This window comes from Sediminicola luteus (assembly GCF_040566555.1).
Lineage (GTDB): Bacteria > Bacteroidota > Bacteroidia > Flavobacteriales > Flavobacteriaceae > Sediminicola.
In genome coordinates this window covers 346,029-461,371 of sequence record NZ_JBEWYP010000003.1, presented here as the reverse complement: position 1 = coordinate 461,371, position 115,343 = coordinate 346,029, and the positions used below count along the sequence as shown (strand labels likewise).

The window sequence follows — 115,343 nt, the reverse complement described above, 5'->3', positions numbered from 1 at the left end:
AGTGACGATCCATTCCGATACATTTAGAAAGGTATGGTATTCTTGGTCTATCCCTGGAACACTTTCCAACATGACAATGATAACACTGTAAACAATGACAATCAATAAGATGATATCAAAAAGCTTCCCTGCGGGGGTATGGGTCCCGTAAATTACTTCATGAATCTTTTTCTTCCAGTTTTTGGAAAGGTTGGGTTGGTGGCTCAATAGAATGCTTTTTTAGTAAAAATAATAAAAGTGCACTAATTAACTCTTCTGCTTACAAGGTAACAATTTTAGCAATCTTTCCTTTTCTAAGATGCGATTCAATTAGAAAGGTGGTATTGGCATTATCCTCCATAGGGGTAATGATGGTTTCCAAAATTTGAAGCTTATTGATCTGATAATTCAAATCAAAAAATCCCAAGCCCATAAAGACTCCATTTTTAATCAGAATTCCGCTTTTTTCTCCCAATTCCCGACCTTTATCAATCAGAATCATGTTCTTATTGGAGATGGAATAAGTGCCCAACGCCAAGTTGACCCTTTCATTGTATGGTGCGGTTTCCTCTTTTTGGATGCATGCCCCTAAGCATAATCCCGAGGTATGTTTGGAACAGTTTGTCTTTGCCTGGGAAATTCCATTTAGCTTATCACATAACTGAAATTCTTCGGTAATTTTGTAAAGGAAATTTTGGGCAGCATGTATACTGTTAAAGGTTGCCACTAGATCTGAACTTTCTTTGATCCTCTCAGTACTCAGGGAGAAATACCCATTGGGGTTTGTGCGTTTATAGATCCCGTAAGAAAAAAGCTTTCGCCTGGAATAGGTATTGTATTTCGGCTTGTTCCTTTGCAGTTCTTCATTTTCCTTTAAAAGGGCCACTAACTCACTACCCGTACGCTCAAAAGTTACTGTTTTTGTCTCTTTTTGTATTTTTCTTGCCTTGGAACCATCATTTGTAAAGTGCTGATTTACCCGCTTTTTTATATTTCCTGAATTACCCAAGAATATAATTTCCCCATCCTTGTTGTGCATATAATAAACCCCCCTGATAGAAGGGAGTTGTTCTACAATATCTAATTGGGTGGGGGAGAGCTCCCCCAAGGTAGCAGCTTTGGTAATTTCCTTTACGATGGACTTGTCATTGTCTTTTGACAACAGCAATTTAAATAGTTTTAAGGTAGCCAAGGCATCGCCATTGGCCCTGTGCCTATCACTGACAGGGATGCCCAAGGAACGAACCAATTTCCCCAAGCTGTACGAATCTTGATCTGGAATCAATTTTTTTGAAAGATCAACCGTACATAAGGTTTTACGTTCGAAATTAAAACCCAACCTACGGAATTCGGTCCGTAAGATTCGATAATCAAATTGGGCGTTGTGTGCTACAATTACAGCATCTGATGTAATTTCAACTATTCGTTTTGCAACCTCATAAAATTTGGGTGCCGTCCTTAACATCTTATTGTTAATGCCGGTTAGGTTTACTACGAACGGCTGTATTTCCTTCTCTGGATTGATAAGGCTGATAAACTGATCAACAACTTCATGTCCGTCGAACCTATGGATGGCAATCTCGGTGATGCCCTCCTCATTGTATTTGCCGCCAGTTGTTTCTATATCGAGTATTACGTACATTTTTCTCTGCCCTTGCGGGTCACTGTTTCTTTACAACATTAATTGTAGTTTCTTTCCCCAAAAATACTACTTCCTATTCGGATCATAGTACTCCCTTCTTCAATGGCTATTAGATAGTCACCACTCATCCCCATGGACAAGGTATCAATCTTAGGTAATGTTGCCTTTAATTTATCAAATTGTGTTTTAAGGTGTTTGAATTCTCTACGGATCTGATTTTTATCGTCTGTAAAGGTGGCCATGCCCATTAGTCCCACAACCTTTATGTTTTCTAATTTCCCAAAGGTTTCTGAACCCAACAAATCCTTTAGTTCTGATTCGTCCAGCCCAAATTTGGTGTCCTCTTCAGCTATATGTATTTGCAACAGACAATCTACAATACGATGGTGCTTTTTTGCCTGCTTGTTAATTTCTTTTAGAAGTTTTAGGCTATCCACCCCATGAACCAAGGAAACATATTCTGCCATGTACTTTACTTTGTTGGTCTGTACATGACCAATCATATGCCACTGTATATCCTTGGGTAGATTCTCCCATTTTTGGGTCATTTCCTGTATCTTGTTTTCGCCAAATACCCTTTGGCCTGCATCATACGCTTCTTGGATATCTTTTTCAGGCTTTGTTTTTGATACGGCAACTAAAGTTACAGATTTTGGGATGGAGGTAAGTATTTCTTGTAAATTATCTTTAATAGCCATTTTTGAAAATTCTTTAAACTTGTTTTAGAAGTTTTTGATACTAGCATCTATAGTTCATAGATGGTAAGTCCACTTCTTATTTTAGGTTCAATATAAGTGCTTTTTGGAGGCATTACCAATCCGGCATCGGCAATATCCTTGAGTTCCTTTATGGAGACGGGAACCATTCCAAAGCCAACCATAAAATTCCCCTTATCTATTTCATCTTTCATATTGAAGATGTTGTTCTTGCCAAAACCATATTTGATTCTTTTATCCTTTCTAAGATCGGATATGCCCAAAATTGGTTCCAAAATAGTTTTATAGAGTATTTGTGTGTCCAATCTGCTCAGGGCATCGGTGAACTTGAAAATTTGCTTTCTCAATTGCAACGCATAAAAATCACCATCCAAATACATACTGAACTGATGCTTTTCCAAGGGTTTGAATAGGGCATTACCTTTCTTTTCGATCTTAAAGTAAGTATCCAGTTCTATTAAAAATTCTTCCTTCGTCAAACCATTTAGGTCCTTTACCAATCTATTGAATTCAAATATCTTGATCTCTGACTCCGGGATCAGGTAACTCATAAAATAGTTATAGGGTTCCATTCCCGTGTGCCCCGGATTGCCTTTTTTGCTCTTATCGGCAAAAATCATTGAGGAAGCACTTCTATGGTGACCGTCAGCAATATAAAGTGAGTCAATCTTACTGAATTCATCCTGTAATTTTGAAATGTCCTCTTCCCTGGTGATGGTCCATAGTGTATGGGTAGCTTTATCGGTCGTTGAAAATCGATATTCAGGATCCCTGTTTTTTACCTCGCCAATAATTTCTCCAATGGTGGGATTATCAGGATAAGTCAATAATACCGGTTCCGCATTAAAGCTTACATTCTTCAAGTATACTGCAAAAAGGTTTTCTCTATGCTTAATAGTATCCTCGTGTTTTTTGATCACATTATTCTTATAGTCCTCAACACTGGTACCACAGAACAAACCGCAACAGCTAAAATCTTCCTTTTCTATTTTATAAAGATAAAAGGATGGTTGGGTATCACGTATAAGGATTTCATCCTCTAGAAACTCCAAGTACCTATTTCTGATAAGTTTTAAACGCTCTCCTCCTGATACCTTTTTATCAAATTTAAAACCCGGGTTAATAATATGTAAAAACGAAAATGGATTATAGGTCAGGATGGCATTTAGCTCTTTAACGGTATAGTCTTCATAGGAACGGGACGCTAAAAAGGGAGCTTTATCCTTCGCTGGTCTAATAGCCTTAAAAGCCTTGATGATGGCCATCTGTTAATCTAAATGAATTGAGCGGAAACTTTTTCCGCTTTTTTGGATTCCGAGTAATCATAAAAGCCTTCTCCGGATTTTATTCCTAATTTTTGAGCCATTACCATGTTCACCAAAAGAGGACATGGTGCATATTTAGGATTTTTAAAGCCATCATACATTACGTTAAGAATAGAAAGACATACATCCAGACCTATAAAATCTGCCAATTGCAATGGTCCCATTGGATGCGCCATTCCCAATTTCATCACGGTGTCTATTTCAGAAACTCCTGCAACCCCGTTGTAAAGGGTTTCAATAGCCTCGTTGATCATTGGCATTAAGATCCTATTTGCCACAAACCCTGGATAATCGTTGACCTCAGTTGGTGTTTTACCCAATTTTTTGGATAATTCCATGATGTTCTTGGTCACTTCGTCAGAAGTATTGTAGCCTCGGATGATTTCAACCAATTTCATGATAGGTACAGGGTTCATAAAATGCATTCCAATAACCTTATCGGCCCTTTTGGTAACAGCTCCTATCTGGGTTATGGAAATGGAGGAGGTGTTGGTGGCCAAAATAGTTTCGGGGTTACAGATCCCGTCCAACTCCCTGAATATATTTAATTTGATCTCCACATTCTCGGTAGCGGCTTCCACTACCAAATCCATATTTTTCACTCCTTCCTTAAGAACAGTATGGGTAGTAATGTTTTTAAGGGTATTTAATTTTTCTTCATCCGAAATGGTCTCTTTTGAAACCATTCTGTCCAGGTTTTTTTCAATAACCGCCATTCCCTTGTCTAACGAGGCTTGTGAAATATCTATTAGGTTTACCTTATAACCATTTTGGGCAAAAACGTGCGCTATACCATTACCCATGGTGCCGGCACCTATAACTGCAATATTTTTCATGCTTTGATTTTACTGTTTTTCAATCATTATTTGATGTGTTGTTAGATTTTTAGAAGATCAATCCAATCTTTTAAACCTAACCTAATTCTTATATTATTTCTTTTCAAAAGAAGCTATTACTTGCAGTGCTACCTTTAATGCTTGTGTTCCTTGGTAAAGGGATACAATGGGCGTAGTATTGTTGTTAATAGCATCTGCAAATGTTTCCAACTCATCCAATATGGCATTGTTGGTTGATATGGTTGGATTTTCAAAATAAATCTGTTTCTTTTCACCTTCTGCATTCTGCAGCACCATATCAAAATCTCCTGGTGTTTCTGGAGCGTCCTTCATTTTTACCACCTCTACTTTTTTCTCGAGAAAGTCTACAGAAATGTAGGCGTCTCGCTGAAAGAATCTCGATTTACGCATATTTTTCAGTGAGATTCTACTGGCGGTTAGATTGGCAACGCACCCATTTTCAAATTCTATCCTGGCATTGGCAATATCAGGAGAGTTGCTTATAACAGAAACCCCACTGGCATTAATTTGCTTCACCTCAGAATTTACAACGCTAAGGATGGCATCTATATCATGGATCATAAGATCCAGAACCACTGGAACATCAGTGCCCCTCGGGTTGAACTCGGCGAGTCTATGGGTTTCTATGAACATTGGATTTTGTATCTTATCCTTTACTGCCGAAAACGCCGGATTAAAGCGTTCTACATGTCCCACCTGTCCTTTTATACCATGCTTTTTTTCCAGTGCCAATAATTCTTCTGCTTCCTCGTAGGTATTGGTAATGGGCTTTTCTATAAATACATGCCTTCCCTTTTCCATGGCTTTTTTTGCACAATCAAAATGGGAAAGGGTAGGAGTGACTATATCTACCACATCCACTGCGTCAATTAGTTTATTGATATTGTCAAAATAGGTGTATCCAAATTCGTTGGCCACCTTTTTCCCATTGATGGCATCCGGATCATAAAAGCCAACCAGATTATATTTTTGGGATTCATTCAAAAGGCGCAAATGAATTTTACCTAAATGTCCTGCTCCCAGGACTCCAACCTTGAGCATAAATTTCGTTTTTGTCAAAAATAAGGATATGAAACGATTCTTCCATGAAAATTGATACGTAGTTTTTAGGAATTCACAACTCAAATTATATGCGAGGAGTCGTACTTGGCCAAATGCTTGAATCGTTGTTCTAAAAAATAAATTTCAATTATTTCTTTAAATGAATTGGATAACTTTTTAAATCCTTCAATGCACATAGCGTCCTTTTTTTTAACTTCGTAATCCAAAACCGAACTTTTGAAAGACACCCTAAAACATCGTGGAATGCGTAATAAATTGGCCGAAATTCTGGCCGATAAAGGAATAGTAGACCACAAAGTATTGGATGCCATACGAACAATACCCCGACATTTATTTTTAGATAGTAGTTTTGAAGCCCATGCCTATCAGGATAAAGCATTTCCTATAGGTGCCGATCAAACTATATCCCAGCCTTTTACCGTTGCTTTTCAGACAGCACTTCTAGAAACCCAGCCTAATCATAAAATCTTGGAAATAGGTACAGGAAGTGGATATCAAACGGCCACCCTATTACATTTAAAAACCAAAGTCTATACTATAGAGCGTCAATTGGAGCTTTTTAAAAAAACGAATATCTTTTTCAAGAAAATGGGCTATCGACCTAAAAAGATGATATTTGGCGATGGGTATAAGGGCTTGCCAGAGGAAGCACCCTTTGATGGTATCGTGGTTACTGCAGGCGCTCCATTTGTGCCCAAGCCATTGATGGCGCAATTGAAAATAGGAGGTAGATTGGTCATTCCAGTGGGCAATAACGATCAGATAATGACCCTTTATATTAGAAAATCGGAACTGGAATTTGAAAAAATGGAATATGGATCGTTTAGGTTCGTACCTCTTTTGGAAGATAAAAATTAAGAAAATTGGCTTGGTAAAAGTAGCAAATACTAGTTATTAAAACTTTTTTTGATCCTGTCCAGGTTTCTCTTGGTATCCCTTTCTTTAATAGATTCCCTTTTGTCGTATAATTTTTTACCCTTGGCCAAGGCTATCTTGATTTTAGCCAACCCGTTGTCATTGACAAAAAGATTTAAGGGTACAATTGTTAGTCCAGATGTATTGACCTCTTTTTCCAGCTTTTTAAGCTCTCTTCTTTGTAATAATAGTTTTCGTTCTGCTTTAGGTTTATGGTTGTAATGACTCCCATGGGAATATTCATCTACCTGCATATTGATTACAAATAATTCTGATAGACTATTAAATTCACAGAAACTTTCGGATATGGAGGCCCTGCCAAGACGAATAGATTTTATCTCGGTACCTGAAAGGACAATGCCCGCAACATAAGTATCCAAAATCTCATATTCAAATTTGGCTTTCTTATTCTTTATATTGATGTTTTTCTGCATATCATTTACAAAAGTAACAACAATAAAAGAATAAACCATTTATAGCATTTAGAATTATTTTGTGAACCTTTGCCATATAAATTGAATCTGACAATTTATCTTAAATTTACACCTATGAAAAATATATTTGTTCTATTCGTATTTTGCTCCATTTTGTCCTGTAAAGAGAAGAAAAAGGAAAGTTTAACAGCACAACAAATTGTAGACAAAGCTATCGAGGTAAGCGGAGGAGAGTTATTTACCAAGAGCAAAATATCCTTTGATTTCAGGGACAAACATTATATATCTGAGGGGATTGGTAATAATGGTGTCTTAAAGCGGGTTTTTGATCTGGAAGGAAAGACGGTAGAAGATGTTAAGTCAAAGGCGAAATTCGAACGGTATATAGATGGCACCTTGGAAGTACTTCATGATACTGTTGCCTATAAATATGACAATGCCGTTAACTCCGTGCATTATTTTGTAAAACTACCTTATGGTTTGAATGATCCTGCTGTAAACAAATCATTGCTGGAGGAGGTAACCTTAAAAGGAAAAGACTACTATAAAATAAAGGTGACTTTTGATCAAAATGGGGGAGGTGAGGATTTTGAGGACACCTACCTGTACTGGATCAACAAAGAAACCTTTAAGCCCGATTATTTGGCGTATGATTTTCATGTCAATGAAGGCGGAGTACGCTTTAGGGTAGCCTATAATGAAAGATATATAGAAGGTATCCGGTTTGTAGATTACGAAAACTACCAACCAAAAGATGATGCTACTACGATAAATAACATTGATGCAAAATACGAGTCGGCGGATTTGGAACTTTTATCTAAGATTGAATTGAAGAACATCTCCGTAGAGAGATAGGATCAATTAATCTTAAGTCTTATATCAGTGGCTTTTCCATTTACAATTTGGACAATGAATAAATTACTATTGTCATAGTCATCTATGTCGTCATATTTTTGAGTTCCAATCAGTTTGTTTACAAATTCTGGAGTCGTATTGCTATGGCCAACAATTAACACATTTTGCCCCAAGTTATCAGAGATGAACTGAGCCACATCAATATCTTTTGGATCATAGTATTGTAACGTAAGTTCTTTTTTTACCGTTGTTGGTGCAGCAGTCATGGTGGTCCTTTCATAATCCGTTGAATACACCGCATCCAGAGGAACCAAATCCAATACTTCAGCCCAACGTATTGCCCTTCCCAACCCGTCTTGATTTAATTCTGGATCCGTATTCTCGGGATTGCTTCTATCTTTTTCCGCATGCCTGATTAAGTAAAAGGTAGTGACCACGGATTCCATGGGCTGTTCTAAAACCTTTTCCTCCTTACAACTTGTTAAGAAGGCAAAACAAAGCACTAAAACTAAAAGTTTTTCTATTTTCATATCGATCATGCGTATTATTTACTATTACCTTAAAACTAACTAAATTTAACGTAATTTAGTATGCCTGACACTTAGAATCTTGTTTTTTTGATTATGGGAAAACTTCGTTTAATTCTTTTATACTTCATCGTTGTCCATGGTATTAATGCCCAGGAGGTAGAATTGCCCGGCGATTTTAGACAACATAACCTGACGACGTTTAATGCTAGCTTGTTGAATCCCACTTTTGCATTGGATCAAAATAGGCCGCAGTCGATAGCTTTGTGGACCAGGTGGCAATGGCAAACAGTGGATACAGATCCTACTACCACATTTATAAATTATACGACCAGCCTTAACGAAAATTCTGTGATAGGTGGTGGATTTCTTCAGCACAATACTGGGGTTTATTTGCAGACAGGGGGAATTGTGAATTATGCCCATGCATTTGATATCAGTGATAATGCTAAACTTGCATTGGGCATGAATGTTCTTGGCTATCAAAGGGAAATAGCAGATGATAGATTTTCATCAAATGGGGGGATAAATATTCTAAATGCTGATTCGAACGAATTTATCATGCAGTTTGCACCAGGGGTTAGATTAATGCTAGATGCCTTTAGCCTTTCCTTTGCTTCGGAAAATTTAGTTGAAATCAGCTCCAATAACAATGCGAACGAGAATAGAAAAAAAGTATTCCTTGGAGCTATGGCATATGATTTTCCAGTACAACTTTTTGGTGGCACAACGGAAACTGCTTTAAGGCCTATGCTCTATCTTAAAAGTATTCCGGACATGGAGACCCAATTAGGGTTCAACGCCTTGCTAACAAGTCAAAGGTTTTGGGCACAAGGAGGGTACAATAGTTTTTATGGAGCATCTGCTGGGGTAGGAGGAATATTTCTTAAGACACTCTCAATTGGAATTTTAATGGAGTTTGGATTGGACCAAGGTGTCAAGGATAAGGATGCAACGTTTGAATTGGTTACGGCCATCAGATTCGGTAATAAGAAAGAGACTCAATTTTTACCACAGGAAGTTGAAATCACTCAGGAATTAAAGAACGAAAAAGAAGAAGCAAGGGAACGAAAGGATTTGTTGAAAAATGAAGAAAAAGTCATTGAAAGCAAAAAACAAGCTGCCATCCCTCAAGGAAAAACGGAAAATATAAAAACAGCGGAGACCAAAAATGAGGATACCTTAAAAACGGAGCAACCTTCTAAACCCAAGAGTGTTACAAAAGGAAAATATGAGGAAGTAGAGACGTTGGAAGGATTACAGCCCGGATATTATTTGATAGCCAATGTATTCGGCACTAAAAAATACTTGGATAATTTTATGGTGTCACTACGTAAAAAAGGATTGGAGCCAAAATCGTTTTACAGGTCCGTCAATAATTTCAACTATGTTTATCTTGAGAGCTATAATAGTCTGGAAGCGGCTGAAAAGGCTAGGGATAGTAAGTTTTACGGCAGGTATGCCGAAGAAACCTGGATTTTTAGGGTAATAGGAAAATAAGTTTATTTTTTAATTTCCTTACTGATCAATTGGTCCAGGTAGGCAATGGTATTCAATAGGTACTTTTTGTCCCTCGTAATTGTGGCCATGGCCACAGCGCCTTGAATCATGGTATATAATTGCTTGGCAAATTGTAAGGGCGTTACCGGAATACTGATCTCATTATCCTTGACCCCGTTTTCTATCACCAAAGCTATTTTTCCTTCAATGGTCTTTACGGTTTCTTTTACTGCCGCAGCCAGTAAATGATTGTTTTCCTGAGCATCTACACCCACGTTTAAAACGGGACACCCTCCCAATTCATACGTAAATTCACTATAATGACGATACAGGTCAGTTAGTTTAAATAGCTTTTGAAGAGAATTGCCCTCACTATTTAGTGCTTCATCTATTGCTGCCAATAATCTTTTGCTGTTGTATTCAAACGCAGAAAGGGCCAATGCTTCTTTGTTTTCGAAATTGCCATAAAGCGCACCCTTGGTTAGTCCGGTTGCATCCGTTAAGTGGCTCATACTAGTGCCTACATACCCATATTTATTAAAAATTGGGGCAACTGTTTCTATGATATAAGCGGTGGTTCTTTCAGCTTTGGTTGACATTCTTAGGCAATTTTATACGAAGATAAAAAATATATATACTGTATGGTATTTGTTTTTTAATAAAAAAGGGCATCCTGTTTAGAATGCCCTCATTTTTAAAAAATTACTCCTTTTATTCTACCAATTCATTTTGGTTTCTAAATACCAGTTCATCATCAAAAGCATCAATAAGAATAATACTATCGGCTTTAATACTACCAATTAGTAACTCCTTGGACAACTTATTTAGGACTTCTTTTTGTATGGTCCTCTTTATAGGCCTAGCCCCGTACTGAGGATCGTATCCCCGGTTGGCCAGATGTAAAATGGCCTCTTCGGTAGCATCAATTGTAATGTTCTGCTTGGCTAACATTTTCTTAAGACCACCTATTTGTAGTCCTACTATTTCAGTAATATTCTCCATATTTAAAGGAGTGAACATAATGATATCATCTATTCTATTTAAAAATTCGGGACGTATTGTTTTTCGCAACAGTCCCAGCACTTCAACTCTCGCCGCTTCAGTTGCACTATAAATATCTTTGTTGTCCTCAAATTTTTCTTGAATAATATGACTTCCCATATTACTGGTCATGATGATGATGGAATTCTTGAAATCGGCCACACGTCCCTTATTGTCCGTTAGCCTTCCTTCGTCCAATACCTGTAACAGGATATTAAAAGTATCTGGATGTGCTTTTTCAATCTCATCCAATAACACCACTGAATACGGTCTGCGTCTTACAGCTTCCGTTAATTGACCACCTTCATCGTATCCAACATATCCAGGAGGTGCGCCTACCAATCTACTCACCGCATGTCGCTCCTGATATTCACTCATATCAATTCTCGTCATCGCATTTTCATCATCAAAGAGGTAGGAGGCCAAGGTTTTAGCGAGTTCTGTTTTACCAACTCCCGTAGTACCTAGGAACAGAAATGAACCTATTGGTTTTTTGGAGTCCTGTAAACCGGCCCTACTTCTCCTGATGGCATCCGAGACGGCCTGTATTGCCTCCTCTTGTCCTACCACTCTTTTGTGGAGTACATCTTCCAATTTCAAGAGTTTCTCTCGCTCACTTTGAAGCATTTTAGCAACAGGGATCCCTGTCCATTTGGCAACGACCTCTGCAATATCCTCACTGGTTACCTCTTCCTTGATCAATGTGCCTGCGACTTGCTGTTCTTCCAATTCTTTTTGGAGGATTTCCAGCTTTTCATTGGCTTCTTTTATTTTTCCATAGCGTAATTCAGCAACCATACCGTAATCCCCATTTCGCTCTGCACGTTCAGCTTCCAATTTAAAGTCTTCAATATCCTGTTTTGTTTTTTGAATATTGTCAACAACCGCTTTTTCGCTTTCCCATTTGGCGAACAGTTCGTTTCTGTCTTCTTTCAGGTTTGCCAGATCAATATTGAGCGACTTCAATTTGGCGTGATCCGCTTCCCTTTTGATCGCCTCCATTTCAATTTCAAGCTGCATAATTTTTCGATCCATGACATCCAAATCCTCAGGTTTGGAATTTATTTCCATGCGAAGTTTGGAGGCAGCTTCATCCATAAGATCAATGGCCTTGTCCGGTAAAAATCTATTGGTGATATACCGTTGGGACAATTCAACTGCAGCAATGACCGCTTCGTCTTTAATGCGCACCTTATGGTGAGCTTCGTACTTGTCCTTGATACCCCTTAAAATGGAAATTGCACTTTCGGTATCAGGTTCGTCTACCACGATTTTTTGAAATCTCCTTTCCAAGGCCTTATCCTTTTCAAAATATTTTTGATATTCATCCAACGTGGTAGCACCAATGGCGCGTAATTCGCCTCTTGCCAATGCGGGTTTCAGTATGTTGGCCGCATCCATGGCGCCCTGACCACCTCCAGCCCCTACAAGGGTATGGATTTCATCAATAAATAATACGATGTTGCCATCGGAGGAAGTGACTTCCTTAATAACTGCTTTTAAGCGTTCCTCGAACTCCCCTTTGTATTTGGCCCCGGCAATCAATGCACCCATATCTAAAGAGTAAATAGTTTTATCCTTTAAATTTTCGGGAACATCCCCTTGTACTATTCTATGAGCCAATCCTTCGGCAATGGCAGTTTTACCTACTCCTGGTTCCCCTACTAACATAGGGTTGTTTTTTGTTCTTCTAGATAAAATCTGCAGGATACGTCTAATTTCCTCATCGCGTCCAATAACAGGATCTAATTTCCCGCTATCTGCCATTTCATTGAGGTTTTTTGCGTACTTATTGAGAGAATTATATGTTTCTTCAGCACTTTGTGAAGTTACTTTACCGCCTTTTCGCAATTCTTCAATAGCCGAGATCAGGTGTTTTTCTGTTCCACCCTGATCTTTTAAGATTTGTGCAATCTTGCTTTTCGATTTAAAAATGGCCAACAGTAAATGTTCAATGGAAACATATTCGTCTTCCATTTTTTTTGCAATAACACCTGCTTCCGTAAGTGTTTTGCTAGCTTCTCGGGAAAGCATTAGGTCTCCGCCAGAGACTTTGGGAAAACTTTCCAATTCCTTATCCAGGATCTGGTTTACTAAGCCTATATTAACATTTAGCTTTTTAAGGATAAAGGGCAATACATTTTCATCAACAACAGCAATGGCTTTAAAAATATGCTCATTTTCTATTTGTTGGTGTCCAAAACCTTGAGCAAGCTGCTGCGCTTGCTGTATGGCTTCCTGCGACTTTGTGGTGAAATTATTTAAGTTCATATCTTTTATGTCTTTTAATGATATTGTTTACTTTTGAATTAGTTAAAGTCAATAATCTATCCAAAATGGAGGTGCGGACAAAATGACGGTAAACTTTAGAAAAAATACGACAATTAGTCAGGTGTAAGTTTTGAATACACCTCCGACTTATCATTAAAATTACGAAATGGGATTATTAAATAATATTTTTGGGAATAAGAATTCTAATGAGAAAAAGGTGGAAACCGATTTACCTTGGGTTAATTTGAATTCTTTATCCCAATTGGATGAGATTCAATCAAAATCTGCTAATAGGGTACAGGTGATTTTTAAGCATTCTACCACATGTGGTATCAGTAGAATGGTAATGAACATGTTTAAAAGTTCATACAATTACCCAGAAGACCAGATAGACCTGTATTACTTGGATCTGCTTGCCAATAGAGAGGTGTCCAATGCCGTGGCGGAAAAATTTCAGGTAATGCATCAATCCCCACAATTATTAGTGATAAAAAATGGTACAGTGGTAGCCCATGATTCCCATGGGGCCATAAACGAAATTTCCTTGGAGAAATATCTATAAACAAAAAACAGCCCTTAAAAAAGGGCTGTTTTATTATAATGTCATCGATTTGAATCAATTGAATCTTTGGTTTTGTAGGATATTTTTAAGTTTTCCCTTTACATCTTCCCCAGCATCATAAACCATTTGTTCATTGGATGGGAAGGGAACGGAAACCACTGTTATTAAATTTAATAGATCCGTTTCCAAGGCTCTTTTGTCTCCTTGATAATTGGCATATATATGCTCAAATATAAACTCGCTGGCCAAAGGATAGGTATTGATAGTTTGTTTTGTCCTTAAATCTTTAAAACTCACGTTTCCTACTACTTGTGCAGCTTTAAATTGGGTGAATTGATGAAAATCACATCGAACGGTTTTAAAGTTGTCAATTTTTATTTCATTACCAAGACTATCTTTTAGGATATTGCCGTTTGCATCTTCCGCATAACGATATCCGTCCTTGATCTGTCTTTCTTTACTGATTTGTTTTTCGCTCACCTTTTCAGGGGAAATAACAATACTTCTGAAAGCAACCTGCATTTCATAATCATAGTCGATATTCCTACGTGGCTGGGCATGGTATTCTGTCCAAAGATTATTTACCCCATAGGTGTTAAAGTTTAAAAGGTCTTCCTCCAATCTCGATGGAATAATTTGATCAGAATCATTGATCATACTCACCTTAACAAAATCACGGCCTTTGGCATATGCTTCCTCTTGCTTTATTTTACAATCGGAATATCCAGGGCTTAGTTCATTCAGATATGCAAAATCATCATATGCTTTTCTATAATCTGCCTTACTGGAGGCATTGCTCAGTAAATCACTGGCATTGTTATATAGATAATCGGACAATTGTTGTTTTGCCTTGATTATTTTTTCATCGTAATTATTAAAGCTGAATTTGGCATTTCTATTCTCATCTCTGATATACAGAGGCAAGATAGGCCTTATCCTTTGCTGAATATTTTTCAACTGGGTGTAGGAATCATAAATCCTTTCCAAATTGGCTGGATTGTTTTCCTTTTGTAAAAAGGCGATTTCTTGTAATTCCCTTTCCGTATTTTTTTTATAAGCCTCCTCCAATAATAAAATATAAGGCTGATTCCCTTTTTTGTCTTTGTTTTCTGCAAGATTGCTTAAAGAACTATTTATGGCGTTCCCGTAGTTCCCCACGTTTAGAGCTTCTTGTGTTTTTTTTACGCCTCCGCATGCTATAAATAGCAGTACTAAAGAGCTAAGTAGTAGTAGTTTTTTCATAATGGTTTGTTTAACGATTGTGACATATAATCCAATAGCCGTGCCAAAAAGCTATATGATTACTAAACGCAGCTTGTTGCGATATCGTATACAAACAAAAAAAAAGCCCTATTTAAAGGGCTTTTGAAGGGTTGCTATTTTTTATTTTTTTTTCGATTGATATACCGGAAGTAATTTGGAAGATACTTCTCCAAAGCCTATTCGAACTCCACTTTTCTCACAAAATCCACGAATGGTCACGGTATCATGATCTTGAATAAACTTACGTTCGGTCCCATCTTTTAGTTTCAATGGTTTTTCTCCTCTCCAGGTCAGCTCCAGCATGGAGCCGTATGAATCAGGGGTTGGCCCTGAAATGGTACCACTTCCCATCATGTCACCACTGTTTACCTTACACCCGTTAACAGTATGATGTGCCAATTGTTGGGACATAGTCCAATACATGTATTTGAAATTCGACTTTGTGACCGTTGTAGATTCTCCATTTTCTGGGGTGATATCTACCTCTAAATTAATATCGAATCCTTTTTTTCCAGTCTGTTGAAGATAGGGTAGTGGTTGTGGTTCTTGTTTAGGGCTTTCTACTCTAAACGGTTCCAAGGCGTCCATGGTAACGATCCATGGTGAAATGGAGGAGGCAAAGTTTTTAGCCAAAAATGGTCCTAAAGGAACATATTCCCATTTTTGAATGTCCCGAGCGCTCCAATCGTTAAATAGGACCATCCCGAAAATATAGTTCTCTGCTTCGTTCACGGGGATGGTCTCCCCAAGAACATTAGCGTCTGTTGTGATAAAAGCCATTTCCAATTCAAAATCTACCAGTTTGGAAGGGCCATATATAGGCTCATCGGATCCTGCAGGCAAAGTTTGTCCCATTGGTCTGTGGATTGGCGTACCAGAAGGTACAATAGAGGAGCTTCTTCCATGATATCCTACAGGAATATGCAACCAGTTAGGAAGCAATGCATTTTCAGGATCCCTGAACATTTTACCAACGTTTGTGGCATGTTCCTTACTGGAATAGAAATCAGTATAGTCCCCAATCTGAACAGGAAGCTGCATTTCTATTTCGTCCATAGTGAATAGGACTATTTTTTTATGATCTTCGTTGTTCTTAAGTTCTGGGTTATTGGCGTCGAATATTTCACTTATCCTATTTCTCACCAATCTCCATGTCTTCTTTCCATCTGAGATAAAATCATTTAAGGTGTCTTGCAAGAAAATATCATCTGTTAGAGGAATATCCTTGAAGTATCCCAATTGGTGCAAAGCTCCTAGATCAATTGCGTGGTCCCCAATTCTGGTCCCTATGGTGATAATATCATCCCGCGTTAAAAAAACCCCAAAAGGGATATTCTGAATGGGAAAATCAGAATTGTCACTTACAGGTATCCAACTTTTTTTTGCAGGGTCGTTACTTTTTATGGGCATGATATAATTGTTAATTTGTATTTGATAAAATTCTTATCAAATATATTATTTTCTTCCAATTTAAGGCGGGCAATTCGTATTTTTACGGCTTATTTAGAAGAATATTTTTATTATGCAGCGAGATAATCAAATTTTTGAATTAATAGAGGCGGAGAAGGAACGCCAATTGGAAGGCATTGAGTTAATAGCCTCGGAAAATTTTACCAGTCCACAAGTAATGGAGGCCGCTGGTTCTGTGTTGACCAACAAATATGCTGAGGGTTATCCTGGGAAAAGATATTACGGAGGTTGTGAAATAGTTGATGAAGTGGAGCAGATTGCCATTGATAGGGCAAAAGAGCTTTTCGGAGCTGCCTATGCCAATGTGCAGCCCCATTCCGGGTCTCAGGCGAATGCCTCTGTATACCATGCATGTTTACAACCTGGAGATAAAATATTGGGTTTTGATCTTTCCCATGGAGGTCATTTGACACACGGTTCCCCAGTAAATTTCTCTGGCCGTTTGTATTCTCCTGTTTTTTATGGTGTAGATAAAGAAACTGGGGTTTTAGATTACGATAAGATCCAAGAAATTGCCACTAAGGAACAACCTAAGATGATTATAGCAGGGGCGTCTGCCTACTCTAGAGACATGGATTTTAAACGCTTTAGGGAAATTGCAGATAGTGTTGGTGCTCTATTGTTGGGAGATATTTCACATCCCGCTGGCCTGATCGCTAAAGGAATTTTAAGTGATCCACTTCCGCACTGTCATATAGTAACCACAACTACTCACAAAACATTAAGAGGCCCAAGAGGCGGACTGATCTTAATGGGTGAGGATTTTGATAATCCTTTTGGAATCACATTGAAGAATGGCAGTCTTAGAAAAATGTCAGCTCTTTTAGATTTAGCCGTTTTTCCAGGAAATCAAGGAGGACCTTTAGAGCATATCATTGCAGCCAAGGCAATTGCCTTCGGAGAGGCATTGACAGATGATTTTTTACATTATATGTTGCAGGTGAAAAAGAATGCCGCCGCTATGGCTGCAGCCTTTATGGCCAAGGATTATAAAATCATTTCAGGAGGCACAGATAATCATATGATGTTGATCGACCTACGAAATAAGGATATCACTGGGAAGGAGGCAGAAAATGTTTTGGTTAAAGCCGACATCACCGCGAATAAAAACATGGTGCCTTTTGATGACAAATCCCCTTTTATAACTTCCGGAATACGTTTTGGAACTGCTGCTATCACCACAAGAGGATTGAAAGAGGCGGATATGGCCACCATCGTAGAATTTATAGATACAGTATTGACCAATAAGGACAACGAAGCCATAATTGAAGGAGTTCGTGACCAGGTCAATGAATTAATGAGTGGGAAAGCGTTGTTTAACGCATAGAACATATGGTCCTTTGAACACCAATAGCCCTACCTATTGGTGTTCATTCAGACCTTTAATGATTTAGCATAAATAGATCGCCATAGACCATTGATTTACTTTCTAAATCATATATTACTGCATCAGTTTCAGAATCGTAGTACAATCCCCAATATCCAAAATAGTCGTTTATAGAACTATTATTGCCTGATCTGATGTTTTCAAGGTTGCTATTACCTTCCAAAGGGCCTTCTTCAAATACAGGAATGAACATCTCAAAAGGAACTTCTTTTGCATTCTTTGTCAACATGAAATGGTGATCTGTAATTTCCTTTAAAATATTTTCAAGTTGTGAAGGAATACTTTGGGAATATATTTTTTTGATGACAATAGAGGTGTCTTTTAATAAAATAGAAATTTCCTCAATATCTATTGTCGAAGAGTTTAGATCTTGTAAAGCTTGTAGTGCTTTTAAAAATGGGTTGACATTAGTTAAGACGCAATGGTCTTCTTCCTGCTCCCAAATATGTGTATTTAAGAAATATAAAACCTCACTTAAGGTTAAATTGTTTTGAAATTCAATATTTAAACAGGCTTCCGCATAGTTGGAGCTATAGATAGAAACTGCAACGTCTGAATAAAAATATTTTGCCAAACTTTTTTCAAAGGTATCCAGTCCAATGATTCCATAATTGGAATCAATTCCGGGTTTTAGATAGTTTTTAAAACTTTCAGTGTACAGAGGCATAATAATCTTGGGATTTGGTTAAGCATATACACGAAGTTATATTTTAATAATGTGTGGTTGCTATATAAAAACCTTAGAAAAATTATGGTTTATGTCTCAAATGGTGCGGTTTGTCGATAAAATGACATATTCCTGCAGGAATTTTCTGATATTTTAAATAAACCCTCTATTCCTCGCTTCTGTTATCAGGGCTTGGTCATTTTGCTTTTCAACGCCGAATATAGCTTTTAATTGTCGCTTTCTATTTTCAATACCAGGAAGGGACAAAGAGATATGATCTATCATATCTTTGGTTTTTGTGCCTATGGAAAGATGGTATAATATTTTCTTGTCGTTGTCGTCCAAGGGGATGTCATTGGCCATTTTGGTCCTAATGGCTATCAATGCTTTTTTAGTGTAAAATGGAGGCTCTTTCATGACCGTATGTACCATATCATTAAGGGCATTTTCGTCAATCTCGGTTTTAACCATATAACCCTCTGGGTTTACAGATTTCAAAATGCTATTAATGCGATAATTATCACTAAAAGAGGATAAGAAAACAATTTTGGATTTTGGAACTATTTTCCTTGCTAGAATACCCAAATCTTCTCCAGTATGCGCTTGGGTCTCATTGGCCGGACCCAATTGAATATCGAGCATGATAATGTCATAGGCAAATGATTTTGCAGAATCTGTTATCTTCTGTTTCCCAAGTTCATAGGTTTTAGCAGTGTCCACTTGAATTGTGAAATCTTCAAACTGAATTTCTTCCAATATAAATTTATACCCAATCATGGTCATTTCATGATCATCCACCGCTAAAATCCGTAGTGTTTTCATTTTCCCTTGATGGTTCTAAAGTTCTTTGTTTGTTGATTTCTGAATTAGATCAGTGGGCATCATATTATTAGCATAAGGGATATTGACCATAAGTGTAGTTCCCTTGCCAATTTTACTTTTTATATCCACAGTACCATTCATTTTTCTTACTCGGGAAGTTATATTTTTCAATCCTATTCCCTTTTTCTCATTTTTGACCTTATATCCAACTCCATCATCTTCAACCCTTACCAATATATCCCTATCGTTACCGTCCAAGGTAACTTTTATATTCTTTGCCAACGCATGTTTAATGCAGTTCTGTAATGCTTCCTGAAGTATTCTATAAATATTTATTTTCACCTCACTGTTCAGGCGGTCCCATTCCAAGTCAGTTGTAAACTCTAAATTACAGTGCACTTGAGAACTGTTTTCAATAGATTTTAAAAGATCTTCTACTGAATAAATAAAGTTATGAATTTTTTGATAAGCAGCATGGTTGAGTTCATGAGAAATGGTTCTAACCTCTTCCTCAACATCCTGAAGTTTTTTTAGATATTCAGCTCTTTGTTTGGTGCTAGTTTCTCCGCTTTTATTGTTCAATCCGCTCAATACGAGTCGTATACCTAGCATTTGACCCAAGATGCCATCGTGGAGTTCTTCCGAAACCCTTTTCTGTTCTTCGTGTTTCCCTTCCAAAAATTTCTCTTTTTGGGATAACATCAGGTTGAAGATTTCCAAGTTACTTTCCTGTTGTTGCTGGTCAAATTTTAGTTTTTGGTTTTTCTTGCGCAGAGAGATGATACTAACTATGGCAATGGCAAGAAAAAAGAGTCCAACTGCAACACCAAGCCAAAGCTGTTTCTGTCTGGCAAGTAATTGGTTTTGCTCTATGAACTGGTCTGTTTCAAATTCTATTCTCGCAAACTTATTCCTTATCTGCCGTTCTTCTTTTTGTAGGCTATCGTTTAACCGTATATACTCCTGGACATATTGTGGGGCATTTTTTGTATCCAGTTTGCTGATCAGCTTTAAACTTTCTAAGACCCGTTTATTATTTGTACTTCGTTTTGCTAATGAGTTAGATTTTTTTGCATAAGCTATTGCGGCATTGGTGTCTTTTTTGGCTACTGCATACTCGGCCATATAGTAATTGGTTAGGGACAAGCCAACAATATCATTGATGCTATCCTGTATTTGTAGAGACTTAGAAAAGGAATCCGATATACCAACTGTATCTTTTAAGTGTAATCTGGTCCTTGCATGATTACTAAGGGCCTTGCTATAGGTGATTGGGTCTTGTTCTTTGTAATTATCGGCTTCCAATACTTTTTGAAAATATCTGGAGGCTGCTACATATTCTTGTTGATTTAAATAGGTGTCCCCAATGTTGTTTATGATAATAAATTCAGCATTTTCATCGTCAAACTTCTTCAAATAATCGAGAGCTATTTGATGATATTCCAAGGCCTTGTTGTATTCTTCTAAGGAGTTATACAATGCGCCCAGATTATTGTAACATTTGTATAATTGTTCATACTTCTCCAATGGTTTTAGCAGTGCAATAGCCTTGAAGGTATTGATTTCACTGCCAGTATAATCCTTAATATCCCCCTGAATAACGGCCATGTTATAAAGCATTTTACCAGATGATAAGGAATTACCTAAGGAATTAAAATGTTTCTGAGCTGCAGCAAAATGATAATAGGCACTATCTTTTACAGCATATTGTCTAAAAAAATTTCCAAGATCCCAATGTGACTCTGCCATTACTATAGAATCCTTGGCGATAATGGATGCTTGTAAAGCTTGATTATTGGTTTTTCGAAATTGTATGGAGTCGCTTAGTTTATAATAGCCCAAAGATATTTTTGAAAAACATTTAGCTCTCAAAGAATCATTGGATAAATTTGCAGTAAGTAGAGTGGCTTTTTGTAGTAAGTTCAATTTTTCCTGTATGGACAATTCTGAACTTTTACTTTCATCTATAAAAGTCAGAATGCTATCTGTAGACGAGTTATAATTTTTTGTGACATTGCTATCGGCCCTATTTTGACAAGCAGAAAAGGACAAAATAAATCCTAATAATACGACTTTAAATAAAAAAGTTTTGATGAGTAAGGCATTAGAATTATAAGTGTACAAGATAAAAAAAAAGCTTTAAACTGGGGTGTTTAAAGCTTTAGTTTAATTTATGGAATACTGAATTAATCTCTTTCTTCTGTTTTTACAACACTACCATCCGTAGCATTCGTATCCATAGTTTCATATAAGGCTTGTGTCTCGTCCATGGTAGAATCTTTTTCACAAGAATATAAACCTGTTGATAATGCTGCTATTGCTAAAATTCCGAATACTTTTTTCATCTTATAGTAGTTTTAGGGGTTGATTAATTATTTGTATACGGCTAATTTATAACGAGGGTTCAATTTTGGAAAGGAGAATAGCAGCACTTTAGTGAAATGCCTAGTTTTGAGGGTGAATGAACCAATTTTGAGAGAATTCGTTAATTTAGGGTACGAATAGTGCTTTTTGAAAGAAACTTCTTTAAATCATCAATATTCTCCTTGTACGATTTGGAAAATGGCAACTGGTGGTTGTCCTGCTTTAAAGAGCAGATAGATTTGCCGTAGTTGATCCTGGAAACATATTTGGTATTTAGGATATAGCTTTGGTGAATCCTAATAAAATTTTTAGGAAGCGTTTCCTCAAAAGTCTTCAAGGTTTTAAACGCACTGATGACACTCCCATCCTTTAAAATGAAATCCGTGGCGTTATTATCTGCCTTTAGATATAGGATCTCATCGGTGTCCACATATCTGTAGTCCTTATATGATTTTAAACAGATGGTTTGGGAGACCTGCTCCTTGGGCATTAGCTTTTTTAATTTCAACAGGGACTTCCTAATATCGAATTCACTGTAGGGCATCAACCAATAATCAAAAAAATTATTCTTTATGGCTTCGTAGGCATATTGTTTTCCTCGGGATATGCCTATTAAAATTGGTAGCTCCTTTACATATTGATGCAATTCCAAGACCATGTGAAAATACTCAGACGCCTTGTCGTTTAAATTGATAAAAACGATATTGGGATTGAATTTTAAAATGGAGTTCAACCCATCTGCACTATTTTGTGCAAGGGCCGTACAACTAAACTCCCCGTACTCCTCCAGATGATGTTGTAATTGGAGATTGGAGGTAGCCTCGGAATCTATAATAATATATGTGTACTCCATAGACAATATATTTGGGTACAAAATACCATTTGTAACCGAGGAGTGATTGTATTTTAACCATAGAATATCTATGGTTTTCCTGTCTAATATATTGTATGTGAAGCATCTCTGAAAGAAAAACCTTTCTTTTTAGACGTATGACGTGTAGGGCACTGTATTAATTTTCTTTAATATATTGATATGCACCCAGATCTGGCTCATTAGTTCTGTCAAATCCCAAAATATCAAGTGGTACCATCAATGCCCTATTGATATCTCCTTTTCCAATTCCTGCGGAGTTGGATCCTATTTTAAAAACATTTTTGGAAGTGTCTTTAAAATCTGAATTTTGATTTAAAATTATATTGCGATAAATAGAATTATTGTCAAAATCAAAATTGGGATTTCCTTGATCTACGGTGTTGGGGCTTGAGGTAATCAGGGAGTGATTAAAATAAATGTTGAACTCGGAACTTGTTTCAGACTTTAAAGACAGCTCATTAGTTGTACTCCCTGTAATAATACAGTTTTCAAAAGAGGCTTTTTTCAAGTCTTTTGTGGAGATTTCTCCCGTATTCAGGATCTGATAATTGGATATTTGAAGTGCTGGGCCCAATCTAAACCCGCTACTGAAAAAGTTGCCTATCGTACAATGGGTAAAAGTATAAGACCCGCCTAGTTCGCATTTTAAGGATGAGTTTCCGGCATTTCCCAAAACCAAATTTTCGCCGTTGATGGTTCCTGTTCTAGCCCATAGATTGGATTTGGAGCTATTGTAAATCTTTGAATTCTTAATGGATAGAGTAGGGGTGTTGGCAGAATCGTTTCCTTCAACCAATAATCCCGTGGTTGCATTCCTGATCGTCAGATAATTTATTTCAACATCCTTACTTTTAGAGGTAAGCCATAAGCTGCCCCATTGTCCAGGAACATCGGCAAATGTTGGTTCTAATCTGTCTCCTTCCAAAATCACCTCATTCTCCAATAAAGTATCATTTTCACTCAATGCTCCGTTAATTTTTAGAGTAGCGCCCTCTCCAATGATCAATCCAGAGTTCTTATGGAAAAACACTCTCGTCCCTGCCTCCATGAGCAAAGTTTTATCCGGACCTACAGTAGCATACCCATATATCACATATGGCTTTTGGCTGGTAAAGTCCAACTGTTCCTCCGGGAGGAAGAATCCTTCTATTTGGGAGTTGGATCCATTCTCTACAGGCAATGAAAATGATGCTTTGGGACCATTTTTAAATTTCTCTGGATATAGAAATACGGCGTCTTTAATCAGAGTCACCAATTCCACCTGCTGCAAATTGACCCCTGAATCAAAAACTATGGCATCTGTACTTAAGTATTCGTTTTGGGCAGTTTCCGTGATGTCCAGTGTATTTTCTATAAATATGTAGAGACTGTCTTTGGCCAATATGGGAACATCCATAAAAGTACCGCCCGCTACTCCATCCACATTTAATCTATAACTACTACTAGATCCGCCTTTTAGTTCAATATTAGGAATTAAAAGATCTTTTTTACTTCTGTTATAGACCTTTAAGCTATATGTACTACTGGAAATTTTAGAAAAGATGGTGTCCAGATAAACGGTGTCTTTTGAAAATTCCAAGTTTCCCATACTAGGGGAATATTCAAAATCTTTTCTACAGGAACTCCAAAGAATAGGCAAAAGAACCAATAGGACAACAAGACGAATTCCATGAGTTTTGAACATTGCTTCTTCCTTGTTGATTTAGGTGAATATATTCTGGATTTCTTCAGATACCCTCATAGGTTTATATGTAGTAGCATTCAGCATACACCACTCCGTTTTTGCATGTACAATGGGTACATTGGTGACAGCGTCAAACATTTCCACGATCCTTGTTGATATTGCCCCTTTGGTTTTTGCTATGTACGTTCTAATTTTAATATGGTCATTTAATTTGGCAGCACTTTTATAAGTGATGTTGTGATTCAGGACCACCCAAATAACATCTTCTTTTAAGCTTTCAGGGGCCTTTTTTTGCCAATGCTCCTTGGAGATATCTTGTATCCATTGTACATAACGAACATTGTTTACATGATTTAAATCATCCAAATCTTCTTGTTGTACGCGTATATCTTTTTCAAAAGGGGTCATGATGCTACTTTTTTAAGATATTAACCTCAAACAGCTTATCCCAGTTTTTACCCGTTACAAAAAAGGTCTTTCTCTCGGGATGGTAGGCAACGCCGTTCAAGACATCGAGATCAGCGTGCTGTTTTACTTTTTCCTTTAATCCGCCAAAATTTACAACGCCTTCAATTGCGCCACTTTGTGCATCAATGATCATCATGCTCTCCTTTAGATATACGTTGGCATAAATCTTCCCGTCAACATACTCCAATTCATTGGTTTTATTGAAAATTGATCTATTGGTTACCGTTTCTATATAACCTTCTTCCTTCAGGGTTTCAGGATTTAAATTCCAAATTTTTTCGGTACCATCGCTTTTTAACAAATTCTTTCCATTATTACAAAGTCCCCAACCTTCCCTGCTTTGGTCATAGGTGAAAGTGTCTATTTTTTCGAAATTATCAAGGCTATATATAAATCCCATACCACTTTGCCAAGTCAATTGATAGATCTTGTTATTTAGGATTGTAATTCCTTCTCCAAAAAACGTTTTGTCAAGGTCTATTTGTTTTAGAATCTTTCCTGATTTATAATCAACCTTCCGTAAGGAAGATTGTCCATTTCTTCCTGTACTTTCATAGAGGGTGTCATTGTGGAATTCCAATCCTTGGGTGTAGGCTTTGATATCATGTGGATATTCATTTAAAACTTCATACGTATAGATTTCCGGAGATTTAGAGGCAAGAACTTTAATGTTTTTTGAAACATCTACCGTGCCATCATCATAGGTTACCTTGGCCACAAGTGTCTTATTTCCCAGAGTAGGTATATTTAAGGTAATTTTACCATCATTGGGGGTCAATTCCTTACCATCTATGCTGTATGATACTGAATTAATGGTTTTTTGTTTGGGGTTTCTCAGATCAATACTGACGGTCTGATTTTGCTGGAATTCTGACTTATTATCTTCCAATTGTATTTTGAAAAGCTTTGAAGTCGTAGAATTGCCTCCTCCACAAGAAACAAATAATACGGAGAATAATCCTAAAGCGATATATTTGAACCTCTTCATTTTGCTCATTTTAAGTAGTAACCCTTGATAAATTAGTACGGCTTGACTACATTTTTTTAATACTTAATTATCTAACATTGGTAAATTCATTAGGTTGTGTCAACCTACTTTTTTATCCCAACATTCTCTATGCCAATCAACTATAAAACCAAGGAGAATGGCAGGATGCTGAGGCAAGGTATTTAATTAAATTAAGACTGTAAAATGATTGCGAAAAAATTAAAAGTTTGTATCTTTGCATCTGGCAAGTCCTACACGACTAGCTCCTGCAGAATCCCCCAGGGTGGGAACGCAGCAAGGGTATGCGGTTGTAGCAGTGCGATGTAGGTAGCTTGCCTTTTTTTGTACCCGAAACTTTCGTTAGGGTGGTACAACTCCATTCCGTTCCAAACGCATCCAACCCCTTTTATCTCTTTTTTTATTCGTTATTTTGTAACCAATTTTTGAGGGTTATGGAAAATAAGGTTGTTTTGATCACCGGAGGTTCTTCTGGGATAGGAAAATCCATTGGATTATTTTTAACATCCAAAGGCTACAAAGTATACGGTACCACCAGGAGTGTGAATAAATATCCCGATTTTAATTTTTTTAGTTTGTTGGAGTTGGATGTTAATGACCCAACATCCATTAAGAAAGCTATAGATGATCTTCTTGAAAAGGAGGGAAGGTTGGATGTATTGATCAACAACGCTGGTATTGGTATAACAGGACCCATTGAAGAAACGCCACATGAGGAAATACAGAAAGCCTTCAATACAAACTTTCATGGCCCAATCCATATGATGAAAGCTGTATTGCCACAAATGAGACAACAACATGCCGGTTTAATAATTAATATTACCTCCATAGCGGGTTATATGGGTCTACCCTATAGAGGTATATATTCTGCTACAAAAGGCGCTCTTGAATTGGTTACAGAAGCCATGCGAATGGAAACCAAAGATTTTGGTGTGCAAATCACCAACTTGGCTCCTGGCGATTTCGCGACCAACATTGCTTCAGGAAGATACCATGCGCCTATCGATTCCAATTCCCCATACAAAGAACCTTATGGGAATACCCTTAAAATGATAAATGATCATGTGGAGGAGGGGAAAGATCCAATATGTGTTGCCGAGACTGTGTATGACATCATACAGACTAAACACCCTAAAGTACATTATAAAGTAGGGGCTTTTATGCAAAAATTTTCACTCTTCTTAAAGAAAATATTACCAGACAAACAGTACGAGAAACTACTACTGAACCATTATAAGTTGTAATTTTGTATTAATTTGAAAAGGAGTCAATGTTCATTTATCTTGCTCCATTATTACTAACCTTTAAAATCAAGTCAGCAAAATGAAATTTTTCATAGACACAGCAAATCTTCAACAAATAAAAGAAGCCCAGGAATTGGGAGTTTTGGATGGAGTAACAACGAATCCATCTCTAATGGCCAAAGAGGGCATCACCGGGAGAAATAATATTTTAAAACACTACGTTGATATTTGTAATATAGTAGAGGGAGATGTTTCTGCGGAAGTTATTGCCACTACATATGATGAAATGATCACTGAAGGAGAGGAATTGGCCGAATTGCACGAACAAATCGTTGTAAAGGTACCTATGATCAAAGATGGTATTAAGGCTATCAAGTATTTCTCAGATAAGGGGATACGCACAAATTGTACATTGGTGTTTTCTGCCGGACAAGCATTATTAGCTGCAAAAGCGGGAGCTTCTTATGTATCACCTTTTATAGGTAGATTGGATGATATTTCAACAGATGGTTTAAACCTTATTTCAGAGATTAGGCTTATATATGACAATTATGGTTTTGATACAGAGATATTGGCCGCTTCAGTAAGACATACCATGCACATCATTGATTGTGCAAAATTGGGCGCAGATGTCATGACTGGACCATTGTCTGCAATAGAAGGTCTATTAAAGCATCCATTAACGGATATTGGTCTTGCCAAATTCCTTGAAGATTATAAAAAAGGAAATTAGGGAGCACCTAGTTTTAAAAATTGAAAAAGCCCTGTAGATGCATCTACAGGGCTTTTATATTTTATATAATCGTTGGTTATTTAAGGGAATACAAGTTATCAAAGGCATCAACAATAGCACCGTCTTTCATAGTGATGCACTTGTTTAATGGATATATGATCAAGGCATTTGTAAGCTGCTCAAAATTATCAGATCTAAATTGCAAATTTTCATCCAACCCATAATTTTCTATGATGCCCTTCCATTGTGGCTGCTCAGTCTTATAATTGATGCCAATGTATCTTACATCCTTGTTTTTGGCTTGAAGCTCCTGTATTTTTTTATTGATATTTTCGAACTGCCTTTTTTGGGTCCCTGTCCAGAAATACAATACTACACTTTTACTATTGGTCAGTTCTCTAAGGGATACTTTTTCCCCAGCGGTATTCAGAAGTTCTAAATCTGGAATTTTATTACCGGGTTGTATATTCTGAATGCCACTGTAAAGACCATCAATCTCCTTAATATGTTTATTATTTCCAGATCTTTTATGGAAATCTTCAATAAAGGAATTATTGTTTTCTTTGTTATCATGGACTTTCAACAAATAATCCATCGCCACATTTCGGAATAGATTGTCCCTTAAACTGTTCTCTTTTACCAAGCTATCTATAAGCTTTAGTTTATGAAGGTTGTAATGTAGTTGACTCTTTATCTTTCCGCCTCCATTTGTACATTCTTCTGCACAATCCATATAGGACATATTGCCTATATTGTAAATCATATAGTTGTAATAAGGTCTAAAATAGGTGAGATTGGTATTGTTATAATCAATATTCTTTCGATACCCGTAAAAATTACTGGAGAGCTCGTGAATAGATTTTTCCCCTACTTTTCTTCTATGCTTAAAGGGATATTTTTCGTAGTAGGCATAATACGTATAGTCAATGTTGGCCCTTGCTATTTCCAATGCCTTTTTAGATAAGGGTATATCATTTTCCAATTCCATTAAGAGTTGGAATTTGGATTTTCTAAGGGAATCTATTTTTTTACTGAAGGCTTCTGGCTCCAACTCATAAAAATTGTTGATTGTAGGCTCCTCTTCCTCATAGGTAAGGAACATTTCCAAAAGAAAGTTGTTAATTCCTTCCCCCGTTCCGGAAAAAACCAAAGATTCATCAAAATCAGAGGTGTTGAGGCGTATTGTTAGGCTGTCCCCTTTTTCCAAATAAACATATTGAAGCTCTGGATGATGGTCAAAATGGTACAGACCTTCTTGAATCGAATCCAATTTTAAAGTAAACCTATTGTTTTCATCCAACTTGGCAGAATCTATAATAACTTCATCCTTGTAAAGAACAACATAGTTATTAGTTGGGTTGACGATCTCGCCAGAAAAGAAGGCCGACTGAGCGCTTTTTTTGTCAACCTGACAACCTACCAATATAAATGCAAACAGATAAAAAGTAATTTTCCTCATATAGGCATATAAACCTTAGTGTCCTCAAATCTACTAAAGAGCTCGGGCATATGTTGTTAATTGCAAGTTAAAAATTCAACCCCTTACTTTTAAAGGGAATATGGGAGGGTAAGTTCTTGGATTACCTCTATTATTTTCACTATTTTTGCACGAATTTAAAAATAAGGAATATGCTGTCTGTATCTAATTTATCGGTACAATTTGGGAAAAGAGTGCTTTTTGATGATGTCAATGTTAGTTTCACACAAGGAAACTGCTATGGAGTCATCGGTGCCAATGGTGCAGGAAAATCAACCTTTCTTAGGATTCTTTCTGGTCAAATTGATCCAACTTCCGGTCGTGTTCATCTAGAGCCAGGCAAAAGGATGTCCATCTTAGAGCAGGATCATAATGCCTTTGATGCCCTTCCTGTTTTAGATACAGTAGTAATGGGTAACAAGCCCTTGGCTACAATAAAAAAGGAAATGGATGCCCTGTATGCAGATTATGACGATAAGAATGCAGATAGGATAGGGGAGCTTCAGGTGCAGTTTGAGGAAATGAACGGATGGAACGCAGAAAGCGATGCGGCAGCCCTATTATCCAATTTGGGAATTTCGGAAGATCTTCATTATTCCCTTATGGCCGATATGGATTCCAAACTAAAGGTTAGGGTTTTATTGGCACAGGCGTTATTTGGTAATCCAGATGTATTGATCATGGATGAGCCTACCAACGATTTGGATTACGAGACAATTAGTTGGTTGGAAAATTTCTTGGCAGATTACGAGAACACCGTAATTGTGGTTTCGCATGACCGTCACTTTTTGGATGCGGTTTGTACAAGTATTGCCGATATAGATTTTGGAAAATTAAATCTTTATTCCGGTAACTATACGTTCTGGTATGAAAGTAGCCAACTTGCGGCAAGACAGAGATCACAACAGAATAAAAAAGCAGAAGAAAAAGCAAAGGAGCTTCAGGAATTCATCATGCGTTTTAGTGCAAACGTTGCTAAAAGTAAGCAAGCTACTTCTAGAAAGAAAATGCTTTCTAAGTTAAAGATAGATGATATTAAACCCTCCAGTAGAAGGTATCCTGCTATAATCTTTGATAGAGAGCGAGAAGCTGGGGATCAGATTTTGAATATTGAAAAATTAGCGGCTACTTCTGATGATGGTGATATCTTATTTAAGGATGCCAACCTCAATTTGGCCAAAGGTGACAAGGTTGCTGTAATTTCAAGGGATTCAAGGGCAACCACTGCATTTTATGAAATATTAAACAACAACAAAAAGGCGGATAGCGGAACCTTTCAATGGGGTGTTACCACCAATCAATCGTACCTTCCTGCAGATAATTCAGGATTTTTCACGGAAAATATCAATCTAGTAGATTGGTTGCGCCAGTGGGTAAAAACAGAAGAAGAAAGGGAAGAAGTATATATTAGAGGTTTTCTTGGTAAAATGCTCTTCAGTGGGGAAGAAGCCTTAAAAAAATGTACAGTTTTATCTGGAGGTGAAAAAGTAAGATGTATGCTGAGTAGGATGATGATGATAAGGGCCAACGTCCTAATGTTGGATGAGCCTACCAATCACTTGGACCTTGAGAGTATTACCGCCTTTAACAACTCTTTAAAGAATTTTAAAGGAACGGTTTTACTAACTACTCATGATCACGAGTTTGCTGAAACAGTGGCCAATAGAATTGTTGAATTGACCCCTAACGGAATTATTGATAGATATTTATCCTTTGATGAATATATGTCCGACAAGTCTATTAAAGAACAAAGAGATAAAATGTACGCTGTTACTGTATAATACTTTCATTGGTCAGAAAACAGAATACGTTTTGATAAAAAAATAAAGCCCCTAATTGTAGGGGCTTTTTTAATGGAATGAAGTTTTTATAGTTTTACGTATTAAAATATTTGCTGTTCCAAATACCTGAATTAAAGTTTTTGCCCAAGGCAAACCCGTAAAATATGATTACAGAAGCGGAGCTTTTGAACATAAAGAAAAAGATGATCCAAAATTCTGCACTGGTATTGCTTTTTGAAAATAGACCAGACGGGACAAGTAGCGTTAAAAGGTAGCTACCTAGAAACACTACGAGGGTTAGGTTTACAATATTTTTAAATGGCCATGCAAATATTCTTCTTAATGGGTGCAGGTCATTCCCCCATTTATGGATCAAATAATAATAATCATTTCCAATTGGAGCAAACAGTAAGGGATCATCCTTGTCCTTTAATTTAAACAATTTTGAAGGAGCCACTATTTTGAATCCTTTTAGATCGAGATCATGATCCTTTTCTAAATTTTTAATTTTAGCGATGGCTTCTTTGGGGATGTCTCCTTTGAAATATTTGGAATCCAAAAACCGCAATCTATAATCTATACATATCTGTTTTATTTGATCTATATGATAGATGTTAGAGGTATTCAATTTATCAAAACAAAATGCGTTTTCAACTTGGGATTGTGAACTTCCAAGATTTTTTTCAATCCTGAGATCAATATTTGTTGAATTATTTAAAATTTGATAAACATCTTGGATAATTTTTTGAGGGTCAGCCCTCCTTTCCTTTACTTGAAGAAGCTTTTCTTCGATGTTGGTTTTCTTTATCATTTTCTTTTTTTTTAGCAACGTAATCAAAGTTAGGGAATTAGAGTTTTTTTTCCCATCAGGACCCTCTTAAATTAAATGTTAAAATAATGTTAAATACAATCAATTGATTTAAGCAGCGAGAATGGAAAGGGGAATAATTGTATATTGTCGAACTTTTGATGCACTTCATCGATAATTAAACTTTTTACTCGTATACTAAGTATGAAATTTCCTGTTAAAATTCTTGTTTTTGCGTTGGGCTTATGTTGCTTTTCTTCCTTTGCCCAAAACAGCAATAAGAATTTGAAACATGGTCGTATCACTATGGATCCCAATAAATCTATAGTTCAAAATACGGAAGATTCGGGAAAGCTTAATGTGCTGTTAGCGGCAATTAATGCATCGGATATGACCGAAGTGTTGGACAAAGATGGTCCTTTTACTGTTTTTGCCCCTTCCGATCTTGCTTTCGATAAATTTACATCCTCCGAGATAGCTCTATTGCTAAAGCCTGAAAATAAAAATAAGGTAAGGTCACTGTTGAATTACCATATCGTTGCTGGTAACATTACGGCTGCCAAATTACTGCAGGCGATGTCCAGGGGAAATGGAAAAACAACGCTTACAACGGTGCAGGGAAATAAGATTACGGCTACTATGAGTGGCATTGATATTGTATTGACTGATAGTTATGGTAATACAGCGCGAATTACCACTGCTGATGCCAATCAATGCAATGGGGTAATGCATGTGATTGACAGTGTAATTTTACCTCAAAAGTACAATCTTCTCTAAGGGCTTAGGTCCAATATATTTTCTACCGATTTATTTCCTTTTCATTTTATGGTTATTTTTTAAAACCTCATTGAACTTATTTGCGTAAGTGCTCTTGAACTTAAAAATAAGTATTATGAAAATTTCAAACATTAAGAACTCTGTATTAGGTATTTTATTGGTAGTCGTAGCGATACCAACAATGGCACAACAAACAAAAATGGTCGGTGGAGCTGAAATGTTTCCAACGAAAAATATTGTCGAGAATGCTGTAAATTCTAAAGATCATACCACTTTGGTAGCAGCTGTTAAAGCAGCAGATCTTGTGGCTACTTTACAATCTGAAGGTCCATTTACTGTATTAGCCCCTGTAAATGCTGCATTTGACAAATTGCCAATGGGTACAGTTGATAATTTGCTGATGATGGAGAACAAAGCCGCTCTACAAGGAGTATTAACGTACCATGTAATCGCAGGAAAACTTAATTCCAAGGATATTTTGAACGCCATAAAAATGGGTAAAGGGAAAGCTACTTTAAAGACAGTAAACGGTCAGGAAATCTATGCCATGAAAAAAGGGAAAGACATTATTATTTCTGACGCTAATGGCTCCATGGCAAAGGTTACCATTGCAGACGTAAATCAATCTAATGGAGTTATCCATGTGATCGACACCGTATTGCTACCTTCTTCGGAAATGTAATCAGGAAATACTAATCATATAAAAAGGCTGGAAATTATTCCAGCCTTTTTTTGTTATCTCAATTCCGCTCCCAACTTCTTTTCGTAATTGGTTTGAAGCTTCAACATTATTTTGTCTATCTGCTTATCTGTTAATGTGTTTTTTGTATCCTGTATGGTAAAGGAGACAGCATAGGACTTTTTACCTTCTGGTAGATTTTTTCCAGTATATACATCAAACAGGTTGATGTTTTTGAGCAATTTTTTCTCTGATTCAAAAGCAAGATCATGTACTTCTTTAAAGCTTACCTTGTTATCCAATAATAGGGCAAAATCCCTTTTTACCTCTGGATACTTTGGGATGTCCTTAAACTGAATACTTTTTATTGGCACCAATTTTAAAATAGTAGACCATTCAAAATCCGCATAAAGGACCTCTTGTTTTATATCGAAATGTTTGGTTATGGATTTTTTTACGACTCCAAAATTAACAAGCACATTTTCTTGGACGTTTAAAGAGAGGCCTTCAGAAAACACATCGCTTTGTGTTGGTAAGGAATTGGTATCCGATATCCCCAACCGAAGTAGAATGTTTTCCACCGTGGCTTTCAAAAAATAAAAATTGGAAGGTTGGGTTGGTATACTCCAGTTATCCTCTGTCTTGTTCCCTGTTATCAGTAAACTCAGATGCTTGTTCTCTATTCTTTCCGTCTGCTTTTGATGGTAGGTCTTTCCAAATTCAAAGAATTTGATATGTTGCTTTTTTCTGTTACTGTTGTAAGAGATAGCTTCCAATCCTGGAAATAGCATTGACTGCCTCATAACGGACAGGTCTGTGCTAAGTGGGTTCATGATCTTTACTGCTTCTTTCTCTGCGTTATCCGAGGATAATGCAATATAATCTGGGGTGGTTAGGCTATTGGCCAATATTTCATAAAACCCCTGTGAGGATAATTGGTCCCCAATTATGTTTTGTAACTTGTAATCCTCAAATTTTGAGGTAGAAGCAATGGAGGCATTCAGCTTTTCTTTTGAGTGGATATTGTTGTAGCCGAATACACGTAATATTTCCTCTATAACATCTACTTCCCTTTGCACATCCACTCTATAAAATGGTATTGCCAGACCCATTCCTGATTCAGAAACATTTTTCACTTTAATGTCCAGCGACGCCATGATGGATTTTATGGTGTCTTCCGGAATTTCTTGACCTATAAGCTTGTTGATTTTATCGTAGGTCAAAAAAACTTGGTAATCGTCTTTCTTTTTAGGATAGAAGTCGGCCACATCGGACGTAATGTCTCCTCCGGCAATTTCCTTGATCAATAATGCAGCACGCATAAGGCTGTATTCCACATTGTTGATATCTATTCCCCTTTCAAATCTAAAAGAGGCGTCAGTATTTAAAGCATGTCTTTTTGCTGTTTTCCGTACTGAAACAGGATTGAAATAAGCACTTTCCAAGAAAATGGAGGTGGTATATTCTGTTACTCCTGAATTTTCTCCCCCAAAAACCCCAGCGATACATAAGGGTTTTTCAGCGTCACAGATCATTAGGTCTTCTTCGTGCAGTTCTCTTTCAATGCCATCCAAAGTGGTGAACTTTGATCCTTTAGGAAGTGTTTTTACAATTATTTTATGCCCTTTAATTTTTGCGGCATCAAAGGCATGTAACGGCTGTCCCAATTCATGCAACACGTAGTTAGTGGCATCCACAATATTATTCTTTGGGGTAATTCCTATGGCTTTTAACCTGTTTTTCAACCAATCTGGTGAAGGTTGTACAATTAGGTTACTTATTGTCAATCCACAATATCTCGGTGCAAGTTCACTTTTTTCTACGGCCACATCTATTTTTAGGGACCTATTTTCTACTATGAAATTACTTACTGATGGGGTTATCAGTTCTTTTTGAATGTCCTTTTGCTTAAGTCCGGCTTTAAGGTCTCTCGCTACCCCAAAATGGCTCATAGCGTCAGCACGGTTTGGCGTAAGGCCAATCTCGAATACTTCATCGTGCTCAATTTTAAAAACCTTTGCACAAGGAGTTCCAGGAACTAAACTATTGTCCAATACCATAATACCATCATGTCCCTTGCCCAAACCAAGTTCATCCTCAGCACAGATCATACCATGGCTTTCCTCTCCGCGAATCTTCCCTTTTTTAATGGTCCAAGCCTCGCCTTCCTGCGTGTATAGGGTGGTGCCAATAGTGGCTACGGGTACTTTTTGACCAGCAGCGACATTGGCTGCGCCACAAACAATCTGTAACGGTGTTCCGGTACCAATGTTCACGGTGGTCAATTTTAACTTATCTGCATTGGGATGTTTTACACATGTGAGAACTTCTCCAACGACAATTCCCTTTAGGCCACCTTTGACCGATTCAAAAGCTGTAATCCCCTCTACTTCCAATCCTAAATCGGTTAAAAGTTCTCCTGTCTTTTGGGAATCCCAATCAATTTTAATGAACTGCTTTAACCAGTTATAAGATATTTTCATTGATACTATATTTTATTTTATCTGTGATCCAATTGAACCGCCATCGCTATATCCACGTGATCAAACAGGGAATTCTAATCTTGGTTTTGGAATAATCAGCTATATAAACTTTTGATTATTGCATTATTGGAGCTTTTATATCTTCTAAAGCCCCATTGAATACTGATTATTTAAGTGCCCAAAGATAAAACAATGCAGGAAGACATTCAATAGGTATTCAATTGAAATCCTTTTATTTTTTATTGTAAGTATATTTGCCTTAATTCGACATTGAAACAATAGCTTATACTTATGCGAAAAATTGCTTTTCTATTTACGATATTTTTAATGCTTACCTCATGTAAGGACGCAGAAACTCCTTCCCTAAAAGAAGGTATTTGGTTGGGGGAAATGAAATTGATGGACAATCAAACACTTCCATTTAATTTTAAAATAAGTAAGACAGCCGATGGGAACTATGTGATGGAGTCATATAATGCTGATGAAGTTTTGGTCATAGATGAAATTAGTACGAATAAAGATTCCATAACGATAAAAATGCCAGCCTTTGAAGGCTTTATCAGTGGCGTGTTTTCAGATTCTGAAATTGTTGGCGACTTTATACAGGAAAGCATGGATCGCAGCGTTTCATTTAAGGCCACCTATGGCATTGAGAAAAGATTTGAGGTTAAAGCATCTTCAAAACACAATGTAAGTGGTATTTGGGAAACAGAGTTTAGTCCGAATACAGCTGATAGTTATATCGGTAAAGGCATATTCACCCAAAAGGATGATAGGGTAGTAGGAACGTTTAGAACCACAACAGGAGATTATCGTTTTTTGGAAGGGGTTATGGATGGGGACTCCCTAAAATTATCAACGTTTGATGGTGCCCATGTATTTTTATTTAAGGCCAAGGTTTCAGATAGTACCCTAAACGGCACCTTCTATTCCGGGAAGCATTTTAAGGAGCCTTTTACAGCACAAAGAAATGACAATTACGAATTACCAGATGAGGATTCCTTGACATATATCAAAGAAGGTTATGACAAGCTATCTTTTGCCTTCCCAGATGCCAAAGGTAACATGGTTTCTTTGGATGATAATTTGTTCAAGGATAAGGTGGTTATAGTTCAGATAATGGGGACTTGGTGTCCGAATTGTTTGGACGAAACAAAATACTTGGTAAATTTCTTAAAGGAACAGAAAAAAGAAGACTTACAAGTAGTGGCACTCTCTTTTGAATATGCAAAAACAGAAGAGGCTGCTTTTAAGGCAATTAACAGATTAAAGGAGCGTATAGGAATAAATTACCCCATACTTCTAGCTCAATACGGGTCGTCGAACAAGGATTTGGCTCAAGAAAAACTTCCAATGTTAAATCACATTCTTTCCTATCCCACAACGATCTTTTTGGATAAAACAGGAAAAGTAAGAAAGATTAGTACAGGGTTTAATGGCCCTGCTACAGGTGAAAAGTACCATCAATTTGATAGGGATTTCCGAGAATTTGTTGGAAGTCTCTTGAAAGAATAAAAAAAAGCCTTTTCATTTGTGAAAAGGCTTTTTTTGTAAAATCCAGCTACTTAATTTATATGATGGTTGACTTGCCAAGACCAATATTTTCATAGTTGAAATTGAGATCTTCTTCCGAGTCAATGATATTTTGTGAAATAAAATCACCTACCTGACTTGTGCCATAGGTACTGGCAGGATTTATATCCTTGGTGGAAATGTTTTTTCTCAAGGCCTTGTCAACTGCAACAATAATGGCCTGTGCCTCTTCATTTAGACCAAAATGGTTCAATAACATTGCTGCCGATAGAATTGAAGCAATAGGGTTGGCGATATTTTGTCCTTGCACTTGTGTATAGGAACCATGAAATGGTTCGAACATAGCATAATCGTTTCCAATAGAAGCCGAAGGCAACAGCCCTTTCGACCCACAAATAGCGCTACCTTGGTCGGATAGGATATCCCCAAAAAGGTTATCTGTCAATATAACATCAAACTGTTTTGGATTTAGCATGATTTGCATCGCTGCATTATCGGCCAATAAATACTCCAGGGTAACCTCAGGGTAACTTTCCCCTATTTTAGAAACTATTTTTCGCCATAGTCTGGAAGTTTCCAAGACATTGGCCTTGTCCACCACAGTCAGTTTTTGTTTTCTGTTTTTAGCAGCCTTAAACGCCAAATGTGCGATTCGGCTTATTTCTCTTTCTGAATATTGACAAAGATCTGAGGCTACTGTGCCATCAGCACTTAATTTTTTTTCACCGAAGTAGATTCCCCCTGTAAGTTCACGATAGATTACAAAATCTGTCCCTAAAATAATTTCCTTTTTTAGAGGGGATTTTTCAAGAAGGGTAGGGAAAATTTTTACCGGTCTTATGCTGGAAAAAAGATTTAAATCCATTCTCAGTTGCAACAATCCTTGCTCAGGTCGCACTTTAGCATCCGGATTGTCGTCGTATTTTAAGGTCCCAATGGTCCCGAAAAGAATTGCATCGGAATTCTTGCATATTTCCAATGTTTCTTCAGGCAGGGGATTCCCTGTCTGATCCATTGCGACAGCTCCAATGGAAGCCTCAGTGTATGTGAAATTATGGCCAAAAGTTTCCTCTACGGCCTGAAGACATTTCACTGCCTGTGCCAATACTTCCGGTCCTATACCATCTCCTGGTAAAAGTGTTATATTTAGGTTCATTAAGCTACCTTTTCTATATTAATCGAACTAGCTTCGATAATTTCATGGATATCTTCATCCATGATCTCTTTTTTGCGATCCGCATATTTTAGGAAATCCTCATAGATGACATCCAACTGTACTTTTGTAAGCTCATATCCTATCTTTTTTGAACGATATGCCAATGCCGCTCTACCGCTTCTGGCAGTAAGTACAATAGAGGATTCGGTTACTCCCACATCCTCAGGATCCATTATTTCATAGGTCTCCCTATTTTTAATAACACCATCTTGATGAATTCCTGAACTATGCGCAAACGCATTGGAACCAACAATGGCTTTATTAGGTTGTACTGGCATTCCCATTTTTTGCGAAACCATTAAACTGGTGTCGTATAACAATTTACTATTGATGTTTGTATCCAAATTCAAGTAAGGATGTTGCCTTAGGATCATGACTACTTCTTCCAAAGAAGTATTACCAGCTCTTTCGCCTACACCATTTATGGTACATTCAATTTGTCTTGCACCATTGATCACCCCTGCAATGGAATTGGCCGTTGCCAACCCGAGGTCATTATGGCAATGACAAGATAGGATCGCTTTGTGTATGCCCGTAACGTTATCCCTAAGATACTTAATTTTTGCTCCATATTCTTCAGGAAGACAGTAGCCTGTTGTATCTGGAATATTTAGAACGGTTGCACCGGCCTTGATAACTTCTTCGCAAATCCTCGCTAAAAAGTCATTGTCGGTACGGCCCGCATCCTCTGCGTAAAATTCTATGTCTTCAACAAAGGTTTTGGCATATTTCACGGCATCTACTGCGCGTTCAATAATGGCCTCTCTGTTTGAATTAAATTTGTATTTGATATGTGAATCAGAAGTGCCTATCCCTGTATGGATCCTTGGTTTCTTTGCGTATTTCAGTGCCTCAGCAGCAACTTCAATATCTTTTTTCACTGCTCTTGTCAATCCACAAACTGTTGCATTTTGCACCAATTTTGCAATTTCACTTACAGAATTGAAATCCCCGGGACTGGAAATAGGAAATCCTGCTTCGATAACGTCTACACCCAATTCATCCAAACGTTCAGCGATAACAAGTTTTTGTTTTGTATCCAATTTGCATCCTGGGACCTGTTCCCCATCTCTCAGTGTTGTGTCAAAAATTTGTACTTTATCTTTGCTCATTATATTTGTGTAATTTAGGTAAGCTATACGAATATATAGCTACCTTAACCAACTGGTTGGAGCCTAAATAAACATTTACAACGTTAAGTTACTTTTTGTTATATTTAAAGTCCTGATATACAGTTAATTAAATAATAATTATTACGATGACAACTGCACATAAAGATGCTTTGTTCGTGTTGGTAAAATCACTTTCTAAGTCAGAAAAGCGTCAATTTAAGCTCTATGTTGGTAGATTGGGAGTCAATACCGACGCCAAGTTTTTAGCCTTATTCAATCTATTGGATAAGATGAAAGACTATGATGAAAAGGCCATATTGGATAGTGGAATTGTTAAGAAAACCCAGTTGTCCAATCTTAAAGCGCATCTCTACAAACAAATATTGGTTAGTCTACGATTAAATCCAGTCAATCAAAATATACGGGTCCAGATTCGTGAGCAGCTCGATTTTGCCACCATTTTGTATCAAAAAGGACTATATAAACAAAGCTTAAAAATTCTGGATAAGGCCAAAAGCACTGCGATAGACAATGAAGAAAAAAATATAGCCTACGAGATTGTGGAACTAGAAAAAATAATAGAAACCCAATACATCACCAGAAGTATCCCGGATAGGGCTGATGAATTGGCAATGCAAGCCAAAAAACTTTCTGAACAAAATGTAATTACCAGCAAGTTATCCAATTTATCCCTGCAATTGTACGGGATGATGCTGAAGGTGGGATATGTGAAAAGTGATGAGGAAATAAAAAATGTAAAAAAGTATTTTGATGAGCATTTACCAGAATACAACATGGAGGACCTCGGATTTAGGGAAAAACTCTGGCTCTATAAAGCGCATTTATGGTATAGTTTTTTAACACAGGATTTTTTGTCCTGCTATAAATATTCCAGCAAATGGGTAGACCTTTTTTATGAACATAAGGAGATGATTTACTTAAATCCCGTTTTCTTTTTAAAAGGCAACCATTATCTTTTAGAATCCTTATTTTATGTAAAATACAGTTCCCAGTTTAAGGAAACATTGGAAAAATTGGAGGCCATGGTCAATAGCGAAGAGTTTCCTAAAAATGATAATATCTCTTCTTTGGCCTTTCTATATATCAATTCCAACAAATTGAACCTCCATTTTATGGAAGGGACCTTCGAAAAAGGGTTATATCTGGTCAAAATAATTGAATACGGTATCAATAAGCACAAAGAGCGTATTGATGAGCACCATGTCATGGTTTTTTACTACAAGATTGCCTGTTTATATTTCAGCATGGGGGATAATAAAACCTGCATCCAATACCTAAAAAAAATCATTAACAACAAAAACTTAAAGATGCGCGAGGATCTCATGTGCTTCGCCCGTGTCCTTAGTCTTGTTGCCCATTATGAAGCGGGAATGGATTACCATCTGGAGGTACAGTTAAAGAGTACGTATAAATTTTTGTTGAAGATGAACGATCTACATGCCGTCCAAAAGGAAATGATCAAGTTTTTGAGAAACTTGGGCAATATCTATCCACACGAGCTAAAGGATGAATTCCAAAAGCTTTATAATGAGCTTAAGAAATATGAAGATCATCCATTTGAAAAAAGAGCATTTTTATACTTGGATATCCTTTCATGGTTAGAAAGCCATTTGGAGAATAGACCAGTAGCCCAAATAATAAGGGAAAAGGCTTTGACGCTAACTAGATAATTGAAGTTGAGTTCAAAGAACCCACACCTAGCTCATTTGCTCGAAATAAATTTGGCCATGCTTTTCGTGAGCACCTCTGGTGCCTTGGGCAGGTTTATTCAATTGCCAGTTCCAATCACCATTGCTTCCAGGGCTATTTTGGCGTTTTTGTTATTATGGCTTTTTTGCAAATGGAAAGGCATATCCTTGAGCATTCTTAAAAAGGACTATCTCCCCATCTTGATGAGTGGCATATTTATGGGGTTACATTGGATTACCTATTTCTATGCATTAAAATTATCCAATGTTGCCATAGGAATGCTGTCTCTTTTTACCTACCCGGTAATTACTTCTTTACTGGAGCCTATTTTGCTCAAGACCAAATTTTTAAAAATCCACCTTTTATTGGGCATCATGGTATTGGCTGGTATCTATTTTTTGGTCCCCAAATTTGAAATGGGCAACTCTTATACTCTTGCAGTTGGAGTAGGGGTTTTGTCCGCACTTTTTTATGCGTTGAGGAATCTTGTACTAAAGGCGAGGGTAAAGCATTATAATGGATCAGCTTTAATGTGTTACCAAATGGTGATCGTAGGTGCTTTGCTATTTCCCGTATTTTTCTTTTTGGAAACCGATGCAGTGCTAAGCCAATGGAAAGGACTTTTAACCCTTGCCTTAGTGACTACAGCTATTGGACATACCTTGTTTTTGAACAGTTTTAAATATTTTTCCATTACAACCGCGAGCATTATCAGTAGTGTTCAACCGGTTTATGGAATTATAATTGGCGCAATTTTCCTGGCCGAAATACCATCCTTAATGACGATTTTCGGAGGGGTATTGATATTAGGTTCTGTTGTCATCGAAAGTGTTCGGACCTATAAATAGAATAACTAAAGACAAGCATTCCAGATGGGTTCGTTAGGGGGAGGGGCAACCAAATTGAGCATTTCCTTTTTAACTGGATGAATGAAAGACAGGTTTCTGGCGTGCAAATGTATACTGCCATCTTTGTTGCTGCGATCAAACCCATATTTTAGATCACCCTTGATTGGGCATCCCAAGGCATTTAATTGTGCCCGTATCTGATGATGCCTTCCAGTCTTTAGGTCAATTTCCAACAAAAAGTAATTGTCCAACTTTTTCAGTATTCTATAATCCAAGATAGCTTTTTTGCTATCTGGCACCTCATTTTTATGGGCGTAGGATTTATTTTGTTTTGTATTTCTTTTTAACCAATGGGTAAGGCTGGCAGAGGGGTTCTCTGGAGCGTTCTTTACAACAGCCCAATAGGTCTTCTTGGCATCCTTTTCAGCAAACAATTTATTAAGTCGCGGTAAGGCTTTTGATGTTTTTGCAAAGACTACAATCCCCGATGTTGGCCTGTCCAATCTATGGGCAACCCCTAAATAAACATTGCCGGGCTTGTTGTATTTTTCCCTAAGGTATTCTTTGACCACCTCACTTAATGGGGCGTCGCCGGTCTTATCTCCTTGGACAATATCCCCAGGCCTTTTATTAATGGCAATAAGGTGGTTATCCTCGTAAAGGACTTGTAGGTTTTTTGGCGTAGAAATTGTTTTAGTCTCCAAATTCAATTAATACTGTTCTTCTTCATTAGGAAAATCCCTGCTTTTTACGTCTGTGACATACTGTGAAATGGCATTTCCCATTTCTTCATATAAATTCATATAACGCCTCAAGAACCGCGGATTGAACTCTTGGGTAATTCCCAAAAGATCATGTACGACCAATACTTGTCCGTCTACTCCGTTACCTGCACCAATACCTATTACGGGAATATTTATGCTCTCGGCAACTTTCTTGGCCAAATCTGCTGGTATTTTTTCTAAAACAATTGCGAAACAGCCTAATTTTTCCAACAACTTGGCGTCCACCAGAAGCTTCTGAGCCTCCTCTTCTTCCTTGGCTCTTACGGTGTAGGTGCCAAACTTATAAATTGACTGTGGGGTAAGCCCCAAATGTCCCATTACAGGTATCCCTGCATTGAGAATTCTTTTTACGGATTCCTTTATTTCTATTCCTCCCTCAACCTTAACAGCATGGGCTCCGCTCTCTTTCATTATACGAATAGCAGAACGCAAGGCCTCTTTAGGATCACTTTGATAGCTTCCAAATGGAATATCAACAACCACTAGTGCCCTTTTCACAGCTCGAATAACCGATGAGGCATGGTAGATCATTTGATCCAGGGTAATAGGTAGTGTTGTTTCATGCCCGGCCATAACATTACTGGCCGAGTCCCCAACCAAGATAACATCTACATTGGCATCGTCAACAATTTTTGCCATGGAAAAATCATAGGCAGTCAACATGGAGATTCGTTCACCGTTCCTCTTCATTTCTATTAAGGATTTTACGGTTACTCTTTTGTATTCTTTTTTGGCTACTGACATGAATTTTGGTTTGAGACGATAAAAGTAAGGAGTTTTGTTCAAAAACTTTAAGGGATTCTTAGTTTCGGCTTTAAAATAATTAAGTTATTTTCGATATCGGACTCTAAAAATCATAAAATGAGAATTTTAATCTGTTTCTGCCTGTGTTTATTTGTTTTAAATGGGAATGCTCAATCTTCGGAAGAGAATGCTGTTAGGCAAACCATTGAAACGTTCTTTAAAGGTTTTCATCAACAAGATTCTTTACTCCTGAAAAGCGTAGTTTCAGATCAGGTAATTATTCAGACGATTGCCAACAAAGTGGATAGTACCTATGTACAGTCCGAAGATTACAATGATTTTGTGAGTCACATTATAGGTATCCCAACCACCACAAAGTTTCAGGAAAAACTGTTATCCTTCAATATCCAAATAGATGGGGCAATGGCGCATGCTTGGACTCCCTATGAATTTTGGTTAAATGATACTTTTAGCCATTGTGGGGTGAATTCATTTCAGCTGTTCAAAGATTCAGATTCCTGGAAAATCATATATATCATCGACACACGGCACAAACAAGGTTGTGATTAAGAATCAACAATCACTAAGATAAACCCCTACCGCTAATCCGCCTTCGGAGGTCTCCTTGTATTTGGAGCTCATATCCTTGGCAGTTTCCCACATGGTGTTCACCACTTTGTCCAAAGGAACCTTCGCGTTCTCAGGATTGGAGTCCATCGCCAATTCAGCGGCATTGATTGCTTTTATGGCACCCATGGAGTTCCGTTCTATACATGGTATTTGTACTAAGCCCCCTATTGGGTCGCAAGTGAGGCCTAAATGGTGTTCCATAGCAATTTCTGCGGCCATTAATGCCTGTTCAGGGGTGCCACCCATTATTTCTGTGAGTGCTCCGGCAGCCATCGCTGAGGAAACGCCAATCTCCGCTTGACAACCGCCCATAGCAGCTGAAATGGTAGCTCCTTTTTTGAAAATGCTGCCTATTTCACCGGCTACCATTAAAAACTTTTTCACGTGTTCAAAGGTGGCATCGTGGTTTTCAATGACCATATAGTACATTAGGACGGCAGGAATCACACCTGCACTGCCATTGGTTGGTGCTGTGACTACCCGCCCTAAGGAAGCGTTGACCTCATTGACACTAAGCGCAAAACAGCTGACCCATTTGAGGATTTGTCTAAATTTTACTTCTGTCTTCCGGATAGCCTCCAACCATTCTTGAGGATTGGAATAGGGGATGTCCCCTTTTAGACTTTGGGACATATCATAGGCACGGCGTCTAACATTTAAGCCACCTGGTAAATGTCCTTCTGTGTGGCAGCCTATGTACATACATTCTAGCATTGTATCCCATATGCGCTGTAACTCCCGATCTATTTCAGTATCTGTGCGCAATGATCTTTCATTTTCCAATACCAATTCCGAAATGGATTTGTTCTCCTGTTTGCAATATGCGAGAAGCTCCGTGCCCTTTACTATAGGGAAGGGGAAGGTTTTGAATACCTTTAGGTTTTGTTTGGCGTTTGCCCTTTCTTCTTTTACTACAAATCCTCCGCCTATCGAATAATAGGTTTCTTCAATCTTTTCTCCAGATTTCAATGTGGCCACAAATAGCATCCCATTGGCATGAAAGGGTAAAAACTGCTTTTCAAAAACAATATCCTGTTTGGCATCAAAAGGAATTTCCTTTTCGCTATTAAAACTCAAAATTCCTGTGGATTTTATTTCCTCTACAATACCACTGATATCTTCAATAGGAATATACTCTGGGTCGGCCCCGGTTAATCCCAACATAATAGCTAAATCTGTCGCATGCCCTTTTCCTGTTAAGGACAAAGAACCATAGATATGAACCTTAATGGAAGCAACTTGATCAAATAAATCATCTTCCTTCAATTCTTTGATCCATCTTTCTGCAGCCCGCCAAGGACCAAGAGTATGGGAGCTAGACGGACCAATACCTATTTTAAGCATGTCGAAGGTGCTAATACATTCCATTTACGCAATCGATTAAGTTGATAACAAATATATGTTTCTCTAAGACAAAAATGAATGAGAAATACGTTAATTCCAATTATGAAATTGGAGGGTATTATAAGTTACGAGGAATCAGCTAAATGCGCTTAAAGTTATTTAAGGTGTCATACACCTATAGTTAGAACTTTTACATGTCATATCATGGGAAGTTAGTGTATTTAAAGCTAGCAAAGGTTTGAATTGTCATTTTAGATACCGATAATCTGACACCTTGTCATATTTCTTTTCATGGCATAATCATTGACTTATAGGTATCGAATTATAAAAGGAATTTTCAACACAATAAAAACATAAATATGAGTAAGATTATTGGAATAGATTTGGGAACCACCAACTCTTGCGTATCCGTAATGGAAGGTAACGAGCCAGTAGTTATCCCAAATGCAGAAGGAAAAAGAACGACACCATCCGTTATAGCTTTTGTAGAAGGCGGAGAGATTAAGGTAGGTGACCCTGCAAAACGTCAGGCAGTTACAAACCCAACTAAAACCATATACTCTATCAAGAGATTTATGGGAAATAAATATTCTGAATCCAGTAAGGAGGCAGGAAGAGTACCTTATAAAGTAGTAAAAGGAGATAATGATACTCCTAGAGTTGATATCGATGGCCGTTTGTATTCTCCACAGGAATTATCTGCTATGATTCTTCAGAAAATGAAGAAAACTGCGGAAGACTATTTGGGACAAACAGTGACAAGAGCGGTAATTACTGTTCCTGCTTACTTTAACGATGCACAAAGACAGGCGACTAAAGAAGCCGGTGAAATTGCGGGTCTTACAGTAGAACGTATTATCAACGAGCCAACAGCTGCATCTTTAGCTTATGGTTTGGATAAGAAAGATAAAGAACAAAAAATTGTCGTATTTGACTTTGGAGGTGGTACTCATGATGTTTCCATCCTAGAATTAGGAGATGGTGTATTTGAAGTATTGTCTACAGATGGTGATACACACCTAGGTGGTGATGATGTTGACCAAAAGATCATCGATTGGTTGGCGGATGAATTTAACAAGGAAGAAGGAATTGATTTGCGTAAGGATGCTATGGCATTACAACGTTTACGTGAGGCTGCAGAAAAAGCTAAGATAGAATTATCTTCATCTGCCCAGACAGAAATCAACTTGCCATATGTGACAGCCACTGCTTCAGGACCAAAACATTTGGTGCGTACATTGTCTAGAGCTAAATTTGAGCAGTTGATCGACGATTTGGTAAAAAGAACTATTGCGCCTTGTGAGACTGCCCTTAAAGCGGCCGGTTTATCAAAAAGCGATATTGATGAAATCATTTTGGTTGGTGGTTCTACAAGAATTCCTGCCGTACAGGAAGCTGTAGAAAAGTTCTTCGGAAAAAAACCATCCAAAGGTGTGAACCCTGATGAAGTTGTTGCTGTAGGAGCTGCAATTCAAGGTGGTGTCTTGACCGGAGACGTGAAGGATGTACTTTTATTGGATGTGACACCATTATCTTTAGGAATTGAGACAATGGGAGGTGTAATGACCAAGTTAATTGAGTCCAATACAACCATCCCTACTAAGAAGTCTCAGGTATTCTCAACAGCGGCAGACAATCAGCCTTCTGTAGAAATACATGTCTTACAAGGAGAAAGACCAATGGCAACGGATAATAAAACTATCGGAAGATTCCATTTGGACGGTATTCCACCAGCACAAAGGGGAACACCTCAAATTGAAGTTACTTTTGATATCGATGCCAATGGTATAATCAAAGTATCAGCGACCGATAAGGCTACCAACAAATCTCAGGATATCCGTATTGAAGCTTCTTCCGGTTTGACCGAAGAAGAAATCAAGAAAATGAAAGCTGAAGCGGAAGCAAATGCCGAGTCGGATAAAAAAGCTAAGGAAACTGCTGATAAGTTGAATGAAGCAGATGGAATGATCTTCCAAACTGAAAAGCAACTGAAAGAATTTGGCGAAAAATTATCTGATGATAAAAAGAAACCAATCGAGGATGCTTTGGAAGAGTTGAAAAAGGCTTACGAATCTAAAGATTTGGCCATGATCTCTCCAGCTTTGGATAAAATCAATGAGGCTTGGAAAGTAGCTTCTGAAGAAATGTACAAAGCACAGGCAGAAGGACAACAAGCAGATGCCTCACCAAATGGTGAAGCTAGTGCAGACGCAGGTGCCAAAGAAGGCGATAATGTGGAAGATGTTGACTTCGAAGAAGTAAAATAATAAATAGAGATAGGTAAATTGATCGTGAAATCAATTTATCCAAAAAAGAAAAGGGGCGAAGCAATTCGCCCCTTTTTTATTTGATCTTCTTTTCTTTTTGTTTTGGTATAATATCGACTAATTTTGACCTATGGTAAAAAACTACATATCAACTTTTTTGGGAATTTTCCTTGGCATTTTAATGGTATTGAATGCCCAATCTTTGTATTCCCAGGAGATCAATATTTTTAAGTATACCGATTTTGACCTTAAGGGACCTGTGAAAACCTGTTTGGTTATCACCGATTACGGGAAAGAGGAGTTTGAGTTTAATGAAGCAGGCCTGCTTACCAAAGCTATTACCCGTTATAATGATGATGATTATGATATCACCATTTACAAATACGCCAAAGAGGAACTAAAGGAAAAACGATTCGAAAATTATAGGGATGGGGTATTTGATAGGAATACTTCCATTGCAAATATCTACACCATAGATACCACAGCAAATAAAAAAATAACGGAAAAGATAGTTTCCTATAACAAGGAATTTCTTGACCAGTACGAATATTATTATGATAAAGATGATCAGCTGGTAAAGATTACAAGAACCAGTACTGATGGCATTGATGAAACGTTGGTGGAATATTCTTCAGCAAAAGGAGAACAGACGGCTTCGTACTTTTTAAATTCAGTATTACTAAAAACGGTAAGGGTAAAAGAAACAAAATCCAACACAAATACCACAAGAAAAAATAAACTGGTCACTGATTTTTTGGATGGAGAGCCCAATACGGCCAAAGAGGAAATCTTCAATGCCAAAAACAAACTTATTTCCGAGACAAAAATGGTTTTTGATAAAAAAGCGAATAAATTATTGCCCATGGAAACCAAGACATATACCTATAATGAAGCCGGAATGTTACTAGAATTACGAACAAAAATAGGACAGGGGGTTTCCTTAAAAAAGTATGTATATCAATTTGACAATACCAAAAGCGGAAACTGGGTAAAGCAGATAATTACCCCAGATAATACTTATATTACCAGAAAAATCAAATACTTTGGGGCTAATTGATACTATAGTTTCAATCCAATTAAAAAGGGCCATGTATGAACATGGCCCTTTTTTTATGACTAAGATATATGGTTATTTCTTGACACAATTATTAATGTCTTCCAATGCTTGCTTTTGCATGGCTACTACTTTATCCATATAATATTTCTTGGTGGCTTCCAGTGTTTCGTTCCTTAATACTTCCTCGTTGCGTTCTGCACTCCAATTAGCGGGAGTGGAAGAAGCGGCACAATCAAAAACATTCATAAGATCCTTGAGTTTTATCCCATACTCCTTAAAGGTTAGCTCTGCAATTCTTTTAAGTTTCAATTGCTCTTCATATTCCAGTTCCCTGGCCCGTTGCATTTGAGCCGTTAATCGTTTTTGCTCTGCTATTTTCTCGGCCAATACCCGTTGTTGCTCTAATAGTTCTTGTTGTTGTTGTTCCAGTTGCCTTTGTTTTTCTTTTAGGCCATTTCCTTCTAATTGAATGGCTTTGGAAGAAGCATCAGATACGGCTATATTCTCCAAGTCATAATTTACACTTGGTGCAGAACTCGTACAAACATCAAATGCGCTTATTAGGGATTGCAATTCCTCATAAGCTTTTTGAGCGAAATACCTCCCTTTGTCCCAATCTTCCGGATCCGCAGATTTTTTTAAATCTACAAGTCCATTTAATATATAGTCCATGGAATTGTCACAACCACAATTTTCTGCTAATCCTTTTGTCTTCTCCAAGGCATCTATTGCCCTATCTGCATAATACATTTGATGGTCAAAGTTATTGGAGTCCAATGATTTTTTGGTGTGGCTTAAGGCATATGTCGCTGTGGAATACGCTTCACCGCAATTTGCAAATATTGCTGAGTTCAAAAAAAGAATTGAAATCAATAAAAAGCTTAATCTGTTCATAATGTCGGGGGTTGCTCATACATATATTAGCCCGCAAGAAGGAGAGAATATTTCTTTTTGGAAAAAATTTGTGGTCAACACAGGTCAAAATGTTGTGAATCAATGCAATTTGTCTGATAAAGCGGTTACTTCACCAGATTAAAAATGGATTAGGAAATGGGTTTTGTCCTTTAAGTGATTGCTTAAATAAGCAGGTCAAAATAATCTAATACATCCGATCCGTACAAAAAAAAAGAGCACGTGCTCTTTTTTTTAATTGATGAGTAAATTTTTGGTGGTAGCATCTTTATAGGATTTCACCTTCTACGGTACACCTAAGATTTTTCCTTTCATTTTCTTTTCTGATTTGAATCTTGTACACCTTTTTTACGTGCTCAGCATCTACGTAATATGACACCAAATAGGCATCCTTATGCACTCTCCAACCAGGATATTCCCTTGCAATATTGTTGCGAACTGGCGGAGGAAGATTCAAATTGGTAAATCTTTCAAATGAGGAAACGATTTTACCATTTTGGTCGTAAGTTGCAATGATGCGGCCGTTGGTCTGTTCAAAGATAACCTCGTACCCTTCGTGGTTGCCATCGTAGATACTAGCCTCTGTGACATCGAATCTTGCGGCTGTATTTTCTAGCTTCTTAACTAACTCTGGAGTATTTTTATCTTGAACCTTTCTTAAATAAGTGGTATTTAAAGGAGTTACAGTTACCCCTATTAATTTCACTTCCTTAAAATCTATGCTCGTAGGAATCTCTTGGGAATAGGCTAGGCTGGTAAGACCTAAATATAATAGACCGAATAATACGTTTTTCATGATGATATTTTTAAAGGATTAAAAATGAAAACTAATTTGTCAATAGAACTTGACTAATTCTTGTATTATCCTATAGATCGGGGGGCATTGGATTTAATTTAAACAATCACTAGCCTTTTATTTGTACTAAAATACATACTATGATGCATTTTTGTAAGCTACTTTAGTAGCCTTTCTGCATATTTTAACAATTTAATGTATGCTTTTTTTGATTTTACTTTTCAGTAATTTATAAAAATGATGGGCGGACAATTGGCCCGCCCATCATAGTATAATAAGACCCAAAAAAATGATGAAACTAATTCATTTCATCATTTATAATATATTGCCGTCCACATCACACTTCAGGTTCAATTTTTGATTTTCTTTCCTAAGTTGAATCCTGTATAATTTTTTGACACTATCTGTTCCTTCATAATAAGAAACTAAGTAAGCATCTTTGTGAACTGTCCACCCTGGGTAAGCTTTATAAAGACTATTCCTCACAGGTGCTGGCAGCGTTAAATCAGTAAACTTTTCAAAAGAGGTTAGTATCTGGCCATCTTTGTCGTAAGTGGCAATGATTCTACCATTTGTCTGTTCGAAAATTACTTCATAAGCTTCATGATTACCATCGTAGATATCGGACGATGTAAGATCGTATCTAGCGGCGGTATTCTCTAATTGAACCACTCTTTCTGGTGTAGTAGGGTCTTGGACCTTATTCAAATAATTAGAGTTCATATTTTTAACTGTAACTCCAGTTAATTTTACTTCCTCTACGTCAGCATCTTTGTCCGCGTTGGCAGGCTTGTCCTGAGCGTAGGCTAGGCTGGTAAGGCCCAGAAATAATAAACCGATTAAAACATTTTTCATGATGATATTTATTTAAAGGTTAATAAACAAAACTAATTGGCCAATGTAGCTTAGCTAATTATTGTTATAACCTGAAGAGGGGGGAATGGGCTTCGAGTAAAAGAATAGTTAGCCATTCACTATTACTAAAGTACACCCTACCTTCAATTTAAAATGCTACCTAAGTAGCAAAACGTGATATAAGATGTAAATCTTTATAAAAAAAATCGATAAAAACGGTAGATTTAATGGGGTTATACTTTTTTTCCGGATATTTTTTCTTCGAGAAGCTCTACATTGGTTACAGTAATTTGTTTTCTGCTTACCTCCAATATGCCTTCCTCCTTAAAGTTTTGAATATGTCGATTCACTACCGCTCTTGTAGTACCAATTAATGCACCTAATTCTGAATGGGAAAGCCCACATATGGACTGATAATGCGAAGAAGATTTATCCATGTTGTTATATAATAAACGGGCCAGTCGTGTTGGGATGTCCTCTAGTGCTACATTAATAATATATCGTTCCAAAATATTCATCTTTTGAACAGTATAGGACAAAAATGACTTATGCACCAAAGGATTGTCTTTCATCCATTCTTTCATTTGGGAAACAGGAATACATAAAACTTCTGTATCCTCCAAGGCCTCATAATATACTTTGTGGGTGCCGCAGCCCATTAAGGAGAAGATATCAAACACATCGTTATCCTGTAATAAAAATAGAGTAAGCAATCGATCGTTGGATGGATCAAAGTGATACACCTTTATTTTTCCTGTGATTAGTATATGAAACGTATATAAGGTATGACTGGTATCAAGAATGCAGGTTTTTTTAGGCCAATTTTGGGCAGTCGAAATTTCCAATAGATGGTTGAGGGAATTGTGCGTGACATGACTAAAGAGTTCACTCTCTATTAAAGTTTCATAATAATGTCGATATTTCTCTAATCCTATATTCAAGACTCCAACCGTTTTAAATTCAAACTATAAAGGGGGCTTCAATGCACTGCCATAAGCAAATATTGCTTATTACTATGTTTAGGAATAATGCGGGAGGAATAAATTCTATATTAAAATAAAAGAATTGTGAACTACAATTTACAAAAAAAAATTATTCCAAATGCTTAGAATAAAAGGATTTAGTATTTAATTATTGAATTAATGCTCTAAAAATCAATAAAATATAGACAATATACAGCGTAGTTTAATTAATTGGATACTTAAATTCAACAAATACTATTATAAGCAATGTGGCGTATTGGAGTAATTGTTTTACTTTTAAAGGGCATTGATAATTTCTTTTTTTACTTCATGTCCTCCTTCAAAAATTATTTCATTTGCCTTGCCTTGGAATATGTCCTCAATCTTGTATACTTCTAGATTTTTTCTTTCAGGGTTCAAATACGGATCCTTGTTTCCCATGATATAGGTGATTTTTGTCTTTTCCGATTGTAAATGTGAGAAATCGGTGTGGTTTAATTCCTTGGGCAAGCTTCCGGCATAAAGCACCAAATGGTTACATTTTATTTTCCTTTTTGCTACCCATCGTGCGGCAATGGATACGCCTTGGGAAAACCCCAGAACTATCAATTCACAATGCTCGGGGACTTTTTCTTTTTTAAATACAATATCTATATAGTGTAGGACATTAGTAATGCCTTCCTCTGTGTTATTTTTTGTTAGCCAACTGGCCCCCACATGAGTGTAGGACTCATTAAGGTAATATTTAGATTGGGCCTGTGGGGCTATGATGTAATTTTCTTCGTTAGGCAATTCGTTAAAATAACGGATAAAATAGGTGCTTAGGTGTCCCAAACCATGAAAGACCATCCAAACCCTTTTTGTTTTTTCGGTAAGCTTGTTTAAAGTGCTATATGAATTGGTAATAGTATAGGCTACACTTTTTTCTTTAGATGTCATATGTCAAATTTACAATTTTAACCACTTTTTTTAGTTTCATTAAGTGATATAATGCAAGGGAGAATTATCATTTGCATTTTAGAATACTTAATTTTACAAAAATCTCAATTATGAACGAATACAAGGAAAAAATACTGCGCATCTGCAATGAGAACTCAAAAAATACCTTGATGGAAACATTGGAAATTGAATATGTGGATGTGGGAGAAAATTTCTTGGTCGGCAAAATGCCCGTTACCTCTAAAGTATACCAACCGGATGGCGTTTTACACGGAGGCGCAATGGTAGCTTTGGCTGAAAGTGTGGGAAGTGCAGCTTCTTACATATTTCTTAATGCACAGGAGTTTTTTGTAAGGGGAATAGAGATATCGGCCAACCATGTGAAAAGTATTAAAGAAGGGGATGTGTTCGCCAAGGCAGTCCTTATGCACAAAGGTCGCACTACCCAGGTATGGGATATTAAGATTACAGATAAGGACGACAACTTAATATCTCTTTGTAAATTAACTACCCTAGCATTGCCGAAAAAATAATATGTTCCAACAACTTTTACAGCAGATTGAAAAACAGCTTTTGGAAAAAAAGCCTTTGGTTGTTTATAGAAAACCCGGCCAAAAGCTAGTAAAGGGGATCTTCCAATCCGATACCAAATTACATCACTGTTCCGATTTTAAGGAAACCGGTTTTGTCTTTGCTCCTTTTGATGAAAAAGACGATGTAGTTCTTATCCCACTAGAAGAGGTTGTTGAGGCCCAATTTGATTTAAGTGCCCAGCATAACCACCAGGACATCACAGCTCCAATAGAATATTCCCCATCGGAATTTGACGGGAGGAATTTTCATCTGCAATTGGTATCTAAAGCTATAAAGGAGATTGAGAAGGGTACTTTTAAAAAAGTAGTTCTCTCCAGGCAAATTTTGACCACATATCAAGGTACGCCCCTCCAATTGTTTTTGAAGTTATTGAATACCTATACAGATGCTTTTTGTTATATGTGGTACCACCCCAAGGTAGGGTTGTGGTTGGGAGCAACTCCCGAGGTATTGGTGAGCATCCAAAATAAAAATATTCAAACCATGTCCTTGGCAGGGACACAACCTTATAAAGGAGAACCCAACCCTGAATGGAAAAATAAGGATATAGAGGAACAAGCCATGGTCACCGATTACATCACCGAAGTATTAAAGAGCATGGTGACCCAATTACAAATTTCAGAGACCGAATCTCTACGGGCGGGCAGTTTAATGCATTTGAGAACAAAAATAACAGGGAGGTTGAAGGATTTGGATATTAAAAAACTCCTGAAAGTCCTGCATCCTACTCCGGCTGTAGGTGGAATGCCAAAAAATGAGGCCTATTTGTTTATAAAGGCCAATGAAAATTATAATAGGGAATTTTATACGGGATATCTCGGAGAGCTAAATTTTAAGGAAGAAATAGCTAGAGCGTCGAACAACAGAAATATAGAAAATAAAGCCTATAGGGCTATTCACACCAAAACAGATCTTTTTGTCAATTTACGTTCCATGCAATTAGAGGATCAGACAGCTACCATTTACATAGGGGGAGGTATAACCATTGATTCAATCCCGGAGCAAGAATGGGAGGAAACAGTAAACAAAAGTGCCACGATGTTAAAAGTAATCCAAAAATAGATTGTAAACCCTTTTAAGGATTGGGTTAAGAACTACTTCCGTTGTATTTTTGTTATTCATGAAATACTCAAGCATACCCTCGGCACAGACTGTAGTTTACAATTGCAAGGCAAATGGCATAAATAATATAGTTATTTCTCCAGGCTCTCGAAATGCACCATTGACCATCGGTTTTTCTGAAGATCCATCATTCAATTGTTACAGTATTGTAGATGAACGTTGCGCAGCTTTTTTTGCCTTGGGCATTGCCCAGCAGTCTAAAAAACCCGTAGCCCTGTTGTGTTCTTCAGGTAGTGCACTCTTAAATTATTACCCAGCCATTGCAGAAGCTTACTATAGCGATATTCCTCTTGTGATTATCACTGCCGATAGACCTCCACATAAAATTGATATTGGGGACGGACAGACCATAAGACAGGAGAATGTTTTTCAAAACCATATAGGATACTCCGCTAATTTAAAGTTGGACATTAGAAATACAAATCCACTGGGCCTGGGCGATACTGAAGGTTCCCAACAAGTATCCATTCAACGATACAACGAAGAGGAGCTCTTAAAAGCCTTGAATATTGCATTTCAGGATAAAATGCCGGTTCATATCAATGTCCCTTTTGAGGAGCCTCTTTATGGTGTTGTAGGAAAGCCCTTGATGCTTACGATAGGTGCGGTAAGGAAGGAACAAGAAAACCCATTTGTTGAGGATCTTGATGAGTTTATTAAATTGTGGAATACAGCTAAAAGAAAAATGATCCTGGTTGGGGTTCATGATCCAAGCCATGAGGTTCAAGAATTATTAGACTCGGTGGCAAATGACCCTTCGGTTATTGTTTTCACGGAGACTACGTCCAATCTTCATCATCCTAATTTTTTTGGGAGTATAGACAGTATCATAGCCCCAATTGAAAAATCAAAGGATAAGGAAGAGCTTTTCCAAAAATTGAGGCCCGAAATACTGCTCACCTTCGGAGGGCTGATAGTTTCCAAAAAAATAAAGGCCTTTTTAAGAAAATTCACACCCGAGCATCATTGGCATATAGACCCCAAAAAGGCGAACAACACCTTTTTTTGTCTTTCACACCATTTTAAGGTGCAACCAATTCAGTTTTTTGAAGTGTTCAACGGTGGACTTGTTTCACAGCCTAGCAATTATTTTAGTTTTTGGAACAGCGTTAAAAAAGGTTATCAAGTAAAGCGGCAAGAATATATGGCACAAATTCCGTTTAGTGATATGCTTGCTTTTCACCATATTTTCAAGAATGTTCCCAATGGGTACCAATTGCAATTGGCCAATAGCTCAACTATTAGATATGCCCAGCTTTTTGACTTGGACCCGAGTCTGCATGTTTTTTGTAATCGAGGTACCAGTGGAATAGATGGCAGTACTTCCACAGCCATAGGAGCCTCAATTGTTCATGAAGATCCCACTCTTTTTATCACTGGAGATTTAAGTTTTTTCTATGATAGCAATGCCCTTTGGAACAATCACATTCGTTCAGATTTTAGGATCATTGTACTAAACAATGAAGGGGGAGGAATTTTTAGGATTCTCCCAGGACAGGAGGATACGGAGAATTTTGAAACCTTTTTTGAAACCGTCCATCATATGGATGCTTCACATTTGTGCCAAATGTATCAAATGGAATACCAAATGGCAGAAAATGAGAAGGAATTGGATATGGCGTTGACATCTTTTTTTGGTAAGTCGGACAAACCCAAGCTTTTGGAAATTAAAACTCCACGAGTATTGAACAATAAAATTTTGCTTAGTTACTTTGATTTTATATCTTAGGAAGGAATTATTAATTAACTAAACCAATAAGGACCATTATGAGTAAAAGAGACGAGCTAATAGAAAAGTATGCTTCAGATTTGAAAACCAAAATAGGGGTAACTCCAGATATGGATTTTTTGACCAAGGTCACCATTGGCTGTGGTCCTTCAATTTACAATAGGGATGCATCAACAGTTTCTGGTTCCGATGATAAAGAACTTGAAACGGTAAAAAATAACTTCTTGATCAAGAAATTGGGAATGAGTGATAGCCCAAAATTGATGGAAGGCATTAAAAGTGTAATGGAACAATATGGTTCTTCGGAAAGAAATAAATACAGGGCGGTAGTTTATTACCTATTAGCCAAACATTTCAAAAAAGAATCGGTCTATAAATAGACTTTCTTTTTATAAAAACTTAAAGCCGTTCTTTAAAAAGAGCGGCTTTTTTTTACAGCAGTTTTTTTAAACGTATTTTTGCATAAAAGTAGATACTATTTTATGATTGAGTTGGGGAATTACAATACACTGGAAATTTTAAGGGATACCAGCGTTGGACTTTTTTTAGGAGATGGTGAGGGAACCGAGGTTTTATTGCCCAATAAATATGTTCCTGAAATTTATGAGATAGGGGATGAGATCACTGTATTTTGCTATTTGGATCATGAAGAGCGACCAGTGACCACTAATATTAAACCCTACATAATAAGAAACACTTTTAATTTGTTGCGTGTTGCTGAGGTGAATAATATAGGCGCCTTTATGGACTGGGGTTTGGAAAAGCATCTTTTGGTACCATTTAGTGAACAACGAACAAAAATGCAGACCGGACAATCTTATGTTGTTTACTGTTATTTGGATGATAAAACACAACGCCTTGTAGCCAGCAACAAGCTCGATAAATTCATTGATAACGAGGTGTTAACCGTAAATAATTGGGAGGAAGTAGACCTTATTGTCACCCGACTCACCGATTTGGGCTGGGAAGTGATCATTAACAACAAACACAAAGGACTGGTATATCTCAATGAGATATTTAAGAAGCTGTCTGTGGGAGATCAAATGAAGGGTTATGTGAAGGCCATACGGGAAGACAATAAAATTGATGTTTCCCTTGAACCGATAGGTTATAAGAGCGTGGAGCCAGCAGCCAATCTTATATATGAGCACCTCACAAAGGCCGGTGGATTTTTGCCCTTTCATGACAAATCACATCCAGATGATATTAAATATGCCTTTGAATTAAGTAAAAAGAACTTTAAAAAGGGTATCGGCACCTTATATAGGGAACGTAAAATTGATATAAAAGAGGATGGAATTTATTTAATTTAAAGGTGGAATTTTCACTTTTACATAATTAAATAAATGAAAATCAATTGTATACTTGCTAATTATAGGAGCTATATGTTTTTAATTTGACTAAAATCTGCTATTTTTGTTATATTAGTTCAAGTTATTGTTAGACATTGATTAAATTTAAGCATACGTACCCCTGAAAACATAAGAAATATATGCCATTCATAGAGGAAAGCGATTTATTGGAATTGCACAAGGATATTGATAAGGCTCAAATCATAAATGAGCGACTTCTAGATCAAATAAAATATAAGAACAAAGAGATTAAAAGAAATAAAATACAGCGCAATGTACTTGCGGGTGTTACAGGTCTTTTTCTTATAGGCGCCTTAGCCATTACTTCTTTCTCGGCCGGTGTTAGTAGTTCTACTTCCTTCGAAAACAGAAATAATCTTTTAGTGTCCATCGATAGCCTAGAGGCTATAAAATACAGGATGGATAACCTGAAGAGAAAAAATGAGGAACTAAGTGAAGTAAAGGAGTTTTATTTGGCAAAAAGTTTCTTGGAAAAGGAAACTATCTACTCAGTACAGATCAAATCCTTTGTAGACAATAATTTAACACTTACCTCTGAAGCCTTGGCCAATACCATGCTTGTAAAAACCAATCCATTTTATTCCTATTCTTTGGGTAATTTTGAATCTTTGGCAGAAGCGAGATCATTTAGGTACCAATTAGTGAAAATGGGATTCGCAGATGCTTTTGTTGCTTCATATCAAGATGGTAAACGAATTAAAATAGAAGAACCTTATTAATTTTGTCCAAAACTAAGGCGTGGCTGAATGCCGCGAGACTAAGAACACTTCCACTCTCTTTATCAGGTATTATTGTAGGAACCGCTCTGGCAGGTTTTTATGGGTATATCAACTATGTCATTTTTGTATTGGCATTGATGACGACCATTGGGTTTCAAGTAACCTCAAATTTCGCCAATGATTATGGCGATGGAGTAAAAGGAACTGATAATGAGGACCGGATTGGTCCAAAAAGAGCACTTCAAAGTGGTTTGTTGACTAGAGAAGAACTCAAGTTTGGGATTGTATTGAGCATTATAATAAACGTATTACTGGTTCTCGTATTGGTATTCGTTGCTTTTGGAATCCAAAATTATGGGTATATCATTTTATTCCTTGTATTAGGGGCAGCAAGTATATGGGCAGCCATAAAATATACAGTAGGCACCTCGGCTTATGGTTATAGAGGTTTGGGAGATTTATTTGTATTTCTGTTTTTTGGACTTTTGGGTGTTCTTGGTTGTATGTTCCTGTACACCAAATTTATCACTGCGGATTCCCTATTGCCCGCAATTACCATTGGATTGTTAAGTGTAGGGGTACTGAATTTAAATAATTTACGGGACTCCTTATCCGATAAAAAGGTGGGAAAAAATACATTGGTCGTACAAATGGGATTTCAAAATGGCAAGAGGTACCACTACACTTTATTGTTGTTGGCCTTCATCACCATGGGGGGGTTTATCTTTTTGAATTTTGTTAATTGGACAAGTACCATCCCCTTACTGGGGTTTGTGCCCATATTTGTTCACATGAGAAAAGTATCTGTTACCCAGGATCATATTTTATTGGATCCTGAACTGAAAAAGTTGGCTCTCAGTACTTTTTTATTGGCAGTATTGTTTTATTTTTCTTTTAATATTTTTTCGTAAATTTGATCAGTTAACAATCAAACCACACTCAATTTGGAACAACCAATTAAGATTCTTATAGTAGAGGATAACGTCATCATTGCAGATGACATGCAGTCGATGTTAGAAGAGATTGGCTATGAGATTGTAGACAATGTGATTGTCTATGAACAGGCAGTGGAAGTACTAAAAAACAATCAGGTAGATCTTGTATTAATTGATATTATTCTAGCTTCTGATAAAACCGGAATAGATCTCGGAAAGCACATCAGGGACAATTATAACATTCCTTTTATATTTGTTACCTCCAACTCGGACAGGGCAACAGTCGAAAATGCAAAAACTGTTAAACCAAATGGATATTTGGTAAAACCTTTCGAGCAGCAAGACCTTTACACTTCTATAGAGATTGCACTTTCTAGCTTCAATTATTCCGAAAAAGGAGATAATGCGAACGCAGAGGATGGGGAAGAAAAATTAATGTCCAATTCTGTCCTTAAGGATTCAATTTTCGTTAAAAAACAGCATTTGTATTACAGAATACAATTTGGCGATATTCAATTTATCAAGGCCGATAATGTTTATTTGGAAGTGAATACTGTAGATAAAAAGTTTTTGGTAAGATCCCCTTTAAAGGATTATTTGGAAAAGTTGCCACAGAACAAATTTTATAGGGCACATAAATCATACATTGTGAATGTAGATCATATTGACGCCATCAATTCCAAAGATATTATGATCAACAACACACTAATCCCAATCTCCAAAGAGTTTAAGGAATTCATTATTTCTGCAATGAATTCTTAGAGAGAGAGAAATGAATTAATATAGAAAACCATTCAATGCAGGAGCGTTGAATGGTTTTTTTGTTTTCTCATTTCTCAAAACACTCTTTTCTATTTTTTAGCTAAACAATAGACCGATTTCTTCGATGAAATGCACCCTCAAATTTTAATTGTCTTTTTCACAACAATTCTAGGTGGTTATACAACAATAATATGGCAGATAGGAAGGAACCGAATATATTTGAAGTGTAATTGAAAGAGACCCAAATCTTATCATTTTCATATATAGTGTTCCTAAAAGGCTGTGCATCTTATGTACGGCCTTTTTAGTTACTTTTATTTCAACAAATAAAAGTGATGAAAAGGAAACATTATAGCATTGCCTCTTAAATATGGCAATATATATTGACAGAATAAGTTTTGAAGACATAGGGATCAGGATGGGAGAAATAATTCCAAATACTGAAATCTATTATCAACAAAATTTCACAGTTGACATTTTATAACGTTATTTTTGGCATATAAATCGTTTACCTTTTTTAACGACTTATGGTTCAATTCTCAAAGGGATGTTACCTTAGAAACAATTAATATAATTATATTCCCAGGCATATTATGGTTAGGTTGCTTTTCAACATATTTATTATCTTTTTTATATTTCACCTAGGTTCAGGCGTGGTACATGCGCAATCCATCACCAAGGAGGACAGTACCCTTAGGAAATTTAAGATAAAAGATGGTGCCTCCGATAAATTCAATTTCTTTTATGATTCTCCAAATAGATACAACGAGAATTCGGCGTATGATTGGTTGGATGCCGTTCAATTGGATCTGATTGAGGCACAAAATGATAAAGATTCCATCAGCATTAGAAAGTATAAGATAATGCAGTCCCAAATATATCACGATCTGGGAGATTATGACAAAAGTGTGGCCATTGCCAACGAGTTATATAAAAAGAAGGGTTCCTTAGATCTAAATACTAAAAGTATTCTCTTGGACCTGATGGATTACAATTATGCCCGTCTACAGATGTATGATAAGCAATTGGAAATCCGAAAGGAAAAAAAGGCAATTGGACTAAGTAAAAGTGTGGCTACCTATGATATTTATGCCAACCTTGGACTACCAAGGAAAGCCATGCAGGACTATATCATGGAAGTCATGAAAACCATTAGTGAGGATGATCATTACTCCCTTGCCAAGTATCACAACAACATAGGTAATTATTTGCGTTTGGATAATTCATCTTCCGTGGCATTATCAAAATTCAAGGAAGCCAAAGGGCATATTGACATCTTCCTGAATGATATTACCAATATTAGAACGGAAAAGGAAATTGTAGAGGCCAATTACCTCAAGGGAATCATTGAGGGCAATATTGGTAGATGCTACGCCCAATTAAGGCAATATAATGAGGCAATACCATGGTTAGAAGGTAGTATAATTACAATTAAAGAATTCAATAAAGGAAAATTCTCTTCAGATGTTGTTGAGAACACGCTAGAGCTAGCAGAATGTCACTTACAGTTGGGTAATTATGAAAAGGCCAGGCAGTATCTCAAGGCAGATCTTAAGCCTAGAAAGATTGAGAACATATTGAAGAAAAATAGGGCCTTAGCAACCTATTATGACAAAATACAGGATTATAGAAATGCCTCTTTTTATCTAAAGAAAAATGTACGGATCCGGGATTCCATAAATGTTTATGAATCTGCTTTGCGCACCCAGCAATTGGCGGCATTGACAAGCCAGGATTTGGAGAACAGTAGGAATCAAATGCAGGAACAAAAATTGGCGTTGGAGAAATCACGCCTAGATCTACAAGCTAAAGACGAGCGTATCAGTCTTGTTTTTATCTCTTTAATTTTTACATTATTGGGTTTTGCAGGATTGGTTTATGCCTACCTCAAAAGTATTAAGACACAACGTTTAATAGCCGAACAGAAATATATAATAGAAGCTTCATTGGTGGAAAAAGATTCACTCCTTAAAGAAATACACCATAGGGTGAAGAACAACCTTCAAATGGTCTCTAGTTTATTGAGCCTTCAAACAAAAAATACTAGGAGCAAGGCAGCTATTGAGGCATTGGAGGAAGGTAAAAGTCGGGTTAAGGCCATGGCATTGATCCACCAAAAGCTATATCAGAACGACGATTTGTCCGTTATTGAGATGCAGGGATACATTGAAAGCTTAATCAACAGCATTCAATCTGTGTATAAAAAAGGAGGGCATAATATTAACATCACCATCGACGCAGAAGGTACAGAGTTGGATATTGATAGGGCCATTCCTTTTGGTTTGATATTAAATGAATTAGTGTCGAACTCCTTTAAATACGCATTCCCTACCGATGATGAAAATGGAAAAATCTATATACATCTTCGCAAAAATGGGGATCAAGGATATTTTGAATATACAGATAATGGGATTGGCTTACCTGAGGATACAGATGAACGTACCAGTTCTTCCATGGGGATTCGATTAATGAATCGCTTGGTGAACCAATTACAATCTACTTTAAATATCGACAAAACTGCGGATGGCGTTCGTTTTTGGTTCAATTTTAAATAAATTTGACCAAAATCTGATTTCATGAAAATTACTTTTTTAGGGCACGCTACACTACTTATAGAAACAGGTGAAAAAATAATACTGGTAGATCCCTTTATTACAGGGAATGAAAAGGCGAAGGATTTAATTAAAATTGAAAACCTAAAACCGGATTATATATTAGTAACCCATGCCCATCAAGACCATATTTTAGATGTGGAAGCTATTGCAAAGGCTTCTGGGGCTACAATCGTGAGCAATTATGAGATTGCCATGCACTATCAAGAAAAAGACTTTAAAGCGCACCCTATGAATCATGGGGGAAATTGGAATTTTGATTTCGGTACCTTAAAGTATGTCAATGCTATCCACACCTCCTCTTTTCCTGATGGATCTTATGGGGGACAACCTGGAGGGTTTATTATCTCTTCTGACAATAAAAATATTTACATTGCCGGGGATACAGCACTTACCATGGATATGAAGTTGATACCCCTAAGCACAAAATTGGATTTGGCCGTTCTGCCCATAGGGGATAATTTTACCATGGGAGTGGATGATGCTATTTTAGCGTCCGACTTTGTTGCTTGCAATACCATATTGGGTTATCACTACGACACTTTTGGATATATTGAAATTGACCATGATTTGGCATTGAAAAAGTTTACAAATGCTGGTAAAAAACTACACCTATTGGCAATTGGGGAAGACCTCGAGCTTTAGCTATCTTACTTTACTTTTTAATACTACTGAGTGCAATATTTTGGGAACAATACGCTTTAGGTAAACACCCATGACCTCTTTTTTTCCTATGTAGGCCTCAAATTTTTGTTGCCTTATCGCCTTGATCATTTTTTTTGCGAAAATTGTGGGATCCATGCCCTTTTCAGTGGCTGTATCATTGCTCAATTGGCTTTCGCCATTACCCGTCAAGGCATTTATGGCGACCTTTGTATTCACAAATCCCGGGCATATAAGAGTTACGTGTACCCCATCTTTTTCATGTTCCATTCTCAAAACATCAAAAAATCCGTGAAGTGCATGTTTGGCCCCGCAATAACCAGAGCGATAGGGAGAACCAAATTTCCCCATTAAACTTGTCACTGTCACAAAATGCCCGTTTCCTTGTTTTACAAAATGCGGTAAGAGGGCTTTGGTTAGGGATACGGTACCCAAATAGTTGATATCCATAAGTTTTTTATAAACTTCCAGTTCAGTCTCTATGATCAAGGAGCGTTGGCTTATTCCTGCATTGTTGACCAGTATATCTATTTGACCAGCTGTGGAAATCGCTTGGTGCACCAATTCATCCATTTTGAAATAATCTTCCAAATCAAGCGGTATAACATGGATCCGCTCTGGATTAGAGCATTTATTTCTTATGGTAAATAGTTGTTCCTTGTTCCTAGCCGAAATCACCAATGTACATCCCAACTTTGAAAGCTCATATGTCAGCGCTTCTCCTATCCCTGAGGAAGCTCCGGTAATCCAAATGGTTTTATCCCCAATCCTTTTCATTTCTTTGTTTTAATGATTCAAAATATAGTTAAATTTGGGTCCATATGATCAAAGCAAGCTACAAAAAATACATTCTGGATTTTAAAAGGCCCAGTGGAACATCACGTGGAATCCTGCATCAAAAAGAAACATGGTTTTTTGTATTGCAAGGGGAGGAAGGATTTGGTATTGGAGAGTGCGGGATCCTGAGAGGATTAAGTATCGATGATGTCCCCGCATACGAACAAAAGCTAAAATGGACCTGTGATAACATTCAGCTTGGCAGAAATAAACTTTGGAATGAATTATTAGATTTTCCCAGTATTCAATTTGGGGTGGAGCAAGCTTTTATCTCCCTTGAGTCCAAGGAGCCTTTTGAGCTGTTCCCTTCACCTTTTACCAGAGAAGCTATGCCCATTGATATCAACGGCCTGGTTTGGATGGGTGATGAAGCTTATATGCATGAACAGATCCAACAAAAATTGGCAGACGGATTTACCTGTATCAAAATGAAAATTGGGGCCATAGACTTTAAAACAGAAATAGCTCTGTTGTCTTCTATCCGTAAAAGGTATAATAAGGAAGAAATAGAACTGCGTGTGGATGCAAACGGAGCCTTTAAGATAGAAGAGGCCATGGAGAAACTAAAAATTCTCTCACAATATGATCTGCATTCCATAGAGCAACCCATAAAGCAAGGGCATATCATGGAAATGAAATCCTTATGCGCCAACACGCCTTTACCTATCGCACTGGACGAAGAGTTGATAGGGGTTACAGATGTTGTGGAAAAAGAATATTTATTAAAAACTATACGCCCACAATACATTATTTTAAAACCTAGCCTGGTTGGCGGTTTTAAGGGTAGTGAGGAGTGGATCCAGGCTGCAGAAAATCACAATGTTGGATGGTGGGTAACCAGTGCTTTGGAGAGCAATATTGGCTTAAATGCCATAGCCCAATGGACAGCAACCTTGAAAAACGATCTGCCTCAGGGATTGGGAACAGGAAGTTTGTACACCAATAATATAGACTCCCCATTGACGGTCAAAAACGGAAAGATCTTTTACCAAAAAAGCGTTGCATGGGATACTAACAAAATTGAACAGATATGTATATAGAACAGGCCTACAAAGGCTTTCATGAAGGTTGGCGATATGTAGTAGGTATTATGATCATATTTTTAGGCTGGCAAGTCGTAGGGATGTTACCATTGGTTGGAACCCTAATTGTGAAGTCGATCGGGACGGGCAGTATGCCAAGTGATATCCCTGGTATGTCGGCCTTATTGGGGACCAATCTATTTTTATTTTTGATGTTGTTGTCCTTTGCATTTGGCCTTTTGGCTACCTTTCTGACTGCGAAACTGGTCCACAGACAAAAAATAATACATCTTACCACGTCAAGGAAGAAAGTGGACTGGAATAGGATAAGTTTTGCTTTTTTCCTTTGGGCCATAATTTCAATTGCCATGGTGGGTACGGACATAATATTTTCTCCCGAAGACTATGTTTTTAATTTTAAACTGGAACCTTTTTTATATCTTTTGCTCATAGGAGCATTATTAATACCCGTACAAACCAGTTGTGAGGAGTATTTGATGCGAGGGTATTTGATGCAGGGAATTGGTATTATGGTCAAGAATAGATGGCTGCCCTTGTTAGTCACCTCCCTTATCTTTGGACTTCTACATTTGGGGAATCCCGAAGTAGAGAAATTGGGATATGGAATTATGGTTTATTATATTGGTACAGGATTATTTTTAGGGATATTGACCCTTATGGACGAAGGATTGGAATTGGCATTGGGATTCCATGCCGCCAATAATATGACAACAGCCCTATTGGTAACCGCCGATTGGACAGCTTTTCAGACCGATTCGCTTTATAGGGATATATCTCAACCCGAATTGGGCTGGGATGTTTTTATTCCTGTATTGGTAATATATCCAACCCTCCTCTATATTTTTTCAAAAAAATATGGCTGGAATAACTGGAAAGAAAGATTAGTGGGCAACATACAAATAGAAAAATCAATCAATTAAAAATGGAAACAATGACAACCAAATATACTGAAGTTCATCCGAGGTTTAAAATCAATGGCATCTCCTGTAATGCAGCGGAATTGAGAGAAATTGGATATTGTCTGATCAAAGAGGGAGAGGCATTTGAGATACCATTTGGAGATTTTCTGTTGGACTGGTTGAATGATAAGCCAACCATTAGTGTTAAAACATCGGGATCTACAGGAAAACCTAAAACAGTTATCCTCCAAAAAGATCACATGATCAATTCAGCTTTGGCCACAGCCGAATTTTTTAATTTGGAAGAGGGAGACACTGTTCTTCATTGTCTGCCAGCATCCTATATAGCAGGTAAAATGATGCTTGTTAGGGCTATTGTACTCGGCCTTCGATTGGACTATGTGGAACCAACATCCACGCCCCTTGTAAGCGTAACTAAATCCTATAAATTTGGAGCAATGGTTCCCTTGCAATTAGAAAATTCATTAGATAAAATAGAACAGATCAATACGTTGATAGTTGGTGGGGCCCCTATTTCGGAACAGTTGAAAGATAAAATTCAGCTCCTCAACAACGAAATTTATGAGACGTATGGGATGACAGAAACAGTAAGCCACATTGCAATAAGGAAACTCAGTCAAAACAGGAATAATAAGGAGCATGATTTTGTATTGCTTCCTAATATTTCCATACAGTCCGATGATAGGGGATGTTTGGTAATAGATGCGCCAATGCTGTCAGAAGAAACTATTGTTACCAACGATTTGGTTCAGATTAGTAATGAAAAGGAATTCAAGTGGCTGGGTAGATATGACAACATTATTAATTCTGGAGGTGTTAAATTAATTCCGGAGGAAATCGAAAGTAAATTGGCTTCTTATATATCTTCTAGGTTTTTTGTCAAGGGTATGCCTGATGATGCGCTGGGAGAGAAATTAGTTCTTTTTGTGGAAGGGAACGGAATTGATAAATCCATTTTAGAGGATTTGAAGAGCAGTGGTACCCTGGAAAATTTTGAGATTCCCAAGGAACTGGTGAACATACCCAAGTTCGCTGAAACAGGGAACGGCAAACTCGACAGGAAAAAAACTTTAAAACTTATCACAACGTAATTTCACGATAGTATATTCATTCTAATATAAAAACCAACCAATTGCATGAGAACTAATTTTTTATTTCTTTTTTTACTGATTAACGTTTGTTTGAGGGCTCAACAAATATTACCAGAAGTAGAACGGGCCAAGGTGGTAGATGAAATTTTGGAGGAGCGCTTCAATGTATTGTTGCCTGCCTTAATGGACAAGACTGGAATAGATATGTGGATCGTTATCTCTAGGGAATATAATGAAGACCCCGTTATTAAAACTATGTTACCGGCAACATGGTTAAATGCAAGAAGGAGAACCATTCTGATGTTTTATAGAAACAAAACCAAGAACAGCATTGAAAAACTTGCTGTTGCACGTTACAATGTTGGGGAGAGTATTTCATCTGCCTGGGATAAGGAAAAGGAGCCTGATCAATGGAAAAGACTGATGCAATTGATTGATGAAAGGAATCCAGCCAAAATAGGTCTTAATTATTCCAAGGACCATAATATAGCAGATGGCTTGGACAAGACAGATTATGACGAGTTCATGGCAAATCTTCCACAGAAATACAAGCCGAGAGTGTCCTCTGCAGAAAAATTGGCAGTAGGGTGGATAGAAACGAGGACTGAGCGGGAAATGGTGATCTACAATCAATTGGTAGACATTACCCATGATATTATCGCAGAGGCATTTTCTGAAAAGGTAATTACCCCAGGAGTGACCACCACCACCGAAGTTGAATGGTGGATGAGACAAAAAGTAACCGATTTAGGGTTGGAGACTTGGTTCCATCCTACAGTGGATATTCAAAGAACCAGCGAGGAATTGGTCTCCCACCTATATTCCTTCTCAGGAAGGCCAGATGATATGGTGATACTACCGGGAGATTTGCTGCATTGCGATTTTGGAATTAAATATTTGCGTTTGAATACCGACTGTCAGGAACTGGCCTATGTTTTAAAGCCGGAAGAAAAGGCAGCTCCAGCTTTTTTGGTCAATGGACTAAAAGATGGGAATAGGGTACAGGACTTCTTGACAAATAACATGATTGCTGGTAGAACTGGGAATGAAATCTTGGCAAAGTCCCTCTCCGAAGCAAAAGCGGCTGGATTAAGGCCATCAATTTACACGCATCCCTTAGGCTTATACGGTCATTCTGCAGGTACTACTATTGGGATGTGGGATTCTCAAGGAGGGGTGATGAAAGATGATGGTGAGAATTATCCTTTAAATCCAAATACGGTTTACGCCATAGAATTGAACACCACCATTACTATTCCAGAATGGAAAAGAGATATCCGTATCATGTTGGAAGAGGCAGGTTTTTTTGGAAATGATGGCTTTAGGTATGTCAACGGACGACAAACAGAACTGTTGTTGATTCCGAGAATCAAGGAGCATCAAGGAAATTAAAAAAGCTGTCATGGTATTCAAAAGATTACTGAGTTGCATCATCGTATTTGTTTGTGTTTCCGTTCATGCACAAAATGAAAAATATGTAATGGTAGGATGGGACGCATCCCTTTCTATGGTTGATAGGGTTATTGATAATGATCTTAAATTTCTAGAAAATTACTTCAAGGTCAACAAAGAGGTAAAAGTCAACTTGGTTATATTCAGTAATGCTGTAGTTGAAAATCAAGAAATCCAGATCAGGGACGGAAATTGGAAACCATTACAAGAAAGATTAGAAAATATTATTTATGATGGTGCCACCAATTATAGTGCACTGGAACAAGTTATCTCCTTAAATCACACCGATTTATTGCTCTTCACAGATGGTAACCAGAATATGGTCAGTACCGTTCCAAATTTTGGGGTTAAGACCTTTATTATAAACAGTAACCCTTATAAAGATCAATTTGGACTTAACAAACTGTTGGTGACCAATAAGGCCAGGATATTCGACTATGGCGTATTGGAAGTAAGGGAGGACGCAACAGACTCCCCAAAAGCATCCAACTCTGAAACAGCTGAAGCAAATGAACCAAGATCGCCAGGAATAAATTTGGAAGAGGTTGTTGTGACAGAAAATACAAAGAATAACAAGGAAGGTAGAACAGTGAGGACTGCTTCTGGTGAGGTAGACGAAGATAGGGTAGGTGTGGCGGTACAATCCATAGGGGAAGAGGATATTACTCCAATACAAACCAATGTATCACAATCTGTACAGAATAAATTTTCAGGAGTAGAGGTTAAGCAAAATCAAGATATCAGTCAGGTAAAAATGCGTACCGATAATTCCATGTTGTTGAATAACTATGGTCTTATCGTTATAGATGGGGTGCCACAGCAGCAATCCAATTCCAACGGGTCTTCCCCTTTGGCGAATTTCGGGTTTTTAAATCCTGATAACATAGCGGATATTACTGTTTTAAAGGGGATGGCAGCTACCACTAAATATGGTACTCTGGGCGCCAATGGGGTGATATTGATTACTACAAAAAGCTCAAAGGCACCAATAACAAATGGAGAGAAACAGGATTTGGCCCGTTTAAAGAATAACATTTACGAAGAGGATACCGATTTGGAAGAAGCTACTTTCACCCCTGTTTATAAATCGTTGCTAAAATCCACATCACCAAAGGAAGCGTACGAAAATTATATAGCCCTGCGTAATTTTAACGGCAGTAGTGTTCAATTTTATATTGATGCTTTTAACTATTTTAAATGGGACAACCCAGAATTGGCAATTCGTGTCATATCCAATGTTGTCGAGTTATTCCCTGAGGATATTGCCAAATTAAAATCAGCTTCTCTAGCCCTATCTACTATTGGGGCATTTAAGGAAGTTGTGCAGATCAATGAGAGAATTATAAGTATAGATCCCAAAATGGTACAATCTTATTTGGACATTGCCTTGGCATTAAGGGACCAAGGAAAATGGCAACCGGCTTTGGATCGATTATTGGCACTGGATAAGGGCACTACAAACGCTACAGTGAACAAGGAGGTGATATCAAAAACCCTTGATCGTGAAATTCGTAATATGCTATTTCTTCATAAGAACGAATTGAATACTACCAATGTAGATCCTAAATACCTCAATAATTTAAAATATAATGTGCGTTTGGTTTTTGAGTGGAATACCCCAAGGGCAGATTTTGAATTACAATTTGTAAATCCTCAGAACAGATTTTTTAAATGGGACCACAGTACGTTGTCCAATCCGGAAAGAATTGAAGATGAGATATCCAATGGATACAGCAGTGAGGAATTCGAATTTTATGGGGACGTAAAGGGAAAATGGGTTTTCAATGCAACCTTTTTAGGCAGTAGTAGCAACATTAAAAAGGAGAGTTTTACTTTAAAATGCAGCATTTATGAAAATTTTGGCGCACCCGATCAAACCAAAAGAGAAGTTTTGGTCAATTTCACAGAGCCACTACAAAAATTAAATATTGCCACACTTCAGGTGAAATAATATATGCAGGGAAGGGTCATAATTCTTCCAGCTTATTATAGGAAAGGAAATACAGTTGTTCCAATCGTATCGTCAAGATTCCATTTTGAGGTAATAATCTGTGGAATGTTTACCCGACCCATAAAAAAGAAAGAACACACACACTATAAATACTGTAATGGCCAAAATTAGATTGGTAGTATTCATTTCCCCTATAAAATTAATGAGGACTGCACCAATTATTATTGGCAATTGAGTAAGTACGGCCCAGCGGGTATATAAACCAAAAATAATAAGAAGGCCTCCGATGAGATGTGCCGGCGCCACGTAATGTACCGCCAACATACTACCAGCAAATCCTTTTAATGGCCCAATGAGTTCCATGATCATTTGAGTATTGCCAATAAAATATAAGCCTTTTATGAAAAGAAATAGACCTAAGGCAATACGCAATAGATCAAGGGGATAATACGTGTGTTTATTTGCCCATTTGTTGAGTGTTTTAATAGTTCCCATGATTGAAAAGATTAAAATTACTCCTATTAAATTACTGAAAATAAGCGATATAAAAAAATTAAACCTGTAGTACCCCTAAATTAAATTTCTTTTCTATTGGTGCGTGATTAGCGGCCTCAATTCCCAAGGAAATCCAATTTCTGGTTTCCAACGGATCGATTACAGCATCTGTCCATATCCTTGCAGCGGCATAATATGGAGACACCTGGTCATCATAACGGTCCTTGATTTTAGCGAAAAGCTCGGCCTCCTTCTTTTCAGTTATAGTTTCCCCTTTCTTCTTTAAAGAGGCTTTTTCTATCTGCAACAAAACTTTAGCAGCAGAATTTCCGCTCATTACGGCCAATTCGGCACTGGGCCATGCTACAATGAATCGTGGATCAAAGGCTTTTCCGCACATAGCATAATTTCCAGCCCCATAACTATTGCCTATCACTATTGTAAATTTGGGCACAACCGAGTTGCTAACGGCATTGACCATTTTTGCGCCATCCTTGATTATTCCGCCATGTTCACTTTTGCTTCCCACCATAAACCCAGTTACATCCTGTAAAAAGACCAAGGGTATTTTCTTCTGGTTACAATTGGCTATAAAACGGGTGGCTTTATCCGCAGAGTCAGAATAAATGACCCCTCCAAATTGCATTTCCCCTTTGGTGGTCTTTACTACTTTTCTTTGATTGGCAACTATCCCAACAGCCCACCCATCGATCCGAGCGTAGCCTGTTAATATGGTTTTTCCATACCCCTCTTTATACTGCTCAAAATCAGAATCGTCAACCAATCGCTTAATTATTTCCAGCATATCATATTGATCGGAACGTGAAGCAGGTAAGATGCCGTAAATGTCTTCCGGCTTTTCAATAGGTTTTTTAGAGGCTATTCTATTATATCCAGCCTTATCAAAATCACCAATTTTACCGACAATATTTTTTATGGTATCCAAGGCATCTTTATCGTCCTTGGCCTTGTAATCTGTAACGCCACTAACTTCACAATGTGTGGTGGCTCCACCCAAGGTTTCATTATCTATACTTTCTCCAATAGCCGCCTTCACCAAATAACTTCCTGCCAAGAATATACTACCTGTTTTGTCAACGATCAGAGCCTCATCACTCATGATTGGTAAATAAGCCCCTCCGGCAACACAACTGCCCATTACCGCAGCTATTTGGGTGATGCCCATACTGCTCATAACGGCGTTATTTCTAAAAATGCGGCCAAAATGTTCTTTGTCCGGAAATATTTCATCCTGCATGGGAAGATATACTCCGGCACTATCCACCAAATAAATGATGGGCAACCTGTTTTCTATTGAAATTTCCTGGGCCCTAAGGTTCTTCTTCGCAGTAATAGGGAACCAGGCACCAGCTTTAACTGTAGCATCATTGGCAACAACAATACATTGTTTGCCTTGTATGTATCCTATTTTGATAACAACACCACCAGAGGGACACCCGCCGTGTTCGGCATACATTCCTTCACCGGCGAAAGCGCCTATTTCTATGGATTTCTTTCCTTTATCCAACAAGTAATCGATACGCTCCCTAGCGGTCAATTTTCCTTGCGAGTGCTGTTTTTCGATTCTGCTTTTTCCACCGCCCAAATGTACTTTGGACAAGCGGTGTTTTAAGGATGAGAGAAGTAATTTATTATGGTCTTCGTTTTTGTTGAAGTTTATATCCATTCCTGAAAATAGTTTCTTTTTGTGGCATAAAGATAAGGAGTTATATTGATTAACTTTGACAAAACTTAAGTTGAAAATGGAAAACAAAATACGATGGGGCATCTTGGGCCCTGGCCGGATAGCCCATAGTTTTACAAAAGACTTACTGCTGACAAGGACCTCTGAGTTAGTGGCGGTAGCCTCAAGGAATTTGACCAGGGCTGCCAATTTTGCCAAGGAATACGATGCCAAATATGCCTACGGCAGTTATGAGGAACTTTTTAATTCTCCGGATGTTGATGTCATCTATATTGCCACGCCACATACACAACATGCCTCTTTGGCCATTGCCGCCATGGAACACGGAAAACACGTTTTGTGCGAAAAGCCCATGGGCGTAAACAGAGATGAAGTAAAGAAAATGATTGCTGCGGCCCAGAAGAACAATGTATTTTTAATGGAGGCTCTTTGGACCAGGTTCAATCCGACTATCAGGAAAATAAAAGCATTGGTAGACGACCAAAAAATTGGTGATCTGAGTTACCTCCAGGCAGATTTTGCCTTTTATGCGTTGGATAGGGAGGTAGAAGGAAGATTGCTAAACCCTGCCCTCGCTGGAGGTTCCCTTCTGGACATCGGGATTTACCCTATATTTTTGGCCTATCTGCTGCTTGGCAAACCAACTAAAATAGTGGCGTCCTCAAAATTTCATAAAACGGGCGCAGAAATCCAGACCTCGTTAGTTTTTGAATACGATAAGGCCCATGCGATGCTTTATTCGGGCCTGACCAGCAATTCTGAAATGAAGGCCAAGATTACCGGAACCAAAGGATCTATTTATATACACCCGAGATGGCACGAGACCAATGGATTTTCCATGGAGAGCAATGGAGAAAAAGAAGATATTTTGGAACCTACTATTGGGAAGGGATACAGCTATGAAATTGAAGAGGTGAACTCCTGTTTGGCCTCGGGAAAGTTAGAAAGTGAACTTTGGTCTTATAAGAACAGTTTGGAGTTGATAGATATATTGGACCAGATACGGAAACAAACTGGTATTGCCTTTCCTTTTGAATCCTAAAGTTTTTGCGTTTCGTTTATATAATCTTTTAAAAATTACGATATTTGTCGGTACCAAAAAAAACTAATCGAATATGGGAATGAACAAGAATACCGTGCTTGCATGGGCGACCTTTATAATGATCATTGTAGGCCTTTCGTTGATTGCTTTAGGGGCTTTTAGATATAAAGATATTGCAGGATGGGGGTTTGCAGCAGTGGGTATTGGTTTTTTTGCCATTGCTTGGGTATTTAATGCCTTAAAGGGCAGGGTATAACTTAGCCAAATCAACAATTTTAATCATATTATTTTATGTCTGACGATAAGAAAGTCATTTTTTCCATGTCTGGGGTTACCAAAACCTATAAGACAGCCAATACACCTGTATTAAAAAATATTTACCTGAGTTTCTTTTACGGGGCCAAGATTGGAATCTTGGGTCTTAACGGGTCTGGTAAGTCTACTTTGTTGAAAATTATCGCCGGGGTAGATAAGAACTTTCAGGGAGATGTAGTATTCTCTCCTGGTTATAAAGTTGGTTATTTGGAACAAGAGCCTCAATTGGATGAATCCAAAACGGTTTTAGAGGTTGTTAAAGAAGGGGTGGCCGAAACGGTTGCTATCTTAGATGAATACAATAAGATCAACGATATGTTTGGTCTTCCCGAGGTTTATGAGGATGCAGATAAAATGCAAAAACTTATGGACAAACAGGCAGAACTTCAGGATAAGATAGACGCCTCGGACGCTTGGGAATTGGATACGAAATTAGAAATTGCCATGGACGCTCTGCGCACCCCCGAGCCCGATAAGAAAATTGGGGTACTTTCGGGAGGGGAAAGAAGACGAGTGGCACTTTGTAGGTTATTGTTACAAGAACCAGAAATATTGCTATTGGATGAACCTACGAACCATTTGGATGCAGAATCTGTACATTGGTTGGAGCACCATTTGGCACAATATAAAGGAACCGTAATTGCAGTAACTCACGATAGATACTTTCTTGATAACGTGGCCGGATGGATCCTGGAATTGGATAGGGGAGAAGGTATTCCTTGGAAAGGAAATTACTCATCTTGGTTGGATCAAAAGTCCAAAAGAATGGCCGATGAGAGCAAGGTAGCTTCAAAAAGACAGAAAACATTGGAGCGTGAGCTGGAATGGGTACGTCAGGGAGCTAAAGGTAGACAGACCAAACAAAAGGCACGTTTAAAAAATTACGATAAATTACTGAGTCAGGATCAGAAACAATTGGATGAGAATTTGGAAATTTATATTCCAAATGGTCCGAGATTGGGAACAAATGTAATCGAGGCTATAGGAGTTAGTAAGGCCTATGGTGATAAATTGCTTTATGAGGACTTGAATTTTAAACTGCCACAGGCGGGTATAGTAGGAGTAATAGGGCCTAACGGTGCTGGCAAAACTACTATTTTTAAAATGATCATGGGGGAAGAGAAGCCTGATAGCGGAGAGTTTGTAGTAGGAGACACTGCAAAGATCGCCTATGTGGATCAGAAACATTCCAATATCAACCCAGAGAAAACGATTTGGCAAAACTTCAGTGATGAGCAGGAGCTGATCATGATGGGAGGTAGACAAGTTAACTCCAGAGCTTATCTGAGCAGGTTTAACTTTTCGGGTAGTGAACAAAATAAAAAGGTAGATATGTTATCTGGTGGGGAGCGCAACAGATTGCATTTGGCCATGACCTTAAAAGAAGAAGGGAACGTTCTGTTATTGGATGAGCCTACCAATGATCTTGATGTAAATACCTTACGAGCCTTGGAAGAAGGTTTGGAAAATTTTGCCGGCTGTGCCGTGGTCATTTCCCACGATAGATGGTTTTTAGACAGAATTTGTACGCATATCCTAGCTTTTGAAGGGGATTCCCAAGTATATTTCTTTGAAGGATCGTTCTCTGATTATGAGGAAAACAAGAAAAAACGATTAGGGGGAGACATAATGCCAAAACGTATCAAGTATAAAAAATTGATTCGCTAGGTTTACCTTAAATATATAGTAATAAAAAAATCCCGTTGAAGAACGGGATTTTTTTATGCTATTCAATTAGTATGATTCCTTTGGATACCAGTCCAGCTGAACAACATTGATGGCTGGATTTCCTTTTTCTACCAAAGCTTTAAATATGGTTACATCACTGACATTTGGATTGCCTCTGTAATGGTAAGGGTACACCTGTTTGGGTTGAAATTCCAATACCGCCTCCGCAGCACTTTCCTCTGTCATTGTATATGGAAGGTTCATACAGATAAAAGCGGTATCAATATTTTCCAAGGAGCGCATTTCAGGAATATCTTCCGTATCTCCTGAAAAATAAATACGCTTACCGCCCATGTTAAGGACGTAACCATTGCCTCTTCCCTTAGGATGCATTTGTAGGGCTTCTTTTCTTAAGTTGTACATAGGAACAGCTTCTACAATAATGCCGTATCGCTCTTTGGAATCCCCATTGTTCAAGATATCCAACTGTGTGGCAAACTCAGATGGCATTTTATCGGCCACCGCTTGGGGCACCATAATTTTTGCCTTTTCAGTATTTAGTTCCTGTAGGGTTTCAAGGCTAAAATGATCTCCGTGGATATCAGTAATTAGAATTAGATCGGGTTGCTTTTGTCCGTCATAAGCCACGGCACCACCAACTGGATCTACATAAATGGTAATGTCTCCCCATTCCAATACTGTACTAGCATGTTCAATAGGAACAATATTAAGTTCTTCTTTTTCTGTTTTAGAGGGAGTAACCTCCGTAGCAATAGGTTCATTGGACTTTTCCTTAGGGGCATCCTTGCATCCAGTTAGGATGGAAGAAAAAACTGCAAGTAAAATTATTATAGTTTTCATAATGTAATTGTTTTATTTAAAGGTATCCTAGAATAGTTGAAAGTACTAAGATTTAAATCGATAAATCTTTTAACCTAATAAGGAAAATCAATTAATTAGTAATTCCATTTTGATATTACTTCGCTCATAGGGGGTATCCGACTCGAGATCTATTTCTTGAAAACCGTATTTTGTATAGATATAAATGGCATTTTCCAACTTCGTATTGGAATAGAGAAGTATTTTATTCCAATTATTCGTTCTGGCAAAGGCCACGGCATGGTTCATTAGTGCCTGGCCAATTTTTAGACCTTGATATTTTGGATCTACCGCCATTTTTCCTAGTTCGTATATCTTTTCGTCAACCTTAATAAAGGAAAAACATCCCACAATGTTGTCTTGGTATTTAGCAAAGAATATAAAACCTCCTTTATTGACAATGGTCTGTTCACAGTTTTCCAAGAGATCGGCATCATGTGATTCCACATAAAAGTATTTCTCCAGCCAAGCGATATTAAGCGCTTTAAAGGCTGGTGCATACTTTGGCTCAAAAGATATTATTTCTACGGACATGTTGGTGATAAGGGTTGAGTGATTGTATAAAATTAAGGTTAAGATTTATTTATTGTGTGAAATAAAATTTTTTTTCCACAAAAAAATCTAAAAGTTCAATTGCGACGTATATAGTCGTATACAAACAATCAACTTTTAACAAAAAGTCAAATCAACTAAAGGTTAATTAATAAATTTATTATGACTGAAACTAAAAACAATAACAGTTTAAAAGTAATCGCTGGATTACTAGGTATCATTTTATTGGGTACAATTATTTACACCGTAAGTCTTTATAAAGACAAGCAAAAGACCACAGAGATTTTGCAACAAGAAAAGCAATTGGTGTTTGAAGATTTAAATAGTTTGAAGTCGGAATACGACAAAGCTATTATGGAAAGTAATATGACCAACGAAGAATTGGTTATCGCAAGAGACAAAATTGCCAAGTACATTGATTCTGTTAAAACAATGAAAGGTGATATTTCTTCTTTGTACAGATTTAGAAATCAAGTTACTATCCTAAAGAAGGAAAGAGAGCAGTTGATGAAACAAGTAGATTCTCTTACAAGATCTAACAGTAAATTGGCCATGCAGAGAGATAGTACTTTTGTAGAATTGGAAAAACAAACTGTTTTCAACGATTCTTTGGTAGTACAGAACACTCAATTGGCATCAGCTGTTGAAAAGGGATCTGCGCTTAACCTTTCACAATTCTCTGTTGACGCAGTTAAAGAAAGATCTAGTGGTAAATTGGTTTCTACCCAAAGAGCTAGAGGAACAGATAAATTTAAAATTTGTTTCACTGTAGCGAACAACGCAATTGCTCAGGCAGGCGATAGAGAGTTCTACCTAGAGGTATTGGATCCACAAGGAAATGTATTGGGTGAAAGTTTTTCTAAAACTATTGATAGCGGTGCTTCCGTAACCTATAGCAAAGAAACTAACTTCTACTACGAGAACAAGTCTTTGGATGTATGTGATTATATCAGCAAGCCATCAGGTGATTTTCAAAAAGGAAATTACATGGTAAATGTTTATGATGGTAAACTAAAATTATTGGGAACTTCTAAGTTCACTTTGAAATAGTAATCACTATCCATTTATAATAAAAAAAAGGGGCAATCATTTGATTGCCCCTTTTTTATGCTTTTTAGTTTGAACTATTTCATAGATCCAACCATATCTTCCGGTTTGACCCAATCATCATAATCTTCGGCCGTAACATAGCCCAGATTGATTGCTTCTTCTTTAAGCGTGGTTCCATTCTTGTGTGCCGTATTGGCAATTTCAGCTGCTTTATAGTACCCAATTTTGGTATTTAAAGCTGTAACCAACATTAAGGAATTGTTTAATAGTTGTTTTATCACCGCGTGGTTGGGCTCTATCCCGATTGCACAATTCTCATCGAAACTGACACAAGCATCCCCAAGCAATTCTGCCGATTGAAGAATATTTGCGGCCATCATTGGTTTAAACACGTTTAACTCGTAGTGACCTTGGGTACCGCCTACAGTGATGGCAACGTCATTACCCATTACCTGGGCACATACCATCGTAAGGGCCTCACATTGGGTCGGATTTACTTTTCCAGGCATAATGGAGCTGCCAGGCTCATTGGCAGGGATGATGATTTCCCCAATCCCAGAACGCGGTCCAGAGGCCATCATTCTAATATCATTGGCTATTTTATTCAAGGCCACGGACAATTGTTTTAAAGCACCGTGACTCTCCACAATGGCATCATGGGCAGCTAGGGCCTCAAACTTGTTTTCAGCGGTGATAAAGGGTAGGCCTGTAAATTTGGCAATGTATTCTGCTACCAACACATCATAGCCTTCAGGGGTATTTAATCCTGTTCCTACTGCCGTTCCACCCAATGCCAATTCACTCAGATGTGGCAAGGTGTTTTTTAAAGCTTTAAGGCCATGGTCCAATTGGGAAACATAACCGGAAAATTCCTGACCTAAGGTGAGGGGAGTGGCATCCATTAAATGGGTACGTCCAATTTTCACCACATTTTTAAATTCTTGAGCTTTCTTATGAAGTGTATCTCTAAGTTGGGTCACTCCAGGAATGGTCACTTCTACAATTTTCTTGTAAGCCGCAATATGCATCCCTGTAGGGAAGGTGTCATTGGAAGATTGTGATTTGTTCACATCATCGTTGGCCTGAACGGTTTTTTCTCCTTCACCTATTTTATTACCCGCCATTTCATGAGCCCTATTGGCAACAACCTCGTTCACGTTCATATTGCTCTGGGTTCCAGATCCGGTTTGCCAAATCACCAATGGAAATTGATCATTGTGCTTGCCCTCCAAGATTTCTTCACATACGGCAGCGATCATGTCCCTTTTTTCTTTGCTAAGTACTCCTAGGTCGTGGTTGGCATATGCTGCAGCTTTCTTAAGATACGCAAAGCCATAGACGATATCCAAGGGCATAGAAGCCGAAGGACCTATTTTAAAATTGTTTCGGGAACGCTCTGTTTGTGCGCCCCAATATTTATCTGATGGGACCTTAACCTCTCCCATGGTGTCTTTTTCAATTCTAAAGCTCATTTTAAAGTGGTTTTGTTTCCTACAAAGGTACTGCTTTGCCAATTTATTTCCATTTTTTTTGAATTTGATTTGTAGTATTCACCTATTTCAAAGTATCTTTGTAAACGTTAAAATTTATCACTCATGTTTGAATTCGACCAGTACTTAGGTTTCTTAGCATTTTTAACGATTCTTACCATTGGATTTTGGTTAATGATATTTCTATTGACCTTTGTTATTCCTTATTGGTTGGGTGGTTCATTGTTGGAATTCTTGAAAGAAAAACGCGACGCCAAAAAAGCGAAACGCAACGAATAATAAAAGAAGCCTCTTGGCTTCTTTTTTGTTTTACCCCCGTTCACTTAGTTGTAAGCATTACACCAAAATTCTAATTTCTAAAATTTGAATTAGATGTTAGGTGGGTGACCAATTTGTTTGATATAGGAATATATTGTTACCCATACGTAATACCTTGCTCAGAATAATACCCCACAATCTTACTTATTGTTTAGGAGATATTTGGGCATAAAAAAAGGAAACCATCCGGTTTCCTTTTTTTATATCGTAACAAACTAGATGCCTTTTAGGCTCCCCCGCCATAATCTCTTTCTTCATCATCTGGCATACCATTACGCCTTCCATTCTGTTTCCCTTTAGGTTGGTTGAAACGGTACACAAAAGATAGATTAAACTGTCTTTGTCTCCATTGAAACTCACTATCTGAAGTAAAAAAGTCGGTCTCCGTGAAAGATCTTCTTTTTCTGGAATTCAATAGATCACTTACATTAAAGGCAAGTGTTCCCTTGTCGCCCATGATATCTTTACTAAAGGCTAAATTCAATGAAAAGATACCTTCATTTTTTGTTTGGGAATTTTGACTAGGACCACGGTAAAAGGCATTGGTCTGCCAATCGATTTTTCCAGGTAAAGATACCTTAGTGCTAAATCTTGTGAACCAGCTGGTATTTTCTGTACCATAATCCACGTTGTTGAAAACTCCTTCTGTGGCAAATTGGAAGAAATTAAAACTCCAGTTTAATCGTAACCATTTATTTGGGTTATATAAGACACCAGCTTCTGCTCCAATTCTTTCATTTGTGGATAGGTTGATGGGAATGGTCCGGATAATTCGTATCCCATCAGCTGTTACCTCACCGGTCTCCTCTTGTACCCTTTCAAAAGAATTGGTTTCTTTTTGGTAGTAAATGGAGGAGGTTAATGTCAATTTCTCCCATCGTTTTAAATACCCTAAGTCAAAGGCATTGGCATAGGCCGGGTCTAAATCTGGATTTCCTTGGAACACATTGGTTCTACTGGATCTGGATGGAAAAGGATTTATAAACCAGCCTCTCGGTCTATTGATCCTTCTATTATATCCTAAGGTTATATTTTCTCGCTCGGCGATCTCAAATATTAAATTTAGGGTAGGGAAAAGTCCTAGGTAGTTCTTGTCAAAATTTACATCAACATCCCCCCCAATAATCTCTTCCAAGGCTTGTTCATCAAATTCTGAATCAACCTTCCCTTTCAATTGGGTATTTTCCAATCTTAGTCCCGCCAGAAAAGAGAATTTTCCGAATTTATTTCCATACTGGGTGTATAGGGCATTTACATTTTCGTTATAAGTAAAAACGTTGGTCAGATTACGGTTTCTTTCAAACTGTCCGGAGTTCTGATTCAGGGTGTCCAATTTGTAATCATTGATGGACTCCTCAAAGTTACCTCTATATCCTACCTCAAACTGTGCATCTCCCATTGGCAGCACATAATCTGTCTGGAAGAGAAATTCTTTTTGATTTTCTTTTTCATAGACATTCTCCAAGGCTAGTAAATTGTCATTTGGGAAGGTGTTGTTCTCCTGAATTACCGTAAAAATGTCTTCTTTATCGAAAGAATATTGAAGATCTGTCGTCAATTTCTGGCCATCTTCGTCCAATCGGTTAATATAATTCAACGCCACCTGGTTACTTTTATCGTCCTGACTTTCGTCTTCACTTCTAAAAGTTCTGCTAGTGATATCGGTTCCTACAAACCTTTTACTGTCATTATCTGTAACATCGCTCTCATCGGAAACGCGGGCAAAGTAGCTCGCGGTAATAGAGGATTTATCGGTGATAAAATATTCCATTCCGATGTTCATATTAAATCCAAGATCTTCTCGTTGAATATCACGGTCTTCAATAATCCTATCAAAATCTCCGTTTGCATAGGTATTATCAAAAAATCCTCCTCCAGGAGGTCTTCTATAGCTGTAACCTAACGTATTAAAAATATTGAACTTATCTGTACGAAGATTTAAATTGGAACTGATCTGGCTTGCAGTTGGATATCCAATACTGGTATTGATCGACCCATTAAAGCCAAGAGTTTTCTCCTTTTTTAGTATGATGTTTAAAATCCCAGCGGTTCCCTCAGCATCATATCTTGCGGAAGGGCTGGTAATGACCTCTACTTTATCTATAGCATCTGCCGGTAGTTGTCGCAATGCATCGGTAGAGCCAAAGCCCGCTAAGGCCGATGGTCTCCCATTGATAAGTATACGTACATTTTCATTACCACGAAGGCTAATGGCGCCCTCAACATCCACATTTACGGAAGGAACATTGTTCAGGGCATCGCTCACACTGGCTCCACTGGTCGTAATGTCTTTCCCTATGTTATATATTTTTTTATCGAGCCTAACTTCAACCGTAGTTTTTTCACCAACAACCTCAACAGCCTCTAATTGTTCAACATTGATTCCCAACTTTATGGTTCCAAGATCTTTGGAAGAGGTTATTCTTTGGTTATCCAAGCGAAAAGTGTTGTAGGATATATATTCCAATCGGATATTGTAGGTACCTGGTTCTGTCTCTACACTAAACTTACCATTGATATCAGTAATTCCTCCGGTGACCTTTTCAGGATTAGTAACACTTTGCAGTATTAAAGTTGCATATTCCAAAGGTTCATTATATTCTTTGTCCAATACCGTTCCTGATATAGTAACTAGTTCTGATGAACCTCGTTGTCTTTGGCCAAATGTTAAGGATGTGGTGAGGATTAGTAGTAACGGTATTAGTTTTTTCATAGTGTAGTTAGCGACTTAAATATTAGTTTTTCTTCTTCTTCTTTTTTCGTTTTGTTTTCCTGATACCATCTTCCTTTAGGTTTAAGAAAGCTTCGTATTTTTCGGCAGGAAGGCCTGCTTTTAATTCTGCATCTTGGTTCAAATTGATCTTTTCATAAGCTTCCCTCATTTTATCGGTCTCCAATTGTAAGATCTGAATCTCTATACGTTGCTTCATATATTTGATCAGGGTAGTGCTGACAACTGCCTTTTCAAATTCATTCAATTCCAAAGCCTCTGCAATTGCCGGCATCTGGGTTTCTACCATTTCCTCTGCCGTTAAAGGCTCCGCTTTCTCAGGTGCTTGCTGGGATTGTGGAATATTACTCTGTCTTCTGCCATATCCATTGTTTCCATAACCATTATTTCCATACCCATTACCATTACCGAATTGTGCCTGGATCAGGGTGGTTGAAAAGAGTAAAATTATTACCGTGAAAATGTACGTATTCTTGGTGCTCATAGCTTTAATGATTGGTTAGAGTCCAAAAATACAGGAAGGTTTAAGCCGCTTTGGTTAAATGTATGTTAAATAACAATCAACAAAAGCGGCTTGGCTAAAACTTGACGTTAAAGTTTGTTAAGGAATAACAATAAAACGTTGAACAAAAAAATAAAGGAAGATTAGAGCAGTTCGTTTACCTTTTCTGGGGGCCTTCCGATAATGGCCTTTCCTCCGTCAATTACAATAGGTCTTTCTATAAGTTTCGGATAGGTAATCATTGCATTGATGATATCTTCTTCAGAAAGTAGCTTACCTCTAAACTTTTCTTTCCAAATAGGTTCATTTTTTCGGACCAAATGCTCGGCATTCAAAGAGAGACAGTTTAGTACTTCCCTGAGTTCCTCCTTGGTAGGGATGTCCTCCAGATATTTTACAACTTCATACTCCTTGCCAGATTCTTTTAATAGGTCCAATGCTTCCCTAGACTTTCTACATCTGGGATTATGATAAATTTTGATCATTACTTAATATTTGGTTAGACTTTACTAATATTGATTCAGAATGGTCTTCCTGGTTTTTATTTCCTTACAATCAGTTTCAGATTAATCAGATTCCTCTTTTTGCCCCATCATCATGAGAAAGGCTTTTAAAAATTGATTAATATGACCATCCATAACGGCATCAACATTTCCTGTTTCCTCTCCTGTCCGTACGTCTTTTACCAGTTTATAGGGATGCATTACGTAATTTCTAATCTGTGAGCCCCATTCAATTTTCATTTTGGAGGCTTCAATTTCATTCCGGGCAGCCTGTCTTTTACGCAATTCAATTTCGTACAATTGGGATTTAAGCAGACGCATGGCGTTCTCCCTATTTTCCAATTGGGATCTTGTTTCCGAGTTATGGACCACAATTCCGGTAGGGTGGTGGGTTAAAATGGCTTTGGTTTCTACCTTGTTTACATTTTGTCCCCCAGCACCTCCTGATCTTGCAAAGGCCCAAGAAATGTCGGCCGGATTGATGTCTATTTCAATACTATCATCGGCAAGTGGGTATACATATACAGAGGCAAAGGAGGTGTGCCTTTTGGCATTGCTGTCAAATGGGGAAATACGCACCAATCTATGGACCCCATTTTCTCCTTTTAACCATCCAAAGGCAAAATCGCCCTCAATTTCCAGGGTGACCGTTTTTATTCCGGCAACATCCCCTTCTTGATAATTGACTTCCTTAACCTTGTACCCATTTTTTTCGCACCACATTAAATACATGCGCATCAACATTGCTGCCCAATCACAACTTTCGGTACCTCCGGCACCAGCTGTGATCTGTAGGACGGCGCTAAGATCATCTCCTTCATCAGAAAGCATGTTCTTGAATTCGAGGTTTTCAATAGCGTCGACTATTTTGTCGTAATGCTGTTGTACCTCTTCTTCGGGAATGGCACCTTCTTTTTGGAATTCTATTAAGACTTCCAGATCGGTTAAAAGTGATTTTGCCTCATTGAAATCGTCTACCCATTGTTTTTTGGATTGGATCAATTTCATATGGGCCTGGGCTTTTTGGGGGTTGTCCCAAAAATTAGGTTCCAGGGTTTTTTCTTCTTCGTTTTCTATTTCGACAAGCTTGGCATCTATGTCAAAGATACCTCCTTAACGCACCAAGGCGATCAATGAGACTCTTATAATTGTCTGTAGTTATCATATCCTATAATTTGACTCAAAAATAGGGTTCTTTTTTTTGATTTTTATGGAAAAGGAAAAGGTTATTTATTGTTGTGACTGCACTTCTACTGAATGCATGGTCTCATTCTTTCCTAAGGCATAAACTACTCCCTTTAAAGGAGAACAATCGTTGTAATCCTTACCATGGGCAACTTTAATATGATTGTCATTGACTAACAGGTCATTGGTAGGATCAAATCCTATCCACCCTGCTTCTGGAATAAAGCATTCTGCCCAAGCGTGCATCTGCGAATCCCCGAAATAACCAATTCCTTGATGAAGATAACCTGAGACATAGCGGGCAGGAATTCCATTGGCCCTAGCCAGGGCACAGAAAAGATGGGCAAAATCTTGACAAACACCTTCCTTATTCTTCAGTACCTCCTCCAATTTGGTATTTACATTGGTGACCCCAGTTTTAAAATTGATATATAGGTACACCCAGTGATTTAATTGCTGTAGATTTTCAAAGATGCTTTCGGAAGCATCAAATTTAAAGATATCCTCTACTTCTTTTGGAAGTAAGGTATATGGTGTTTTACGCAAATAGGGCTCAAAATCTGCCTTAAAGTCCAAGCTTTTTATTTTCTCGTAATTTTCTGCTATGTTGAAAACGGGTATATTTTCAAATGGATTTAAACTTTTCTTGGTCAACTTAAAAGAGCCCTTGAAGTTTATATTTTGGAAGCTTTGTTTCGGAGATACTCTAATGGTTTGAAAACCAAGACCATTGGTGGAATACTCAAATTTGGCATTGAGGGAGTTTTCGAAATCTACCTTGATCAATTTTTGGGTATCGTTCGTTTCTGGCACAATCAAGAATTGCCAAGCTGCGTTATCCACAGCGTTCTCATAATTGTTTTCTGCCTTGTAGGTAACTGTATATTCAAAGGACATCTGATGGTTTTGAGTCGACAAAAGTAAGTCAATGCATTAATAATCAATAGTTAAAAAATTCATTTTCCATCTTTTGGCTAATTTGTACTAAGCTATTAAGTATATTTTCAATGAAACTTTGAATATCCTCCTCAATTTCTTCTGCATATTTAAACTCATATTCCCCTTTTACCTTACTGACTAAAAAAGCAGTTGAATTTTTATCTGGATTCTTAGATTCGTCCAGTACCTTGATATGCTTATACACTTGGTTAATACTGTTGATGACAGATCGAGGACAATCTGGATTTAAAATTAAAAATTCCAAGGTGCAAATGCTGTTTGGAGTCTTTTTATAGAATCGCCTCATCATATCATAAGATTCCACACATTTTAATAAGGTTATCCATTCAAAGCTATTGCTGATTTTGTCACCGTAATTTCCTTTTGCCAGCACAGCATCGTTATATTTGGAATTGATGATTCTAATTACCTGAGTAGCTCTTTCTAAGTTGATACCTAACATGGTAATTGCGTATACCTCATCATGTAACAGCGTGCCCCTGATCTTTCCCCTCATAATAGCTGTCATTTCCGCTATGTTCATTGTAAAATCGTACAAACCCTTTCTTTTGAAATCGTCCTTACAATAACTGATTACAAAATGGTAGAACTTGTTGATGGCCTCATAGAGTTCGGTGGAAATTAGATCTCTCGCACTATTTGCATTTTCCCTAGCCAATTTCACATTATTGATGATGGAGTAGGGCTTATCGGGATTGAGTCCAATATTATATAGGACCTCCTCCTCATCCAACATTACTGTATTATCTTGAATTGGATCACCAACAAAAAACATCATGGACCGTAGTACGAACTGTCTGGACTGGGATAGCTCGTTGGGTGCATCCAAGGAGGAAAAATAATTTACGTTTAAATATCTGGCCAAGTGTTCGGCGCGCTCAATATAACGGCCCATCCAGAAAAGATTATTCGCAACTCTAGCTAACATATGTTGGTTTTATTTTTTTAATACCCAGGTGTCTTTGGATCCTCCTCCTTGTGAAGAATTTACTATTAGATTTCCTTTTTTAAGCGCAACCCGTGAAAGTCCGCCTTTAAGGACAAACTCTTTATTGTTCCCCAACAATGTAAAAGTTCTTAAATCCACATGTCTCTGCTCAAAGGATTCACTGTCATCTATATATGTAGGGTGAACGGAAAGTGACATTATAGGTTGGGCGATGTACTTTCTAGGATGCTCCTTTATTTGTTCCTGAACTACCTTTATTTCTTCTTTGGTAAGCCTGTTGCCAATGGAAATACCATAACCACCTGCTTCATCTACGGGTTTTACCACCAATTCATGGATATGTTCCAATACATATTTTAGTTCATCGGGTCTGCTGCAGTGATAGGTGTGCACATTGTTGAGAATTGGCTCTTCATCCAAATAATATTTAATGATTTGGGGCATATAGGTATATACCGCCTTATCATCTGCGACTCCAGTTCCCGGAGCATTTGCCAAACAAACATTCCCTTTTATATAGGCCGCGAAAAGACCAGGGACTCCTAGAGAGGAATCGGCCCTAAATTCCAACGGATCCAGAAATTGGTCATCCACCCTTCGGTAAATTACGTCTACTTTGATGGGCCCGCGAATGGTTTTCATATATACAAAATCATTCTCCACAAATAGATCCCGACCTTCCACCAATTCCACACCCATGGCCTTCGCTAGATATGAATGCTCATAGAAAGCGGAATTGTACATCCCGGGGGTAATCACCACACAATTGGGAATATCCACGCCTTTAGGTTTTACACTCTCCAAGATATCGAGTAGATTTTCAGCATAGTTGGTAACCGTATGTGTCTTATAATGATTAAACACCCCAAAAAGTGCCCTTTTAAGAGCCGTTCGGTTACAAATGACATAACTTACACCGGAGGGACATCTAATATTGTCCTCCAACACATAATATTCTCCGTCAGAATGTTTGATGATATCGGTACCCGATATATGGTTGTAAATACCTCCCGGAGGATCTACCCCTATCATTTGATGCAGGTAATTGGCAGAAGAACTTATTAGGTCCAAGGGAACAATACCATCTTTGATGATTTTTTTATCATGGTAGATATCCCATAAAAATAAATTTAATGCTTTGCTCCTTTGAATGGCACCGCGCTCTATTGTATTCCATTCATCAGGATCTATGATTCTGGGAAAAAGATCAAAGGGGAATATTTTTTCCTTTGTGTCATGTTCTCCATAGGTCTGGAATGTAATCCCTTGATTAAAAAAGGAAGACTTGGCCTTATTGTTCAGCTGTACATAATCCATGATGGAGTGATTCCCATATAGGTCAAACAACTTTTGGTAAACATTTTTAGTGCTACCAAGGGTATCAAATACTTCATCAAAGAGGTCGGGGTTGTTAATATAAGAGGAGAAAATGGGTTTTTTGATATTCGAGCTCATATACTAAATTTTCTATAAGATACTGCATTTTAGTCAATTGGATATTTAAACTTGTTGCATTGCCCTAAGAATTATTAATTAGATAAAAAGAGGAGTTGAATTTTATCAAAAAGGCGATATCAATATAAAAATACCAAGTGATAATAATGTTTGAACCATTTTACATAAATTTAGAACTTCAATTTTTAGTACTATGAAATACCTCTTTAATTTTGCAGTTGTCTTCTTTATGGCAACGACCGTCTTATTTGCCCAATTTTCCGAAAAAAGTAAAAATTTCAAGAAGTTTGATGGCCTCTTTGCCTTCTACTACGATCAAGGGAATGATAAGGTATATATGGAGGTAAGCGAATTGAACAAAGAATTCCTTTATGTATATTCCCTTAGTAGTGGCATAGGGAGCAATGACCTAGGCTTGGATCGGGGCCAATTGGGTAATGAACAGGTGGTATACTTTAAACGGGCAGGCAACAAACTTCTATTGGTACAGCCCAATCTAAAATATAGGGCCATCACAGAGAATAGCTTGGAGAAAAAATCAATAGAGCAGGCATTTGCCAAATCGGTTTTGTTCGGATTTAAAATAGAAGAGGAGAAAGATGGTCGTTTTATTATAGATATGACCGATTTTTTAATGCAGGACATTCATGGCGTTGCTTTAAAATTAAAGGAGAAAAAGCAGGGGAACTATAGTTTGGATAAGAGTAAAAGTGCTATAGATTTGGAACGTACCAAAGCATTCCCGAAAAATGTGGAAATGGATATTATTTTAACCTTTACCGGGGTTGTAGAGGAAAAAGCCAAGCTTTTGGAAGGAGTCGCCCCCAATAAAAGTATTGTGACAGTATCCCAACACAATTCATTTATAGAGTTGCCAGACAATGGCTATAAAAAAAGGGAATTTGATCCAAGAAGTGGGTCCTATCCTTTTTCGTATTACGATTATGCCACGCCAGTTCAAGAACCCATTTTAAAACAGTTTGTTACGCGCCATAGATTGGAGAAGAAAGATCCTTCAGCTACCATGAGTGAGGCTGTGGAACCTATTATATACTATTTGGACAATGGTACCCCGGAGCCCGTGCGATCTGCATTATTGGACGGTGGGAAATGGTGGAACCATGCTTTTGAGGCTATTGGATATAAAGATGCATTTCAATTGAAAATGCTTCCGGATGATGCCGATCCATTGGACGTTCGTTACAACGTGATCCAATGGGTACATAGGTCAACAAGGGGATGGAGCTACGGAAGTAGCATAACCGATCCAAGAACGGGGGAAATTATGAAGGGCCATGTGAGCCTAGGGAGTTTGCGTATTAGACAGGATTTTCTAATTGCCCAGGCGTTGATGGACAAGCCTTTTGCAGAACGTGATGATAATTACCAAGAACTTTTGGACCTTTCTTTGGCCAGAATCAGGCAATTATCGGCACATGAAATTGGTCATACCCTTGGTTTTTCACATAATTTTGCGGCAAGTACCAACGATAGAGCTTCGGTAATGGATTATCCGCATCCTCAATTTTCAGTTAAAAATGGGAAAATAGATTTTTCCAAGGCCTATGCCAATGGGATAGGGGAATGGGATAAAGTTACTGTGGCATATTCCTATTCACAACTAGAGGAAGGAAGTAATGAAAGGGAGGCGCTAAATGAAATATTGACAAAAGCACAAAATAAAGGATTGCGATATATCTCCGACTCGGATGCAAGACCACAAGGTGGGGCCCATGTATTGGGGCATTTATGGGATAACGGTAAAGCTGCAAGCGATGAACTTAAGGAGATGTTGGAAGTGAGAAAAGTTGCCATCTCCAATTTTTCTATGGATAATATCAGAAAGAACGAACCAAATTCTGTGTTAGAGGATGTTTTTGTGCCCTTATATTTTTTCCATAGGTATCAAACGGAGGCTGTAGCAAAGGTTATAGGAGGGTTGGATTATAATTATACGGTTAAGGGTGATGGACAGTTAACAGTTAAAACTGTAGATAAAAAAGTACAGGAAAATGCGGTTAAGAGCATTTTAAAAACATTGGACGCCCAAGAAATTGCTATTCCCAAGGACAAATTGTCCTTATTTCCTCCCAGGGCCATTGGCTACAACAGGACAAGGGAATCATTTAAGGGTAAAACAGGTGTTTCCTTTGATGCAATATCAGCTCCGGAGACCGCAGCAGATATGACGTTGAAGCTATTGTTGCATCCAGAACGGGCATCCCGACTCATTCAGCAGAAAAGTTTGGAACCTTCCAATTTGGGGTTAAATGAGGTTTTGGATGACTTGGTAAAGGGTACCATAAACCATAATCCTAGGGATCCATATGAAAATGAAGTGCAACAATCCATCAATTTTAGGGTGTTGTTCCATATCATGAATTTAGCTGCCCACGATAAGGTGCACCCACAGGTGAATGCCATTGCAAGTGCTGTTTTGATGGATATCAAATCAGATCTGGTATCTAAATCCAAAGATGCGATCAGTAGGGAAATGGTACGGAGGATCAATGACTTCTACAATCACCCAGAACAGTTTAAAGTGATACCCAGTCCAACTATCCCCGATGGATCGCCCATCGGTATGGATTGTTTGGAATATACCAATTAAAATTACAGTGATATTTTGGAAATAAATTTGATAAGTGATACGGTAACTAAACCTACCCCTGGAATGTTGGATGCCATGATGTCCGCAAAAGTAGGGGATGATGTATTTAAGGCAGATCCTTCGGTAAACGCCTTGGAGGAAAAGGTTGCGGCCATGTTTGGAATGGAAGCTGCCCTTTACTTTCCCAGTGGCACCATGACCAACCAGGCGGCCATAAAGTTGCATACACAACCAGCAGAACAGTTAATTTGCGATAAATATGCCCATATCTATAATTACGAAGGTGGTGGTATTAGCTTTAATAGTGGAGTGTCCTGCAAGTTGGTAGATGGCCATAGGGGTATGATGACGGCTGCTCAAGTGGAAGCTTCCATAAACCCTCCAGATTTTTACCATAGCCCTTTAACAACGTTGGTTTGCGTGGAGAACACTACTAATAAAGGGGGCGGCGCTTGCTGGGATTTTGAAGAATTACAGGAGATCAGAAAAGTTTGTGATTCCCATGGGCTTGCCTATCATTTGGATGGTGCCCGGTTATGGAATGCATTGGTTGCAAAAAATGAAAGCCCCAAACAATATGGAGAACTGTTCGATACCATTAGTGTTTGTCTCAGTAAAGGGCTGGGATGTCCTGTAGGTTCTGTATTGGTAGGTGATGCCGCACTAATTCAGAAAGCGATTAGAGTTCGAAAAGTATTGGGTGGAGGAATGAGGCAAGCTGGTTTTTTGGCAGCCGCAGGGATTTACGCACTAGACCATCAGTTGGAACGCTTGGCGGAAGACCACAAAAAAGCAGATGAAATTGGTAATTTGCTCAATCAATTGGCATTTATAAAAAAGGTAGAGCCCATAGAGACCAATATAATTATTTTTGAGATCGATGATGCCTTAATGAGTGCTGAAACTTTTGTGCAGAAACTAAAAGATAGAAACGTACATTTAATAGGAATGGGTCAAGGGAAATTGCGAATTGTGACCCATTTGGATTATACCGATAATCAACATGAAGAATTTCTGAAGATTCTGAAAAGTTTATAACTCAGGCACGTTGGAGATGGTATCAAAGTACGTTTTTAAATTTTTGATACCATTTTCCATTCCGGCCTCGGAACTATAGAGTTGACTGCTGCCAATAAATTGTCCTTCCCTGTTTTTTAAATGGAATAGAAATTTGCCGCTGTGATCGGTTTTTCGTTCAAATATTTTTCTTTCATTAATGGACTCTTGAAGCTCCGTCACTAACTTTTTTATATCCTCACTATTTGGGAAATCAATACTTTCCAAAATAGTATTTCCAGAAGAAGTACTTACCTTAAATCTGTACGCATTTTCATTATGTTTCTTTATCTCTATCATGTACGTTCCGGCTTTTTTCTAAAAATACTAAACTTTTGGTTGTGTTCTTTTATTTAAACCCAAATAACTTTTAGGAAATTAACTTCATTACATTTTAATTCTCGGAAGTGGATCGTTTACTGATATTCTACTATCAAAGATACTTAAGCCATTGTACTCCTATTCTTTCGGTTCCCAGAGAATTGGTTTAGGAATATCATTGGGGTTTATACTATACATAAGTGGTAAACCCCATTTTTATTCAATAGGAGAACAAATTTCCTGTTGTGAATTAGAGCTTTTATTTACTTGAGAAAAGCGTCCATACCTGGGATATTGGGCATACCTTCTTTTGCAACGGCCGCAAGCTCTGCTTCATTTACTTCCGTAGCCCTTTCTATTGCCTTGTTCAGGGTAAGGATAAGGTAGTCTTCCAATTGTTCTTTATCTGCCAATAGGCTATCATCAATCTGGATGGACTTTATTTTTCTATTGGCCGTGATGGTCACTTTTAAAAGATCATCTGATGATTTCTCTTCCAATGAAACATGGTTCAACCTTTCTTTCGTGGCCTTTACTTTTTCTTGGGTTTCTTTTAATTTTCCCATCATTCCCATTAAATCTCCAAACATAATTTCTTTTTTTTCTATTCGAATTCAAAATTACTAAATTGTTCGGACAAACATGATTTTTATGAGACTCTTGGAAAAAAAGGAATTAGTTTTTTTATTAAGTCTTAGCTTTGCAGCTTCTTGTCAAAATAACAGAAAAGAAATGGTAGATATAAAAGCACCAAACGCAAAGAAAATACCAACGGAACTAGTAAAACACGGTGATGTTAGAATAGACAACTATTATTGGTTGAACGATAGAGAGAATCCTGAGGTTATAGCTTATCTAGAGCAGGAAAATGCGTATTATAATGAACATACCGCCCATACAAAAGAATTTCAAACCACTCTTTTTGAGGAAATGAAATCCCGTATAAAAGAGGATGATTCTTCTGTGCCATATAAGCAAAATGGTTACTGGTATTTTACAAGATATGAAACGGCAAGGGACTATCCCATTTATTCCAGGCGCAAAGGAAAAGAGGATGCCCCTGAGGAGATTATATTTGACTGTAACCTTCTTGCGGAAGGACATGAATATTTTAATTTAGGGGGATTGGCCATTAGTACCGATAATAATTTGGCGGCCTTTGGCGTGGACACCTTTTCCAGAAGGCAATATCAATTAAGGATAAAAAACTTGAAAACAGGGGAAATTTATCCCGATAAAATTGAAAATACAACTGGAGGGGCTGTTTGGGCCAATGATAATAAGACCTTATTTTATGCCAAGAAGGATCCGGTTACCCTTCGATCAGATAAAATTTATAGGCATGTGCTTGGGACCCCTACAGAAAGTGATGTTTTGGTGTTTCATGAAGCGGACGAAACTTTCAATACCTACGTTTACAAATCCAAATCCAAGAAATATATTATCATAGGGTCATCGAGTACACTTACTTCCGAATACCGGTTTCTGAAGGCTGATGACCCGACTGCAAAATTTAAGGTATTCTCCCCAAGGAAAAGGGGTTTGGAGTATTCCATTGCCCATTATGAAGACTATTTTTACGTAATGACCAATAAAGATGGTGCCACCAATTTTAAATTGATGAAAGTGGAGGAGGAGAACACCTTATCCAAAAATTGGAAGGAGTTTATTCCTCATAGGGATCATGTACTACTGGAAGATGTGGATATATTTAAGGACTACTACGTTTTATCGGAACGTGAAAATGGGCTCAATAATCTTAAGATTACCAGATGGGACAATAATGAAAGCTACTATTTGCCTTTTGATAACGAAACCTATACGGCTTATGTGAGTACAAATCCAGATTTTGATACGGAAGTTTTAAGATACGGGTACAACGCACTTACCACTCCTAGTTCTATCATTGATTTTAATATGAGGACAAAGGAGAAGGTGGTCAAAAAAGAACAGGAAGTTCTTGGAGGGAAGTTCAATAAGGAGAATTATAGGTCCAAAAGAGTATGGGCCACTGCCCAGGATGGGGTTAAAATTCCTATTTCCATGGTATATCATAAAGATACCAAGTTGGATGGTACCAGTCCGTTGTTACAATATGCCTATGCCTCCTATGGTTATACGTTGGATCCCTATTTTTCCACGGTTCGCTTGAGTCTTTTGGATAGGGGCTTTATTTATTGCATTGTACATGCTAGGGGAGGGGAATACCTCGGCAGAAAATGGTACGAGGATGGCAAACTGCTCAAAAAGAAAAATACGTTCACGGATTTTATCGATGCCTCCAAATTTCTGATAGATAATAAATTTACCAGTAAGGATCACCTTTATGCCGAAGGAGGATCTGCAGGGGGGTTACTAATGGGTGCAATTGCAAACATGGCACCGGAACTATACAATGGCATCATTGCGGCTGTACCATTTGTGGATGTGGTCACAACGATGCTGGATGAATCCATACCTTTAACTACCGGAGAGTATGATGAGTGGGGTAATCCTAATGAAAAGGAATTTTATGACTACATAAAATCATATTCCCCTTATGATAATGTAACCACCCATGATTATCCCAATATGTATGTAATTACAGGGTTGCATGATTCCCAAGTGCAATATTGGGAGCCAGCTAAGTGGGTTGCCAAGCTTAGAACACATAAAACTGACACTAATATTTTATTGTTCAATATCAACATGGATGCAGGTCATGGTGGGGCTTCCGGTAGGTTTGAGTCTCTTAAAGAGGTAGCCAAGGAATACACCTTTTTATTAGATTTAGAGGGTAAAATCGATTAATTTGAAAAAAATAATTAATTTTGCGGTTGGAACTTTATTAATCTTACAATCAATAGACTAATAGATTCTAACTTAGATGACCTTTATGGAAAATAAGATAAACGCTTACAACAACGTCCTAGAACTCATAGGAAACACCCCTCTAGTCAAATTAAATAAAATTGCATCAGGTCTTACAGGCAACTTCTACGCGAAGGTAGAAGCCTTTAATCCCGGGCATTCTTCAAAGGACAGAATTGCTGCCTATATTATAGAAGAAGCTGAAAGAAAGGGTATCCTTACCAAGGACAGTACCATTATTGAGACAACATCAGGAAATACAGGTTTTAGTATTGCTATGGTGAGCATCATTAAAGGTTATGAGTGTATTCTTGCCGTTAGCTCTAAATCCTCAAAGGACAAAATAGACATGCTTCGTTCCATGGGAGCCAAGGTGTATGTATGTCCGGCCCATGTTAGTGCAGATGACCCAAGATCGTATTATGAAGTTGCAAAAAGACTTCACAATGAGGTAAAAGGTTCTATCTATATCAACCAGTATTTCAATGAATTAAATGCTGAGGCCCACTACCGTAGTACTGGTCCGGAAATTTGGAACCAGACCAACGGCAACATTACCCATTTAGTGGCTTGTAGTGGAACTGGTGGAACTATCTCCGGGACCGCACGCTTTTTAAAAGAGAAAAATCCAAATATTAAAATAATAGGTGTTGATGCCTTTGGTTCTGTATTAAAAAAATACCATGAGACCAGAGAATTTGACTCCAATGAAATATACCCTTACAGAATTGAAGGTTTGGGTAAAAATTTAATTCCTTCTTCCACCAACTTCGATGTAATAGATGAATTCATCAAGGTCACCGATGAGGAAAGTGCTCATACTGCCAGGGAGATTTCAAGAACTGAAGGGATGTTCGTAGGGTACACTAGCGGAGCCGTAATGCAAGCCGTTAAGCAGTTGGATGAAAATGGGGAATTTGGAAAGGATAGCAATGTTGTTGTTATATTTCCAGATCACGGTTCAAGGTACATGAGTAAGATTTATAGTGACCAATGGATGGAGGATCAAGGATTCTTTGATACAAAACATGAATCCGAGCCCCAAGAAATACAATACGTAAAATAAGGAGCCTTATGAAGGTTATATTAAAAGCAATGACTGCACAAGTCATTGCTTTTTTGTTGATACCTGAAAATAATTTATGAAACCTTGTTAAAAATCTATACTTTTGCCATCTAAACTAAGCAGTCTAAATGAGAGACTTATTTGATAGAATAATTGAGAATAAGGGACCACTAGGTAAGTGGGCTTCCCAAGCAGAGGGATATTTTGTGTTTCCAAAATTGGAAGGACCTATCTCCAATAGAATGAAATTTCAAGGTAAAGAAGTAATTACCTGGAGTATCAATGATTACTTAGGCCTCGCCAATTTACCCGAAATAAAAAAGGTAGATGGAGATGCAGCAGCTGAATACGGTGCTGCCTTCCCAATGGGGGCAAGGATGATGAGTGGTCATACTGATTTTCATGAGCAATTGGAGGCCGAACTGGCCGCATTTGTGAATAAGGAATCGGCATATCTATTGAACTTTGGTTATCAGGGGATTTTGTCCACCATTGACGCTTTGGTTTCCAAAGACGATATTATTGTATATGATGTTGATGCCCACGCCTGTATTATTGATGGGGTGAGGTTGCACATGGGTAAACGTTTTACGTTTAAGCACAATGACATCGATAGTCTTGAGAAGAACTTGGAACGCGCCACAAAAATGGCAGAACAGACTGGGGGAGGTATTTTAGTGATCTCTGAAGGTGTTTTCGGTATGCGCGGGGAACAAGGAAAACTGAAAGAGATTGTAGCCCTTAAGGAAAAATTCAACTTCAGATTTTTAGTGGACGATGCCCACGGATTTGGAACTTTGGGTGAAACTGGCGCTGGTGCTGGTGAAGAGCAGGGGATTCAGGATGGTATCGATGTATACTTCGCCACTTTTGCTAAATCCATGGCAGGTATTGGAGCTTTCTTGGCTGCAGATAAGGAAATTATTGATTATTTAAAATATAATCTTCGTTCACAGATGTTCGCAAAATCATTGCCGATGATCTATGTGAAGGGAGCTTTGAAACGTTTGGATATGTTGCGTACTATGCCACAGCTTAAAGCTAAGCTTTGGGAAAATGTTGATGCACTTCAAAACGGTTTAAAAGAAAGAGGTTTTGATATTGGGACCACAACTAGTTGTGTGACGCCAGTTTATCTGAACGGTAGTATTCCTGAGGCTATGGCCTTGGTAAAAGACCTTAGGGAAAACTATGGTATTTTCTGTTCAATAGTAGTATATCCGGTAATTCCTAAAGGGTTAATTCTTTTAAGAATGATTCCAACGGCAACACACACCATGGACGATATCAATGAAACTTTAGAGGCATTTTCAGCTATCCGTGAGCGATTGGAAAATGGAACTTATAAGAGATTATCAGCAGCAGTTGCAGCAGCAATGGGCGAATAGTTGACAACCTTAAATTGTAATATAAAAAAATCCCATATTCAAGAATATGGGATTTTTTATTTGTTATGCTTTTTACTTTAGGTTCTTCCTGAAAGTTTTGCGTCGTTTATAAATTTTTGGATCAAAGTGTTTCCAAAGTTGACGGATGGCCACATTATCTTCCAATTCAGGGGTCCTGTAACAATATTCAATTCCCTTTTTGGAGAAGGTTTTGTGATATTCGCTGAATATTACTGCGGTTACCCCCTTGTTTTGATATTCCGGGTCTACCCCAATCAAGTAAAAAATTACGTCCTTACTCTGTTTTTTAGCCTTGAGTAAATGGTAGATCCCAAATGGGAAAAGTTTTCCATTGGCTTTCTGTAGGGCCTCGGAGAAAGACGGCATCACAATTCCGAACGCAATGAGCTTATCATCCTTGTCCACAACAAATTTGATGTACTCAGGATTGATAAAACTGATGTATTTCTTTTTGAAATATTCTTTCTGAATATCCGTAATGGGCACAAAAGAAGAAAGTTTGGCATAGCTCTCATTGAAGAGATCAAACATCTTGTCGGCCATGGGCATTACGTCCTTGGTCTTGGTAAAATTGATCGCCTTTACCCCGTATCTACGTTTGACCAATTCATTGGCCTTTTCAAAAAATATAGGGTCGGCATTGGAAAACGGGAATTTGTTTTCGGCATATTCCTTTTCCTTTACAAAACCAAAATGTTCAAAGTGCGATACATAATATGGGTGATTGTACCAGGTAATCATGGTGCCTATATGATCAAAACCTTCGGTCAAAACTCCTACCTTATCCATATTGGAGAATCCAACAGGGCCTTCCATATATTCCAACTGATGCTGCTTGCCTATTTCAGCAACCTTGTCCAATAAAGCACCAGAAACCTCAAAATCGTCAATGAAATCGAACCATCCAAAGCGCATTTTGCTAACTTTTTGTTGGTTGACCTCTATTCTATTGATTATTGCGGCAACCCGTCCAACGATTTGGTCACCTTTGTAGGCCAAAAAGAACCATGCGTCAGCATCTTTGAACACCGGGTTTTTACTTTTATCGAAAGATGCTAATTCATCATTTATAATAGGAGGTACCCAATATGGTGAATCTTTATAAAGGGTAAAAGGAAAGGTAACAAACTTCTTTAAATCAGTTTTAGAGATAGCTTCTTTTATCGTGATCATCGTATATGTTTTCTATCGTCAATATTAGTAATATTAATCAATAGAATAAAATACCACTCCAATAATTGCTGTTAATTGATGATCTACCTAATTTTTTGTCTTCTTCACTTAGAAGTCAATCTCATCATTCTTCTTTTTATTCTTCTTTTTGGATTTTTTCATACTGCTGGAATTGATCTTTCCATTCTCTCCATCCTTTTGGTCTTCTATGGGCATCAGCTCGTCTTTATGCATATCCAATCGGTATGAAAAACCTATGGTCCCAAATTGTTTGGATGGGGTATCTTTAAAGTTGGTGGCAATATTGAGATCTGCTTGAAAATTCTCGTTGAATAGATAGGCAACACCAGTTCTTACAATAGCATCGGCGTAGCGATCACTTTTGATCCCTTGGTGTTCAAGAAACACACTCCATTTAGGATTCCCCAAGGCATGTGAAACAGAAACGATATAACTCATTTCTGGAAAATCAGTTCCAATTCTGTCATACGCTATATTCGAAATAAGAACGAATCTAGAGGATAACCTACTCTGGGTAGCTAGCATGACACGCGGAGAAACTATTGGATCCCCTGAATAAAAGGGATTTTCTCCCAAAACAAAATTGGCTCCTGCATAGACTGAAATGGCCGGAATCAAATTTTTCAATTTAAAACCATGATTCGCCTTCCAACTGTAAAGGTTAGGTTTATTGTTCTCTGGATTTTTAAAGGGATCGTACAGTAAATATTTTAACCCCAATCTATTTCTGGTAAAATCCGTTCTTGTGGCCTCAAGGTCCTGTTGGGTGTAAATGATATCTTCTTTAACGTATGAACCTTCGTAGGAAATTTCCAATTGCTCAAAAAACAGACCATATCTCAGGGCTATATCACCTCCTAAAAAGTCAGATTCGGTGAACATTCTAACATGCTCGTCCTTTTCCATGGTAACGCCCATTTCTGCTTGTACCACATTTTTTCCAACTGCATAAGCACTCACGGTTTGTCCTGGTCTATTGGAATTAATAACATCCGTATACTGGGAATTCATGGATAAGGGTACTAAAAAAAGAAATGTCAGGACTACTATTAGGGGATATCTCATTGCGAAGGGGTTACTTAAAGGCATGTTTTTATTATTATTTTATGACTTTTAAACTATTTATACAACGCTAGAATTGTATTTTTGATATAAATTTTTGAATTAATATGGGTTTGTTAAGAACGGTATTAATCATTCTGTTAGTATATTTTTTCATTAAAATATTAGCTAAATGGTTTGGTCCGAAAATATTACGATACGCTGCAAAAAAAACGGAGCAGCATTTTAAGGAAAAGTTTGGTGGATTTCCCAACCAACCTTCCCCTAATGAAGAGAAAGCGGGAGAAGTAATCATAGAGAAAAAAAAGGGCACAACCTCAAAATCCTCCAATAAAGTTGGGGAATACATAGATTTTGAGGAAATTGATTAATTAAAACCACAACCACCAAACATGAAAATCGGCATTAAAGCGCTTTTTGTACATTTCTTTGTTCTTGTTCTTTTTATAATTGCTTCTTTAGCATATTTCCACCCGGTATTACAGGGGAAGAAAATTTTTCAATCCGATATTGCCCAGTATACTGGAATGGCCAAGGAACAGGCCGATTTCAGGAATACCAATGGGAAAGAGCCCTATTGGACCAATAGTGCCTTTGGAGGGATGCCCACGTACCAATTAGGAGCCAACTATCCGCACAATTATGTAAAGCAATTAGACCGGCTCATCCGGTTTTTACCTAGACCTGCCGATTACCTATTCTTATATTTCATTGGTTTCTATATCCTTTTGTGTTGTATGAAGGTGGATTACAGACTGGCAGTCATAGGGGCATTGGCCTTCGGGTTTTCTACTTACCTAATCATTATATTAGGAGTTGGCCACAATGCCAAAGCACACGCTATTGGCTACTTGCCACTTATTCTCGCGGGAATTGTCCTGACCTTCAGGAAAAAATATATTTGGGGATTCATCCTTACAGCTTTGGCAATGGCCCTTGAAATAAGCGCCAATCACTATCAAATGACCTATTATTTTATGTTATTGGTACTGGTCGTGGGAATTGCATATTTAATTGATGCCATCATAAACAAGACTCTAAAAAATTTCTTTATTTCAGTGGGAATTTTAGTTGGTGCTGTATTCTTGGGGATTCTTGTGAATGCCACTAGCCTAATGGCTACCAAGGAGTACGCTGATTGGAGTACCAGGGGGAAAACAGAACTGACCATTAACCCTGATGGATCTCCAAAGGCAAGTACCAGTGGATTGGATAAGGAGTATATCACCCAATACAGTTACGGTATCGCAGAATCTATGAATTTATTTGTTCCCAGGCTGTTCGGGGGATCAAATAGTGAAAATCTGGGGACGGAATCCAATGCCTATACCTATTTAACCAATCAAGGTCTTTCTAGATCCAAAGCCTTGGAATTTACAAGCGGACTACCCTTATACTGGGGAGACCAACCTATTGTAGCTGCTCCGGCATATATTGGGGCCATTGTATTCTTCCTGTTTATATTAGGGATTATTTTGGTTAAGGGAAGAGTCAAATGGTGGCTCGTTGGAGGAACCATTATGGCGCTATTACTTTCATGGGGCAAGAACTTTGGTCTGTTGACCGACTTTATGATTGAGTTTTTTCCTTTGTACGATAAGTTCAGGGCCGTATCGTCCATACAGGTGATCCTGGAATTATGTGCGCCAATCATGGCAATAATGGCCTTGGTGGAATTATTTAAACCTTCCCTGGAGAAGTCCAGAAAATTAAATGCGCTAAAGATTTCGGTTTTGGTTGTTTTAGGCTTTGTGATTCTACTTTTCCTTTTAAAGGGCACGTTCGATTTTGTGGGACAAAGTGATGATACTTACAGGAAATATTTCGGAGATGAAATAATGACCATGATTCAGTTGGATAGGGAATCTGTTTATATCAGTGACCTAATCCGGTCTTTGGTGTATGTTCTTTTGGCTGCCGTAGCAATTTGGCTCTACATCAAGGAGCGAATTAAAGAAAATATATTGACGCTGGCCTTGGGATTATTATTGTTATTTGACCTCGTAGGAATTGGTCTTCGATATGTAAACGAGGATGATTTTGTTCGTGCAAGACAAATGGAGGAGCCTTTTCAGGAAACTGCAATGGATAAGCAGATAGCCAAAGACCCTGGAGTTTTTAGGGTATATGACCCGTCTGAAGGTTTAAATGGAGCCAGAACATCCTATTTCCATCAATCTATTGGAGGTTATCATGCCGCAAAACCAGCAGCTTTGCAGGATTTGTTCGATTTTCACGTGTATATGAACAATATGCGCGTTTTGAATATGCTCAACGTGAAATACGTGGTACAGCAAGACGAAGAGGGGAGAGACTATCCGGCATTGAATCCTTATGCCAACGGAAATGCATGGTTTGTAAATACCTTGCTTCCCGTGAAAAATGCCAATCAGGAAATTCAAGCTCTGGACAGTCTGGATGTTATGAATGAAGCGGTCATTAATACCAATGACTTTCCAAATATCACACCCCTTTCCTTTCAAAAGGATTCCACGGCGACAATTAAGCTTACTAATTATAGTCCCAATCACTTGACCTATAGGTCTATAAATGGACAAGAGGCAGTGGCCGTTTTTTCCGAGATGTATTATGCCAATGGATGGAATGCCTATATAGACGGGATAAAAATCCCCCATTTTAAAGTGAACTATATCCTTAGGGCCATGAAGGTACCTGCCGGGAACCATAAAATAGAATTTAAATTTGAACCAGAGGTGATTGAAACCGGTGGAACCATTACCCTGGCCAGCACGTTGCTATTAGGTCTTTTTATCCTAGGTGGTATCGGTTTTTCTTTAAGGAATTTCCGTAAAAAGGAAGAATCGTAATGAAAAAGGCCCTCATCATCACTTATTATTGGCCTCCTGCTGGGGGGCCCGGGGTACAGCGATGGTTGAAATTCGTAAAATATCTAAGGGATTTTGAGGTGGAACCGGTTGTATATGTTCCTGAAAATCCTGAATACCCTCTTACAGATAGTACTTTTGAAAATGAGATTCCGGAAGGGATTAAAATTTACAAACAGAAAATATTTGAGCCCTACCAATTGGCCAGTATTTTTTCCAAAAAGAAAACAAAAAGAATCAGCTCAGGGATTATCCAGACAAAAGATCAGTCACTTTTAGAAAAAGTACTGTTATGGATCCGTGGAAATCTTTTTATCCCTGATGCAAGGAAATTTTGGGTAAAGCCATCCGTAAGGTATTTACAGCAGGTAATAGATGAGGAGGGTATAGAAACGATTATTACCACAGGGCCTCCACATAGTGTACACCTTATTGGATTGGAACTCAAGGCAATTAATAGTATACAATGGATAGCCGATTTTAGGGACCCTTGGACTTCCATTGGTTATCATAAGAAATTAAAACTTACCAAAAGATCACAAAAGAGTCACCTTCAATTGGAATCTGAAGTGCTGAACCAGGCAGATTCAATAATCGTAACCAGTAACACCACCAAAAAAGAATTTTCTAATATTACGGACCAACCTATAACGGTTATTACAAATGGGTTTGATACCCTTAAGGTTTCTTCCCAAAAATTGGACGATGCATTCACCATTTCACATATTGGGTCCTTGTTATCTGGTAGAAATCCAATAGTATTATGGCAGGCTTTAAAGGAACTTACAGAGGAGAATTCTGATTTTAAGAAAAACTTGGAACTTCAATTGATTGGGGTAGTTAGTAAAGATGTATTAGAATCTATCCAAGGTCACGGATTGGAACCATACGTCCGCCTGGAGGGCTATGTTTCGCATGAAAAAGCAATTGAAAGGCAACAAAGCTCTCAGATATTATTATTGGTAGAAATAGATAGCGAAGAAACAAAGGGAATTATCCCAGGAAAATTCTTTGAATATATTGCTGCGGATCGCCCAATTTTAGGAGTGGGTCCAGAAGGATGGGAAGTAGCCCAAATGATTGCAGAAACCCATACTGGAAGCGCATTTAACTATATGGAGGCTCAGGCAATGAAAGCACAGCTGTTAGAATGGTTCATTTCATATCAAAAGAAAGAACTTTACGTTAAGAGTAGGCATATAGAACAATTCAGTAGGAGGGAACTTACAAGGAAATTAGCACAGTTGATCTAATGGGGATAATATTTAAGCAATCTTTTAAAAATACCCTGGTAACCTACTTTGGGTTCGGCATTGGTGCTATCAATACCCTCTTTCTCTATACCCGCTTTCTTACCGATGAATATTATGGATTGGTAGGCGTTATTTTATCCACCTCGGCTATATTGATGCCCTTGTTGGCCTTTGGGGTACCAAATACCTTGGTAAAATATTACAGTGCTTTTGAGGATAAAAACAGTGCCGATGGTTTCCTTACTTTAATGCTGATCCTTCCTCTGTTTCTAATAATTCCTGCTACGGCCATTACGTATTTTGGCTATATTAGGATCGGGGACTTTTTATCGCAGGAGAACCCTATCGTGAAAGGTTATGTTTGGTACATATTTTTGATTGGGTTTGCCATGGCCTATTTTGAGGTGTTCTATTCTTGGGCAAGAATTAGGATGAAATCTGTTTTTGGTAATTTTATGAAGGAGGTCTTTGCCAGGATAGGAGTTACCATTTTATTGTTCTTGGTGTATTATGACTTCATTTCAATTGATGTATTTTTAAAGGCAATGGTAGGGGTCTATTTAATGCGCACCATTTTAATGAAAATTTATGCCTATCAATTAAGGATGCCCAGGCTGAATTTTTCATTTCCCAAAAGTACACCCAGTATACTCAATTATAGTACTCTCATTATTTTAGGAGGTTCTGCCTCTGTCATTTTGTTGGAAGTGGATCGTTTTATGATCAACCAGTTTATACAAATTGAAAATGTTGCCTATTACAGTGTGGCCATATTTATAGCAACAGTCATCGCAGTACCAGCAAGATCCATGCACCAGATAGCCTATCCTTTAACTGCTGAATTATTGAACAATAAGGATACATTAGGCATGAAAAAGCTATATGAAAAGAGTTCCTTGACCTTGTTTATAGTTTCGGGATTATTGTTTGTGCTGATCATATTGAACCTTAATGACCTTTATTATTTATTACCTGAAGCCTATAGAGGCGGATTTGTCGTGGTCCTATTAATTGGTTTGGCTAAAGTATACGACGCGTTAATGGGAAATAACAATGCCATCTTATACAACTCCGATTTCTATAGGGCCGTATTGGTCATGGGCGTGCTGTTGGCAGTAGGTACCATATTATTAAATCTATGGCTCATTCCAAAATACGGTATTAATGGCGCTGCATTTGCCACATTTACTGCGATTTTCATATACAACACCATAAAATTGGTTTATGTCAAGATGAAATTTGGAATACAGCCCTTTACGGTGGAAACCTTAAAAGTTCTGGCGCTGTTATTAGTCATCATCGTTTTGTTTATCTCCTTACAATTTGCTTTTCATCCTGTGGTAAATATCCTTATGAAAGGCAGCTTGATTACCTTATTCTACATTGGGGTACTTTATCGGTTCAGAATATCAGAGGATGTGTTTGGACTTCTTTCCAAATACCTCAAGAGAAAAGGATAAGGAAAAGATGGGTTTACCGAAAATAAAAACCCCCGCATCAATTAATTGACGCGGGGGTTAAACAACTAACTAACCAACCTAAAAACTATATTTTTAATAATCTCTTGAGCTTCTTCCTCTAGAGCTTGAAGCACTACTTCTTCTAGTACTGGTAGCTGCCTTGCTCACACGACTTGGAGTGGAGGTCCTGGAAGACACCTTTGCACTTTTAGAATTTCTAGAACCATTAGACTTTGAAGAAACCGATTTTTGGGTTCTTGTCGTTACCGTCCTACCAGAACTTCTACCTTCCGGTTTTTTGTAGGATTTACTGGTTCTTGTCGCTGTAGTACTCCTAGGAGTCCTTGAAACTTCTTTTTTTGTTACTGTTCTGTTTACTGTAGGCCTCGACGTTCTGTTTTCTCCTACGTTTCGGTCAGTACTTCTTTTAGAATCATAGTTGGACCTATCTGTTCTTTTAGAATTTCCATTTCTGGAATTGTCAACACTCCTTTTTGAATCATAGTTGTCCCTAACCGATCTGTTCGACTTATCGTTTCTGGAATAGTCCGTGTTCCTTTTAGAATCATAGTTAGATCTATCATTTCTGTTAGATTTCCCATTTCTTGAATAGTCTACACTTCTACTTTCAGTTCTTTTAATAACATTACCTGACGTTCTGTATCCATTATCTCTTCTGGAATTATTATCCCTTGCAACAACACGTCTGTCATTTCTATACACGTCTGACCTTCTATAATGGTCTTTTTTGTATTTATGCTCACGACCAAATTTGGCATAGGATTTTCTATAGTTGTTATAGTAAGGTCTATAATATGTATATCTAACAGGTTCGTAATACCTTCTATAAGGCCTATTGTATACAAGACATAATCCTACTGCAGGTCTTGCAAAATAGTTGTGAAAGGGTCTGTAAACATAATATCTATTATAAACATTGATGTACCCAGTATGGTGACTGAATGCCCCATTTCTATTATAGTACACATATAGTCCACCTAATCTATTAACTCTACCTCTATTGTAAGAGATATCTACGTTGCCCACTTGGGTAACCCGACCGTAATAATCATAATATATTGGAATATTCTCTACTTGTATTACTGCACCATAATCGTCATATTGTACATATGGGTTATAGTCGTATCCAGAGTTATAAGTGATATTAACATTTCTAAAGTTTACATTGGCGTTTACTCCAGCTCTATCATCTATATAGAAATCGAATTCTCCGTCTGGATATACTGAAAACGTAATGCCATCTTCAACAAAAATAAATGAGTTGTTGTAATTATAAGCATTGCGTAGTGCAACCTTATCTTCTACCGTAACAGCCATGGCGCTGGAAGCACCAAAGATCATCGCTGTAAAAAGGAGTATTAAGTTTTTCATGATATAAGGTTTTAAAGTTCAGAATGTAACTATTTACATTTGATTACCTTATTTCAAAGAGCGTGCCAAAAAATGTCAAATACATTTAAGTATCTGATAATCAATTATATAAAAATATATTAAGGTCTAAATTTTTTCTTTTAGGTAATGTGCGGTAAATGATTTTTTATTTTTAGCAACTTCTTCTGGGGTTCCCTGAGCCATTAATTGCCCCCCATTTTCCCCTCCTTCCGGACCTAGATCGATGATATAATCGGCACATTTGATTAGATCTATATTGTGCTCAATGACGACTATAGAGTGACCTTTCGAAATTAGTGCGTCAAAGGATTTCATTAGTTTTTTAATATCGTGGAAGTGAAGTCCAGTTGTAGGTTCATCAAAAATAAAGAGTGCCTTTTCCTTGTTGCTACCTTTTACTAAAAAAGATGCGAGTTTAATCCGTTGTGCTTCTCCTCCAGATAGGGTAGAGGAGGACTGACCAAGGGTTACATACCCCAAACCTACATCCTGTAAAGGTTTTAGCTTGCCTTTTATTTTGGTTTGCTGGTGCTTATTAAAAAATTCAATGGCATCATCAATGGTCATGTTCAGAACATCGTCAATATTGATATCCTCAAATTTCACTTCAAGAATTTCTTTTTTAAACCTCTTACCGTTACATGCGTCGCATTCTAGATGGACATCGGCCATAAATTGCATTTCTACCGTGATCTCTCCCTCTCCTTTACATTTTTCACAACGGCCACCATCTACGTTAAAAGAGAAGTGCTTGGCCTGGTATCCTCTTAATTTGCTCAGCTTTTGATTGGCAAATAAATTACGTATATCATCATAGGCCTTTATATAGGTTACAGGGTTGGATCTCGAAGATCGCCCAATGGGGTTCTGGTCTACAAACTCAACATGTTTAATAGTGGAAAAGTTCCCTTCTACCTCAGAATACTGCCCGGCCTTCTGTCCATAGCCCCCGACTTCCTTTAATATTATAGGATATAATAAGTTTTTCACCAATGTGCTTTTCCCACTACCGGACACACCCGTAATAACTGTAAGTACTTCTAATGGGAAGGTTACATCTATATTTTTTAGATTGTTTTCCCTAGCTCCACTAATATGAATATGATTTTTATATTGTCTTCTTTGCTTGGGAACCTCAATAGCCATGGTTCCATTGAGATATTTAGCGGTTAAAGATGTGGAGTTCAAAATATCCTGCATTGTACCATGGGCCACTACATGTCCGCCATGGGTACCTGCTTCCGGCCCAATATCTATGACTTCATCTGCGGCCTTCATTATATCTTCATCGTGTTCCACCACAATAACCGTGTTTCCAAGATCCCGTAACGATTTTAAAACATCAATTAAGTTCTCGGTATCCTTGGGATGTAATCCAATACTCGGTTCATCCAATATATACATGGACCCAACCAGGCTACTCCCCAAGGAAGTCGCCAAATTGATACGTTGGCTTTCCCCACCCGATAAGCTGTTAGATTTTCTGTTTAAGGTAAGATAGGTTAAACCCACCTTGTTCAGAAATCCCAACCTACTCTTTATTTCAACCAAAAGGCGGGATGCTATTTGTTCATCATGCTTGCTCAAGGAAAACTCATCGAAGAACTTGATAAGTTTGGCAATTGGCAATTCTACCAGTTCAGAAATTGATTTTCCGGAGACCTTTACGTAATCGGTCTCCTTCCTTAATCTGTTCCCTTTACAGACATTACATTTGGTTTTGCCCCTATATCTGGACAGCATAACCCTATTTTGGATTTTATAACTCTTTTCTTCCAAGGTCTGGAAGAACTTGTCAATACCTATAAAATGAGAATTTCCGTTCCACACCAATTGTTTTTGTTCCTCACTTAATTGGAACCAAGGCTTGTGGATGGGAAAATCGAACTTATATGACGCATTCACCAACTGGTCCCTATACCAGCCCATACTTTCCCCACGCCAAGGGAAAATTGCATTTTCGTAGACCGATAAGGAGGTGTTCGGGATTACCAAATCCTCGTCGATTCCTATAACGTCTCCATAACCCTCACATTTCGCACATGCTCCATAGGGATTGTTAAAACTGAAAAGGTGCACGTTAGGTTCAAGGAACTGCATACCGTCCAATTCAAATTTATTACTAAAATGAATTTGTTCGCCACTTTCCAACTCTTCAATTATACAATCTCCCTTCCCTTCAAAAAAGGCAGTATCAATTGCATTTGCCAATCTATTATAAAAGTCTTCATCATCCTTGGTGATGATTCGATCCACAACGAGATCAAACGTCCTGTCTATTTCTGTAATGGTATCATCTATGCGAATTACCTCTCCTTTATATTTAATTCTGGCGTATCCTTGTTTGGAAAATAGCTGTAATGATTTTATAGGATCTCTGTCGGCTTTAATTTGGATGGGAGCAAGAAGCAGTAACTTTTTTCCCTCTTCATAGTTTTTAATGTGGTCCACTACATTGGCAACCGTATGTTTTTTAACCTCCAAGCCAGAAATTGGAGAAATGGTTTTTCCAATTCGGGCAAAGAGTAATTTCAGGTAATCATATATTTCGGTGGTGGTTCCTACCGTGGATCTGGGATTTGTGGAATTAACTTTTTGTTCAATAGCAATTGCAGGCGCTATTCCTTTTATATAGTCTACCTTTGGCTTGTCTAATTTCCCCAAAAATTGTCTTGCGTAGGATGAAAGGGATTCCACATAGCGACGTTGTCCCTCCGCATAAAGGGTATCAAAAGCCAAGCTGGATTTCCCGGAACCGGATAAACCGGTAATAACCACAAGCTTGTTTCGGGGAATTACAACGTCTATATTTTTTAAGTTGTGCAATTTGGCACCCTTTATAATAATATTGTGCTTTGGATTGACATCTAATATCGTGGACATATGCTTATTTAAGGGTGCAAAGATACGATATGTCCAATTTAATAACTACAAACCTTACTTTAACATCACTAATTGGGCAGATCACAACAATGTTTTTTTATAAGCTCTTCTTTTTTATATATTTGAAGTGTAATTAATAACTATATAGGCCTATACAGAAAAATTACTTTTTAGAATTTACCTAAATAACTAGAAGTCCTTTCCGAAAGGGGAGGCCCCTAATTTTAACCAAAAAAAAGTAATTTGTATGGAACTACAGATTGATGACTCAGTATTAGTAAGGGATTATATTGCCGGAAATGAAAGGGCTTTAGAAATCTTAATCAACAGACACAACCAAAGAATCACCAGCTTCATTTACTCAAAAGTATTGGACAGGGATGTAACAGAGGATATCTTCCAAGATACCTTTATCAAAGTGATCAAAACCTTAAAAAAAGGATCCTATAGTGAAGAGGGGAAATTTTTACCCTGGGTAATGCGCATATCGCACAACCTTATTATAGATCATTTTAGAAAGAACAAAAGAATGCCAAAGTTCGAAGGTAGCGATGACTTTAATATTTTCTCTGTAATTGGTGATGATAAGTTAAATGCTGAAAAACAAATTATAAAAGACCAGATAGATAGTGATTTACGAATCCTTATCGATGAGCTTCCGGACGATCAGAAAGAAGTACTTCTAATGCGTATCTATAAGGATATGAGTTTTAAGGAGATATCTGAAAACACAGGAGTAAGCATAAACACTGCACTAGGAAGAATGCGCTATGCTTTGATCAACATGAGAAAGATCATAAACAAACATAATATCGTTTTAACGAATTAATATGCAATAGGTCGTATTGTACAATATTTCCATTTAAGTGGCGTTATCTTAACATAACTAAGCTATTAAATATGGAAAGAATTTACTCTACAAAACGAAACACGTGCAAATTAGCTAAAGCATGTCCAGAAACTATTCAGTTTTTGATGAATTATTCTAGGTCGTTACAGATCGTGGAATATAAAAGTATGCAGTTCGAAAATAATTTGAACTAACATCAACTAGTTCCGAAAAATATAAAAAGACCTATTATTAGGTCTTTTTTTTGTTGGCGTAATAGCTATTCAATATAGTTTTCCTCCCAATGGTCCTTGTAATGATATCTTTTTCCAAGTTCCATCCCCTGGCAGGAGAATATTCGCGACCATACCATATGATCTGAAGATGTAGATCGTTCCATAATTCTTTTGGAAACAATCTTTTAGCATCCTTTTCGGTCTGTACCACATTTTTTCCATTGGTAAAACCCCAACGATACATTAATCTATGAATATGGGTATCTACCGGAAATGCTGGTATCCCAAATGCTTGTGCTACCACAACACTTGCCGTTTTGTGACCTACACCAGGAAATTCTTCCAATAAAGTGATATCCCTGGGAACTTCACCATTGTATTTTTTAATTAATATTTCGGATAAGCCGTGAATTCCCTTCGATTTCATTGGAGAAAGTCCGACTGGACGTATAATATCCCTGATTTCCTCAACACTTAACTTTACCATATCATAGGGATTATCTGCCTTGGCGAATAATAAGGGCGTAATTTGGTTGACACGGACATCCGTACTTTGTGCGGACATTAGTACAGCAATTAATAGGGTATAGGGATCTTTATGTTCCAACGGAACGGGAATTGTAGGATATAATTCCTGAAGCGTACGGATAGTGAAGTCTACCTTTTCGGCTTTCGTCATTTTTGTTTAATTTTACAATAGAAATATCAAACACGAATTTAAATAAAAAAACTATGAACACACTGAAAGAAGGTGATAAAGTACCGGCATTTACTTCAAAAGATCAAGATGGAAATTCTATTTCTTTATCAGACTATGCTGGTAAGAAATTGATCGTATTTTTTTACCCAAGGGCCAATACGCCTGGTTGTACGGCAGAAGCCTGTAATCTTAGGGACAATTATGTCGAACTTCAAAAACAGGGGTATGAACTACTTGGGGTCAGTGAGGATACCCAATCCAAACAATTAAATTTTAAGAACAAATACGAATTTCCTTTTCCGCTCCTGGCAGATGAAGATCATACCGTTATCAATACATTTGGGGTTTGGGGACCAAAAAAATTCATGGGCAAGGAATATGATGGCATCCATAGGAAAACCTTTATCATTAATGAAAAGGGCATACTTACCAAGGTTATAGATAAAGTAAAGACCAAAGATCACGCTGCACAAATCTTGGAATAGCGGCGTATTTAAAATAAAAGCGCCCTAATTTACATTAGGGCGCTTTGTTATTTATGTTGAGTCTATTTGTTTTCCTCGGCCTTTACCAATTTTTTGGTAAACAAATCTTTCTCTTTGATAATTTCTGCAATACCTTCAGGAAGTTCAGCTTCCCAGCCATCATCCTTGTTAATTATTTTCTTCAATACATCCCTAGAGAAGATGTGTAGTATTTCTGGATCGTAATCGATGATGTCCATTACTTTTCCATTGTATTTAAAGAATTTGTACAATTCTTTCATTCTAGGATGTACCTTAACATTATTACTGGTCATTATCTGACCGGTTTCCTCATCTTTCATTGGATATAGGTACACCTTGAGATCTTTAAAGAACAGTTTACCAAATGCCTCCAAAATACCACCGCTTAAATGTCTGTAGTATTTCTCATCAAAAACCTCCACTAAATTGTTTACGCCCATGGTAAGGCCTATTCTAGATTTAGTGTAATTATTGAAATATTCCACAAGTTTATAATACTCTCGGAATTTGGAGATCATCACCGTATGTCCAAGTGAACAAAGTAGTTCTGCCCTGTCCATAAAATCCTGTTCATCTATTTCTCCTGATGCCTTTAGGTTCGAAAGGGTAATTTCGAAAATTACAATGGTATTATTGATGTCTACCGTTTGTTCCCGTACAAAAATATCATAGGATTTCTGGAACATATCCAAATTCACCTTGGTCACAGGTCTAAAACTACCCCTTAGTGCCAAAATGTTTTTCTTGTACAGAATAGCAGCAGGTAATAAGTTGTTGCCATCAGGACCGAACATTACCGCATCGGTCATATCATTTTTAATAAGCTGTAGGCTCATTAATCGATTATCGACATTTTTAAAGTTAGGTCCAGAGAAATTGATCATATCAATCTCAATGGTATCCTTATCTATATGGTCATATAGATATCTTAATAATTTTCTGGGTTGATCATATTTATAGAATGCCCCATAAATTAGATTTACCCCTAAAATTCCCAAAGTTTCCTGTTGTAGTCTGGCTTCATTCTGTCTAAAGCGTATGTGGATTACAATCTCATCCCATTCCTTTTGGTTAGGGTCTAATTGAAAACGAATTCCGATCCAGCCGTGTCCTTTAAATTTTTTGGCAAAATCTATTGTAGCTACGGTATTGGCATAGGAGAAAAATAATCGGTCTGGATGTTTCTGACGGCTAATACGCTCTTCGGTCAGTTGCATTTCATATTCCAACATTCTCTTCAGCCTGGATTGGGTCACATAGCGGCCATCTGGTTCAATTCCATAGATGGCGTCACTGAAATCCTTGTCGTAAGCGCTCATCGCTTTGGCAATAGTTCCAGAAGACCCACCGGCCCTAAAAAAATGTCTTGCTGTTTCTTGGCCTGCGCCAATCTCAGCAAATGTTCCGTATATGTCTGGGTTTAAATTTATCCTTAAGGTTTTTGCCTTAATTGAGGGGATATTTTCAAATGCGGTATCTTTATTTAGGACAGAAGCCATTATAGTTTTTTTACGTGCAACAAAGTTAATAAGATTGGGGTATCTATTAAATAAATATGTTATAAATTTGGAATAAATAGGTGATACGTTGAAAATTACTTTTTTAGGCACCGGAACTTCGCAAGGAATCCCTGTTATTGGGAGCTCGCACCCTGTTTGTTTAAGTAAAAATCCAAAGGATAAGAGGCTTAGGGTCTCGGTAATGATCTCTTGGGACAAATTTAATTACGTTATTGACTGTGGACCGGATTTTAGGCAGCAAATGCTGACCCATAAAGTCACTAAAATGGATGGGATTTTATTCACTCATGAGCATGCCGATCACACTGCCGGGATAGATGATATCAGACCTTTTTTTTTTAGGCAGGGGGATATTCCTATTTACGCCCATCAACGGGTAGCAAATTCTTTAAAAACTAGATTTGAATATATTTTTGCGGGGGAAAACAGGTATCCTGGAGCCCCGGCAGTAGAGGTTAACATTGTGGAAAATAACAAGCCTTTTAAGATTGGAAATACTATGGCCATTCCGGTAGAGGCACACCATAATCGTCTGCAAGTATTTGGATATCGAATTTTTGACTTTGTCTATTTAACAGATGTCAAAACCATGGCTGATGAAGAAATAGAAAAAATAAAGGGGGTAAAGGTGTTGGTCGTTAACGCCTTACGTGAAGAACCCCACCATTCCCATCTCAATCTGGAGGAAGCCTTGGCATTTGTGGAGAGAGTAAAACCTGAGAACACTTATTTTACACATATTAGCCATATGTTGGGTTTTCATGAAGAAGTGGAGAAAAAGCTGCCAAAAAATGTACATTTGGCCTATGATAATTTAATTCTAAACCTTTAAGAACCCTACGTACATATGAAGAGTAAAATATTTTTATACCTATTTATCTTTGCGGCTTTAATAGCCCTTTACCAATTTGTCAGTGCCAACAATATGGTGAAAGATAAAAATGGAAAAATAGAGAATTTGGAAAAGGACATTACCCAAATGCAAGATTCCATTCAAAAACTCAATCTAAAAGTCCTGGATGTACAGTATTTTACCTTGGATAATAACGACGACGCCCTGGCGTATTATGATCATTTACAATTGGAGCAACCATCGCGTTATATCGAGGATAAATTATTGGAAACCAATGAGTCAAAAGGGGA

103 protein-coding genes and 1 other RNA gene (2 of these 104 cut by a window edge) are annotated in these 115,343 nt (G+C 37.7%); 50 read left to right on the top strand and 54 right to left on the bottom strand.

Annotation, left to right across the window (positions count from 1 at the left end; translation table 11 throughout):
* From ABXZ32_RS08370 to ABXZ32_RS08345, 6 genes are all read right to left on the bottom strand, one after another.
* Nucleotides 1-207 carry the beginning of an ion transporter gene (locus ABXZ32_RS08370; RefSeq protein WP_354618221.1) on the bottom strand. The gene continues 636 nt to the left of window position 1, outside the view, so the window shows 207 of its 843 coding nt (coding positions 1-207); the start codon lies at nt 205-207; the stop codon falls past the left edge of the window.
* Between the two features lie 52 nt (nt 208-259).
* Nucleotides 260-1,621 carry an exonuclease domain-containing protein gene (locus ABXZ32_RS08365; protein WP_354618220.1) on the bottom strand — a complete coding sequence of 454 codons (1,362 nt, stop codon included), beginning with the start codon at nt 1,619-1,621 and terminating at the stop codon, nt 260-262.
* A gap of 38 nt (nt 1,622-1,659) precedes the next feature.
* Complete coding sequence (locus ABXZ32_RS08360; RefSeq protein WP_354618219.1) at nt 1,660-2,319, bottom strand: YggS family pyridoxal phosphate-dependent enzyme; 660 nt, start codon at nt 2,317-2,319, stop codon at nt 1,660-1,662.
* Nucleotides 2,320-2,366: 47 nt separating this feature from the next.
* Nucleotides 2,367-3,602, bottom strand: a complete 1,236-nt coding sequence (locus tag ABXZ32_RS08355) for a DUF1015 domain-containing protein (protein ID WP_354618218.1) — start codon at nt 3,600-3,602, stop codon at nt 2,367-2,369.
* 8 nt (nt 3,603-3,610) lie between these two features.
* On the bottom strand, nt 3,611-4,498 hold the full coding sequence (locus tag ABXZ32_RS08350) for a 3-hydroxyacyl-CoA dehydrogenase family protein (protein WP_354618217.1): 888 nt from the start codon (nt 4,496-4,498) through the stop codon (nt 3,611-3,613).
* Nucleotides 4,499-4,591: 93 nt separating this feature from the next.
* Nucleotides 4,592-5,560 (bottom strand): Gfo/Idh/MocA family protein, encoded by a 969-nt coding sequence (locus tag ABXZ32_RS08345; protein WP_354618216.1) that lies wholly within the window; start codon nt 5,558-5,560, stop codon nt 4,592-4,594.
* Between the two features lie 237 nt (nt 5,561-5,797).
* Here ABXZ32_RS08345 and ABXZ32_RS08340 point away from each other — a divergent pair, with 237 nt between their 5' ends.
* On the top strand, nt 5,798-6,439 hold the full coding sequence (locus ABXZ32_RS08340) for a protein-L-isoaspartate(D-aspartate) O-methyltransferase (protein WP_354618215.1): 642 nt from the start codon (nt 5,798-5,800) through the stop codon (nt 6,437-6,439).
* A gap of 29 nt (nt 6,440-6,468) precedes the next feature.
* Here the strand turns inward: ABXZ32_RS08340 and smpB are convergent, their stop codons facing one another.
* The gene (gene smpB / locus ABXZ32_RS08335; RefSeq protein ID WP_354618278.1) at nt 6,469-6,930 is read right to left on the bottom strand and encodes an SsrA-binding protein SmpB; all 462 of its coding nucleotides are present in this window, start codon (nt 6,928-6,930) and stop codon (nt 6,469-6,471) included.
* A 114-nt stretch (nt 6,931-7,044) separates the two neighbouring features.
* On the opposite strand from smpB, the gene ABXZ32_RS08330 reads away from it, so the two are divergent.
* A complete protein-coding gene (locus ABXZ32_RS08330; protein WP_354618214.1) occupies nt 7,045-7,785 on the top strand; it encodes a DUF6503 family protein in 741 nt (246 codons plus the stop codon).
* 2 nt (nt 7,786-7,787) lie between these two features.
* Here the strand turns inward: ABXZ32_RS08330 and ABXZ32_RS08325 are convergent, their stop codons facing one another.
* Nucleotides 7,788-8,315, bottom strand: coding sequence for a SixA phosphatase family protein (locus ABXZ32_RS08325; protein ID WP_354618213.1), 528 nt, complete (start codon nt 8,313-8,315; stop codon nt 7,788-7,790).
* Between the two features lie 93 nt (nt 8,316-8,408).
* On the opposite strand from ABXZ32_RS08325, the gene ABXZ32_RS08320 reads away from it, so the two are divergent.
* Nucleotides 8,409-9,812: a PorP/SprF family type IX secretion system membrane protein gene (locus ABXZ32_RS08320; protein ID WP_354618212.1), complete on the top strand. Its 1,404-nt coding sequence runs from the start codon at nt 8,409-8,411 to the stop codon at nt 9,810-9,812.
* A 2-nt stretch (nt 9,813-9,814) separates the two neighbouring features.
* Here the strand turns inward: ABXZ32_RS08320 and ABXZ32_RS08315 are convergent, their stop codons facing one another.
* The gene (locus ABXZ32_RS08315; protein ID WP_354618211.1) at nt 9,815-10,411 is read right to left on the bottom strand and encodes a TetR/AcrR family transcriptional regulator; all 597 of its coding nucleotides are present in this window, start codon (nt 10,409-10,411) and stop codon (nt 9,815-9,817) included.
* 112 nt (nt 10,412-10,523) lie between these two features.
* The gene (clpB, locus tag ABXZ32_RS08310) at nt 10,524-13,124 is read right to left on the bottom strand and encodes an ATP-dependent chaperone ClpB (RefSeq protein ID WP_354618210.1); all 2,601 of its coding nucleotides are present in this window, start codon (nt 13,122-13,124) and stop codon (nt 10,524-10,526) included.
* 166 nt (nt 13,125-13,290) lie between these two features.
* On the opposite strand from clpB, the gene ytxJ reads away from it, so the two are divergent.
* Entirely contained in the window at nt 13,291-13,686 is a 396-nt protein-coding gene (ytxJ, locus tag ABXZ32_RS08305; protein WP_354618209.1) for a bacillithiol system redox-active protein YtxJ, read from the top strand.
* Between the two features lie 54 nt (nt 13,687-13,740).
* Here the strand turns inward: ytxJ and ABXZ32_RS08300 are convergent, their stop codons facing one another.
* Both ABXZ32_RS08300 and fahA read right to left on the bottom strand, forming a co-directional pair.
* The gene (locus tag ABXZ32_RS08300) at nt 13,741-14,928 is read right to left on the bottom strand and encodes a hypothetical protein (protein WP_354618208.1); all 1,188 of its coding nucleotides are present in this window, start codon (nt 14,926-14,928) and stop codon (nt 13,741-13,743) included.
* Between the two features lie 141 nt (nt 14,929-15,069).
* Nucleotides 15,070-16,359 carry a fumarylacetoacetase gene (gene fahA, locus ABXZ32_RS08295; RefSeq protein WP_354618207.1) on the bottom strand — a complete coding sequence of 430 codons (1,290 nt, stop codon included), beginning with the start codon at nt 16,357-16,359 and terminating at the stop codon, nt 15,070-15,072.
* A 112-nt stretch (nt 16,360-16,471) separates the two neighbouring features.
* Here fahA and glyA point away from each other — a divergent pair, with 112 nt between their 5' ends.
* Entirely contained in the window at nt 16,472-17,746 is a 1,275-nt protein-coding gene (gene glyA, locus ABXZ32_RS08290) for a serine hydroxymethyltransferase (protein WP_354618206.1), read from the top strand.
* A gap of 55 nt (nt 17,747-17,801) precedes the next feature.
* Here the strand turns inward: glyA and ABXZ32_RS08285 are convergent, their stop codons facing one another.
* From ABXZ32_RS08285 to ABXZ32_RS08250, 8 genes are all read right to left on the bottom strand, one after another.
* Nucleotides 17,802-18,473 carry a hypothetical protein gene (locus tag ABXZ32_RS08285; protein WP_354618205.1) on the bottom strand — a complete coding sequence of 224 codons (672 nt, stop codon included), beginning with the start codon at nt 18,471-18,473 and terminating at the stop codon, nt 17,802-17,804.
* 153 nt (nt 18,474-18,626) lie between these two features.
* A complete protein-coding gene (locus tag ABXZ32_RS08280; protein WP_354618204.1) occupies nt 18,627-19,295 on the bottom strand; it encodes a response regulator in 669 nt (222 codons plus the stop codon).
* Nucleotides 19,296-19,310: 15 nt separating this feature from the next.
* Nucleotides 19,311-21,347 (bottom strand): tetratricopeptide repeat-containing sensor histidine kinase, encoded by a 2,037-nt coding sequence (locus tag ABXZ32_RS08275; RefSeq protein ID WP_354618203.1) that lies wholly within the window; start codon nt 21,345-21,347, stop codon nt 19,311-19,313.
* A 134-nt stretch (nt 21,348-21,481) separates the two neighbouring features.
* Nucleotides 21,482-21,640, bottom strand: coding sequence for a hypothetical protein (locus ABXZ32_RS08270; protein WP_354618202.1), 159 nt, complete (start codon nt 21,638-21,640; stop codon nt 21,482-21,484).
* 140 nt (nt 21,641-21,780) lie between these two features.
* The gene (locus ABXZ32_RS08265) at nt 21,781-22,512 is read right to left on the bottom strand and encodes a LytR/AlgR family response regulator transcription factor (RefSeq protein ID WP_354618201.1); all 732 of its coding nucleotides are present in this window, start codon (nt 22,510-22,512) and stop codon (nt 21,781-21,783) included.
* Nucleotides 22,513-22,669: 157 nt separating this feature from the next.
* Nucleotides 22,670-24,217, bottom strand: a complete 1,548-nt coding sequence (locus tag ABXZ32_RS08260; RefSeq protein WP_354618200.1) for a hypothetical protein — start codon at nt 24,215-24,217, stop codon at nt 22,670-22,672.
* An 18-nt stretch (nt 24,218-24,235) separates the two neighbouring features.
* On the bottom strand, nt 24,236-24,625 hold the full coding sequence (locus tag ABXZ32_RS08255; protein WP_354618199.1) for an acyl-CoA thioesterase: 390 nt from the start codon (nt 24,623-24,625) through the stop codon (nt 24,236-24,238).
* A gap of 4 nt (nt 24,626-24,629) precedes the next feature.
* Nucleotides 24,630-25,673 carry a glutaminyl-peptide cyclotransferase gene (locus ABXZ32_RS08250; protein ID WP_354618198.1) on the bottom strand — a complete coding sequence of 348 codons (1,044 nt, stop codon included), beginning with the start codon at nt 25,671-25,673 and terminating at the stop codon, nt 24,630-24,632.
* Between the two features lie 242 nt (nt 25,674-25,915).
* Between ABXZ32_RS08250 and ffs the strand changes: the two genes are divergently transcribed.
* From ffs to fsa, 3 genes are all read left to right on the top strand, one after another.
* Nucleotides 25,916-26,014: signal recognition particle sRNA small type (gene ffs, locus ABXZ32_RS08245), an RNA gene on the top strand.
* Between the two features lie 111 nt (nt 26,015-26,125).
* Nucleotides 26,126-26,935 carry an SDR family oxidoreductase gene (locus tag ABXZ32_RS08240; RefSeq protein WP_354618197.1) on the top strand — a complete coding sequence of 270 codons (810 nt, stop codon included), beginning with the start codon at nt 26,126-26,128 and terminating at the stop codon, nt 26,933-26,935.
* 79 nt (nt 26,936-27,014) lie between these two features.
* Entirely contained in the window at nt 27,015-27,668 is a 654-nt protein-coding gene (gene fsa, locus ABXZ32_RS08235; protein ID WP_354618196.1) for a fructose-6-phosphate aldolase, read from the top strand.
* Between the two features lie 76 nt (nt 27,669-27,744).
* Here the strand turns inward: fsa and ABXZ32_RS08230 are convergent, their stop codons facing one another.
* Nucleotides 27,745-29,127, bottom strand: coding sequence for a TlpA family protein disulfide reductase (locus ABXZ32_RS08230; RefSeq protein ID WP_354618195.1), 1,383 nt, complete (start codon nt 29,125-29,127; stop codon nt 27,745-27,747).
* 170 nt (nt 29,128-29,297) lie between these two features.
* On the opposite strand from ABXZ32_RS08230, the gene ABXZ32_RS08225 reads away from it, so the two are divergent.
* A complete protein-coding gene (locus tag ABXZ32_RS08225; RefSeq protein ID WP_354618194.1) occupies nt 29,298-30,926 on the top strand; it encodes an ABC-F family ATP-binding cassette domain-containing protein in 1,629 nt (542 codons plus the stop codon).
* 94 nt (nt 30,927-31,020) lie between these two features.
* Here ABXZ32_RS08225 and ABXZ32_RS08220 read toward each other — a convergent pair whose 3' ends face one another.
* The gene (locus tag ABXZ32_RS08220; RefSeq protein WP_354618193.1) at nt 31,021-31,737 is read right to left on the bottom strand and encodes a hypothetical protein; all 717 of its coding nucleotides are present in this window, start codon (nt 31,735-31,737) and stop codon (nt 31,021-31,023) included.
* Nucleotides 31,738-31,938: 201 nt separating this feature from the next.
* Here ABXZ32_RS08220 and ABXZ32_RS08215 point away from each other — a divergent pair, with 201 nt between their 5' ends.
* Together ABXZ32_RS08215 and ABXZ32_RS08210 are read left to right on the top strand one after the other, a co-directional pair.
* Nucleotides 31,939-32,511 carry a fasciclin domain-containing protein gene (locus ABXZ32_RS08215; protein ID WP_354618192.1) on the top strand — a complete coding sequence of 191 codons (573 nt, stop codon included), beginning with the start codon at nt 31,939-31,941 and terminating at the stop codon, nt 32,509-32,511.
* A gap of 115 nt (nt 32,512-32,626) precedes the next feature.
* Entirely contained in the window at nt 32,627-33,193 is a 567-nt protein-coding gene (locus ABXZ32_RS08210; RefSeq protein ID WP_354618191.1) for a fasciclin domain-containing protein, read from the top strand.
* A 53-nt stretch (nt 33,194-33,246) separates the two neighbouring features.
* On the opposite strand, the gene pheT is transcribed toward ABXZ32_RS08210, so the two are convergent.
* Nucleotides 33,247-35,673 carry a phenylalanine--tRNA ligase subunit beta gene (gene pheT, locus ABXZ32_RS08205; protein ID WP_354618190.1) on the bottom strand — a complete coding sequence of 809 codons (2,427 nt, stop codon included), beginning with the start codon at nt 35,671-35,673 and terminating at the stop codon, nt 33,247-33,249.
* Nucleotides 35,674-35,964: 291 nt separating this feature from the next.
* On the opposite strand from pheT, the gene ABXZ32_RS08200 reads away from it, so the two are divergent.
* Nucleotides 35,965-37,188 carry a peroxiredoxin family protein gene (locus ABXZ32_RS08200; RefSeq protein WP_354618189.1) on the top strand — a complete coding sequence of 408 codons (1,224 nt, stop codon included), beginning with the start codon at nt 35,965-35,967 and terminating at the stop codon, nt 37,186-37,188.
* 55 nt (nt 37,189-37,243) lie between these two features.
* Here ABXZ32_RS08200 and leuB read toward each other — a convergent pair whose 3' ends face one another.
* Together leuB and ABXZ32_RS08190 are read right to left on the bottom strand one after the other, a co-directional pair.
* Nucleotides 37,244-38,362, bottom strand: a complete 1,119-nt coding sequence (gene leuB / locus ABXZ32_RS08195; RefSeq protein ID WP_354618188.1) for a 3-isopropylmalate dehydrogenase — start codon at nt 38,360-38,362, stop codon at nt 37,244-37,246.
* Nucleotides 38,362-39,534: a 2-isopropylmalate synthase gene (locus ABXZ32_RS08190; protein ID WP_354618187.1), complete on the bottom strand. Its 1,173-nt coding sequence runs from the start codon at nt 39,532-39,534 to the stop codon at nt 38,362-38,364. The genes leuB and ABXZ32_RS08190 overlap by 1 nt, the downstream gene beginning before the upstream one ends.
* A 146-nt stretch (nt 39,535-39,680) precedes the next feature.
* On the opposite strand from ABXZ32_RS08190, the gene ABXZ32_RS08185 reads away from it, so the two are divergent.
* Both ABXZ32_RS08185 and ABXZ32_RS08180 read left to right on the top strand, forming a co-directional pair.
* The gene (locus ABXZ32_RS08185; RefSeq protein ID WP_354618186.1) at nt 39,681-41,225 is read left to right on the top strand and encodes a hypothetical protein; all 1,545 of its coding nucleotides are present in this window, start codon (nt 39,681-39,683) and stop codon (nt 41,223-41,225) included.
* A 36-nt stretch (nt 41,226-41,261) separates the two neighbouring features.
* Complete coding sequence (locus tag ABXZ32_RS08180; protein ID WP_354618185.1) at nt 41,262-42,092, top strand: DMT family transporter; 831 nt, start codon at nt 41,262-41,264, stop codon at nt 42,090-42,092.
* A gap of 5 nt (nt 42,093-42,097) precedes the next feature.
* Here the strand turns inward: ABXZ32_RS08180 and ABXZ32_RS08175 are convergent, their stop codons facing one another.
* Both ABXZ32_RS08175 and panB read right to left on the bottom strand, forming a co-directional pair.
* The gene (locus ABXZ32_RS08175; RefSeq protein WP_354618184.1) at nt 42,098-42,796 is read right to left on the bottom strand and encodes an RluA family pseudouridine synthase; all 699 of its coding nucleotides are present in this window, start codon (nt 42,794-42,796) and stop codon (nt 42,098-42,100) included.
* Nucleotides 42,797-42,802: 6 nt separating this feature from the next.
* Entirely contained in the window at nt 42,803-43,621 is an 819-nt protein-coding gene (gene panB / locus ABXZ32_RS08170; protein WP_354618183.1) for a 3-methyl-2-oxobutanoate hydroxymethyltransferase, read from the bottom strand.
* Between the two features lie 117 nt (nt 43,622-43,738).
* Here panB and ABXZ32_RS08165 point away from each other — a divergent pair, with 117 nt between their 5' ends.
* A complete protein-coding gene (locus ABXZ32_RS08165) occupies nt 43,739-44,191 on the top strand; it encodes a nuclear transport factor 2 family protein (RefSeq protein ID WP_354618182.1) in 453 nt (150 codons plus the stop codon).
* A gap of 3 nt (nt 44,192-44,194) precedes the next feature.
* Here the strand turns inward: ABXZ32_RS08165 and ABXZ32_RS08160 are convergent, their stop codons facing one another.
* Nucleotides 44,195-45,619, bottom strand: coding sequence for an L-serine ammonia-lyase (locus tag ABXZ32_RS08160; RefSeq protein ID WP_354618181.1), 1,425 nt, complete (start codon nt 45,617-45,619; stop codon nt 44,195-44,197).
* A gap of 335 nt (nt 45,620-45,954) precedes the next feature.
* Between ABXZ32_RS08160 and dnaK the strand changes: the two genes are divergently transcribed.
* Both dnaK and ABXZ32_RS08150 read left to right on the top strand, forming a co-directional pair.
* Nucleotides 45,955-47,862, top strand: a complete 1,908-nt coding sequence (dnaK, locus tag ABXZ32_RS08155) for a molecular chaperone DnaK (RefSeq protein ID WP_354618180.1) — start codon at nt 45,955-45,957, stop codon at nt 47,860-47,862.
* Nucleotides 47,863-47,992: 130 nt separating this feature from the next.
* Nucleotides 47,993-48,919, top strand: a complete 927-nt coding sequence (locus tag ABXZ32_RS08150) for a hypothetical protein (RefSeq protein WP_354618179.1) — start codon at nt 47,993-47,995, stop codon at nt 48,917-48,919.
* Between the two features lie 72 nt (nt 48,920-48,991).
* Here the strand turns inward: ABXZ32_RS08150 and ABXZ32_RS08145 are convergent, their stop codons facing one another.
* From ABXZ32_RS08145 to ABXZ32_RS08125, 5 genes are all read right to left on the bottom strand, one after another.
* Complete coding sequence (locus tag ABXZ32_RS08145; protein WP_354618178.1) at nt 48,992-49,813, bottom strand: hypothetical protein; 822 nt, start codon at nt 49,811-49,813, stop codon at nt 48,992-48,994.
* A gap of 286 nt (nt 49,814-50,099) precedes the next feature.
* Entirely contained in the window at nt 50,100-50,627 is a 528-nt protein-coding gene (locus ABXZ32_RS08140) for a hypothetical protein (protein WP_354618177.1), read from the bottom strand.
* Between the two features lie 315 nt (nt 50,628-50,942).
* Nucleotides 50,943-51,482, bottom strand: coding sequence for a hypothetical protein (locus ABXZ32_RS08135; RefSeq protein ID WP_354618176.1), 540 nt, complete (start codon nt 51,480-51,482; stop codon nt 50,943-50,945).
* A gap of 233 nt (nt 51,483-51,715) precedes the next feature.
* Complete coding sequence (locus ABXZ32_RS08130; protein ID WP_354618175.1) at nt 51,716-52,423, bottom strand: Crp/Fnr family transcriptional regulator; 708 nt, start codon at nt 52,421-52,423, stop codon at nt 51,716-51,718.
* A gap of 318 nt (nt 52,424-52,741) precedes the next feature.
* Nucleotides 52,742-53,383 (bottom strand): alpha/beta hydrolase, encoded by a 642-nt coding sequence (locus ABXZ32_RS08125; protein WP_354618174.1) that lies wholly within the window; start codon nt 53,381-53,383, stop codon nt 52,742-52,744.
* 110 nt (nt 53,384-53,493) lie between these two features.
* Between ABXZ32_RS08125 and ABXZ32_RS08120 the strand changes: the two genes are divergently transcribed.
* The 10 genes from ABXZ32_RS08120 to ABXZ32_RS08075 all read left to right on the top strand — a co-directional run bounded on the left by ABXZ32_RS08120 (nt 53,494) and on the right by ABXZ32_RS08075 (nt 63,874).
* On the top strand, nt 53,494-53,916 hold the full coding sequence (locus tag ABXZ32_RS08120) for a PaaI family thioesterase (protein WP_354618173.1): 423 nt from the start codon (nt 53,494-53,496) through the stop codon (nt 53,914-53,916).
* A gap of 1 nt (nt 53,917) precedes the next feature.
* Nucleotides 53,918-55,039: a chorismate-binding protein gene (locus ABXZ32_RS08115; RefSeq protein WP_354618172.1), complete on the top strand. Its 1,122-nt coding sequence runs from the start codon at nt 53,918-53,920 to the stop codon at nt 55,037-55,039.
* Nucleotides 55,040-55,097: 58 nt separating this feature from the next.
* Nucleotides 55,098-56,828, top strand: coding sequence for a 2-succinyl-5-enolpyruvyl-6-hydroxy-3-cyclohexene-1-carboxylic-acid synthase (gene menD / locus ABXZ32_RS08110; protein WP_354618171.1), 1,731 nt, complete (start codon nt 55,098-55,100; stop codon nt 56,826-56,828).
* Nucleotides 56,829-56,866: 38 nt separating this feature from the next.
* On the top strand, nt 56,867-57,208 hold the full coding sequence (locus ABXZ32_RS08105) for a DUF2853 family protein (protein WP_354618170.1): 342 nt from the start codon (nt 56,867-56,869) through the stop codon (nt 57,206-57,208).
* Between the two features lie 102 nt (nt 57,209-57,310).
* The gene (locus ABXZ32_RS08100) at nt 57,311-58,141 is read left to right on the top strand and encodes a CvfB family protein (RefSeq protein ID WP_354618169.1); all 831 of its coding nucleotides are present in this window, start codon (nt 57,311-57,313) and stop codon (nt 58,139-58,141) included.
* Between the two features lie 179 nt (nt 58,142-58,320).
* Nucleotides 58,321-58,920 (top strand): SPOR domain-containing protein, encoded by a 600-nt coding sequence (locus ABXZ32_RS08095; protein ID WP_354618168.1) that lies wholly within the window; start codon nt 58,321-58,323, stop codon nt 58,918-58,920.
* 2 nt (nt 58,921-58,922) lie between these two features.
* Complete coding sequence (gene menA, locus ABXZ32_RS08090; RefSeq protein WP_354618167.1) at nt 58,923-59,831, top strand: 1,4-dihydroxy-2-naphthoate octaprenyltransferase; 909 nt, start codon at nt 58,923-58,925, stop codon at nt 59,829-59,831.
* A gap of 33 nt (nt 59,832-59,864) precedes the next feature.
* Nucleotides 59,865-60,617 (top strand): LytR/AlgR family response regulator transcription factor, encoded by a 753-nt coding sequence (locus ABXZ32_RS08085; RefSeq protein WP_354618166.1) that lies wholly within the window; start codon nt 59,865-59,867, stop codon nt 60,615-60,617.
* Between the two features lie 653 nt (nt 60,618-61,270).
* Nucleotides 61,271-63,172 (top strand): sensor histidine kinase, encoded by a 1,902-nt coding sequence (locus tag ABXZ32_RS08080; protein ID WP_354618165.1) that lies wholly within the window; start codon nt 61,271-61,273, stop codon nt 63,170-63,172.
* A 21-nt stretch (nt 63,173-63,193) separates the two neighbouring features.
* Nucleotides 63,194-63,874, top strand: a complete 681-nt coding sequence (locus tag ABXZ32_RS08075; protein ID WP_354618164.1) for a metal-dependent hydrolase — start codon at nt 63,194-63,196, stop codon at nt 63,872-63,874.
* Here the strand turns inward: ABXZ32_RS08075 and ABXZ32_RS08070 are convergent, their stop codons facing one another.
* Nucleotides 63,875-64,669 carry an SDR family oxidoreductase gene (locus ABXZ32_RS08070; protein WP_354618163.1) on the bottom strand — a complete coding sequence of 265 codons (795 nt, stop codon included), beginning with the start codon at nt 64,667-64,669 and terminating at the stop codon, nt 63,875-63,877.
* A 47-nt stretch (nt 64,670-64,716) separates the two neighbouring features.
* Here ABXZ32_RS08070 and ABXZ32_RS08065 point away from each other — a divergent pair, with 47 nt between their 5' ends.
* The 5 genes from ABXZ32_RS08065 to ABXZ32_RS08045 are packed head-to-tail and all read left to right on the top strand — an operon-like array spanning nt 64,717 to nt 71,186.
* The gene (locus ABXZ32_RS08065; RefSeq protein WP_354618277.1) at nt 64,717-65,769 is read left to right on the top strand and encodes an o-succinylbenzoate synthase; all 1,053 of its coding nucleotides are present in this window, start codon (nt 64,717-64,719) and stop codon (nt 65,767-65,769) included.
* The gene (locus tag ABXZ32_RS08060; protein WP_354618162.1) at nt 65,760-66,692 is read left to right on the top strand and encodes a CPBP family intramembrane glutamic endopeptidase; all 933 of its coding nucleotides are present in this window, start codon (nt 65,760-65,762) and stop codon (nt 66,690-66,692) included. Before ABXZ32_RS08065 ends, ABXZ32_RS08060 begins: the two co-directional genes overlap by 10 nt.
* 11 nt (nt 66,693-66,703) lie before the next feature.
* Entirely contained in the window at nt 66,704-67,783 is a 1,080-nt protein-coding gene (locus tag ABXZ32_RS08055; protein WP_354618161.1) for an AMP-binding protein, read from the top strand.
* 45 nt (nt 67,784-67,828) lie between these two features.
* Nucleotides 67,829-69,175 carry a M24 family metallopeptidase gene (locus ABXZ32_RS08050; protein WP_354618160.1) on the top strand — a complete coding sequence of 449 codons (1,347 nt, stop codon included), beginning with the start codon at nt 67,829-67,831 and terminating at the stop codon, nt 69,173-69,175.
* A 10-nt stretch (nt 69,176-69,185) separates the two neighbouring features.
* Nucleotides 69,186-71,186, top strand: coding sequence for a TonB-dependent receptor plug domain-containing protein (locus ABXZ32_RS08045; protein ID WP_354618159.1), 2,001 nt, complete (start codon nt 69,186-69,188; stop codon nt 71,184-71,186).
* A 72-nt stretch (nt 71,187-71,258) separates the two neighbouring features.
* Here ABXZ32_RS08045 and ABXZ32_RS08040 read toward each other — a convergent pair whose 3' ends face one another.
* Both ABXZ32_RS08040 and ABXZ32_RS08035 read right to left on the bottom strand, forming a co-directional pair.
* Nucleotides 71,259-71,681, bottom strand: a complete 423-nt coding sequence (locus ABXZ32_RS08040) for a DoxX family protein (protein WP_354618158.1) — start codon at nt 71,679-71,681, stop codon at nt 71,259-71,261.
* 58 nt (nt 71,682-71,739) lie between these two features.
* A complete protein-coding gene (locus ABXZ32_RS08035) occupies nt 71,740-73,368 on the bottom strand; it encodes an acyl-CoA carboxylase subunit beta (RefSeq protein WP_354618157.1) in 1,629 nt (542 codons plus the stop codon).
* A 76-nt stretch (nt 73,369-73,444) separates the two neighbouring features.
* Between ABXZ32_RS08035 and ABXZ32_RS08030 the strand changes: the two genes are divergently transcribed.
* The 3 genes from ABXZ32_RS08030 to ettA all read left to right on the top strand — a co-directional run bounded on the left by ABXZ32_RS08030 (nt 73,445) and on the right by ettA (nt 76,411).
* Nucleotides 73,445-74,428, top strand: coding sequence for a Gfo/Idh/MocA family protein (locus ABXZ32_RS08030; RefSeq protein ID WP_354618156.1), 984 nt, complete (start codon nt 73,445-73,447; stop codon nt 74,426-74,428).
* A 73-nt stretch (nt 74,429-74,501) separates the two neighbouring features.
* Nucleotides 74,502-74,684, top strand: coding sequence for a CAL67264 family membrane protein (locus tag ABXZ32_RS08025; RefSeq protein ID WP_062054425.1), 183 nt, complete (start codon nt 74,502-74,504; stop codon nt 74,682-74,684).
* Nucleotides 74,685-74,719: 35 nt separating this feature from the next.
* The gene (ettA, locus tag ABXZ32_RS08020) at nt 74,720-76,411 is read left to right on the top strand and encodes an energy-dependent translational throttle protein EttA (RefSeq protein ID WP_354618155.1); all 1,692 of its coding nucleotides are present in this window, start codon (nt 74,720-74,722) and stop codon (nt 76,409-76,411) included.
* Between the two features lie 66 nt (nt 76,412-76,477).
* Here ettA and ABXZ32_RS08015 read toward each other — a convergent pair whose 3' ends face one another.
* Entirely contained in the window at nt 76,478-77,272 is a 795-nt protein-coding gene (locus ABXZ32_RS08015) for an MBL fold metallo-hydrolase (RefSeq protein ID WP_354618154.1), read from the bottom strand.
* An 87-nt stretch (nt 77,273-77,359) separates the two neighbouring features.
* On the bottom strand, nt 77,360-77,824 hold the full coding sequence (locus ABXZ32_RS08010; RefSeq protein WP_354618153.1) for a GNAT family N-acetyltransferase: 465 nt from the start codon (nt 77,822-77,824) through the stop codon (nt 77,360-77,362).
* Between the two features lie 180 nt (nt 77,825-78,004).
* On the opposite strand from ABXZ32_RS08010, the gene ABXZ32_RS08005 reads away from it, so the two are divergent.
* Nucleotides 78,005-78,892: a hypothetical protein gene (locus ABXZ32_RS08005; protein WP_354618152.1), complete on the top strand. Its 888-nt coding sequence runs from the start codon at nt 78,005-78,007 to the stop codon at nt 78,890-78,892.
* A 74-nt stretch (nt 78,893-78,966) separates the two neighbouring features.
* Here ABXZ32_RS08005 and fumC read toward each other — a convergent pair whose 3' ends face one another.
* Nucleotides 78,967-80,364 (bottom strand): class II fumarate hydratase, encoded by a 1,398-nt coding sequence (gene fumC / locus ABXZ32_RS08000; RefSeq protein WP_354618151.1) that lies wholly within the window; start codon nt 80,362-80,364, stop codon nt 78,967-78,969.
* 123 nt (nt 80,365-80,487) lie between these two features.
* On the opposite strand from fumC, the gene ABXZ32_RS07995 reads away from it, so the two are divergent.
* Nucleotides 80,488-80,661 (top strand): hypothetical protein, encoded by a 174-nt coding sequence (locus ABXZ32_RS07995; RefSeq protein WP_062054413.1) that lies wholly within the window; start codon nt 80,488-80,490, stop codon nt 80,659-80,661.
* A 265-nt stretch (nt 80,662-80,926) separates the two neighbouring features.
* Here the strand turns inward: ABXZ32_RS07995 and ABXZ32_RS07990 are convergent, their stop codons facing one another.
* From ABXZ32_RS07990 to ABXZ32_RS07960, 7 genes are all read right to left on the bottom strand, one after another.
* Nucleotides 80,927-83,413: a TonB-dependent receptor domain-containing protein gene (locus ABXZ32_RS07990; RefSeq protein ID WP_354618150.1), complete on the bottom strand. Its 2,487-nt coding sequence runs from the start codon at nt 83,411-83,413 to the stop codon at nt 80,927-80,929.
* 22 nt (nt 83,414-83,435) lie between these two features.
* A complete protein-coding gene (locus ABXZ32_RS07985) occupies nt 83,436-83,915 on the bottom strand; it encodes a hypothetical protein (protein WP_354618149.1) in 480 nt (159 codons plus the stop codon).
* Nucleotides 83,916-84,076: 161 nt separating this feature from the next.
* A complete protein-coding gene (arsC, locus tag ABXZ32_RS07980; protein WP_354618148.1) occupies nt 84,077-84,418 on the bottom strand; it encodes an arsenate reductase (glutaredoxin) in 342 nt (113 codons plus the stop codon).
* 81 nt (nt 84,419-84,499) lie between these two features.
* Nucleotides 84,500-85,601 (bottom strand): peptide chain release factor 2 gene (prfB, locus tag ABXZ32_RS07975; RefSeq protein WP_145758357.1). Its coding sequence is split into 2 segments (ribosomal slippage): nt 84,500-85,537 and nt 85,539-85,601, totalling 1,101 coding nucleotides; the frame shifts between segments, so codons are not numbered across the junction.
* 65 nt (nt 85,602-85,666) lie between these two features.
* Nucleotides 85,667-86,518, bottom strand: coding sequence for a transglutaminase-like domain-containing protein (locus ABXZ32_RS07970; RefSeq protein WP_354618147.1), 852 nt, complete (start codon nt 86,516-86,518; stop codon nt 85,667-85,669).
* A 43-nt stretch (nt 86,519-86,561) separates the two neighbouring features.
* Entirely contained in the window at nt 86,562-87,509 is a 948-nt protein-coding gene (locus tag ABXZ32_RS07965) for an alpha-E domain-containing protein (RefSeq protein WP_354618146.1), read from the bottom strand.
* A gap of 9 nt (nt 87,510-87,518) precedes the next feature.
* A complete protein-coding gene (locus ABXZ32_RS07960) occupies nt 87,519-88,985 on the bottom strand; it encodes a circularly permuted type 2 ATP-grasp protein (protein WP_354618145.1) in 1,467 nt (488 codons plus the stop codon).
* A gap of 193 nt (nt 88,986-89,178) precedes the next feature.
* Between ABXZ32_RS07960 and ABXZ32_RS07955 the strand changes: the two genes are divergently transcribed.
* Both ABXZ32_RS07955 and ABXZ32_RS07950 read left to right on the top strand, forming a co-directional pair.
* The gene (locus ABXZ32_RS07955; RefSeq protein ID WP_354618144.1) at nt 89,179-91,596 is read left to right on the top strand and encodes a zinc-dependent metalloprotease; all 2,418 of its coding nucleotides are present in this window, start codon (nt 89,179-89,181) and stop codon (nt 91,594-91,596) included.
* Nucleotides 91,597-91,611: 15 nt separating this feature from the next.
* On the top strand, nt 91,612-92,634 hold the full coding sequence (locus ABXZ32_RS07950; RefSeq protein ID WP_354618143.1) for a threonine aldolase family protein: 1,023 nt from the start codon (nt 91,612-91,614) through the stop codon (nt 92,632-92,634).
* On the opposite strand, the gene ABXZ32_RS07945 is transcribed toward ABXZ32_RS07950, so the two are convergent.
* Both ABXZ32_RS07945 and ABXZ32_RS07940 read right to left on the bottom strand, forming a co-directional pair.
* Entirely contained in the window at nt 92,629-92,952 is a 324-nt protein-coding gene (locus ABXZ32_RS07945; RefSeq protein WP_354618142.1) for a YegP family protein, read from the bottom strand. The genes ABXZ32_RS07950 and ABXZ32_RS07945 overlap by 6 nt on opposite strands.
* 284 nt (nt 92,953-93,236) lie before the next feature.
* On the bottom strand, nt 93,237-93,563 hold the full coding sequence (locus tag ABXZ32_RS07940; RefSeq protein WP_354618141.1) for a YbaB/EbfC family nucleoid-associated protein: 327 nt from the start codon (nt 93,561-93,563) through the stop codon (nt 93,237-93,239).
* Nucleotides 93,564-93,624: 61 nt separating this feature from the next.
* Here ABXZ32_RS07940 and ABXZ32_RS07935 point away from each other — a divergent pair, with 61 nt between their 5' ends.
* The 3 genes from ABXZ32_RS07935 (at nt 93,625) to ABXZ32_RS07925 (ending at nt 98,277) form a co-directional block, all read left to right on the top strand.
* The gene (locus ABXZ32_RS07935; RefSeq protein WP_354618140.1) at nt 93,625-95,763 is read left to right on the top strand and encodes a S9 family peptidase; all 2,139 of its coding nucleotides are present in this window, start codon (nt 93,625-93,627) and stop codon (nt 95,761-95,763) included.
* 85 nt (nt 95,764-95,848) lie between these two features.
* The gene (locus ABXZ32_RS07930; RefSeq protein ID WP_354618139.1) at nt 95,849-96,889 is read left to right on the top strand and encodes a PLP-dependent cysteine synthase family protein; all 1,041 of its coding nucleotides are present in this window, start codon (nt 95,849-95,851) and stop codon (nt 96,887-96,889) included.
* A 128-nt stretch (nt 96,890-97,017) separates the two neighbouring features.
* On the top strand, nt 97,018-98,277 hold the full coding sequence (locus tag ABXZ32_RS07925) for an aminotransferase class I/II-fold pyridoxal phosphate-dependent enzyme (RefSeq protein WP_354618138.1): 1,260 nt from the start codon (nt 97,018-97,020) through the stop codon (nt 98,275-98,277).
* Between the two features lie 72 nt (nt 98,278-98,349).
* Here the strand turns inward: ABXZ32_RS07925 and ABXZ32_RS07920 are convergent, their stop codons facing one another.
* Together ABXZ32_RS07920 and ABXZ32_RS07915 are read right to left on the bottom strand one after the other, a co-directional pair.
* A complete protein-coding gene (locus tag ABXZ32_RS07920) occupies nt 98,350-99,471 on the bottom strand; it encodes a GTP cyclohydrolase (protein WP_354618137.1) in 1,122 nt (373 codons plus the stop codon).
* A gap of 108 nt (nt 99,472-99,579) precedes the next feature.
* Nucleotides 99,580-100,503, bottom strand: coding sequence for a transporter (locus ABXZ32_RS07915; RefSeq protein ID WP_354618136.1), 924 nt, complete (start codon nt 100,501-100,503; stop codon nt 99,580-99,582).
* 158 nt (nt 100,504-100,661) lie between these two features.
* Here ABXZ32_RS07915 and ABXZ32_RS07910 point away from each other — a divergent pair, with 158 nt between their 5' ends.
* The 4 genes from ABXZ32_RS07910 to ABXZ32_RS07895 are packed head-to-tail and all read left to right on the top strand — an operon-like array spanning nt 100,662 to nt 106,113.
* The gene (locus tag ABXZ32_RS07910) at nt 100,662-100,925 is read left to right on the top strand and encodes a DUF4834 family protein (RefSeq protein ID WP_354618135.1); all 264 of its coding nucleotides are present in this window, start codon (nt 100,662-100,664) and stop codon (nt 100,923-100,925) included.
* Nucleotides 100,926-100,946: 21 nt separating this feature from the next.
* A complete protein-coding gene (locus ABXZ32_RS07905) occupies nt 100,947-103,382 on the top strand; it encodes a YfhO family protein (RefSeq protein ID WP_354618134.1) in 2,436 nt (811 codons plus the stop codon).
* Complete coding sequence (locus ABXZ32_RS07900) at nt 103,382-104,653, top strand: glycosyltransferase family 4 protein (protein ID WP_354618133.1); 1,272 nt, start codon at nt 103,382-103,384, stop codon at nt 104,651-104,653. Before ABXZ32_RS07905 ends, ABXZ32_RS07900 begins: the two co-directional genes overlap by 1 nt.
* Nucleotides 104,653-106,113: an oligosaccharide flippase family protein gene (locus ABXZ32_RS07895; protein ID WP_354618132.1), complete on the top strand. Its 1,461-nt coding sequence runs from the start codon at nt 104,653-104,655 to the stop codon at nt 106,111-106,113. Before ABXZ32_RS07900 ends, ABXZ32_RS07895 begins: the two co-directional genes overlap by 1 nt.
* Nucleotides 106,114-106,206: 93 nt before the next feature.
* Here ABXZ32_RS07895 and ABXZ32_RS07890 read toward each other — a convergent pair whose 3' ends face one another.
* Together ABXZ32_RS07890 and uvrA are read right to left on the bottom strand one after the other, a co-directional pair.
* Complete coding sequence (locus ABXZ32_RS07890) at nt 106,207-107,505, bottom strand: hypothetical protein (protein ID WP_354618131.1); 1,299 nt, start codon at nt 107,503-107,505, stop codon at nt 106,207-106,209.
* 126 nt (nt 107,506-107,631) lie between these two features.
* A complete protein-coding gene (gene uvrA / locus ABXZ32_RS07885) occupies nt 107,632-110,409 on the bottom strand; it encodes an excinuclease ABC subunit UvrA (protein WP_354618130.1) in 2,778 nt (925 codons plus the stop codon).
* 247 nt (nt 110,410-110,656) lie between these two features.
* On the opposite strand from uvrA, the gene ABXZ32_RS07880 reads away from it, so the two are divergent.
* Complete coding sequence (locus ABXZ32_RS07880; protein ID WP_062054374.1) at nt 110,657-111,238, top strand: RNA polymerase sigma factor; 582 nt, start codon at nt 110,657-110,659, stop codon at nt 111,236-111,238.
* Nucleotides 111,239-111,490: 252 nt separating this feature from the next.
* Here the strand turns inward: ABXZ32_RS07880 and ABXZ32_RS07875 are convergent, their stop codons facing one another.
* Nucleotides 111,491-112,153 (bottom strand): endonuclease III domain-containing protein, encoded by a 663-nt coding sequence (locus ABXZ32_RS07875; RefSeq protein ID WP_354618129.1) that lies wholly within the window; start codon nt 112,151-112,153, stop codon nt 111,491-111,493.
* A gap of 53 nt (nt 112,154-112,206) precedes the next feature.
* Here ABXZ32_RS07875 and bcp point away from each other — a divergent pair, with 53 nt between their 5' ends.
* On the top strand, nt 112,207-112,659 hold the full coding sequence (gene bcp, locus ABXZ32_RS07870; protein ID WP_354618128.1) for a thioredoxin-dependent thiol peroxidase: 453 nt from the start codon (nt 112,207-112,209) through the stop codon (nt 112,657-112,659).
* Between the two features lie 62 nt (nt 112,660-112,721).
* Here bcp and ABXZ32_RS07865 read toward each other — a convergent pair whose 3' ends face one another.
* The gene (locus ABXZ32_RS07865) at nt 112,722-114,179 is read right to left on the bottom strand and encodes a TonB-dependent receptor (RefSeq protein ID WP_354618127.1); all 1,458 of its coding nucleotides are present in this window, start codon (nt 114,177-114,179) and stop codon (nt 112,722-112,724) included.
* An 88-nt stretch (nt 114,180-114,267) separates the two neighbouring features.
* Here ABXZ32_RS07865 and ABXZ32_RS07860 point away from each other — a divergent pair, with 88 nt between their 5' ends.
* Nucleotides 114,268-115,032, top strand: a complete 765-nt coding sequence (locus ABXZ32_RS07860) for an MBL fold metallo-hydrolase (protein ID WP_354618126.1) — start codon at nt 114,268-114,270, stop codon at nt 115,030-115,032.
* A 15-nt stretch (nt 115,033-115,047) separates the two neighbouring features.
* Nucleotides 115,048-115,343: the 5' portion of a hydrolase gene (locus ABXZ32_RS07855; protein WP_354618125.1), read on the top strand. The gene runs 199 nt beyond the window's last position; 296 of the gene's 495 nt are visible here — the first part of the coding sequence; the start codon lies at nt 115,048-115,050; its stop codon lies off the right edge, out of view.

Excerpts from the sequence above, each read along its gene's own strand:
- ABXZ32_RS08365 (WP_354618220.1), bottom strand. The coding sequence starts at position 1,621 with ATGTACGTAATACTCGATATAGAAACAACTGGCGGCAAATACAATGAG.
- ABXZ32_RS08360 (WP_354618219.1), bottom strand. The coding sequence starts at position 2,319 with ATGGCTATTAAAGATAATTTACAAGAAATACTTACCTCCATCCCAAAA.
- ABXZ32_RS08355 (WP_354618218.1), bottom strand. The coding sequence starts at position 3,602 with ATGGCCATCATCAAGGCTTTTAAGGCTATTAGACCAGCGAAGGATAAA.
- ABXZ32_RS08350 (WP_354618217.1), bottom strand. The coding sequence starts at position 4,498 with ATGAAAAATATTGCAGTTATAGGTGCCGGCACCATGGGTAATGGTATA.
- ABXZ32_RS08345 (WP_354618216.1), bottom strand. The coding sequence starts at position 5,560 with ATGCTCAAGGTTGGAGTCCTGGGAGCAGGACATTTAGGTAAAATTCAT.
- smpB (WP_354618278.1), bottom strand. The coding sequence starts at position 6,930 with ATGCAGAAAAACATCAATATAAAGAATAAGAAAGCCAAATTTGAATAT.
- ABXZ32_RS08330 (WP_354618214.1), top strand. The coding sequence starts at position 7,045 with ATGAAAAATATATTTGTTCTATTCGTATTTTGCTCCATTTTGTCCTGT.
- ABXZ32_RS08325 (WP_354618213.1), bottom strand. The coding sequence starts at position 8,315 with ATGAAAATAGAAAAACTTTTAGTTTTAGTGCTTTGTTTTGCCTTCTTA.
- ABXZ32_RS08320 (WP_354618212.1), top strand. The coding sequence starts at position 8,409 with ATGGGAAAACTTCGTTTAATTCTTTTATACTTCATCGTTGTCCATGGT.
- ABXZ32_RS08315 (WP_354618211.1), bottom strand. The coding sequence starts at position 10,411 with ATGTCAACCAAAGCTGAAAGAACCACCGCTTATATCATAGAAACAGTT.
- clpB (WP_354618210.1), bottom strand. The coding sequence starts at position 13,124 with ATGAACTTAAATAATTTCACCACAAAGTCGCAGGAAGCCATACAGCAA.
- ytxJ (WP_354618209.1), top strand. The coding sequence starts at position 13,291 with ATGGGATTATTAAATAATATTTTTGGGAATAAGAATTCTAATGAGAAA.
- ABXZ32_RS08300 (WP_354618208.1), bottom strand. The coding sequence starts at position 14,928 with ATGAAAAAACTACTACTACTTAGCTCTTTAGTACTGCTATTTATAGCA.
- fahA (WP_354618207.1), bottom strand. The coding sequence starts at position 16,359 with ATGCCCATAAAAAGTAACGACCCTGCAAAAAAAAGTTGGATACCTGTA.
- glyA (WP_354618206.1), top strand. The coding sequence starts at position 16,472 with ATGCAGCGAGATAATCAAATTTTTGAATTAATAGAGGCGGAGAAGGAA.
- ABXZ32_RS08285 (WP_354618205.1), bottom strand. The coding sequence starts at position 18,473 with ATGCCTCTGTACACTGAAAGTTTTAAAAACTATCTAAAACCCGGAATT.
- ABXZ32_RS08280 (WP_354618204.1), bottom strand. The coding sequence starts at position 19,295 with ATGAAAACACTACGGATTTTAGCGGTGGATGATCATGAAATGACCATG.
- ABXZ32_RS08270 (WP_354618202.1), bottom strand. The coding sequence starts at position 21,640 with ATGAAAAAAGTATTCGGAATTTTAGCAATAGCAGCATTATCAACAGGT.
- ABXZ32_RS08265 (WP_354618201.1), bottom strand. The coding sequence starts at position 22,512 with ATGGAGTACACATATATTATTATAGATTCCGAGGCTACCTCCAATCTC.
- ABXZ32_RS08260 (WP_354618200.1), bottom strand. The coding sequence starts at position 24,217 with ATGTTCAAAACTCATGGAATTCGTCTTGTTGTCCTATTGGTTCTTTTG.
- ABXZ32_RS08255 (WP_354618199.1), bottom strand. The coding sequence starts at position 24,625 with ATGACCCCTTTTGAAAAAGATATACGCGTACAACAAGAAGATTTGGAT.
- ABXZ32_RS08250 (WP_354618198.1), bottom strand. The coding sequence starts at position 25,673 with ATGAAGAGGTTCAAATATATCGCTTTAGGATTATTCTCCGTATTATTT.
- ABXZ32_RS08240 (WP_354618197.1), top strand. The coding sequence starts at position 26,126 with ATGGAAAATAAGGTTGTTTTGATCACCGGAGGTTCTTCTGGGATAGGA.
- fsa (WP_354618196.1), top strand. The coding sequence starts at position 27,015 with ATGAAATTTTTCATAGACACAGCAAATCTTCAACAAATAAAAGAAGCC.
- ABXZ32_RS08230 (WP_354618195.1), bottom strand. The coding sequence starts at position 29,127 with ATGAGGAAAATTACTTTTTATCTGTTTGCATTTATATTGGTAGGTTGT.
- ABXZ32_RS08225 (WP_354618194.1), top strand. The coding sequence starts at position 29,298 with ATGCTGTCTGTATCTAATTTATCGGTACAATTTGGGAAAAGAGTGCTT.
- ABXZ32_RS08220 (WP_354618193.1), bottom strand. The coding sequence starts at position 31,737 with ATGATAAAGAAAACCAACATCGAAGAAAAGCTTCTTCAAGTAAAGGAA.
- ABXZ32_RS08215 (WP_354618192.1), top strand. The coding sequence starts at position 31,939 with ATGAAATTTCCTGTTAAAATTCTTGTTTTTGCGTTGGGCTTATGTTGC.
- ABXZ32_RS08210 (WP_354618191.1), top strand. The coding sequence starts at position 32,627 with ATGAAAATTTCAAACATTAAGAACTCTGTATTAGGTATTTTATTGGTA.
- pheT (WP_354618190.1), bottom strand. The coding sequence starts at position 35,673 with ATGAAAATATCTTATAACTGGTTAAAGCAGTTCATTAAAATTGATTGG.
- ABXZ32_RS08200 (WP_354618189.1), top strand. The coding sequence starts at position 35,965 with ATGCGAAAAATTGCTTTTCTATTTACGATATTTTTAATGCTTACCTCA.
- leuB (WP_354618188.1), bottom strand. The coding sequence starts at position 38,362 with ATGAACCTAAATATAACACTTTTACCAGGAGATGGTATAGGACCGGAA.
- ABXZ32_RS08190 (WP_354618187.1), bottom strand. The coding sequence starts at position 39,534 with ATGAGCAAAGATAAAGTACAAATTTTTGACACAACACTGAGAGATGGG.
- ABXZ32_RS08185 (WP_354618186.1), top strand. The coding sequence starts at position 39,681 with ATGACAACTGCACATAAAGATGCTTTGTTCGTGTTGGTAAAATCACTT.
- panB (WP_354618183.1), bottom strand. The coding sequence starts at position 43,621 with ATGTCAGTAGCCAAAAAAGAATACAAAAGAGTAACCGTAAAATCCTTA.
- ABXZ32_RS08165 (WP_354618182.1), top strand. The coding sequence starts at position 43,739 with ATGAGAATTTTAATCTGTTTCTGCCTGTGTTTATTTGTTTTAAATGGG.
- ABXZ32_RS08160 (WP_354618181.1), bottom strand. The coding sequence starts at position 45,619 with ATGGAATGTATTAGCACCTTCGACATGCTTAAAATAGGTATTGGTCCG.
- dnaK (WP_354618180.1), top strand. The coding sequence starts at position 45,955 with ATGAGTAAGATTATTGGAATAGATTTGGGAACCACCAACTCTTGCGTA.
- ABXZ32_RS08150 (WP_354618179.1), top strand. The coding sequence starts at position 47,993 with ATGGTAAAAAACTACATATCAACTTTTTTGGGAATTTTCCTTGGCATT.
- ABXZ32_RS08145 (WP_354618178.1), bottom strand. The coding sequence starts at position 49,813 with ATGAACAGATTAAGCTTTTTATTGATTTCAATTCTTTTTTTGAACTCA.
- ABXZ32_RS08140 (WP_354618177.1), bottom strand. The coding sequence starts at position 50,627 with ATGAAAAACGTATTATTCGGTCTATTATATTTAGGTCTTACCAGCCTA.
- ABXZ32_RS08135 (WP_354618176.1), bottom strand. The coding sequence starts at position 51,482 with ATGAAAAATGTTTTAATCGGTTTATTATTTCTGGGCCTTACCAGCCTA.
- ABXZ32_RS08125 (WP_354618174.1), bottom strand. The coding sequence starts at position 53,383 with ATGACATCTAAAGAAAAAAGTGTAGCCTATACTATTACCAATTCATAT.
- ABXZ32_RS08120 (WP_354618173.1), top strand. The coding sequence starts at position 53,494 with ATGAACGAATACAAGGAAAAAATACTGCGCATCTGCAATGAGAACTCA.
- ABXZ32_RS08115 (WP_354618172.1), top strand. The coding sequence starts at position 53,918 with ATGTTCCAACAACTTTTACAGCAGATTGAAAAACAGCTTTTGGAAAAA.
- menD (WP_354618171.1), top strand. The coding sequence starts at position 55,098 with ATGAAATACTCAAGCATACCCTCGGCACAGACTGTAGTTTACAATTGC.
- ABXZ32_RS08105 (WP_354618170.1), top strand. The coding sequence starts at position 56,867 with ATGAGTAAAAGAGACGAGCTAATAGAAAAGTATGCTTCAGATTTGAAA.
- ABXZ32_RS08100 (WP_354618169.1), top strand. The coding sequence starts at position 57,311 with ATGATTGAGTTGGGGAATTACAATACACTGGAAATTTTAAGGGATACC.
- ABXZ32_RS08095 (WP_354618168.1), top strand. The coding sequence starts at position 58,321 with ATGCCATTCATAGAGGAAAGCGATTTATTGGAATTGCACAAGGATATT.
- ABXZ32_RS08075 (WP_354618164.1), top strand. The coding sequence starts at position 63,194 with ATGAAAATTACTTTTTTAGGGCACGCTACACTACTTATAGAAACAGGT.
- ABXZ32_RS08070 (WP_354618163.1), bottom strand. The coding sequence starts at position 64,669 with ATGAAAAGGATTGGGGATAAAACCATTTGGATTACCGGAGCTTCCTCA.
- ABXZ32_RS08060 (WP_354618162.1), top strand. The coding sequence starts at position 65,760 with ATGTATATAGAACAGGCCTACAAAGGCTTTCATGAAGGTTGGCGATAT.
- ABXZ32_RS08055 (WP_354618161.1), top strand. The coding sequence starts at position 66,704 with ATGACAACCAAATATACTGAAGTTCATCCGAGGTTTAAAATCAATGGC.
- ABXZ32_RS08050 (WP_354618160.1), top strand. The coding sequence starts at position 67,829 with ATGAGAACTAATTTTTTATTTCTTTTTTTACTGATTAACGTTTGTTTG.
- ABXZ32_RS08045 (WP_354618159.1), top strand. The coding sequence starts at position 69,186 with ATGGTATTCAAAAGATTACTGAGTTGCATCATCGTATTTGTTTGTGTT.
- ABXZ32_RS08040 (WP_354618158.1), bottom strand. The coding sequence starts at position 71,681 with ATGGGAACTATTAAAACACTCAACAAATGGGCAAATAAACACACGTAT.
- ABXZ32_RS08035 (WP_354618157.1), bottom strand. The coding sequence starts at position 73,368 with ATGGATATAAACTTCAACAAAAACGAAGACCATAATAAATTACTTCTC.
- ABXZ32_RS08030 (WP_354618156.1), top strand. The coding sequence starts at position 73,445 with ATGGAAAACAAAATACGATGGGGCATCTTGGGCCCTGGCCGGATAGCC.
- ABXZ32_RS08025 (WP_062054425.1), top strand. The coding sequence starts at position 74,502 with ATGGGAATGAACAAGAATACCGTGCTTGCATGGGCGACCTTTATAATG.
- ettA (WP_354618155.1), top strand. The coding sequence starts at position 74,720 with ATGTCTGACGATAAGAAAGTCATTTTTTCCATGTCTGGGGTTACCAAA.
- ABXZ32_RS08015 (WP_354618154.1), bottom strand. The coding sequence starts at position 77,272 with ATGAAAACTATAATAATTTTACTTGCAGTTTTTTCTTCCATCCTAACT.
- ABXZ32_RS08010 (WP_354618153.1), bottom strand. The coding sequence starts at position 77,824 with ATGTCCGTAGAAATAATATCTTTTGAGCCAAAGTATGCACCAGCCTTT.
- ABXZ32_RS08005 (WP_354618152.1), top strand. The coding sequence starts at position 78,005 with ATGACTGAAACTAAAAACAATAACAGTTTAAAAGTAATCGCTGGATTA.
- fumC (WP_354618151.1), bottom strand. The coding sequence starts at position 80,364 with ATGAGCTTTAGAATTGAAAAAGACACCATGGGAGAGGTTAAGGTCCCA.
- ABXZ32_RS07995 (WP_062054413.1), top strand. The coding sequence starts at position 80,488 with ATGTTTGAATTCGACCAGTACTTAGGTTTCTTAGCATTTTTAACGATT.
- ABXZ32_RS07990 (WP_354618150.1), bottom strand. The coding sequence starts at position 83,413 with ATGAAAAAACTAATACCGTTACTACTAATCCTCACCACATCCTTAACA.
- ABXZ32_RS07985 (WP_354618149.1), bottom strand. The coding sequence starts at position 83,915 with ATGAGCACCAAGAATACGTACATTTTCACGGTAATAATTTTACTCTTT.
- arsC (WP_354618148.1), bottom strand. The coding sequence starts at position 84,418 with ATGATCAAAATTTATCATAATCCCAGATGTAGAAAGTCTAGGGAAGCA.
- ABXZ32_RS07970 (WP_354618147.1), bottom strand. The coding sequence starts at position 86,518 with ATGTCCTTTGAATATACAGTTACCTACAAGGCAGAAAACAATTATGAG.
- ABXZ32_RS07965 (WP_354618146.1), bottom strand. The coding sequence starts at position 87,509 with ATGTTAGCTAGAGTTGCGAATAATCTTTTCTGGATGGGCCGTTATATT.
- ABXZ32_RS07960 (WP_354618145.1), bottom strand. The coding sequence starts at position 88,985 with ATGAGCTCGAATATCAAAAAACCCATTTTCTCCTCTTATATTAACAAC.
- ABXZ32_RS07955 (WP_354618144.1), top strand. The coding sequence starts at position 89,179 with ATGAAATACCTCTTTAATTTTGCAGTTGTCTTCTTTATGGCAACGACC.
- ABXZ32_RS07945 (WP_354618142.1), bottom strand. The coding sequence starts at position 92,952 with ATGATAGAGATAAAGAAACATAATGAAAATGCGTACAGATTTAAGGTA.
- ABXZ32_RS07940 (WP_354618141.1), bottom strand. The coding sequence starts at position 93,563 with ATGTTTGGAGATTTAATGGGAATGATGGGAAAATTAAAAGAAACCCAA.
- ABXZ32_RS07935 (WP_354618140.1), top strand. The coding sequence starts at position 93,625 with ATGAGACTCTTGGAAAAAAAGGAATTAGTTTTTTTATTAAGTCTTAGC.
- ABXZ32_RS07930 (WP_354618139.1), top strand. The coding sequence starts at position 95,849 with ATGGAAAATAAGATAAACGCTTACAACAACGTCCTAGAACTCATAGGA.
- ABXZ32_RS07925 (WP_354618138.1), top strand. The coding sequence starts at position 97,018 with ATGAGAGACTTATTTGATAGAATAATTGAGAATAAGGGACCACTAGGT.
- ABXZ32_RS07920 (WP_354618137.1), bottom strand. The coding sequence starts at position 99,471 with ATGATCACGATAAAAGAAGCTATCTCTAAAACTGATTTAAAGAAGTTT.
- ABXZ32_RS07915 (WP_354618136.1), bottom strand. The coding sequence starts at position 100,503 with ATGAATTCCCAGTATACGGATGTTATTAATTCCAATAGACCAGGACAA.
- ABXZ32_RS07910 (WP_354618135.1), top strand. The coding sequence starts at position 100,662 with ATGGGTTTGTTAAGAACGGTATTAATCATTCTGTTAGTATATTTTTTC.
- ABXZ32_RS07905 (WP_354618134.1), top strand. The coding sequence starts at position 100,947 with ATGAAAATCGGCATTAAAGCGCTTTTTGTACATTTCTTTGTTCTTGTT.
- ABXZ32_RS07900 (WP_354618133.1), top strand. The coding sequence starts at position 103,382 with ATGAAAAAGGCCCTCATCATCACTTATTATTGGCCTCCTGCTGGGGGG.
- ABXZ32_RS07895 (WP_354618132.1), top strand. The coding sequence starts at position 104,653 with ATGGGGATAATATTTAAGCAATCTTTTAAAAATACCCTGGTAACCTAC.
- ABXZ32_RS07890 (WP_354618131.1), bottom strand. The coding sequence starts at position 107,505 with ATGAAAAACTTAATACTCCTTTTTACAGCGATGATCTTTGGTGCTTCC.
- uvrA (WP_354618130.1), bottom strand. The coding sequence starts at position 110,409 with ATGTCCACGATATTAGATGTCAATCCAAAGCACAATATTATTATAAAG.
- ABXZ32_RS07880 (WP_062054374.1), top strand. The coding sequence starts at position 110,657 with ATGGAACTACAGATTGATGACTCAGTATTAGTAAGGGATTATATTGCC.
- ABXZ32_RS07875 (WP_354618129.1), bottom strand. The coding sequence starts at position 112,153 with ATGACGAAAGCCGAAAAGGTAGACTTCACTATCCGTACGCTTCAGGAA.
- bcp (WP_354618128.1), top strand. The coding sequence starts at position 112,207 with ATGAACACACTGAAAGAAGGTGATAAAGTACCGGCATTTACTTCAAAA.
- ABXZ32_RS07865 (WP_354618127.1), bottom strand. The coding sequence starts at position 114,179 with ATGGCTTCTGTCCTAAATAAAGATACCGCATTTGAAAATATCCCCTCA.